Source organism: Paraburkholderia bryophila (genome assembly GCF_003269035.1).
Lineage (GTDB): Bacteria > Pseudomonadota > Gammaproteobacteria > Burkholderiales > Burkholderiaceae > Paraburkholderia > Paraburkholderia bryophila.
This window is the reverse complement of record NZ_QLTK01000006.1, coordinates 228,324-342,548: the sequence shown is the minus strand read 5'-3', so window position 1 is coordinate 342,548 and position 114,225 is coordinate 228,324. Positions and strand designations below refer to the sequence as shown.

Sequence of the window (114,225 nt, the reverse complement as noted above, 5' to 3'; positions counted from 1 at the left end):
GTCGCGAGAAGGAGCGGGCTCGCGTGGGCGCGGCAAAAAGAGAGATCGCCATTCAGGCGACCTGAAATAGACGTTCCAACCGAGCTATTACCACGATGAAAAAACAATGGATTGCCGCCCCTCTGATGTTGTCTTTCGCCGGCCTTGCGTCCGCGCAGAGTTCCGTCACGCTGTACGGCATCGTCGATGCGGGCATTTCGTATCGCAGCAGTGAACGCACCGGCACGACCGGCAATTACAGCGGCCATTCGAACGTTGCGGCGACCAGCGGCAACCTGTCGGGCAGTCGCTGGGGCATCAAAGGTCAGGACGATCTGGGCGGCGGCTGGAAAGCGCTGTTCCAGTTGGAGGACGGCTTCGACATCACGAACGGCAAGACCGGCCAGAACGGCGGATTGTTCGGCCGTCAGGCGTATGTGGGGATCGGCAGCCAGCAATACGGCACGATCACGCTGGGCCGTCAGTACACGTCGCTGAACGACTTCGTCGCGCCCGTTGCACCGGTCGCGCTGGTCGGCGGCTACGGCGCGCATCCGGGCGACATCGACGATCTCGATCAGACCGCGCGCGTCAACAACTCGATCAAGTACACGAGCGCGAATTACGCGGGCTTCACGTTCGGCGCGTTGTATGGATTCGGCGGCCAACCGGGGAGCCTGAAGCAGCAGAACACGTGGAGCGTCGGCGCCGGCTATGCGAATGGCCCACTGCACGTCGGGGTGGGCTATGAACGGTCGGACAACAGCAAGAGCGGCCCGACAGACAGCACCTACGGCAAATGGAACGGCACCGACGACGGTCTGTTCAACTCCTCGATCAACGAAGGCTACGCCAGCGCGCAATCGCAGCAGATCATCGCGACGGGCGCAACGTACGACTTCGGCCCGGCGCTCGTCGGCGTGAACTACAGCAACGTGCAATACCGTTCAGGCGCCGACTCGCTATTCAAGGGTCACGCGACCTTCAACATTGCGGGCGTGTTCGGTCAATGGACCATCCGCCCGGCCGTGCAACTGTTCGCGGGCTACAGCTACACACGCGGCGGCGAGGTCGAGGGCGTGGACGAACGCGCGCAGTATCACAACGTCACGCTCGGCGCGCAGTACAACCTGTCGAAGCGCTCGACGGTCTACCTGATGGGCGGCTATCAGCACGCGTCCGGCGGCACGCTGGACGCCCTGGGCAATCCGGTCGCCGCCACTGCGTCGGTCAGCGACAAGGGCAATAGCCACTCGTCGGCGGCGCAGTCGCAGGCGATCGTGAGCATCGGCGTGCGCCACAAGTTCTGATCGTTCAGTGCGGCGCTGGTGTGGCGGGTTGAGCGCCGCCGTGCGAGGGGTCCGGCGCGATCACGCGTGCGTCGTTCAGAATGCCGCACGGGTCGAGCAGGTTTTTCAGTTTGCGCATCAAGTCCGTTTCCGCGGACGAGCGGCTCAGATGCAGGAACTCCTGCTTGACCACACCGATACCGTGTTCGGCGGAGATGCATCCGCCGGCCTTTTGCACCTGCTCATAAACGAGCGTTTCGACCTGGTGCATGTCGGCCATGTTCGCATACGGACCGGACAGCAGATGCAGATTGCCATCGCCGAGATGGCCGAAGAACAGATGCGTTTGCTCAGGGAAGCGCGACGTCAACACCTGCCTCATCGCCGTGACGAAGCCGTCCATTTCGATCATCGGCAAGCCCACGTCGAACGCGGCGTGGGGTTTCAAACGGCTCAGCAATTCGCCGACGGTCTCGCGATACGCCCACAGTTGCCGCGCGTGATCGAGCGATTGCGCGACGATCACGTCATCCACGATTTCGTCTTCCAGCGCGTATTCCAGCACTTCTTCCAGCGCCTGGCGCTCGCTCTCTTCCGAGCCGCCCAGTGTTTCGACCAGCACATACACCGGTGAACGCGTGGCGAACGGCGCCTTGAGTCCGCCTGTTTCCATTGCCGCGGACATGAAGTCGTCCCACATCAATTCGAACGACGACAACGCCGGCAAACGACGGCGCAGTTCTTTCAGCAGACGTGTCGCGGCGTCGAACGATCCGAGCGCACAGAGTGCCGTATTCGCAACCGTCGGCTTGGGTTCGAGTTTCAGCACGAGGCGCGTAATCACGCCGAGAATCCCTTCCGAGCCGATAAACAACTGCTTCAGATCGATGCCCGTGGTGTTCTTGGTAACCTTGTTCATCATCGTCAGCACGGTGCCGTCCGCGAGCGCCACTTCCATGCCGAGAATCAGGTCGCGCATCACGCCGAACCGCACCACGCGATTGCCGCCCGCATTGGTGGCCGCGTTACCGCCAATCTGACACGAACCGCGCGCGCCGAGATCGAGCGGAAAGAACCACCCTTGCGCTTCGACATGGGTCTGCAACTGCTCCAGCGCGAGTCCGGCCTGCACGGTGATCGTGCCGCCAACGTGGTCGAACTCTTCGATCAGATTCATTTTCGCGAGCGACATCGCGACCTCGCCGGCTTGCGGCGTCGCGCCACCCGCGAGACCGGTCAAGCCGCCCTGTACGACGACCTTCTGCCGATGCGCCGACAGCACGCCGAGCGCGCGCGCCACTTCGTCGGGCGTGCGCGGCATCAGCACGAGCGACGGGCGTTGCTTCTCCGTGTCGCTCCAATCGCCCGCATGCGCGTCCAGCATGCCGGGGTCGAGCGACACGCAGTGGTCGCCCAGTTGTTCAACGAGTGCCTGCTGTAAATCCGTCATGTCGTGTAGGTGCCGTGTCATTCAACAATCAGCCTTGTTCCGCGATGTGCCCAAGCTGCCCGCCGAAACGCTTCAGTCCCAGGCCGGCGACGAGCGCGATCACCGCGACGCCGGTCAGAAATAGTCCGGGCGCCGCCGCCGAGCCGGTTTTGTGCAATAGCTGCGTTACGACCAGCGGCGTAATGCCCGTAAAAATCACTGTAGCAAGATTGAGTGATAACGCAATGCCACTGAAGCGCACGGGCGTGGGAAACAGATCCGCCAGCAGGTACGCATACGACCCATTGACCAGACCGCCGACAAAACCGATCACCACGAACGCGGCCACCGGATCGATCTGATGCGCGGCGATGAGCCGGTAGAACGGATAGCTGCCGGCCAGCATGAGAAGCGAGCCAATCCGGTGCCAATAGCGCGAAGGCAGCCGATCGCCGATCCACGCGAAGAACAGCAAGGACGCGGACATGGTCGCGATCCCGATGTTCTGCCCGGCGCTCGCGAGACTCGGCGAAACGTGCAGCACGGTCGTCATATACGACGGCAACACCACGAACAGCAGACTGTTCGACGCATTGACAATGCCCGCCACGCCGACGCCGACGACCACCTGCTTCGGATACTCGGTGAGCACGATCCGGAACGGACGCTTGACCTTATGACTGCGCAACCGCTGAAATTCCGTCGATTCTTCCAGCGACGTGCGCAGCCAGTAAGAGACCAGCCCAATCACACCGCCGAAAATAAACGCGATCCGCCAGCCGAACGCCAGCACGGACTCGGCGCTCAAGCCCGCATGCAGCGCGAGGCTGATCAAGGTGGCCGTCAGCACACCCGAGTTCAAACAGAAGATCACGAGCCCGCTGACGAGACTCGCCCGTTGCGGAATCTCTTCCACCACATACGTAATCGAACACGGCAATTCGCCTGCGAGGAAGAAGCCCTGCGCGAGCCGCAGCAGAATCAGCAGAACCGGCGCCATCACGCCGATGGACGCATAACCGGGAATCAGGCCGATGCCGATCGTGGAGGCCGACATCGCCAGCACGGAGACCAGAAAGACCAGCCTGCGACCGAAGCGATCGCCGAGACTGCTGAGCACGATGCCGCCAAGCGGCCGTGACACGTAGCCGATGGCGAACACGCCGAACGTGCTGATCAGCGATGCAATCGGATCGGCGGCGGGAAAGAACTGCCGCGCGATTTCGCGGGCAAACACGCCGTAAATGATGAAGTCGTAGATTTCCAGCGATCCGCCGAGGCTCGCGAGAATGACCGTCTTCCAACGGGTTTGGCGCGCGGGCTCGTGCGCCGCCGCTGCCAGGTCTGCTGAGGCCATCGGGTTGTCTCCCTCGAATTATTCTGTGTTATTCACGCGGCTGCCCGGCCGCGAATCATGCCACGGGTACGGGCGTCGCGGCGGGCGTGCCGGTTTGCAAAGCGGCTTCACGCCCGCCGAATGCCTGAATCAGACGATCCTGATCGGCTTTCGCCAGCCTGTCCACGCCTTCGGGGTCGAGCAGTTCACGCAAACGCTTCTCGAACGAAGCCAGCACCGGTGCGTACTCCGGCAGACCCGCGAGATCGTGCAACTCTTGCGGGTCCCGCCGCAGATCGAACAACTCCGGCCGCAAACCGACGTAATGGTGGTACTTGTAGTCGGCATTCGCCAGCATGTAGGCGGCGGTTTCCGATCCCACCGCGTGGTACTCGCTGAACGCCAGCCGCTCGGGTTGAGCCGGCGCGTTGGCGAGTTTCGCGAGCGACTCGCCCGGGCTCGCGTTCGCGGGCGCAATGCACCCGGTGCGTTCCAGAATCGTGTTCTGAATGTCGATCAACGACACCGGCGTTTCGCACACTTTACCGCGCGGAATGCCTGCGCCCGCAACGATCATCGGAACACCGGTCGACTCGCGGTACATCAGGCATTTGTTCCACATACCGCGCTTGCCGAGGTTGTCGCCGTGATCGCTGCTATAGATGACGGTAGTCGAATCGTCGAGACCGTTGTCCTCGAGCGCCGCGAGAATCTTGCCGACTTGCGCGTCGAGGAACGTGACCAGCGCGAAATAACAGGCCATCGCGAGGCGGCGGCGTTCATCGGTGCCGATCGCGGCGTCGTGATCCATATGAATCGCCTGACGCTCGACCCATGGATGCCGGACATAACCGCTCGACGGCTGCAACGGCGGCAACTCGATGCTGGCGGGATCGTAGAGATCGAGATATTCCTGCGGCACGATCAGTGGGAAATGCGGTGCAACGAGTCCCGCGAACAACACCCACGGCTTCGTGTCCTCGCGCGGCTCGCCGAGCCAGTCGACCGCCGTCTCGGCCACCCGCATATCGAAGCGGTTGTAGTTCGACAGCCCCGGGCCGATCTTGTCGTACAGCGGCGAGCGCCCCATGGTGCGCGGCAACGGATTGCGCACGGAACCCCACACCTGACCGATGCCATCGAGAATATGCACCGCCTGCCGCTGATGACGAAAACCGACCGGCGCCGCCTCGCTCTTGTAGTGCAGCTTGCCGATCGAGTCCGTGACCATCCCATCGTTCGTCAGATACTGCGCCCAGCCAGGCGCGCTGCCATCGTACGCAATCGCGTTGTCCCAGCAGCGAATGTCGTGCACGTAGCGGCCCGTCGCGAGACTCGCGCGGGCCGGCACACAGATCGGCGACGGCGTATAGGCGTTGCTGAAGCGCGTGCCGCGCGCGGCGAGCGCGTCCAGATTCGGCGTGTGAATGAACGGGTGGCCGGCGCATCCCATCAGATCGTGTTGATGCTCGTCCGACAAAATGAACAATACGTTCGTAGGTTTCATGGTGGGGGTGTCCGGGCGCGCTATGAATGCGGCTGTCTCCTGAGCTTAATCATGGTCTGCGAGCGCATGACAAGCAATTGACATTTTGTCGAAAGCACATAACCATAAGTTATTCGCGAGGAGGAGCGCTATGGACCCGATCGAGCGGTTTTTTCAGGCTGGATTGAAGCTGAACCACCTGCGGTTGCTCACGCTATTCGATAGTCTCGGGCAGATCCGGCTCGTGGCGGAAAAGCTGAATGTGACGCAACCGGCCATCTCGAAGCAACTCGCCGAACTGGAGGCCGGACTCGGTGTATCGGTTATGACGCGGGTCGGTAACCGGCTTCAGTTGACCGCCGTCGGCGAAACGCTGACCAAGCGCGCACGGGAGGTGTTTCATCAACTCGAACAGGCGCGCTATGAAGTCGATGCGCTGACCAGCGGCCTATCCGGGAAAATTTCAGTGGGCGCGGTCGCGACCGTATTACCGGTGTTCGCGCCGGAGTTGATTCTCGAGTTGAAACGGCGCGCGCCGCATGTGAATGTCGCGCTGCAAGAAGCGACCAGCGACCGGCTGTTTCCATTGCTCGCCAGCGGTTCGCTGGATTTCGTGTTGAGCCGGACCGAGCCGGTCGGATTCGGCAAAACCGAATTCGCTTCTCACATCATCATGGAAGATCCGATCGTCGTGGTATGTGGCCGCGATCATCCGCTGGCGAACCGAAGGCATGTCACGCCGGCAGATCTAGCCGGGTCACCGTGGATTCTGCCGCCTAGAGAGGCGCCTACGTGCCTCGCGTTGCAAAGCTGGCTCGGCGAATCCGGACTCGCATTTCCCGATGGCTGCGTGCAATCCATCTCGTTGCAGACGAATGAGGCGATGCTCATGAGCTACCCATTTCTCGCGTTGATGCCATTAGCAGTTGCGCGCAAGCGGGCGGGCCGCGCCGCGCTCGCCATTCTCGCGTTGCCTGGTGCGAGCTTTCTGGAGACGGTGCAGTTGTTCTATAGCAGCGAGTCGGTGAATCCGGTGCTGCCTGCCGCGCTCGAATGTGTCGCCGCGGTGCGGGAGCGGTTGCGGCGACCAGTGGCGGAGTGAGGCGGTAGTGGTTCCGTCCGCTTAGGTAGGTGCTTTTGCCTTTACGTTCGTGTCGAGCATCTGCAGGTGAAGCGTTTCGGTCTCGTCGTCCGCAGGGAACATGCACTCGATCCGTAGCTCCTGCGCGGCGATGGTTTGCGGCGTGCCGACGCTGGTGACCATCGAGAAATACTTCATCACGCGTCCGTTTTTGATGAACCCCATCGGGATCACCGGCATGGAGGCCGACGCAGAATCTGTTTTGAGCGCGTCGCCAGGTTGCGGTTTCGCTTCCACTTCAGGATACGCGCGCAACGCCGCCAGCAATTCACGCGTTTTGTCGTCGATCACCCGCCCCACCGACTCGCGATAGACCCGCTGAATCAGGCTATCCGCCACCGCTGTCCAGTCGGACACGAACGGCCGCATGCCGTCGGGATCGAAAATCAGATGCAGCATGTTGCGCTGCCCCTTGCGTGCCGCCATGTCGATAAAGCAGTTGAAGAAACGCGGCGCGGCCTCGTTCGTCATCAGGACATTCCAGTAACGGTCCATGACGATGGCCGGAAATGGTTCATGCTGCCGCAGCATGCGGTCGAGCGCTTTCGTAACGCCGTGCATTTCTTGCGCATTCCACGCGCTGTCGGCGTACATCGGCGCATAGCCTGCGGCCAGCAGCAGCGTGTTGCGTTCGCGCAAGGGGATGTCGAGCGTTTGCGCGATATCCATCAGCATCTGCCGGCTCGGTACGCTGCGCCCGCTTTCGATAAAGCTGATGTGTCGCTGCGAAACGCCTGCATTGAAGGACAAATCCAACTGGCTGATCCCGCGCATATCGCGCCAGTGACGCAACAGCACGCCGAGATCGTGCGGCGGTGCGTTCTTGCTGGGGTTCGGAGGCTTCATCGTTCTCTTATCCGCAGGTCGATACAGAAGCGGTTCGGCGATCGGTGTCTCGTGAGCCATCTTCCACGTTGACCGATCAACCGAACCTTGCCGGTCAGCATACTACGCGTCGCCGACCGGCTCTTTCCTGAGGCAACTCAGGCATGCCATGCGTGAACCTGGAATTGCGCTTCCAGCGGCGGCTGCGTAATACTGCCCACGTAGTTCGTGATGGTCGACGCCGCCGTGACCGCGAGCAACTCGAGCACTTGATCGCGACGGAAGCCCACTTCGAGAAATGCGCTCACGTCCTGGTCGTCGAGATGGCCGCGCTTTTCGATTGCGGTCTTCGCCAACGCGGAAAGCGCGGCATGCTGGCGATCCGCAGGCGCTCGGCCGGCGCGAATCGCTTCGACGTCGGCGGGCGTGAGCCCATCGTGCAGCGCGAGCGCTGTATGAAACGCGACTGCCCACGAACATGCGTTGGTCACCGCGTTCGTCAGCAACAACGTCTGGATCTGCGCTTCGGAAAACGTGCCCGAATGCACCTTCTGAAACAGATCGATAAACGCGCCGATCAGCACGGGCGATTCAGCCATCGCACCCGCAATGTTCGGGATAAAGCCAAAAGTCTGCTGAAGCTGCTGCAACACGGGCCGCGATTGTTCCGGCGCGGAGTCAAGGGTATGAACTTGAAATGTCGACATGATGTGTCCTCGATGGTGAACGCGGTTCAGGGTGAACGACGCGACCACCGAAGATTAGGCGTGAGCGGAACGCTCGCCAATTACCTCCGATGTAATAGAAGTTCGATACGCGCAGCATGAGGGCACCCCTCGCGCTCTTCTGTTACAACTCGAAAGGCCTCTCCCCGCCGGCAAACAATCAAGGTGAGGCAATGAATCAGAAACATAAAACAGTCATCGCACAGACCACACTTATTACCCGACAATAGAGCACTCGACGATTAATCCGCCCACGTCGCCCTCCAACAAAAAAACCGGGAGTCCACGCCAATGAACAAACGCCAGTTCCTGACCCGCGCTGCCGTATTGAGCGCTGCGGCAGCGCCCGCATTCGCCGCCAAACCTGCCCGTCATGAAGCCTGCAATGCGTCGCCCGTGGTGCTGACCATCACCGGCTCAATCAAGCGCCACAATCGCGGCGCGCTCGATCCCGCATTCGATCAATTGCTCGCGAAGCATCAGGTGAAGTTCTCCGAAGCGTACGGCATGGACTTTGCGTCAATCTCCAGCATGCCGGCCGTGACGATCAAACCCACCACCGAATACGATTCCCGCCAGCACACATTGAGCGGCCCGCTATTAACCGACGTACTCGACCATGTCGGCGCACCGAGTGCCGGCAGCACGCAAATTCTGATGCACGCGGTAGACGGCTATGCCGTGATGACCACGCTCGACAAAGTGCGCGCGTATCGCTTCATCGTCGCGACACAGATGGATGGCAAGCCCCTGCCCTTGGGCGGCGTCGGTCCGCTCTGGGCCACCTACGACGCCGACAACATCGCCGAACTGTCGAGCAAACCGCTCAAGGATCGCTTCGAGTTGTCGCCGTGGGGGCTGTACCACCTGCAGGTGAGCGAAGCATAGCCTTCAAAACAGGTGATGAATCCCGCTGAGGAAAACCGTTTGCCGTCCGCCTGACGCCGCGCCAATGCCGATCGTGTTCGCCACCGCGCCGCCGCCGGCGGTCTCGAACATCAGGTCCGCGTAGAGCTGGGTCGTCTTCGACAGCGAATAGACGTTGGCCACGGTGAATTGCGTCCAGCGGTGTCCGGTGAGCGTCGCGGTCCACGCCCCCGCCGACACTTCTTCGGCGGGCGTCAAACGCAGATTCGCGCCGCCATCCACGCTACGAAAATGTTCGACGCCACCGGCCGATTCGATCCTCAAGTCGGTGGCCAGCGCATGCACCGTCACGCGCTCGAACCGGTACGATCCGCCAATGCCCATATCGCGCACCTGTTTCGCGTTGAAAGTCGCGCCCGGCGCAAGCGTCTGGCCTTCGAACGAAGTCAGCCCGAGCCCGGTGGAAAGCGGCAACAAGCGGTCGCGATACTCGGAATAAACCGCCACCAGCTTGACCGGCCCGTTCGTATAGTTCGCACCGAAACTAATGGTCCGCCCGTTGGTATTGCTCGCCGCGGCGCCCGCAAATCCGTACATCGCACCGAGCAAAAGACCGTGATAATTCGCACTCTTCCATTTCACGGTATTGGATAGTTGCACCGGCAACGTGCTGCCCAGACCGTCCAGATTGCCGGGATGAAACGCCGAGAAATCGCCGAGCAATTGCCCCGTCGAAACCGAACCGAGCCACTCGAAATTCCAGTCTGTCTGACGGCCCAGCGTCACCGTGCCGAAGACCGGATCGGCAAGACCGACATACGCTTGCCGATTGAAAAATGTACTGCTGCTGGCGGAAGCGCCGGTCGTCGTGACGAAACCGCTTTCGAGCCTGAATAGCACCGTGCGGCCCGCGCCGATATCCTCGACACCCTGAAAGCCGAGCCGGTCTGCCTGTAACGTGCCCTGTTCGGCGATATAAGCCTTTGCGCCGTGCAGATTGCTCACATAGCCGAGGCCGGCGTCGAGACTGCCATACAGCGTGACGCTGCTCTGCGCCTGCGCCGTTGAAGAAACGCCGAGCGCAGCCGAGCACGCGAACGCCGTCGCGTGAAAAGCGAATTTTGTTTTCATGAAGTGTGGGGTGAAGCGTTGGAAGGAGAAAGGCGAACTACGAATCACGCATCACGAAGGCGTCGATACCCGCTATCGGGTAAGTCAGGTGGGTTGGACTTTCTCCGCCGGCACGAGACGCCATGCACCGAACACGAGATTGACCGCGATCGCCGTGAGCGTGCCCGCCGCCATGCCGTTACCGAGCACGATCTGCACCGGCCCCGGAAACGACGCATACACGTTCGGCACCAGAATCGGTATCAGCCCCACGACGAGCGCCGCCGCCAGCGTGTATTGATTGCCACGCGCATGCAGATCGACCTTGCCGAGCAGATTGATGCCCATCACACCGATCATCGCGAACACGATCAGCGCCGTGCCGCCCACCACGGGCGCGGGAATCGCGTAAGCGAGGCGCCCCAGCGGCGCGAACAACGCGACCACCATCAACATCGCGCCGGCCGTCGCGGTGACGTAGCGTGAACGCACGCCGGTGGTCTGCACGACGCCGATATTCTCCGCGCTGGTGATAATGAGCGACGTGCCGAGCAACGAACCAACTAATGACGCGAGTGCATCGCCGCGAATCGTTCGCGGCACATCGCGGCGCATGTCGATCGGCTTGCCGGTGATCTCGCCGACGGCCACCGTCTGCGCGGTCGCCTCGGCCATCGAGATCACGCTGAAAATCAGCATCGGCAAGGCGGCGAGCACGTCGAAGCGCGGCTTGCCGAACGGCAGCAGCGCCGGCAGCGTGAACAGCGGACCGTCCCACAGACCGGCAACGGGCATCAGCCCGACCGCCCAGCCGACGAGCGTGCCAACCACGAGCCCCAACAACACCGCCAAGCGTCCGACAGTGCCCTTGAACAAACGCGCCACTGCAATCGTCGCCACGATCGTGACCACCGCGAGACCGAGCGACAGCGGCCGTGCAAATCCCGGCGTACCCGGCTGCCCGACCACGATTCCCGCGTAGATCTTGACCAGGCTCACCGACACGAGCACCAGCATCGTGCCCACCACCACGCGCGGGAAAAACCGCAGGCAGCGCGCGAACACCGGCAACACGATCCAGTAAAACAGACTGGTGAGGATCGCCGCACCCGCGGCGGTGCGCAAATCCGTCTGCGTGGCGATCACCGCGAACAGCATGGCCGGCGCGCCGCCCGGCACCATGACGAACGGCAGGCGCGCGCCGATCGAGCCCGCGCCCAGCGATTGCAGCAACGTGCCCGCCCCGCACACGAAAAAAGTCGCGCCGATCAGATGCACGGTCATGTCGCCCGGCAGCGACAACATCTTCGACACCAGAAAAACCGCCGTCACCGGCGAGGCTGCCATCGACAGAACATGCTGCAGGCCGAACAGCGCCAGTTGCCAGCCAGGCAACCGCGTGTCGACGCCATGTGTGGCTGGATCAGGATTCACGTAACCCCCGGAAGGCGATTCGCAATAAGGCGCAACGGCGCGCGCGACGCGCACCGCGCGCACCACGTTCATGCGCGCAACCACGGCAATTGCTCGCGGCTATAGCGGAAGGTCTGGAACACGCTATTCAACTGGCCGGGGCCGGTCTTGCGCGCGGCTTCGTCCGGATATTCGCCGAACCAGGGAATCACGTATTCCCACACCACCTCCCCCTCCGGCGTCACTTCGAACAGTCGCCCCGTCGCCGATTCCGTGACGTGTGTATTGCCGTTGGCGAGACGCTGCGCGTTGCCCATGAACGCGCTGTAGAACGCATTGACCATGTCGTCCGCGTACGACCACACCACGTCACGAGTCGATGGATCGATCTCCAGCACGCGCGAGAACGCCACATGTGCGCCGGTGCGGAAGTTGCCGTTGTCGAACGTGAGAATGTTGCCGTTGGCGAGCGCCACCGGTGCATGCTGATGCGACACGACGCTCGGCGGAATGTGCGTCGTGACGCGGCCACTTGCACGGTCCACGGCGATGATCCCCGAGGTGGTGCGCAAGCTCATCAGCACCTCGCCCTGCGCGTTCACGCCGAGTCCGTTGACGAGCGGCCAGTGATAGCGGCCAAAGCCGGCCGCGATCGGAAAGTCCTTCGGATTCAGATGTTCCGCGGCCTTCCACTCCCATACCAGCTCCCCGGCACGATTCACCTCGCGAATCACGTCCGCGTACATCGGCTCGTCGGGCCCATGCGCGGTGCCGCCCGGCACACGCTCCGCGAAGCCCGCCGGCACCCGTTCGCACGCGGCGTACAGCAGATTGCCGTTAGGCAGCCACTGCGCGTCGTGATGATGGGCGGGATCTTCGTAGCGCCAGACCACCTCGCCTTGCGGCGTGACTTCGTAGAAATCGCCACCGTGCCACATAGACCACGGCGCGTAACGGTCTTCCGAGTTCGCATGGTTGCCGTTGTAGCCGAGATTGCCGTTCGGCAGAATCACCGCGTGGCGGCCGGGACGCACCGGCATTTGCCACTCGTGCACGACCTCGCCGCGAATGTCGACGAGATAGACGCGCCCGCCCGCCGTCTGCGGCGCGATCAGCGTATACCCGCCCGCCGAGCGTTGCGGGTCGAGCGCGATGAGACCGACGCCGCGGCGCCGCTGGGTAATCTGGTCGACAGTGGTGGTCACGATTCGCTCCGTTAAGATGATGGAGCAAAATCTAGGCTATTCGATCCGTCAGGAAAACATGATTGTTTTATACGGCCTGTACGGAAAAACTATACGGTGCAAATATGCGTCCAATATCGCAGACATTCCGCTGTTTCGACGAGGTGGTCAGGCGCGGTTCGATCCGCAAGGCGGCCGAATCGCTGCACCTGACCGCTGCCGCGGTACACCAGCAAATCCTCAATCTGGAAGAGCAGGTCGGCTCGCCGTTGTTCGACCGCTTGCCGCGCGGTATGCAGCTCACCACCGCCGGCGAGATCATCATTGCGGCAGTGCGGCGCGGGCAGCGCGATTTCGACAATGCGATGACCCAGGTCGAGGATTTACGCTCGCTGCGGCGCGGCCATATCAACCTGGCGGTGTCGCCCTCGTCGGCCGAACAGCTGGTGCCCGATGCGATCATGGCAGCCATGCAGAGCTATCCCGGTGTGACGTACAGCGTGCGCTCGGGCAACGGTGAAAGCATCCTGAAGTGGGTCGAGACCGGCGAGGCCGACATCGGCTACGGACTGCGCCGCAAGCCGCCGCCCGGCGTCGTGGAAGTGCGCGCGTTCTCGCAGCACCTCGGGCTCGTCACGCCGCCGGGACATCCGCTGACCAAACTGAACAAGCGGCCGCGACTACGTGACTGTCTCGACTATCCGCTCATTCTGATGACGCCGGACACCGAGTTGCGCGCCATGGTCGATCAGATCGATCACCGCGAGAAACGCAAGGCGCGGCCGCTGGTGGAAACCAGTTCGGTGTCGATGGTGCGCCGGCTGGTGGCGGAAGGTGTGGGGATCGGCTTTCTGATCGCGGAGAACGTTGCGGAAGACGTGGCGCAGCGCAAGCTCGCGTGGTCGGCGCTAGCGGATGCCGGCGCCAGATCGTTCAGTTGCCTGTATCAACGCGCGGACTTGAGCACCACGGTCGCGATGAGCATGTTCCTGCAGTTTCTCGGTCAGGCGATCGAGACGACCGAAAACCGTTTTCATGCGAGTACGCCGACGCGCCGCAAACGCACCGCGCCGGTCAAGTGACGGCGCGGTCACGTCGTTGCAAAGGCAACGGAATGGCCGTTCAGTTCACGCTGTCGGTGCGGCGCTCAACCGCCACATCGGCAGCGAATCGCGCGATACACGCCTGACGCACCCGGTCGATCGGCATCGACCAATCTTCGTTCGGTGCGCGGCGGAATAACCGCATGGTGTGCGGATACCACGGCGAGTCGCTGCGCTCGTGCATCCAGCGCCAGTCGATATCTTTTTCCGGCAGCATCACCCAGCACGGCTTACCGAGCGACGCGGCCAGATGCGCGGTGGACGTGTCCACGCAAATCACCAGATCGAGCTGGTCGATGATCGCCGCCGTGTCGGCGAAATCGTTGAGCTGCGAGCCGAGATGAAGCAACGGCTGCGAAGCCGGCGGGTTGCGCGCTTCGTCTTCGCCCTGCCCTTTTTGCAGACTCACGAAGCTCAGGCCGGGTACGGTCCAGAGCGGCGCGAGCATGGAAAGAGAAGGAACCGAGCGGTTCGCGTCGTTATGGTGCGCCACGTTGCCCTTCCAGACGAGGCCGATCCTGCGGCCTGGCGGCAGCGCGTCCAGCACCGGCTGCCACCGCTCCACCAGTTGCGGTTCCGCGCTCAGACGCGTAGGACGCGGAATCGTGTCGATCAGCGTACGCAGATGCAGCGGCGCGCTCATCAGACTCGTCCAGCAGTCGTAACTGGACGTGCGCGCCAACGCCGTGTCATGGTCGACCAACGAATCGACCCCGTCCACGGAGGCCATCAACCGATGCAGCGCCGGCATGCACGCGAACTCGATCCGCTTCGCGCCTTGCGCCTTCAGCAAAGCGAAATAGCGGCTGAACTGAATCATGTCGCCGAGACCGTCTTCCTGCCACACCAGCAGTGTTTTACCGGCCAGCGTCTCGCCGCCCCACTGCGGACACCCCAGCATTTCCCGCGTCTTGTGATGGACGAAACCGGGTTGAAAATAGCGAAACTCGTAAAGCTGCCAACCCTCTTCGAAACGCCCCATGCTGAGCAGCAACACGGCGAGCCCGAAGCGTGCGTCGCCGTAAGCGGGATTCAACGCGAGCGCACGACGATAAGCGCTTTCGGCTTCCGTCAGCCGCCCGAGTTGCGCCGCCGCCGCGCCGAGGTTGTAATGCGCCTCGGCGAGGTCGGGGCACAAGGCCAACGCCTGCGTGAAGGCCTCGATCGCCTCGGGCAAACGGTCGAGCAAACGCAGCACGCAGCCCAGATTGTTGTGTGCCTGCACGATATCCGGCCGCCAGCGCAGCGCCTCGCGATACGCGCGCTCGGCGTCGCCGAAACGTTCGAGTTTGGCCAGCACGATACCGAGGTTGTAGTGCGCCTCGGCGTAATCCGGACGACTGGCTATCGCAGCGCGATAGGCCGCTTCGGCTTCGGGCAGGCGCGTGAAATCGGTCAGCACCGAGCCGAGATTCAGATGCGCTTCTGCGTAATCCGGACGCATGGCGAGCGCAAGGCGGCAAGCCAGTTCGGCTTCTTCCAGCCGGTTGGTCGCCTTCAGCACGCCGGCCAGGTTGTTCAGCGCCTCCGGATATTGCGGCCGTATCGTCAGCGCCTGACGATACGCAGCGTCCGCTTCCGGCAGTCGGCCAAGTTCCATCAACACATTGCCGAGGTTGTTGTGCGATTCGGCGTGCCCGGGCAGACCGAGTAGCGCCGCCCGATACGCCGCTTCGGCTTCGGGCAGACGGCGCAATTCGTGCAGCACCATCGCGCGGTTGTAATGGGCCTCCGCGTAATCCGGACGGATTTCAATCGCCTGACGGTACGACGCCTCCGACTCTTCCTTGTAGCCGAGCCCGTAAAGCACGATGCCGAGGTTGTGGTGGGCATCGGCCCGGTCCGGCCGCAGAACGATCAGTTGCCGGTACATCGCCTTGGCCGCCGAGAGTCGCCCCAGCGACTTGTGCAGCATGCCCAGGCTGTCGTACACCTCCACGTAACCGGGTTTGATCTGCAGACAGCGGCGCCAGTAGTCGTCCGCATCGTCCAGATTGCGCAGCGCGAACGAACAGGCGCCGGCGATATTCAAGGCGTCGGCGAGTGCGTCGTCGGGTATCGTTGTGCCTTCAACGAGCGGCGCGAGCATCGGCGCAACCCGCTGCAAGGCGTCGGCGAACTGTCCGGTCGACACTAGCGCGACGGCCTGCTGGTTGAGGTCGGTGATCGAGGTGTCGGTCGTCTGCGTCGTGGTCATGAGTCGTGGTGCATGAAGGCCGGCGCTGTGCCGGCCAGGTCGATCGTTGCTTGCGTGCCGCGGCAAAGCGCCGCGCGGGACGGAATGCGCAACATGTACCACGCAGCTTAAGCCAATCCGCGCACCGGTAACGGCGGGAAATGAACGGTGTTCGGCCCTCTAATCCCCCGCTATAACCAGGATCACGCGAGAAAAGTTCGCGCCGCAGTGCTAGAATCGCCCCGCTTTTAACTTTCAATCTCATGACTCTACGCGCCCGCAACCGCATGACCGCCTGGCTTGGCCTCGTCGCCATGTGCCTGGTCGTGTTCGCGCCGCTCGTGAGTCAACTGCTGGCGTCGAGCCGCGCGGGCGAGCCTATCGCCGCGCTCTGCTCGGCGCTTCAGCCGCGCGGAGTGGGCGCGCTCAGCCAGCCTGTCGTCGCCACACCGGCGCCGGTTCAACTCAGCCATAACGACGCGTTCGGCGCCTGCGGCTACTGCCATCTGCTCGAACACCACGTCGCCATGCCGACGGTCGCCGCCGTCGAGCCGCAAGCCTCGCTCACGCTCGCCGGTACCGCCCCGCCCACGCTCTCCACCCGCTTCACGCCGCTCGGTGCGTTTCCGTCCGGCCGTCCTCGCGCCCCTCCTGCCGTTTCCTGATCACTGCCGGTCCTGATCGCGCATTCGTCGCGCCCGTGTAGGGCGCGCGCGGTCGTCTGTTCAATGCATCCAGGAAACGTTCATGTTCAACTTCGCCCCGCGAAGGCTGTCCGCTCACGCCCGCCGCGCACGCGGCCTGATCTCCGCTCGCCTGCCGCTGCCGGCTTTGCCCGTCTGTCTGCCGGCTTTCATTCCCGCCTTCGTGCCCGCGCTTGTGCCGGCGTTATTGCCGGCGTTCGTATCGACCCCGGCCCGCGCCGATACCGTGATCGCCGAAGCCACGCTGCCGGCCGTCAACGTCACCGCCAGCGCGAATACGGCGGCCGCGCCGCGCGCCGTCGATCCGAATCTGCCCGCCACGGTCGAAACCGTCACGCGCGATCAGTTCGACAACTGGAATGTGGTCAATACCGAAGACGTGCTGAAGTACATGCCGAATCTGGCGGTACGCAAGCGCTTTATCGGCGATCTGAATTCGATCATCGCCGTGCGCGGCACCAGCAATTCGCAAAGCGCGCGGGGTCTCGTGTATGCGGACGGCCTGCTGCTCAGCAATCTTCTCGGCAACAATTATTCGTTTCCGCCGCGCTGGTCGATGGTCGCGCCCGACGAGATCCAGCAGGTCGACGTGATCTACGGGCCGTTTTCCGCGCTCTATCCGGGCAATTCGCTCGGCGCAACGGTGCTGATCAGCACGCGTATGCCGAAGCAATTCGAAGCCAGCGCCGACGTCAAGGCGTTCACGCAGCATTTCAGCCTGTTCGGCGTGAATCAGAACTTCAACGGCAGCGAAGCGAGCGCGTCGATCGGCGACCGGGTCGGCAAGTTCTCGTACCGGCTGGACGTGAATCATCTGGACAACACCAGCCAGCCGCTGCAATTCGCCACGCTCGCCAAATCCGGCACGCCCGCCAAAGCCGGCGACGTGCCGGTCACCGGCGCGTATCTGTACAACAACCAGACCAATGCGCCGACGGCGGTGCTCGGCGTGAACGGCGAAGGCATCGAACATACGATTCAGGATCAGTTCAAGCTGAAGATGCAGTACGACTTCACGCCGACACTGCAAGCCGGTTTCACGCTCGGTTACTGGCATCAGACCTATAACAGCCAGACCTCCACCTTCCTGCGCGACGCGAACGGCAACCCCGTTTATAGCGGCAAGGTAGCGATTGGCGGCTACGAGTACAACGTTCCCGCCGCCGCATTGGCGCCGAGCCTCGGCTATAGCGAGAACTGGCTCTACGGCGTGTCGTTGAGAACCCGCTACGCCACCGGCTGGAATGCCGAAGCGGTCGCCTCTTACTACGACGTCAGCAACAGCGTGGCGCGCACGGCCGCTTCCGGCGCGCCGGGCAATGGTCCCGGCACGGTGATTTTCGGCGACGGCACCGGCTGGAAAACGCTCGATCTGCGCAGCACCTACACGCCCGCGTCGAAGCAGGCCGGCCTCGCGAATCACGCGCTGAGCTTCGGCTATCACTACGACAATTACTTCCTCGATAACGAGAGCTACAACACGCTGAACTGGCGCGACGGCGGAGCGACCACCTTCGCCAACGCATTCCGCGGCAAGACGCAGACCCAGGCGCTGTACGCACAGGACGCATGGCGTTTTCTGCCGCGCTGGAAGCTCGTTTATGGCGTGCGTTACGAAGACTGGCAAGCCTATGGCGGATCGCAAGCGCTGCCCGGCCAGGCCTTGCCGTACAGCGACGCCAGCCAGCAGCACTTTTCGCCGAAGGCCTCGCTGTCGTTCGACGTCACCGACGACCTGATCCTGCGCGCCTCGATCGGCCGCGCGTATCGCTTTCCGACTGTCAGCGAACTGTTCCAGGGGCAAATCAACGGCTCGGCGATCGTCAACAACAATCCGAACCTGAAGCCCGAAGACGATCTCTCCAAGGAACTGACGGCCGAATGGGCGCACTGGAATGGCGTGTTCCGCTTCTCGCTGTTTCAGGACGACGTGAAGAACACGATCTTCAGCCAGACCGATACGACCGTGATTCCCAACGTGACGAACTTCCAGAACATCGGCAAGGTGCGTTCGCGCGGCGTGGAAACGAGTTACTCGGGACAGGACGTGCTGGTGCGCGGCCTCGATCTGATCGCCAGCGTCGCGTACACGCAGTCGAAGATCATCGCCAATGCGCAGAATCCGGCCACGGTCGGCAAGTACTTCTATCGCATTCCGCTGTGGCGCGCGAATCTCGCCGCGACTTATCGCTTCGACGAACGCGCGGCGCTCACGCTCGCCGCGCGCTATTCGGGCCGCCAGTACAACACGCTCACCAATACCGACACCAATCCGGACGTGTTCGGCGGCACCAGCTCGTACACCGTGGTCGATACGAAGTTCACCTTCCGGCCGACGAAGCTGAGCGAGATCGGTGTCGGCGTCGACAACCTGTTCGACGCGCGCTACTTCGTCTACCACCCGTATCCGGGCCGCACGTTTTATGTGGAAGCGAAGCTGCGCATGTAAGCGTGCGCCATGAACGCGTTCGTCGTGCGGTGAAAGCCGCTCGACTTAAAACCTATCTCAGGAGGATTTCATGTCCACCACCACCGCCCAACGCATCGTCACGGCAGCCGGCACGGCGAACCCCGGCTATCGCACACTGTGGCGCTGGCACTTCTATGCGGGCCTCTTCGTGATGCCGTTTCTGGTCGTGCTGGCGATCACCGGCACGCTGTATTGCTTTCAGCCGCAAATCGAGCCGTTGCTGTATCCGCATCGCCTGATCGTCGAACCGCAAGCGGCGCCCAGGCTGACCGAAGACACGCTGTTGGGCAAAGCGCGCGCGGCCATGCCGAAAGATGCCGTCGCGCTCACTGCCGCGATTTCGAGTGCGCCGGATCGCAGCATGGAATTCGTGTTCCGGCTTGCCGATGGCGAAAAACAGAGCGTCTATCTGAATCCGTACAACGGCGAGGTGTTGGGCACGCTGAGCGTCGAGCATCGCCTCATGCAGGTGGACCGCATGCTGCATCGCAAGCTGCTGCTCGGCAAGCCCGGCGAGCTGCTGATGGAACTCGCCGCCTGCTGGACGCTCGTGATGATCGGCACCGGCGTCGCGCTCTGGTGGCCGCGTGAGAAAACCACCGCCCGGGCCGCGCTGGTGCCGCGCTTCGCGCTCCGGGGACGCCCGTTGTGGAAGAACCTGCACGCCGTGATGGGCATCTGGCTCGCGCTCGGCGCGCTCGCTTTCGTGCTGAGCGGGCTGCCGTGGACGGGCTCATGGGGCAAGCAGTTCAAGGCGCTCGCGACCGCCGCGAATCTCGGCGCGCCGCCGGGTTCGTGGGGCGGCTTGCCGTTGCGCTCGGTGCTGCCGGCCGGCCTGCCTATCGATGCGGCCGCAACGGCCGGTACGACCGCGAGGGCCGACAAAACCCGCGCGGCACCCGACGAACACGCCGGCCACGCCGCCGGCATGGATTCGATGCCCGGCATGGTGATGGACGATTTGCCCTTGCCGCTCACGCCGTGGGCCGTCGGCAATTCACCGGTGCCGACCTCCGCTGAACCACACGCGGTTCAACCAAAGCCGCTGCCGCTCGGCCACGTCGTCGCGCAACTCGCCTCGCTCGGTGTAAAAGACGGCTACAGCATCGTGCTCCCCACTTCGCCAACCGGCGTCTACTCGGTTTCGTACTTCCCTAACGATCCGAAAGACGAACGCACGCTGTACATCGATCAATACAGCGGCGCGGTGCTGAAGGACATTCGCTATGGCGACTACGGCGCGGTGTCGAAAGCGGTGTCGTATGGCACGTCGTTGCATATGGGCCGCTATTTCGGCCTCGCCAATCAGCTTATCTGCGCGGCGATTTCACTCGGCCTCGCCGCGATGGCGGTGACCGGTTGCGTGATGTGGTGGAAGCGCCGCCCGCAACGTTCGCTCGGCGCGCCGTCGCGTGAACGCACCGCGCCGCCCATGCGCGGCTGGAAAACCGGCCTCGTGCTGCTCGGCATGATTTTCCCGCTGATGGGCGCGACGCTGCTGGCCGTGTGGCTCGCCGACCGGACGATTTTCGGCCGCAGCGCGCGGCAACCGGCCTAGCGTCTTTTCTTTCCGTCGACTCTGTCGATTACCGTCGAACCATGGAGCACATCATGAACACGTCGCGTCAACTTCTCCTCGCCGCATTGCTGTGCGGTGCATCGTTCCAGGCCTTTGCGGCAGAACCGGCTTCCGCGCCCGCGAGCGTGTCCGATTGCTGGATTCGCGCGTTGCCCGGCGATCTGCCCAAGGGCGGCTATTTCAAGGCCCATAACGCCGGCGACCAACCGGTGAACCTCGTCGGCATCAGCTCGACAGCGTTCGGCATGGCGATGCTGCATCAAACGCAGAGCCAGGGCAGCACGTCGTCGATGGCGATGGTCGAACAGGTCCCCGTGCCCGCACACGGCACACTCGTGTTCGCGCCGGGCAATTATCATGCAATGCTGGAAGAGCCGAAACAGGCGCTCAAGGTCGGCTCGACGATTCCGCTGACTTTCTCGTTCAGCAACGGCCAGAAAGTCACCGCTGCCTGCGCCGTGAAAAGTGCGGGTACGATGGGTCAGTGACGCGCTGGACAGACGGCGCCGCGCGCTTAAAATCTCTCTGCGGATAAGCCCGGCGCTGCAACATAACCCGTGTCACGCGGCCAGCCCAAACACTCATTAGGAGAAGCACGATGAACTCGAAACTTGGTCGGCCCGCCTTGATCGCGGCCGCGCTCGCGGGCCTTGCGGCAGCGCCCATCCATGCCGCGCACGCCGAAGAAAAAGTGCAGTGCTACGGCATTGCCAAAGCCGGTCAGAACGACTGCGCGAGCAAGACCGGCGTGCATAGCTGCGCCGGCGAAGCGAAGGTCGACAACGATCAGGGCGACTTCAAGACCGTGCCGAAGGGCACCTGTAAAAAAATGGGCGGCAAGATCGACGGACAGACCTAGTAGCCCGATCGGCCCGCCGTGTCGCCTACCCCGTCACCCTCGACGAACGCCATCGCTTCGGCGCACGCGCCACCGCGCGGCGTCGGTATCGGCTTGCGTCACGCGCACTACCGCGATTTCCTCGACGCCACGCCGCCGGTGGACTGGGTCGAAGTCCACAGCGAAAACTATTTCGGCGACGGCGGCTTCGATCTGCATGTGCTGCACGCCGTGCGCCGCGATCTGCCCGTGAGCCTGCATGGCGTCGGCCTCGGTCTCGGCTCGGCACAGCCGCTCGACACGCGGCACGTCGCAAAACTCAAACGCCTCGTCGAACGAATCGAGCCCGTGCTCGTTTCCGAGCATTTATGCTGGGGCGCGACGGCCGCCGGTCACCTGAACGATCTGCTGCCCATGCCGCTCACCGACGCGGCGCTCACGCTGCTGTGCGCGCGCGTCGGCGAGTTGCAGGATGCGTTGGGCCGGCCGGTTCTGCTGGAAAACGTCTCCACCTACGTACGTTTTCGCGACGATCAGTACGGCGAGACGGCCTTTCTCGCTGAAATCGCGGCGCGTACGGGCTGCCGTGTACTACTCGACGTGAACAACCTGTATGTGAATCAGTGCAATCACGGCGAGGACGCCATCGCGGCAATGAATGCATTGCCGCTCGACGTGGTCGGCGAAATTCATCTGGCGGGTCACAGCGTGACGGACGGCACGGTGATCGACGATCATGGCTCTCGCGTCGCGGCCCCGGTGTGGACGCTGTACGAACACGCGGTACGGCGGTTCGGCGCGATACCGGCGTTGATCGAATGGGACACCGATCTGCCTGCGCTGGATGTTCTGCTGCAAGAAGCCGACCGCGCCCGTGAAATCCAGACCGCCGGGCCTGCCATTCGCGGAGACCCCAAGAACCATGCGCGCCTCGCTTGAATCGCTGCAACGCCTGTTTGCCGAGTCGCTGGAAACAGAACAGCGGCCTGTGCTTGCAGAACTGCGCACCGACACCGCACTTCAAAATACCCGTATCGACCTCTATCGAAACAACGTTCGCTCGCATCGGCGCGATGCGCTCGCGAGCGCTTATCCCGTGTTGCGGGCGCTGGTCGGCGAGACTTACTTCGGCACACTGTCTAAGGCTTACGCACGTGAACATCCTTCCCAAAGCGGCGATCTGAATTGCTTCGGCGCGGCGCTGCCGGACTTCGTCGAACGTTACGAAATCGACCCACGCTACCGCTATTTCGCCGACCTCACGCGACTCGAATGGTCGCTGCACGTGGCCCACTACGCGGCCGACGCGGCCACACTCACGCAACAGGAGTGGACCGCCATCCGTCCCGACGACCTGCTCGACGCACAACTCGCGATTCACCCCGCTTGCGCGTTGGTTGCTTCGCGCTACGCCATCGCCGATATCTGGAGCGCTCACCAGCCGGACGGCTCGATGCCAACGCAGATCGATTCGCCGACTTACGCGCTGGTCGTGCGTCCCCTTTGGCGCCCCGAGGTACTTGTTCAATCCGCAGCAGCACACGCAGCGTTCGGCGCACTGCAACGCGGAGCGACACTGAATGAAGCACTCGACGCCGCTTTCTGGATCGACGCCGGATTCGATTTCACGTCGCAATGGCGCGCATGGATCGCCGCCTCCGCGATTACCGGCCTTGTGCACGACGCGCCGCGCCCGGCCGAAACGACGTAAGCACCCACGCGGCAAGGCCTTTGTTAGCCCGCCAATGCGACGGACTTTTGATCAGTTCGACAACACCAACGCCGCCGTGTATAAGCCTGTAGAGCATGGCATCTCAAGGTAAACACCCGATGATTTCGCAAATAAAACAGATCTTCAGCGACTCGAACAGTCACGTTCGCACACGCCTGCTCGGTATCTACGGCGTGCTGATCGCCACCAACGTGATCGCGTGGCTCTGGGCACTCATCGCGTTCCGCCATCACCCCGTGCTGCTCGGCACCGCATTGCTCGCGTACGGCTTCGGTCTGCGTCACGCGGTCGACGCGGACCACATTGCCGCGATCGACAACGTCACGCGCAAGCTGATGCAGGAAAAGAAACGCCCGGTCACGGTCGGCTTCTTCTTCTCGCTCGGTCATTCCACGGTCGTGGTGCTGGCCTCGCTCGCCGTGGCGGCAACCACCTCCGCGATGCAAGGCCGCTTCGACCACTACAAGGAAATCGGCGGCGTGGTCGGCACGCTCGTGTCCTCGCTGTTCCTGTTCGCGATCGCGTTGATGAATCTGATCATCCTGAAGTCGATCTATCGGGCGTGGCGCAACGTGAAACAAGGCGGCCGTTATGTCGACGACGACTTCGACCTGCTGCTCGCCAACCGGGGTTTCTTCTCGCGTCTGTTCAAGCCGCTGTTCCGCATGATCGGCCGTAGCTGGCATATGTACCCGCTCGGCTTTCTGTTCGGCCTGGGCTTCGACACCGCCACCGAAATCGCGCTGCTCGGCATTGCCGCCGCGCAAGCGTCGCAAGGTTTGTCGCCGTGGGCGATCATGGTGTTTCCGGTCCTGTTCAGCGCCGGCATGTCGCTGATCGACACGCTCGACGGCCACCTGATGCTCGGCGCCTACGGTTGGGCGTATCTGAAACCGATCCGCAAGATCTACTACAACATGACCATCACGCTGGTGTCGGTGGTCGTGGCGATCGTGATCGGCAGTATCGAGGCGTTGGGCCTGATCTCGGACCAGTTGAAACTGCAAGGTCCGCTGTGGGACGCGATCGGCGCGCTGAACGATCACTTCGGCACGCTCGGTTACGTGATCATCGGCATTTTCGTCTTGAGCTGGCTGGTGTCCGTGCTGATCTACCGCGCGAGGAAATTCGACGACATGGAGATCAGCCGGTAAGGTAAAACGCCGCCTGCCTGACAACACAAACGCCCCTTCATGGGGCGTTTGTGTTTTACGATCGTTTACGCTACATTTTGCTCGGTTATGCTCGATTCATCCGACAACCCGAGACCGACATCATGCAGCGAACCCGCCAGGAAGCCATCGAAGGACTGCTGCCCGAGCAGCGTGAACAACTGATCCTCGCGCGGCTGCGCGTCGAAGGGCGCGTGCTGGCGTCGGCGCTCGCGGCCGAACTGCAGACCTCGGAGCACACCGTGCGCCGCCATTTGCGCGATCTGGCCGATCAGGGGCTGTGCAAACGCGTCTACGGCGGCGCCTTGCTCGCCTCGCCTGCCGACAAACCCGCCGCCGTACGCATGGGCGAAGCCGTGGACCGCAAGGCCCGCCTCGCGGCGGCGGCCGTCGGGATCGTACGGCCGAAGCAGATCGTCTTGCTGGATGCCGGCTCGACCAACGTCGCGATCGCGGCGGCGCTGCCCGATCACGCCGACCTGACCGTCGTCACCAACTCGCCCGAGGCGTGCGCGCGCCTGCTGAACCGGCCGGGCATCACCGCGATCCTGATCGGCGGCCGGATCGCCACGGGCGCGGCCGGCTCGGTCGGCGCGACTGCGCTGCTGCAAGTCCAGCAGATCCGCGCCGACCTGTGCTTTCTCGGCGCGTGCGCGCTCGACCCCGACGAGGGCGTCGCCGCATTCGACGCCGAAGACGCCGAACTCAAACGGGCCATGGTCAAAGCGAGCGGTCAGATCGCGATCGCGTTGACGTCGGAAAAGCTGATGACCGCCGCGCCGTTTTCCGTTGCGCCCGCAACCGCTGTCGACCATCTGTTCGTCGAGCACGACGTGCCGGCCGCGCGCCTCGCGAAGCTCAAGGCGGTCTGCGACAACGTCGAGGTGGCCCGCTCATGAGCGCCTCGCCGACACTCGTCAAGGAACGCGCGGCCACCCTCGGCGTGTTTCTCGCCAACGGATTCGGGATCGGCGCGTGGGCCGTCGAAGTCCCGCGCATCAAGGAAAGCCTCGCGCTCAGCGACACCGCACTCGGCATCTCGCTGTTCGCGTTCGCGCTCGGCGCGATCATCGCCATGCCGCTCGCGGGACAACTGGCGCCGCGCTTCGGCAGCGGCCGCGCGACCGCGCTGCTCGGCGCGGCGTTCGTCGTGGCGCTGCCGCTTCCCGTCTTCGCGCCCAACATGGCCGTGCTCTGCATCGTGCTGCTGGCGCTCGGTGCGGCGAACGGCGCGCTCGACGTGTCGATGAACGGGCACGCCAGCAGCATCGAAAGTCAATGGCATACGCCGATCATGTCGTCGTTTCATGCGGCCTGGAGCGCGGGCGGCCTGCTCGGCGCGGCGACCGGCGCCATGCTGCAAAAGAGCGGCGTGGGCGTGAACGGCGGACTGCTGATTCCGGGCCTCGTGATCGCCGTGCTATTCGCCGGCGCCGCGTTCGTTGCGTTGCGCGATGTCGGGTCGAGGGCGGCCGCGCCGGCCAGCGGCTTCATGTGGCCGAACGCCGCCGTGATGAAACTGGCGCTGCTCGCGTTCCTCTGCATGCTGGTGGAAGGCGCGGTGGCCGACTGGAGCGCGGTGTATTTGCGCTCCACACTGAACCAGCAAGCCAGCGTCGCCGCGATCGGCTATTCCGCGTTTGCGTTTTCGATGGCGGCGTGCCGGATTGTCGGCGACGTGTCGGTGCGCCGCTTCGGTTCGAGCAAGGTGGTCGCTTTGGGTGGCTCGATCGCCGTAGCCGGACTCGCGCTGGTGCTGAGCTGGCCGACCGTGCTCACCGCTTGCGTCGGTTTCGCGATGGTCGGCATCGGCCTCGCGAACATCGTGCCGGTCATTTTCAGCGCGGCGGGCCGCTCGACCGTGACGCCGGCGATCGGTGTGTCGATGGCCGCCACGGCCGGCTATGCGGGCTTCCTGGTCGGGCCGCCGCTGATCGGCCTGGGCGCCGGCCTGCTCGGTTTGCGCGTCGCGCTGTGCGTGCTGGTGATGGCCGCGCTGATTGTCTGCCTGCTGGGCGGCAAGGCCGTGCGCAGCACGCAGCTCGCCTAGAACAAGCCCGGAATCACGCGGAAACGCACCCGGGTTTTGTAGCTGCGATAACCGTCGTCGTGGGACAGCAGTTGTTCTTCGCGAACGATGCGTACCACCTGCAACGCGAACTGGCAGCTATAGACCAGCAGGTTCTGCAGCCCGAAGTTCACCAGCAAAAAACCCATGTCGGTCATGAAGTAACCGAGATACATCGGATGCCGCACGAAACGATACGCGCCGCGCGAGACCACGCCGCGATTGGCTGGCAAGATGCCGAACGAGCGACGCAGCGACGCCTTGGCGAACAGTTGCCAGAAAATACCCAGCAATTGCAGCACCGCGCCGACGTCTTCCGGCACGAGTTGCGAACCGGGGCTCAGACGCACGGCCAGAAAGTAGTAAGTGCCGCCCATCGAGCAGATAAACGCGAGCGGCCGCCAGTCGCGCTTCGCCGGGATTCGCGAGAACAGCGACAGGCCGATCGTCACGAAGGCCGATACGACCAGCAGCAGCAACGTGATCCGCTGCGGCGCCGCGAGCCATTGCCGGATCGCCCCATAGGCGAACAGGCTCAGCATCGACGCGGCGCCGACCCGCGCGGCGATTTCGACCAGGGCGCGCCGCGAACTGGGCGAGCTTTGATCTTCAGCAGATGCGCAAGCAGCCGGGGCATTAGCCTCGGAAGGCATATCTCGCAACGGTGTCGGCAATGTCATGGCGCGCTCACTTGGAAATTCGAAGGATTTGCGAAGCCAGCTGCGTAAAGCACGGCTTCAGATCGTTCGGGGTCGCCGCGTAACAATACACGCCGACGGGCTGGGCCGGGTTATAGCAACGGGCCAGCGAATCGGGCGTGTTGGCCATGCACTTGAGCACGTCGGAGCCCAGCTCGTTGTCCGGGCCTTCCGGCTGAACCAGTTCCGGCCCATAACCCAGCGTGAACACATAAGTGCCCTCGATCCGCGCCTGCGCCGCCATCGCTTCGAGCAGATTACGCGACGCCCGGTTGACGTTCACATACGTGATATTGCCGTTCGGCACCGCGCGCGGCGTGGTGACGGGCCAGATCGGGAAAATCTGTTCGTTGACGTTGTGCGCGTTGTACCACTTCGGCATGGCGGTCACGAGGCGCGTCGCATTGCTCTGGTAGCACGGCGAGTTGAGGGCCTGGCTCAGCGCGTTCATGTTGTAGAGCCCGGTCATCGTGCCTGCGGTGTCGGGACTCGCGAGCGTGGCGGGCGTGTTGCTGCAACTGCTCTGATTGGTCGTGAAATACGAGGCGAAGCTGTTCGGCGCGCCGTCCGAGAAGAACACGATCACTCGCAAGCTGGAAGGTTGCGTGATCACCGTATTCAACTGGTTGCGCGCGTTCCAGACCGCTTCCGCCGAATTGGTGCTGCCGCCGAAGGTGTAGGCGTTGATGTCGGTCGTCATCAGCGTGCGGTTGAAGCCGCGCGTGTTGCCGTTGAACGGCACGTCCACCACCGTGCCGTACGCGAAGTGCATCAGCGCCACGCGGTCGTTGGTCACGTCGAAATTATTCAGGAAGGCGATTGCGTTCGCGCGCACCGCGGCCGGCACGCCGGACACGTTCAGCGAACCCGTCGTATCGATTACGAACGCCATGTCCAGCGTCTTGCGGATCGCCTGCGACGAGGCGCTCACGTTCAGAATCCTGAAGCCGAGGGTCTGCATGAAGGTCACCGGCACGCTTGCCTGCGCGGTCATGCCGATCGTCACCGTCCCCGCGTTGAACACGATCGACGGCGTACCCGCCGTCACCGTCGAGCCGAGAAAGCCCACTGGATAGTTCGCCGCGAAAAATGCCGAGGCCGCCTGCTGCGCGTTGGCGGTCTGCTGGGTCTGGTTGTTGCCGCGCGTGACGGCTTCGCCGGCGGCGATCACGGCGCCGTCGGTGGCCGCGTCGAGGCGTGCCTTGATCATGTAGCCGAGCCCGGAATCCACCGCGAGCCCCAGGATGCCAATCAGCGCGATCAGCGACACCGCTACGATGACGCTGATCGATCCTCTCTGCCGCGCTGTATATGCCGCTATTTTCTTCATGACACCCCCGACCCGCGTTTTCTATTCGACTGCGTTTTTGTGTTTTCCGTGAATCAGAACACCGTCATCGCATACAGATTCGGCGACAGCGCGGGTGTCCTGATCCCGCCGCCCAGGTTGAGCGAACCGAGCAGCGGCGTTTGCTGATAGAACGCCTCGACCACGTAAGCGATCTGACCGCTGGAGAGCTGGCCTTGCAGCAGATTCACCGCCGGTGCGGTGGAACCCGCCGCCGGAATATTGCTGCAACTGCCGGTGCCGTCCATCGCCCAACTGGTGCCCGCGCTGCCGCAACTCCACGTATGGCTCGCCGGATAGTAGTTGCCGCCGTTCCAGCGGTATTGCGCGACCACGATGCCGGTGCAGTTGTTGCCGTTGCTGTCGCAGTTGTTGTTGCCCATGATCTCGGTGATGTAGATCATGCCGTGCGCGGTCATATTGAGCGGCGGCGTGGTCGCGGTGAGCGACGACATGATGGTCTGCATCGGATACGTGAGCGACGCGCGTGAGGACAGGCTCGCGCCTTCGCGGCTCACGTTGATCAGGATCATCTGCGCCTGGATGTTGCGCGCAATGTCGTACACCGGCAGCGCGAGCGCGACCAGAATCGGCAGCAATAGCGCCATTTCCACGCTGACGATGCCGCGCGCCGCGCGCCGGCCGTGGCGCCGGCCAGGTGTGCCTGCTTTTATACGTGTGGGCATGTCAGAAGCCCTCGTTGCGCATCGTCGCCGCGACGCTGAAGCTGAACTTGCCGTTAGCGAAAAACGGCTTGATCAGCGGCGTCAGCAGCGGCCAGATGCAGTTGATCTGCAGCACCACGATGTCGCCGGGATTGCCGAACATGCCGGTGCTATAACTCGCCTGCGTGCTGTAGGTTTGGCTCGTGCCGCCGTTGATGGTGATCACGTAGCTCGGCGACACGTAGTTGTACAGGCCCATCGAGCTGACCTTGATCTCCTGCAGGACCGCCTCGTAGCGCTGCTGGTTGGTCGTGTTCGGGTCGAGATTGCTTTGCCCCGTCACGGCATAGCGCGCGCCTTCCCGGACCGCGTATTGCATGGTCAGGTTGACCCACAACGCCACGCCCAGATCCATGGCAATGCACAGCAGCAGGAACAGCACCGGCGCGACCAGCGCGAATTCGAGCGTGGCGATGCCGCCCTGCTTGCGCCGATTGCGCACGCGGCCCGAGGCATTAATTCCGGCAGGGGTTGCGGCGCGGGCGCCGGCTTCATGAGCGGCCTTGCGGCGAACGGCTTTCATTTCGGCTCCTGATCGATCGCCATCGGCTTGCCGGCGAGTCGCGCGCCGCGCCCGGCCGGCAGCCGCAGCGGCCAGCTCAGCGCACCCAGCAGCGAGCGCGGTTGCGCGCCGTCGTCGAGACCGGTGGCCGGCCACTCGTGTTTCGCCGGCACCCAGCGCGTGCCGAACAGGTGATCCCACAGCGGCAGCAACTGCGTGAAGTTATGGTCGAAATGCTCGACGCGGTTCGAGTGATGCAGGCGGTGATATTGCGGATTGTTGATCCACGTGCCGTAGCGGCCGAGGTCGACGCGCAGATTCAGATGCGCGAAATAATTGCCGACCATGAATACCAGCGACGTCGCGCCGACTATTGCGGGGGAAACCTTGAACATCACGCCGACCAGCGGATAGAGCAGACAGCCCTTGATCAGCATTTCGAACCAGTGATGCCGCAACGTGACCGTTACGTTGAACTCCACCGCGCTGTGGTGCAGCGAATGCAGCTTCCACAGCAATGGCCACGCATGCTGCAAGCGATGAAACGCATATTCGAGGAAGTCGATGGTCAACAGCACGATCACGAACGACGCCAGCGCGCCCCAGCCGTGCGACACCAGCACGACCATGCCGCCGCCCAGCGCGTTCACGATCGCCACGCTGGCGGCCGCCAGCAGCGGCTTTACCGCCTCGGCCAACACCAGGTACAACCCGGCATACATCATGTTGAAACGCTGCCCGGCGCGCGATTGCAGCAGGTCGGCCGGCCAGCGCCGCTCCAGCACCGCGCCGATGGCCATGATCGCCAGCACGAGCAGGTAGCCGCGCAGCCACTGGCCGGCGTGGTGCAGCAGATCGGCAAACGCGCTCGACGCAAACATGGAATTCCCCGGTAAGTACTTGTGCATCAACGGCGCACCCGTCGCTCAGCCGCCCGCCATGCTGTTCATGATCGGGAACAGCTGGCGGACCAGTCGGATCGCCGACGGACCGACCAGCACAGCCATCAGCGTCGGGAAAATAAAAAACATCAGAGGAAACAGCAGCTTTAGTGCGATCTTGGCAGCCTGCTCTTCGGCACGCAAGCGCCGTTTGGTGCGCAGGTTGTCGGTATAAACACGGAGCGAATCGCCCACGCTGGTACCGAAGCGCTCCGCCTGGATCAGCATGGCGGCGAGCGTGTCGATATCCTCGACGCCCGTGCGCAGCGACAGGTTGCGCAGCGCCTTGTCGCGACCTGAACCGGCCCGCAATTCCAGCAGCACCATGTCGAACTCGTCCTTCAGCGCGAGGCTTTTCACGCCGATTTCCTGGGTGACCCGCATCATCGCCGCGTCGAGGCCGAGGCCTGCTTCCACGCAGACGGTCATCAGGTCGAGCGCGTCGGGCAAGTCTTCGAACAGCGTGCGCTGACGGCGCTCGATCATCCGGGTCAGCACCAGGTTCGGCAGATAGAAGCCGAGCGCCGACGCCACCAGCACTGCCATCAGCAACAGCATGCGCTGGTCGGCGTCGAAGACGTTGCCGAGAAAGATCAGCGCGATCGCCGGCAGCACCAGCGCCAACACCGTCTTGGCCGCGAAGTAGATGGCCGGCGCGGAGGGGTTGCGAATGCCCGCATTCGCGAAGCGCAGACGCAATGCCGACTTGTCCCAATCGTCTTTCGGCAGCGACAGCCGGGCGACGCGCTCCGAGACCTTCGTGACGGTTTCGACCCAGTTCTTCTGCGCGCCGGAACCCGCCGCGCCGTCGAGGTCGATGCCGCCCGTCGAGCCCGTCTGTCCAAGCCCCTCGATACGCCGTTGCACCGGATCGGGCCGCAGCAACACCATTGCCTTCAGCGCCGCGCCGAACACGATCAGGAACATCACCCCGAGCAAGACGATCTGTTCTGTTTTCATGGTCTGCGGGCCGGGCCCGCGCTCCTCGTGATGAAATCCGTGGTCTAGATGTGGATGCGCACGATCTTGCGCATCCACAGAATGCCGAACAGCATCATGGTCAGCGACACGCCCGCGATCTGCATGCCGGCCGGGTCTTTCCAGAACACGGTGATGTAGTCCGGATTGAGCACCGTCAGAAGCCCGATGATCACGAACGGCAGCGCGCCGAGTATCCAGGCCGACAGGCGCCCTTCCGCCGACAGCACGCGGACTTTGCCGAGCAGCTTCATCCGTTCGCGAATGATCCCGCTGATGCAGCCGAGAATCTCTGCGAGGTTGCCGCCCGCTTCGCGCTGGATCAACACGGCGATCACGAAGTAGCGCAGATCGTCGACTGGCACGCGGTCCACCATGTTCAGCAGCGCATCGTTCAACGACACGCCGTAATTGATCTCGTCGAACACGAGGGCGAACTCGCCGCCGAGCGGGTTCGGCAATTCGTCGCCGACCATGCCGAGCGCGGCGGGAAACGAGTGTCCGGCGCGCAGCGCGCGGGCGATCAGATCGGCGGCATCGGGCAATTGGCGTTCGAGCCGCAGCACCCGTTTGGCGCGCTTGCGGCGCAGAATCAGCGCGGGCAACAGGCTCGGCACCAGCGCCGTGGCGACGATCACGAGCGAGGGCAAGCCGGTCAGCCATGCGATGAAAGCGCCGACGAGCGCGCACAACAGCGTATAGGCGACAAAGCGCGCCACCGACCACTTCAACCCCGACTGCTGCAATTGCCGGTCGAGTGCATGAACGCGCGGAATGCGCAGCAACAGCCGCGTGACGAACGGCGACTCGCTCAAGAGACGCTGCTTGAGAATCGACAACGGCTCGTTGCTAACGTTGCCCGACGCCGAGAGCGCGCGCAACCGCTCGTCCATGCGTTTGACGGCCGGCCCATGGTGGCTGCTCCAGAACAGATAGACGCCTTCGATCAGCAGCACGACCGCGAGAAACGCGAGCACCGCGAAAGCGATAAACGATGTGTTCATGTCACGCTCCTTCAGGCCGTTTGAACGTGGCGCCGTTCATACTTCGAAGCGCCGCGACGGATCGAACATCTGATCGGGCAGCGCGATACCGAAGCTGGCCAGCCGTTCGCTGAAAATCGGCCGCACGCCGGTTGCGCCGAAATAGCCTTTGATCATGCCGTTTTCGTCGACGCCGGTCCGCTTGAACGAAAAAATTTCCTGCATGTTGATGACGTCGCCTTCCATGCCGGTGATTTCCTGAATGCTCATCAGCTTGCGGCGGCCGTCGGTCAACCGCGAGGCCTGCACCACCACCGTGATCGCCGAGGCGATCTGCTGGCGGATCGCCTTGATCGGCATCGTCAGGCCGGCCATGCCGACCATGTTCTCCAGACGCGTCAGCGCGTCGCGCGGCGTGTTCGCGTGCAGCGTCGCCATCGAGCCTTCGTGGCCGGTGTTCATGGCGTGCAGCATGTCGAGCGCTTCCGCGCCGCGCACTTCGCCGAGCACGATGCGGTCGGGCCGCATCCGCAGCGCGTTGCGTACCAGCGAACGCTGCGAGATTTCGCCCTTGCCTTCAATGTTCGGCGGCCGGGTTTCGAGCCGCAGCACGTGTTGCTGGCGCATCTGCAATTCGGCCGCGTCTTCGATCGTCACGACCCGTTCGTCTTCCGGAATGAAACCGGACAGCAGGTTGAGCAAGGTGGTTTTGCCGCTGCCCGTGCCGCCGGAAATCAGCACGTTCAGCTTGGCCTTGATCAGCGCTTCGAGCAGTTGCGCCATGGCGGGCGTGAAGCTCTGGTTGTTGACCATGTCGGCGACCGTGAGCGGATTCACCGCGAAGCGGCGAATCGACACCAGCGGGCCGTCGATCGCGGAGGGCGGAATGATCGCGTTGACGCGCGAGCCGTCGGGCAACCGCGCGTCGACCATCGGCGTGGATTCGTCGATCCGGCGGCCGACCCGCGACACAATCCGCTCGATGATCTTCATCAGATGCGCGTCGTCGTAGAAGGTCACGTCGGTGTGTTCGAGGCGGCCGCGCCGTTCCACGTACACGTGCTGCGACGTGTTGACCAGAATGTCGGAGATGGTCGGATCGTTGAGCAAGGGTTCGAGCGGACCGAGACCGACCATTTCGTCGTGGACGTCCTGCGCGAGACGGCGGCGCTCGAGTTCGTTCAGCGCGATCTTGTCTTCGTCGACGATCTTTTCAACCAGTTGCGCGAGCTCGCGCTTGATCTGCTCGGGCGACAGGCGTTGCAGCTTGTCGAGTTCCACCCGGTCGATGATCGCCTGGTGGATGTTCATCTTGAGTTCCTGATACGCGCGCCGCGCCGCCAGGCTTTCAGCCGCGACACCGGCCGCCGCCGCGCCGCCGGCCGCATCGAACGGCATGCCGCCGTTCTGCATCATCAACTGTTCGCGCAATGACATGGTGCTCTCCGCTTGGTTTTATCGGGCCGCCGGTTTGAACCGGCTCATGCCGCTCAGTGTCCGGTCTTCAGGCGCGGCGCCGCACCCGGCCGGCCCTGCAACAAACGGCCGAACACGCTCTTGCGCGGCCCCGCCGGCAACGGCGGCCACAACAGGTCGGCCAGTTGCACGATGCCTTGTGCCAGCGCCCCGCCCTTCGCGGCGGTGACCAGCGGCACGCCGTGATTGAGCGCTTCGGTGGCCTGCTTTTCGTCGCGCGGCAGGTGATGCGCGACCTTCGCGCCGAAGGTCTCTTCGAGCGTGGTCAGGTCGATGCGGGCGTTCTTCTCGTACTGGTTGACGATCAGTTTCACCTTGCTCGCCGAATAGCCCAGCTCGCGGAAAATATCCAGCATGCGGCGCCCCGCGTGCAGATACAGCACGTTCTGCCGCACGATCATGCAGATCGAGTCGCTGTGATCGAGCGAGTGGATCGCGAGCGGATTGATGTTCTGGCCGACGTCGATCAACACCGCGTCGTATTGCTCGCGCACCAGCGTCAGAATCCGCTCCAGATGCGTGGCGCGCAGTTCACCCGATTTGACCGGATCGCCCGCGCCTGCCAGCACATCGAGATTCGGATGTACGTGCATCACGCAGGCTTCGAAGAACGCGGCGTCGAGCCGGTCGATCTGCGAGCACAGGTCGGCGAGCGTGGCGGGCGGGGTTGTGTCGGCCACCAGCAGGCTGGCGTCGGCGAACTGCTGGTTCAGATCGATCAGCAGCACGCGTTTGTCGCGCTGCGCGGCCAGCGCATAGGCGAGATTCACGGCGATCAGCGTGGTGCCGCTGCCGCCCTTGCAGGAGGTGAACGACACGACCCGGCCTTCGCGGCGCATGCCGGCGTGTTTTTTGGCCGACACATGCGCGAGCGCGTCGGCGAACTCGGCTTCGTCGAGCGGCCAGGACAGCACGTGGCGCACGCCGACGCGCATCGCCGCCATCAGCAGCGTGGTGGACGGCGACGGCGTCACCAGCATGCAGTGCAGATGCGGCGTGTGGGACAGCGCCTCTTCGACGCCGCTCAGGTCGCGCGGCGTCAGGTCGGCGTCGTCGACGATCAGCAGATCGGCGCTGCGGATCGCCGCGGCGTGTACCCGCAACTGTTTCGCGGTGCCGTGCAGCGTGCGCAGACGGAACGCCATGCCGCTCGCTTCGAGACGCGCCGCGATGCGGGGCGCGCGCTCGGCGCTGGACGAAATCAGAAGGGTGTCGATCATGGTGTGTCTCCAGGCGTGAATCCGGATCGTCGCGCGCAAGCACTTCAGTAGTTGCTCGACGAGCCGATGCCGATCGTGAAGCTGTTGGTCGGCGCGGGCGGCGCCGTGAACGATTTGGCGTAGCTCTTCTGCGCCGATGCCGCCGCCGCGCCATCGATGCCCGCCACCGGATCGGTGTTGGCCGAGCCTTGCGGATTGAGCGTCTGCATTTCGCGCAGTTGCCGGACCGAGTCGCCGAAGGCGGCGTCCCAGTGCGGCGTCGAGGTCATGCAGCCGGCCAGCGCGGCGCAGAATCCCGCGCACAGCGCGGCCCGGATCAATGTGTGGATGGATGTCATGTCGATCTCCAGTGGGTCGCGCATCAATGGACGGCGGGGGCGTCGTGGCTGTCGGGCGTGGGCGGAATCAGCGCCACGTCGGCCGCCGACGACTGTGCCGGCGCGGGTACCGGCTTCGGCGGAGGAAGCTGCGCCGGCGCCGAGCCGTCCGCGCCGGGTGCCGCGCGCTTCGTGCCTTCCATGTGGCCGGTCAGGTACACGTTCGCTTCGCCGGCATCGCCGAAATGATCGGTGGGCAGCGGGTAGTGCTGCGGCAGCGGCTTCGCGAGGCGCGGCGTCACGACGAACACCAGTTCGGTCTTGTCCTGCTCGTAGCTGGTGCTGCGGAACAGCGCACCGAGCACCGGCAGTTCGCCGACGCCGGGCAAGCCCTTCAGCGTGCCGGTCACGTTGCTCTTCATCAGACCGCCGATCGCGAAGCTCTGACCGTCGAACACCTGCAGCGTGGTCGAGGCGCGCCGTGTGGTGATCAGCGGCAGGATCGTCGTCGAATTCGAGTTGCCGGCGCTCACCACCACGCCGGTGGACGACAGCTCCGACACCTCCGGCGACACTTTCAGGTTGATGCGGCCGCCTTCGAGCACGGTCGGCGTGAAGGTCAGGCCCACGCCGTATTGCTCTTCCTGCAGCACGATGGTCGTGCCGCCCGAACCGTTGCTTTGCGGCACCGGGATATACACCTTGCCGCCGGCGAGGAAGCTCGCTTCCTGACCGCTGATCGCCATCAGGTTCGGTTCGGCGAGAATCTTCACGAGCTGATCGGTTTTCTGCGCGTCGACGGTCAATCCGAGCGGCGAGTTATTCGCTTTCGACGCGGTCAGCGCGCCGAGCCCGCCGGACAGGAAATTCGCCAGCAGCCCGAAGCTCCAGCTGCCAATGCCGCCGTTCAGATTCGCTTGCACGCCGAGCTGGTCGATCAGCGTCTTCGAGACTTCGGCGACCTTCACTTCGAGCATGACCTGCTGCGGCGCGGCCACCTGCATCATGTTGATGATGCGTTCGCCGCTTCCGCCGCCGAGCGCGGGCGTCGGCGCGCCCATGGCGCGCGGCGCGGCGCCCACCGGCAGCGGACCGCTGCCCATCGGCGCGCCGCTTTGCAGCGCGGCGGTGGGACGGGCCACGAAGGCCCGCGCGAGTTCCATCACGCGTTCGGCCTTGACCGCGTCGGTGACGGTGCCGGTGAGCACCAGCGTGTCGGCGGCGGCCCGCACCTGGATGCCGGTTTCCTCGGGCATCAGCGTGGCGAGCGTGTGTTGCAGGCCGCCCGGATCGGCGCCGACACTCACGTCGATGATCGTGCAGGAGCCGCTGCGGCCTTGCACGATCATGTTGGTGGTGCCGACGTCCGAGCCGAGCAGGTAGAGCGTTTGCGGCGATACGAGCATGGCCTGCACGATCGACGGATTACCGACGGTGCGCGAGCGGACCGGCTCGCGGATGTCGACCATGGCCGACTTGCCGACCGGAATCGTCACTTCGGTATGGTCGGCGATCGGGCCGCTGCAATTCGGTCCGCGGCCGGTTTGTTGCATGCCGCGCGAGGTGGCGCCGCCGCTCATGCCGCTGGCGGCGATGGTCAGATGCACGGTGCCGTTGGGGGCCACCGCGATCGGCGTGCCCGGCAAACCCGGCACGTCCTGGGCGCTGGCCTGGGCCACCGGCAGCATCGCCAGAGACAAACCGAGCAGCACGCAGGTGCAGGCGTCGGCGATCCGGGTACGGCTGCGTGGTGCAAGCGATTTCGCTTCGCGCGGGCCGTGCGGGTGCTGCGGCGCGCAAGCGCGCTGTGTCGTTCTGGCGTTCATGTCCTACCCCCGTTGAGTGCCGTTTTTCACGCGCTGCCGGTCGAACTCAGTCGCGTATCGGTCACGGCTTGCAGGCTTAAACCTGTCAAAAACATTCTTGTCTTGCGTCGGCGCCGTCGAGTACTCGCACGCAGTTACCCGGCGCACGCAGTGCCACCTTGCGCACGATCCGCGCCGGCTTCGGTTCGGACGCGGCGACCGCGACCGCCACGACCGGCGTCTTCAGCAGCGAGGACTTGGTCGCGCCGGCGGTGTCGATCGCCTGCGGATCGATCTGGTTGCGCAACACCAGGGAAAGCGTGCCGATGCTGCGCGCCAGATCGATTTTCTCGGCCTGTTCCGGCGACACTTCGAGCGTCACCGCGTCGACCACTTTCGGTTTGGTTTCGTCGCGACCCACCTGCTGGGCGACCGCGAGGACGAGAATTTTTTCGAGCACGATCTTCGAGATGTTCTGGTCGTGCTGGCCGGCGGCGGCGCTGCCGTCTTTCTGCGTATTGACGATGATGTCGACGTAGTTGCCCGGCAGCGCGAAGCCCGCCACGCCGATCACGTCGTTCACTCGTACCGTGATGGCGCGCTGGCCTTCGCCGATCACCGCCGAGAGGCCGCCGAGCGTGCCGACGGGCGTGAGCTTCGCGTCGACCACCGGCTCGCCGTGCAACAGGCTGTCCTTCAGCACGCGGCCGTCGAGTTTCTGAATGTCGGTGTACGCGCCGGGCGGCACGCTATTGGAAGGCCAGTCGGTGACTTTGAGGAAGTCCGGTCCGATCCGCTGGCCGAGATTGATATCGGTTGCGGCCACCACGACTTTGGTGGTGGCGCTCGACGACTGCGAGACCATCCAGCGCGAGGCGAACACCACGGCGGTGAGCCCGGCCAGCGTCGCGATCAGCAACATCGTTACAGCGCGCGCGTTTTTCATTTTCAACCCCCGAATTGTTGTCCCACCCGGCACGCGTCACACGCTGGCGAACAACACGAGCGCGCTGCCTATTGCTATGGCCACTCCGTACGGCATGGTCCCCATGGCACTACTACCGGCGACGCTGCCGGCGCGTCGCGCCGCGCCGTTTCCCGGCGTCGTGCAACTGACCAGCAACGCGGCTACCCCGCTCAGTCCGGCGCGCATCTGGCGTCGCCGGATCATGATTGCCAGCGACCCGATGCCGCCCACCGCACAGGTCGCCAATCCAATTTCAAGTGCACCGTAAGCGCCGCAGAAGGCGCCGATCGCGGCCATCAGCTTCACGTCGCCGGCACCCATCAGCCGCATCGCGTAGCCGGGCAGGAAGATCGCACCGCCCGCCAGCATGCCGCCGAACCACATCACCATCGCGTCGACTCCGCCGTGCGTGAACCACTGCACGGGTATCGCCACGAGCAAACCTGTCGCCACCAGCCAGTTAGGAATCCGGCGTGTCTGGATGTCCCACACTGCTGCCAGCATCGCCAGCGTCATCACGCACGGACCCACCGGAAAAGGAACGCCGTTCATCGCCTGCTCCGTTCTTGGGATCGAGTTGCCTACCTGTTCCGCTGTCGCGGCGTTCAGTGCGAGGGCCGTCGCTACCCTGTCTCGAAGGACCGTCGGGACAGGGCGAGCGATCGGCTTTGCGCCGCCTGAAGCGGCTTGAATCACGCAGCCGGGTTGGCCACGCCTGCCAGCGCCGTTTCCACGTACGTGAACACGGCGTTCAGTTTGGTGCCGAGCAACGAGACCGTGGTAATGATCCCCACTGCGATCAACCCGGCCAGCAGGCCGTATTCGATCGCTGCCACACCGTCTTCTTCGCGCAGAAATTGCTGGATCGTGTTCTTCATGCTAACCCCCGTAAGAGTGAAAGTTGACTGCGGTTGGTGCCCCTGCGGCTGCCTGAAAACAGGCTCGCCGAAGCGGCGTTCAGGTCCGTCCATCGGACGGAAAAAAGTGGCGGGGTCAGCGCTTCACGTCATCACGATCACGAGTGGCCGATACCGCGTATCGAGCGCCCGTGTCGTTGTTCGTTGACATCCGTTTTTCGTTGGCCCCGCCGCACCTCGTAAAACGCGTTGAATTCCCCGAACGCGACTTACGAAGACTGTTGCTGCTGCCGGTTTTTTTCTGCGTGTAGCGTGTGATGCCTGCTTCTGCTTTTCCTGCTTCCCGGCTGCAGCGTGTTTCGCTTTGTGATCGACTTATTGCAACGGCTGTGCCATGAGGCCTCAAAGCCTTGCTGGGTAAGGATGTTGGATGTACAGGGCGTTGCGGAAGGGGGACTGCGGCGAGCGATGCGTCGAATTTGAGACGTGGTTTAGCGGCTGGAAAAGTGCTTTGAGGAGATGCTTAATGCATTGATCAAGCGGCCTTAAAACCGTCGGCGCGTTGACTGGCAATGGTTTGATGAATGTCTCGGTCAAATATGCTTACCCGAAATACGGCGAAGTAGCTTTTACCCAGCGCGGACCGGAATGTCGCAAGGATGAGACGAGGGAATCGCGGCGCAAGCCGCTGTGGCGGGCCCGGACGCGGCAACGGGCTGCTTCGTTATGTGCGCTGGCTCGCATTGCGCGATTGACCGGGGCTCAATAAATCGCTGCGCGTGCCGAGGGGCTGCGCTGCATCGAGGCATCAGGGAAAAAAAATTTTGCGCGATGCGAGCCAGCCGGGCAAGGCGGGTGAAGCACACCCGATCGCGCGCAGCGCATTGCAGGCTGCGCGTTTCGACAAAAGGAAGGAGTTGTTCGGGCGGCAGAACGAAACCCGCAGGCATTCAAAAAGATCGCGAGGAACCGGTGATGCAGCGTTTGAAATCCGCCCGAAACGCCTGGTGTCCGGGTTAGCTCAAAGCTGCATGCGTATCAGGTGAGAACGCGCGCACGGGGTGCCCGGCCGGCGCGTCACGCCCTGTTTCAAGCGCCGGCTTCGACCAGCATCGGTGCATGCCGCAGCTCCGCGGCCCAACCCGTCGACACCGCCCGTGCCCCGCCCTGTCCCAGCCGGAACACCGAGGTCGCCTGCTTGAGGTTGCCTGCCTGCTCTTCCAGCGACTGCGCGGCGGCCGCGGCTTGCTCGACGAGCGCGGCATTCTGCTGCGTGACCTCGTCCATCTGCGAGACGGCCTGATTGACCTGCTCGATCCCGCGGCTTTGCTCTTCCGAAGCCGCCGCGATCTCGTTGACGATGTCGGAGACGCGCTTGATCGCCTGCTTGACCTGTCCCATCGTTTCGCCGACACCCGCCGCCTGACGCGTGCCGCCGTCGATAATCGCGACCGACGACGTGATCAGTTCCTTGATCTCCTTCGCCGCCGACGCCGAACGCTGCGCGAGGCTGCGCACTTCGCTGGCGACCACGGCGAAACCACGGCCCTGTTCGCCGGCGCGTGCCGCTTCCACCGCCGCGTTCAGCGCGAGGATATTGGTCTGGAAAGCAATACCTTCGATCACGCCGGTGATCTCCGAAATCTTGCTCGAACTGCCGCTGATCTGTTCGATCGTGCCGACCATCGCGCGTACCGCGTCGTCGCCCGTGTCGGCAAGACCGGTCGCGCCGGTGGCGAGGCTGCTTGCCTGACGCGCGTTGTCGGCGTTCTGCTTCACCGTCTCGGTGAGTTGCGTCATGCTCGCGGCGGTTTCTTCGAGCGAGGCGGCCTGTTCTTCGGTACGCGCCGACAGATCCATATTGCCGGCCGCGATTTCGCGCGAAGCGACCGTCACCGATTCCGTCGAGGTCTGTATGCCGCGCACCGTCTGGGTGATCTGGCGGTCCATCGTGTCGAGCGCCTGCAGCAGTTGGCCGAACTCGCCCTTCACATCCAGCACGATGCGGTTGTCCAGATTGCCGGCGGCGATCTCATTGGCCACGCCGATCGCGCGATTGAGCGGCACGCCGATGGCGCGCAGCAGGAACACCGCGGTCCCGGCCATCACGACAAGACCGGCTGCCACCAGCCCGATCGCGATCATCAACGCGGTGTTGGCGGTCGATTCGCTGTCGGCGTTGAACTGTTTGGCCTGATCGACGTTGATCTTCAGATCGTCGCCGACCAGCGCGAGCAGCGTGTCGGACAACGCCGCCTGGTCGTTCACCGCCTTGGTGGCGCCGTCGTAATTGCCGGCCAGCAGCAGATCGCTCGCCTGGTCGGTGAGCTGCTTGAGCTGCGGCAACGCGTCCTGAACCTTGTCGGCGACGGCTTTTTCGTCAGCGGCGCTGACGCGGCCCGGATAGTAGTCGGTCCACGCGCTGTTCATGGCGTCGAAGTCGGCATGCAGGGCGTCGGTCGTCTGTTTCGTCATCGCAGGATCGTGAAACACCTGAATGCGCCGCAGCTTCAGGCGAATCCGCAACTGGGCCGCGCGGAAATTCGCCAGGTCCACGATCGGCACGGTCACGCCCGAATACGAACTCGTCACGTTCGACTTGAGTCGCGAAATCGCCGACAGGCTGAAAACGCTGATCGCCGCCATCAGGACGAAGCAGACTGCCATCGCCAACAGAATTTTGAAGCGGATCGTTTGGAAAAAACCATTCATGTGAAGTCCCCTTTGGGCGGCGCATTGAACTCCTTAACGGCCTGGCGCAATGCATCTTGAGTGGAGGACTTCCATATTTTCCACTTTGCAAGCTAATAAAAAGGGAGTGTTAGCGAATCGAAGGGTACCGGCTGCGAAGCGGCGATTGCGCCAGAAAGGTCTGTCTACCGGGCGGCAGGCCAAAAAAATGCCGGCAGGAGCCGGCATGCAAGTCCTTCGTAGTCGGGGTACCGCGAAGGCGTTGAATCGGTTGATTCGTTTTAGAGTGTATCACCAAGTTTCATATTTTCCATATTGCTCAGGTTTGCCGGGTTCTTGTCGATAGCCTGAGAATCGCCTATCGTGGCAGGCAGCCAAAATTCATACCAATATGGACGATCCCATCATCACCACCCGCGCGGCGGCCAAGTTGCTTGGCGTCTCGATCCGCACCGCGCAGGTGTGGATCGAACAGAACGCGATCGAGTCGTGGAAAACGCCCGGCGGCCATCGGCGCGTGCGCCGCAGCGCCGTGACTGAACTGATGGGACGGCTCAAGCCGCACACCGCGCAACCTTCCACGTTCGCCGTGATTCATGCGTCCGAGCACCGGCTCGGCCACTATTGCGACGCCCTCGCGGCCACGCCGGAATGCGCGGTGGTGGCCGACGGCGACGCTTATGCCGCGTTGCTGTCGATCGGCGTGCTGATGCCGTCGATCGTGATCGTCGAACTCAACCGGATGGATCGCGATCGCCTGACCATGATCCGGCGCATCGGTCAGCATCCGGCGCTCGGTCATACCCAGTTGCTGGTGATCAGCCCGCTCGGCGCGGCGCATCTCGCGGCGGAAACGGAACTCGGCGAACGGCTGCACGTGCTGGGCGCGGAGTGGACCGAAGCGGAGTTGCAGGCGCGCGTGCGGGGCCTGCTCGGTCAGGTGGACGAAGCGGCGCGGCAGCTGGTCGCGGTGGACGGTGCGTCGGAAGGTGCGCCGGGCGGTGCGCGGGAGACCCCGCTCCCGGCTAACGAAACGCGGCGGCTCCAGGCCGTCGCCGCCGCCGGTTTGCTCGACACGCCGGAAGAAGAGGCCTTCGACGAGATCACGCAACTCGCCGCGCAATGGTTCGACGCGCCGATCGCGTTGCTCACGCTGCTGACGCCGGACCGGCAATGGTTCAAGTCGCACTTTGGGCTCGAACGCACGGAGACGCCGCGCTCGTGGGCATTCTGCAATTTCACGGTTCTGGAGAACCACGTACTGGTCGTCGAAGATGCGGCCACCGACGCCCGCTTCGCGCGCAATCCTTTCGTGACCGGCGAGCCGCATATCCGCTTCTATGCGGGTACGCCGGTGCGGGACGTGCAAGGCTATCCGCTCGGTTCGCTGTGCGTGCTCGATCGTGCGCCGAGGCATTTCGATGCCACGCAGCGGGCCATGCTGACCACGCTCGGCTCGCTCGCGTCGGACCGGATCAATCTGCGAATCCGGGAGCGACAGTTGCGCTGGGCGCAGAACAAGACGCATTGATGGGCGCTGCGCGCATGCGCTTGCTCATGCGTGCGCGCCGCCGCGTCGCTAGCGCCGCACGAATGCCGAAATCACACCGACGATGGAATCGGCCAACGGTAGATCAGGGTTCGTGTAGGTCGCGATATTTTCGCTCGGGTCGTCCGTGCGAACGGTTTTCAGCACATGGTTAGCGTTCGCCACCAGCGCCAGCGCGGCGCGTGGATCGGCGCGCTGGAGCCGTTCGGCGTCCTCGCGCGCGACCTGAAGATCCCGCAGTCCTTGCAGGATCAAGACCGGCTTCGCGTAACCGCTCAGCAGCGCAGCCGGATCGAGCGACAGTTCGCTCATCAGAAACCGTTGCACCGACGGTCGGAACAGCGGCAGCAAGGCGGGATCGATCTGCCCGGCCGGCACGCTTGTTCCCGCTTCGAGCGACGCCAGCACCGACATTGCGTTATCGAGAACCGGCGCGTTGGCGGGATTCGCCTTTAGCTGCGCCTTCAAGACCTGCGCGAGCGGACGCCCCGCCGTGGAGACCAGGATCAGACCGCAAATGTCCACGGTTTCGCGCGCCGCCGCGAGCGCGACCAGGCCGCCCTCGCTATGGCCCAGCACCCACACGCACGACGCGCCGGTCCGTTGGCGGATACTCGTCACCCATGCGTGTACGTCGCTCGCGTAGTCGTCGATGCTCACGTCGTCGGCGTCGGCGATCGCCGACGCGCTGCCGAACATGCCGCGCTTGTCGATCCGCACGCTCGCGATGCCGCGGCTAGCCAGGCCCTCGGCCAGCAGTCGATACGCCGACGTGCGAACCAGCGGGCCATTGCCATTGCGGTCCGTCGGACCGGAAACCGGCACGATCAGCACGACCGGCACGGTAGCAGAGGCAGAGGCCGAAGCCGAAGCCGAAGCCGAAGCCGAAGCCGACGCATCGTGCGCGGCGGCCGACAGCAGCGTGCCGCGCAACGGACCATGCGGCCCCGGCGCGTCGATGTCACTTTGAACAAACGGCACAAACGCGGCCGACTGAATCGCGGCCGCCATCGCGACCGTAGCAAGTAAGGGCATTCGCGCGGCCTCCGTAATACGACTCGGCAAGACAGTCAGTTTGCCACGGCAACCGCCGTAAAAGCCGCGTGGCGCGCCGATTCACCGCCGCACCACGGCCGCATCTTTAGCGCTGCCGCTAACCGCGCGCAACACGTCAAGATAGCTCGTAAACAGATTGCCACACGGCAGCAATTGCGCCGCCGATAGTTGCGCATGCACCTTGCCGAGACGATAAAACGGCATACGTACGTACAGGTGATGTTCGATGTGATAGTGAATACCGTGCGGCCCGAACAGAAAGGTCTGCCACGACGGCGCGACGATCGTTCTGGCGTTGAGGCTTTGATCGTCGCCGGCCGGCAAGCCCGCGTGCTCGAGAATCGCCCTGATGCGCCCCATCAGCGGCAGCAGCGTGATCGCCGGCAGCAGCCACAAGCCCGCATACAACCACGCATGCCCGCACAGCGCGAGCACCGCGAACAGCAGGCCATTGGTCGCCAGAATCGAAACCAGTTCCCACGCGAGATACACACGCGACTTCGACGCCTTCGGCAATATCTCGCGAAAATCGCCACGCACCACTCGCCACGCGCCGACGAAGTACGACACGCCGCACCCATCCGCGAGCAGACGCGCGACCAGGCGCATTCGCGACACCGGATAATCGGCGATGCCGAACACGGCGGCCACCGGATCGTCGGCCTGCATCGGTGCGAGATGGTGTTTGATATGTCCGGCGCGATAGCTTGCGAGCGACAGAAATAACGGGCCGGCCGCCCAGGCCTGGCCGAGCGCGTCGTTCAGGCGCCGGTTGGGCAGCAGCGTGCCGTGCGCGCTTTCATGCATCATCACCGCCAGCGCGAGTTGCGTGCGCGCGATCACCACCGCCACCGCCACGTAAGTCAGCGGATGAGGCCAGCGTGCCGCGAGCGCCAGGCAGACCGCAATCAGCGCCCAGTCCGCAGCCAGGGCGACAAGCGCGCGCCACGGCGTCAGCACGAAGAGTTCGGGATGCGGCGCGAAGCCGCTCAACGCCGCGTTGGCGCCGGCGCGCGACGACTGCGTCGTCTGAGGCATGGCCGCACGTGAACACGCCGCAGCCTCGGCCATGTCAGCGCGCGCGGACTCCATCGCCCCCGCGATTGCCGTCGGCGAATCTTCGGCAACCTTATGCATTGCCGCGTACCCCGACGGTCGTCCGCCACTTCGCCACCCACCCGCCGCAGAGCAACGCCAACAGCGCACCGCCTGCCACATCGATCAGCGTGTGCTGCTTGATCGTCAACGTGGACAGACAGATCAGCGCACCGGTGGCCGCCGCGAGCCATTTGGCGCGCGTGCGCCACAGCATCCGGCAAGCGAGACAGGTCATGGCGACATGCAGACTCGGAAAGCCGTTGGTGGGCAGATCGAGTCCCCACAAACGGCTGATCCGCTGCCGCAGAAACAGATTGCCGATCAGACCCGGATCGGGCCGCGGCACGGTTTCGGTCAACAGCATGAAACACACGAGCCCGGCGACGAACGCCAGCAGCGCCGCCGACTTGAACAACCGGAAGTCCTCCGCCGATGCGTAGGCCGACGCGCTCACCACGAACGGAAAGAACAGCACATAGACGCACCACGACCACGGGATAAACGGAATCGAATCGTCCGCGAACGTGACGAAGTGATAACGCGGCACGACGAAGCGCTCGACCGCGACAAACACCACCAGGCCCAACACCATGCCGAGCGATGCGACGAGCGCTTGCCGGTAATCCAGTCGTTGCATCTCGCGAGGCATGCTGGGACGAGCGCTCTTGAGCCGATGATTTCGCATCATGCGGGGCCTGGCGATCAGGTCCGCGCGCCGCTCGCGCACAGCGCGATCAGCCGTTCGGTCCACGCATCGACGCGCGCCTGCGCGCTCTGCCGGCCGGCCGCGCCGCTCACCTGCGCGGTATCGGAATGCGCAAGCTCATGCGCCGCGTCGGCGACCTGACGACGAAAATCGCCGGCGTCGCCGCGCCACGTCACGACCCGATGCAACAGTCCCAGCCGCTTCGCGCGCGCCACGTTGCTCGCCTGCTCCGGCTGATCGGTGAGGACCAGCACGATGGGACGCCGATAGACCTGCGCGATCGCTAGCGCCGCCATACCCGGCGCCGACACGATCAGCCGCGCATGCGCGGCGCAACTCGCCCAGTTCGGATCGACACCCTGCCAGCCCGGCCGTCCCGCATAGCCTTCGCCAACGCGGTGCGAGGTGAGCCTCGCGTCGTCGAGACCGGCGCTCAATGCATCGGCAAGATTCGCATCGCGGAAATGGGGGTTCAGGTAGACCGCGGCGTCATGGTGACGCTCCGGCGAAAGCGGCGCGGCTAGCGCGACCGGGGTCGGCAGTTGAAAGCGGCGGGTGTCCGGGGCGCCGTCCGCTTCATAAGCGAAATCGTGCTCGATACACGACCACGCCGCATCGATCTGCCAGCCGACGATGCGCGCGAACATGCGGCCCAGCACGCGCGGCAACACACCGTCGAAATTGGCGAGCAGCGCGGTCTTCAGGCTCGCGCCGTACACATGCAGGATCTTGCGCCGCCAACCCGGCAACATGCCCATGAACAGCAGCGCCGGATGAAACGAATCGTTGACCAGCAGATCGGCATTGCGCGCCACCAGCCGCAAACGGTCGATGTCGTACAGCATGCGCGTCGGCCGGAACACGTAGTGCGCGACGTTGCGATTGGTCGCGCGGCGCAGCATGTTCTGGCGCTCGTCGAACTGCACCGCGTAGTGCTGCGACAGCACCGGCGCGTCGATGCCGAAGCTCGCCAGAAAGCGCCGCCCGGCCTCCGACGTGGTCAGCACTTCGACCTGCGCGCCGGCTTTGCGCAATGCGTGCACCAATAGTTGCGCGCGCATCAGATGGCCGCGCGCGTCCGCCGTCGCGAGGTAGATGATGTGAGGGGTCATGATGTGCCGTGCGTGTGGCGGTTCTGCTGCGGGCCAGGACGCGTGCTTTCAGGTCTGCGCTTGAGCGGCCGGATCGCCCAGCTCGCCAGATAGATCGCGATCGCGCCGGTCAGCGCGTAGCCGGCTTCGATCGCGCGAATCTCGCGCATCAGCGCCGCGAGCGCAGCCACTTCGGCGGGCGCCACCATACGCCGCAGCGTGGTCTCGCAAAGGCGCACATGGCGGCGCTCGTCCGCCAGCACCGACGCGAACAGCGGAAACAACGCATGCGCGCCGCCGAGCACGTCGCAGTGGCGCGTGAGCACGCGCGTCGCCATCTGTTCGGCGCACAACCCCGTGGCGTAGACGGGCACCAGCACGCCCTGCGCGAAATGCGACGCATAGCGGCGCGCGAGACGGTCCCATCGAGCGATCTTGCGGCGGCTCAGCCAGTCCGGCGCGAGGCGCTGCTCCGCGCTATCGCCGACGGCCTGCAGCGCGTCGACGAACAACGCCACGTGACGGCGCTCGTCCGCAAGATGCTGGTTCAATTGCCGGGTGAGCCAGGCGGGCGACCGCGGCAGCAATTCTTCCTGCAGCGCGCGTTCGGTAGCGTCTTCGGCGGCGAGATACATGCGCAACACCAACCGCTCGCCGCGCGGATCGGCATGCAGCCGCCGCAGCGCCTTGCGTTTGATGCGGTCGACCAGCCACGCGCGCAACGCCGCCAACCCGCGTGGTTCGGCGGGTGCGAGACAAGCGTAGGCGAGCCGACTCACGCCGGCGCTCCGCCCAGCCGTTTCGCCGCACGCGTGGCGGATGCGCCCGCCGCTGCCGTGCGCTCGCCGGCATCGTGGCGCCACGCGAGAATCAGACCGATGAAGCTGTCCTGCATGAACGCGCGCCCCGACGCGACCGCGCCCGCGAACGGTTCTTCGCGACCGTTGAAACGCAGGAAGCCCGCGCCGTTCGCCACACCGAACGACAGCTTGTCGTGTTGGTCGAAACCGCGTTCACGCACATCCTGCAACAGCGGGCTGGCTTCGAGGCCGAACAGAAACAGTTCGCGCTTGACCGCCCACGCCGGAATCTGGCTACTCAACGCTTCCACGTCGACGGTCCAGTTGCGCGTGGCGAGTACCTGATTCAGATCCGTGTCGTCCGGTTGATCGGTGCTGAAGCGCGCGCGTGCCACCGCCTTCGCCACCTGACCAATCCCGAGCGCGATCGTGATGTCGTTCGCGTTGGCCTCGCCCTGCGCAGTCGGCCGGACCTCGACCAGATGACGCGCCACGCGCGCCGCCAGCGACGGATGCGCGAGCAGGTCGTACGCCTGCTCCGGCGTGAACACGACGCGCTGTTCCGTGCCCTCGCGCACGACGATCCGGTACGGGTCCATGCGCACCTCGGCGAACTTGCCCGGCACCGGCGCATGCACGTAAATGTCGGGGCTCCATGTGCGGCCGGTGCGACGCAACAGCACCTGCAGACTCAACGGCACCCGTCGGCCATTCGACGCCACGCCGCTGCCCTGCAGCAGCACGTCGCCGATCAGCGTTCTGCTTTCGTGGGCGGTGTCGCTCGACAGCAGGATGGTGTGTCCGTCCGGGTCGACACTGGCGCGCGCGTCCTGGATATCGAGCGCCACGCGATTGCAGGCGGCGTGCGTTGCGTCCTTGCCGGCGGCCGTAGCGGCACCGGCCGTAGCGGCACCGGTGAAATCGAACGGGCAACCGCTCGCCGATGCAAAGTCGTACACGCCACGACCGGCGAACTCGACAGGCGCGGCCTGGGCCGCCGTGCTCAGCAACAGAAGCGCAATACCGGTCGCGCGATAGCCGAGCGCACGCAGAGAAGAGTCGTTCATGATCGGGAAGGTGGAAGCTGGAGTAAGCGAAGAAGCGAAGGCACAACGCCTGCGTGAGCGGATCTCACCCCGCCTCAGTGGCGGTGATAGGACAGCGCCTGGGCATCGCGGCCGGCCGCACGCCGCGCGCCGAAACCGGCGCCGCGCACGAGCGCGCCCAGCGTGTCCACCGACGAAATGCCGATCAGCAAGCCGGCCGTCGCGACGCGCCGCCAGCCGCGCAGCGGCGGCAGACCTTGATGATTGAGCGCGCGCAGACTGAAGCCGAGGCGCCCCGCCATCACGCAAAACGGCGCCAACGGCCCGCTGCGCGCGAACCAGTGCAGCGACGCGGGCAAATACGCACGGACAATGTACGGCGTGAGCGCCACGCTGTCCTCGCCGCGCATCCAGCGCAGCTTCACCGCTTCGCGCCAACTGTCCGGCAGACGGTGCTCGGTATGCGCGTCGTGCGCGTAATGCACGACCATGCCCGCGTCCTGCAGACGCAAGCCCATCACCTGGCAATGCGCGCGATACACGCCCGCGAGTTTGCCGTAACGGTATTGCTCGAACACCTCGCGGCGAAACGCGACGTTGTTCGCATAGAAGTTCCGCGTCGCGCCCGCGCGCAATGGACTCGGGAAATACATGAAGTCGATGGTGGTCAGCGCCGCGCCGCTCATGCTGGCGCTGTACGTGGTGCGCCCGGCGATCGCCGACAGCGCGGCGGCGCCGGCTTCACCGAACGGGGCAAGCAGACGCTCGAGCCAGTCCGCGGCGGGCTGGCAGTCGGCGTCGCCGAACGCGACGTAGTCGCAGCGGGTCGCGTCGACCTGCTCGAAGCCGAGGTTCTTCGCGTCGTAATAGCCGGTTTGCGCGCCGATTTCGACGAAGTCGACGGGCCGGCCCGCCAGTTCGACGAGGTCCTCGCGCGCGCGAGCGTCGAGACCGTCGTGCGTGATGATCCACTGAGCGAACGCTTGCGGCGGGAGCGTTTGCCGCGTCAGCCGCTCGATCAGCCGTTTCAGGCTCGACAACGCGTTGGCCGCCGAATCGCCACCGCGCAAATTATTGGTTTCCAGTACCAGGGCGGTTTTAGCGGCGACAGTGGCAGCGTGGCCGATTAATCGTTCACTTTGATGCACTGCAAACACTCCTATCTCGTTTCCGATTTCATCGCGATGGACGCTTTGAACATGCAAGGGAATGGCAAGCGAAAAGTGCGTTCCCATAGCAGGAGTTCTTTTTCGACTGCCGCAGATGATAAGAGTATTGCCGCCCGCTGTGTGGGCTTTCTTCGCAGCTTATGCGGAATCCATCAACGGTATTGAGCAGGTGTACTGCGGATAGGTTTGCCGATGCCGCCGTGGGCGGCACGGGAGAAAATCCCGGCTTGGGCCGCGCATAATGAAATGCTCATTATTTAACGATCAAGCCGGGCGATTTCTATTTCGCCATGAATGCGAAGACGGATTTAACCCGCCGCGACGACGTGAATCCGCAATGCCGGGCCGCCCGCCACGATCGCGAGCAGAAGGTCGACGTTCGGATGTGCGCCGGGGCGATTGCGTGCGTCGGCGGTGTGCTCCGCGAACAGCGCGAGACCCTGCTGGGCCGCGTTGGCGTCCAGCGTGCCGAACGTCTGCTGCAGGTAGTGGTACACCGCGAGCGAACCCTGCTTGCCCGGCTTGTTCTCGATGCTCGCCACCACGGCGCCGTTGCCGTCGAGCAGATCGATACGCGCAACGCCGTCGATAGCGGGCATTTGCGCGAGGTTGTCCTTGAATACGTTGCTCGGTTGAATCACTGAAACCACTCCTTCTGTTCGGAAAATTGCATCGCGGGCCGTATCTTAGCCGATAGCCTGCGCCGCCCACGCCGTCACGGCGTCCAGCGATGCACCACGATACTCGAACCGTTGTAGTTGTCTTTCGTGATCACGTATTCGCCCGAGGCGCGCAGAAACGCCCGCAGCCCGTACATCGAATCGACGTCGTTGCCCACGTCCACGGTCGCCGGACTCGCGTTGATCAACGTGGTGTCGAGTTGCCCCGTAGTCAGATTGAAGGCGTCGATATTGGGCACCGTGTGGACGTAGCCGACGAACAGATAATTGCCGGCTGCCGCGATCGACTTTGGATTCGCGCTGGTGAGGTTGATCACCGGATTGGGCCGCGTCGTGTTGCCCGCGCTCCAGCCGTGATAAATCTCGATGCGCGACAGCATTGCGGTCCAGTCCCAACTGCCGGCAATGCCCTGCGCGAGAATCATCGTGTCGCTTTCGGGCAGGTAGAGAATGCGCGTCAACGGCCGGATGCTCTGCGGTATGGAGATCGTCACGCCCGGTCCCCACAGCGGCTTGCCCGTGCCGTCGAAACCGGTCAGCGGGTAGTGATAGATCTGATTCGTGCGGTCCAGACCCGCCCACACATCTCCCTTGCTATCGATACAAAATCCGCCCGTGACCTGACGGGTCGTATTGAACGTCGTGCCCGGAATCGACGCGTCGGGAATCGCGATATAGCCGCTCGCCGCGTTGAAATGATAGAAGTAGAAGATCCCGGGGTTCTGCCCGGACGCCACCAGAATCCGGTTGCCGCCTACCGTGACGAGCTGCCCGAAATGCTCGTCGCGTTGCGTGTCGTTCATGTTCAGACGCGGGTCGGACGGATAGGTAAACGGATCGACCGTATTCGCGACGAAGGTGCCGCCCGCCGTGCCGGTGTAGATGTGCGCGCCGCTGTAGAAGTAGGCGCCGTCCGTGGACGGATCCGGCGCCGCGACCGCCTCGAAGTTCAACGCCTGCAGTTTCCATTGCAGATTGCCGTTGCTGTCGTACGCGTGCAGATCGGTCACGCCGTTGCGGCCCATGTCCCAACTGCCGCCCCACGGATTGTTGAGCACATAAAGATTGCCCGCCGCGTCCTTGCCGATGCCCGCGACGCGCGTAAAGCGCTTGTCGCCCACCTGGCCCTTGACGCCGCTGGTGGTGTCGAGATAACCGCCCTGAATGCCGAACGTGCCGACCAGCGTCGGCGCGCCCGCGATGCTGTACCGCTTGATGTTCATATCCGGGCCCTGGTCCCCCACCAGCAGTTGCCCCGACGTGGCGTCGAAATACAACGCCGAGGGCCGCGACGTGGCGGCCATCTGGATCGTGTTCAACGTCGCGCCGGCCGGGCTGAACTCGACGATCGCGCCCGTGCTCTGTTGCGCGACCCACAGATTGCCCGCGCTATCCAGCGCCAGCGCGCCGGGGCTCGTCACCGTGATGTCGCGCTGCAAGACGCCGTCGGTCGTGAAAACGCGCACGCGATTGCCGAAGAAGTCGCTCGCATACAGCAGCGAGCCGGCGGTCGCGAGGCCGGTGATGACATCGGCATGCGGCACGGCCGTCCATACGCTGACGGGAATCACCAGATCGCGTGTCTGGGTGGTCCGGTTGTAACGCCCTACCGAGCCGCTGCCGAACGAGCGGTTGTACTGCAAGGCCGCGAAGATCGAGGTGGCGTTGCCGGTGATCGCACTGCCCTGGAAATCGGCATGCGTGCCGATCGAACCGGCGCTCTGGCCGTTCTGATAGATCGCGACGCCGCCTTCGTTTTCGTCCCACAGCGAGGCGGTATAGATCACGCCCTCCGGCGCGACCCACAGCGAGCGCGCGCCGTTGCCCACGTGCGTGGCGAGCGTGCCGAAGGTGTTCGCCAGCCAGTCGGTGGTGTATTGCGCGCGGCCGGTCGGTGAGAACAACGTGAGCGCGGCGAACATCGCGCAAAAAAGTACGGGGTGAAACCGATGCCTGACCATGCGTAACGCGCTCCGAACACTATCTCCTTGCCAATGTACAACGTCAGATAGGAAAAAATATTCAATCGTCTGAGGAAAAAATAACGGATGAGTTGCGCGCCAAGGCGGCCGACATGCAGGGGAAATCACGTCACCGCGTCACCGCGCCGTCAATGCGCGCTGCGATCTGCGCGAATAGCGCGCTTCAGCGCGAAGAGCGCAAGGCCATTCGCAAAATCCGGCAATAGTCACATTACCCGCCTCCGATTGCGGTAAGAATGGGTTGCGAATCGCATAATAAGCTTTTTACTTTCATCAATAAGCGATATTCGAATTATAAAACCGAAATGAAATTGTAATTAAAATAGAATGTTGAGATCAAAATAGTTAATTAGAATTTCGCCTCCATTTTTCGTCAGGACAAGCCAGAAGAGGCTACCGGCATGCAATCGGCATCGGAAAAGCGAAATAAAACAGCCGCTTCAATCGAAACGAAAATTTAAAGACGGATAACCCGCCTGCGCATCAACTATCCATTCTGATAGGTACCGACTCCGTGTAATGAACGGTAATTTTGCGTCGCTCACGATATTTAACCGAGCGCCCCTTAATTACCACCCATAACTGCGCCGCGAGACGGTATTTCATCTTTATACAAATTCGACCTGAATTACCCACAAGGTAGATTCCGGCGTCTCCTCGCGCTGTTGTCTCAGGAGGTCACATGAAATCGTCAATCGCAAATCGAACGGCTTTCGGCCTAAAGCGTCACGCGGCCGTTGCCTTGCCTCTCGCCATGGCTTCGTGCGCCGTGTTCGCGGCGTCGGCGTCGTCGTCCACCTTGTGGACGGCGACCGACACGAAGGCGTTCGTCACCCCCAGCCAGGTGCAGACGCGCTCGCTCAGCGCTACGCCCCTGCTCGAACTCGCCGCCGGCGAGAGCACGCATATCGTGGTCAGCCTGAAGCTACGCGATGAGGCGAAGCTGAAGGCGTTCGCGCAGTCGGTCAATCAACCGGGCAACGCGCAGTTCGGCAAGTTCCTCAAGCGGCAGCAGTTCGTCGATCAGTACGCGCCGACCGAGGCGCAGGTGCAGCAGGTCGTCGCGCATCTGCGCAAGAACGGCTTCGTCAATATCCGGGTCGCGGCGAACCGCCTGCTGATCTCCGCCGACGGCAGCGCCGGCGCGGTCAAATCGGCCTTCAATACGCCGCTGGTGCGCTATCAGTTGAACGGCAAGAGCGGCTACGCGAATATCGCGGCGGCGCAAGTGCCGCAGAACCTGGGCGAGATCGTCGGCTCGGTGCTGGGCCTGCAGAACGTCGCGCGTGCGCATCCGCTGCTGAAGATCGGCAACCGCACGGCCGTGAAGACGCTGGCCTCGGGCACCGCGAAGGCGCACTACCCGACCGAATTCCCGGCGATCTACGACGCCACCAGCCTGCCCACCGCCGCGAACACCACGGTCGGCATCATCACGCAAGGCGGTGTGTCGCAAACGCTGCAGGACTTGCAGCAGTTCACCAGCGCGAACAACCTCGCCGCGGTCAACACGCAGGCCATCCAGACCGGCTCGCCTAATGGTGACTACAGCGACGACCAGGACGGCCAGGGCGAGTGGGATCTGGACAGCCAGTCGATCGTCGGCTCGGCGGGCGGCGCGGTGCAACAGTTGCTGTTCTACATGGCCGACGACAGCGCGTCGGGCAACACCGGCCTCACGCAGGCGTTCAACCAGGCCGTCTCCGACGACACCGCCAAGGTGATCAACGTGTCGCTCGGCTGGTGCGAAGCGGACGCGAATGCGGACGGCACGCTGCAAGCCGAAGACCGCATCTTCGCGGCCGGCGCCGCGCAAGGTCAGACGTTCTCGGTTTCGTCCGGCGACGAAGGCGTGTACGAGTGCAACAACCGCGGCTATCCGGACGGCAGCACGTATTCGGTGTCGTGGCCGGCCTCGTCGCCGAACGTAATCGCTGTCGGCGGCACGACGCTTTACACGACCTCGGGCGGCGCATGGTCGAACGAGACCGTGTGGAACGAAGGACTCGACGGCAACGGCAAGCTGTGGGCGACCGGTGGCGGCTTCAGCGCGTTCGAGAGCAAGCCGTCGTGGCAGTCGGTGGTGACCGGCACGCCGGGCCAGCGTCTGTTGCCGGACATTTCGTTCGACGCGGCGCAAAGCACGGGCGCGATGATCTACAACTACGGCCAGCTTCAGCAGATCGGCGGCACGAGTCTCGCTTCGCCGATTTTCGTCGGCCTGTGGGCGCGCGTGCAGAGCGCCAATTCGAACAGCCTCGGTTTCCCGGCGGCCAGTTTGTACAGCGCGATCAAGGCGACGCCGTCCATCGTGCATGACGTGAAGTCGGGCAATAACGGCTACGGCGGTTATGGCTATAAGGCCGGCACGGGCTGGGACTATCCCACGGGATGGGGCAGCGTGGATATCGCGAAGCTCGCTTCGTATATCAGCAGCCATTCGTTCAAGAAGTAAGCACTCGGGCCGACTCGTGCTCGTGCTCGTGACGAGCTGAACGTTCGAGCGGGCGCCGATGATGGGGTGAGTCGAACCTCGTCACCGGCGCTCGAACGATGCATGCTTCTTTCAGGTCGGCGCGCATCGCGCGTCGCTCAACGCAGGCGGTGCCAGACCGAAATCGGCACGTCGCCATTCGGTCTCGGTACGACGCGATAGCTGAGTTCGTCGCCCATCAGTTCATAGTGGCGGGTTTGCGTCTGCCCTTCCCAGTTCGGAAACGACGCCTTGTCGATCTGAAACGTCAGCGTATGCGCCACCGCGTCGACCGTGATCGTGCCGAAGTGCGTGCTGGACCCCAGCACGGCGGCCGTGTATTCGGCCGGTGTGCCGGTCTGTTTATCGCCCGAGGCGAACCGTGGCCGCTCGGCTCTGAAAATCTGCAGCGTGTAACGGCCTTCGCGGTCGATCTGCAACATGCCTTGCGGCGCGGCGCCGAAATCGGGCGCGCGGGCGCCGTCGGGTTTGATGACGTCCGCGGCCACGAGCGACCAGGTGCCGGCCAGCGGCGACGCCGGCGGGGTGTTGTCGGCGGCATGCGAGGACGGCGAAACCAGGGCGGCGGATAAGGACAACAGCGCGGGGAAGATGAGCTTGAGCATCGTAGTTGGGTTCATGGTCAGGGTGAATGAAGCGGGCAAAATGAAGCAGGAAAAGCGCAGCGAAAATGACATGACGTCCGCGTTAATTGGACGACGCCGGCAACGACGATGCGGGCATGGAAACCGAAGGCGCCGGTGTCAGAAGCAGGCCGATGCGACGCTGCCGGCTGGGCGAGCAGAACGACCGGAATCAGCAGCGCCAACGCGCTCGCTTGCGCCAGATAAAGCTGGCGATAAAGATGATGTCCGGCGCTCGCCGCGACGATCACGTACACCACCAGCCCCGCCAGGCCATTGATCGCATTGAAGCTGGCGCTGACGCGCCCCTGGTAGGCGGAATCCGTCGCACGTTGCGCCGTGCTGAGTGCGATCACGCTGCTCTGAAAGCTCGCCCCCAACCCGGCGTAAATCGCGAAAGCAGCCAACTGTCCCCGGCATGCCGAGAACGCCAGCAGACACGCGGCCGCGATGCCGAGACCGAGCAGCAGGACCGTGCGCCGCCCGAAACGATTCGCGAGCCGCACCACGAAGAACCCGCCGACGATTGCGCCTAAGGCGTAGCCCGCATCGATCTTGCCGAATGCGGCCGCGCTCAAATGCAGTTCCTCCCGCACGAACGGCGCGAGCATCGCATTCATGCCGAACACCACGCTCATGTTGGCGACGAACAGGCCGTAGAAAAAGCCGATCTCGGGACGCTCGACAATATGCGCGCCGCCCGCGCGAAGATCTCGCCAATAGTGTTTAGGCTTGCCTTCACCTTGAGAGAAGGTCACCGCGTGCCCCGCCGCCGCCAACCGACGCGCCGTGAGCCACCCAAAAACGCCCGCCAGCAAATAGGTCGCGCCGGCCACGCAGACCGTTGCGGCCGCACCGATCGACGCCAGCACGATGCCCGACGCCGCCGCGCCCAGCACCTGCCCGGTTTGACCCGTGACCACCGTCAACGCGTTGAGGCGCAGCATGTCGTCGGCGCTTGCATTGCGCGCGAGCGCCGCGCGCCATGACAGCACCTGGACTTCGTTGCCCAGCGCGACGAGAAAGCTGATCGCATAGGCCGACGCCGCCGTCGCGTGTCCGCCGGCATAGAGTCCGGCGTAGGCGAGCAGCATGGCCCATCGAAACAGGTCGGCGCGATACGCGAGTCTGGCGGGGTCGCCCCGGTCGATCATGAGGCCGATCGCCGGCGACAACAGCAAACCCGGCAGCACCGTCATGATCAGACTGAGCGCCGCGCTCGACGCGTGCCCGGTGATATCGATGATCAGCCACGTATTGATGAGGAAGAAAAAACCCGTGCCGATTTTCGAACTGGCGGTCGTCGCGCCATAGAGCCGAATGGTGTGGGGAGTCATGAGGGCGGTGACGCTGGGGTCCCGAAGTTTTCCGATTCGGGAACCTTAAACGTCCTAGAATATTTAGAAAATTGAATAATTCTTATCCGACACATTCACAAAACCGAACGATGAACCGGATCAATCTCGACATGGACGTGCTGCGCACGCTGGTCACCGCGCAGCAACTCGGCAGCTTCAATCGCGCGGCCGACCGCCTCGGGCGCTCGCAGTCGGCGGTCAGCCAGCAGTTGCGCAAGATCGAGGAAAGCGTGGGCGAGGCGCTGTTTCAGAAGCAGGGTCGCGGCCTCGCGCTAACGCCCGCCGGCGACGTGATGCTGGCCTACGCGCGGCGCATTCTGGAACTCAACGACGAGGCGGTGAGCGCGGTGCGCGGCTTCGCGATCGACGGCCTGGTGCGCATCGGTTTGCCCGCCGATTTCGCCGAAACGTGGCTGCCTACGGTGCTCGGCCGGTTCAAGCGCGCGCATCCGGCGGTGCGGATCGAAGCGGCGGTGGAAGGCAACCGGCGTCTGCTCGAACGGCTCGACAAGGGCGAGCTCGATCTCGTGCTGTCGCTGGGTCAGGAGAGCCGCGCCGACGCCGAACCGGTCGGTGCGGTGGATCTGGTCTGGATTGGGCCGGCGTCGGAGGAAAGGTTGTGGGCCAGAGGCGAGCCGATTCCGCTCGTGCTGTTCGAGGCGCCGTGTTTCTTCCGGCAACGCGCGCTGGAAGCATTGGATAAAGCCGGCCTGCCGTGGCGAATCGCGTTGACGAGTCCGAGCTTGCCCGGTTTGTGGGCCGCCGTGGAAGCGGGCCTCGGCGTGACGCTGCGCACGCCCGCCGGATTGCCTGCGAAGCTACGGGTAGTGGGCGATGCGCTGGCGCTGCCCACGGTGCGCGCGCCCACGCTGCAAGTGTCGCTGCATGGCGGCACGCGTACTTTGGAACCGGCGGTGGCTCGCCTCAAGGACATCATCGCGGAAACCATTGCCGGCAATCTGCCGGTGGCGCATGCGTGAACGGCCTGAGCGCGGCATCAGGCGCGGCTGAGGTTCATCATGGTCATGCCGCGCCGCCCGCCCTGCCGGAAAGCGACATAATGCCGGTTGTCTGCTGTGCAATGCAGCGACCGCATTCTCACCGAACCAGGAGATTCAAATGAGCAAGGGCTATTGGGTAACCTCATATCGCGCCATCAAGGACGCGTCGAAACTGGCCGCCTATGGGCAACTCGCAGCGCCGGCCGTGGCGGCTGCAGGCGGCAAGTTCGTCGTGCGTGGCGTGGCTGAAGAGGCTCGCGAGCAGGGCCTGAAGGAACGCACGGTCGTGATCGAGTATCCGAGTTACGAACAGGCGGTCGCCGCTTACGAAAGCGACGCCTACAAGAAGGCGCTCGAAGCGCTGGGCGACGGCGTGGAACGCGATCTGCGTATTGTTCGCGGCGCGGAATAACCCGTTCGTCCGCATGCCACGGGGCGGCTCTCGCGCGAGAGCCGCCCCGTTTTTTATGGCTGATTGCGATCAGTTCGCCTGCTTGGTCAGCGCGCGAATCTCGCTCAGCAGGCGTTCGATTTCCGCGTCCGTGGTCAGGTAGCTGATCGACGCGCGCGCGATCTGCTGCAACCCTCGCGAGGTCATGTCGAACGGCGTATAGCTGACGCCGTTGCTGCCGATCACGATGCCCTGCGCGGCCAGCCTGCGTTGCACCGAAACGGCGTCGAGACCGGCAACGTTGAACGCCACCAACCCGGAACGTTCGGCCCCGAGATCGAGCACCGTCACGCCAGCCAGTTCGGCTAGTTGCACGCGCAACCGTTGCGCCACGCTGTCGATCCGCGAGCGAATCGTGTCGATGCCGATTGCCAGCGCCTCTTCCAGTGCATTCGCCAGTCCGCAGTGCAGCGCGAGCGCAGCCTCCGCCGATTCGAAGCGCCCCGCGTCGTCGCGCAAGACGGGCTCGCCGTTAGCGTTCAGCGGCGCGGAATGCGTGTCGGTATAGGGCGGCGTCAAACGCGCGAGAAACGTCTGCCGCACGTACAGCAGACCCGTGCCGCGCGGCCCGCGCAGCGCCTTGCGGCCGGCGGCACTCAGCACGTCGCAACCCAGCTCGGCGACGTCGATCGGCAGTTGCCCTGCCGCCTGCGCGGCGTCGATGAAATACGCAATGCCGTGACGGCGCGCCACCTGCCCGATCGTCGCGGCCGGATTGATCAAGCCGCCATTCGCCGGCAGCCAGGTGAGCGCGATCAGACGTACGCGCTCGTCGAGCATGGCCTCCAGCGCTTGCGGGTCCGCCGCGCCGTCGGCGTCGCACGGAATCACGTCGATCGAGACGCCGGCACGCTGCGCCAGCGCACGCATCGTGCTCAGATTGCCACCCCATTCGTGACGACCGACAAGAATACGTTCGCCCGCTCGCCACGGACCCAGCGCGGCAAATGCCGCGCCCCAGCCCGGCGAATTGCCCGTGGTCAATGCGATCTCGGCGGGCTGCGCATTGAACAGCCGCGCGGCCAGTCCGCGTGCGCGTTCGCTCTGTTCGCGTCCGACGATGCCGGCTTCCATCGGCCCCATGGTGGCTTCGCGCCAGAGGTGCGCGTGAATCGCCTCCAGCGTCGCCGAAGACGGCAGCGAAGCGCCCGCGTGATTGAAATGCGTGGTGTGCTGCGTGCCTGGCGTGCGGGCACGAAGTGCCTCCACGGCGGCGGTCGAAAGAAGAGCGGACATGGTTATTCCAATGAGGTGAGTGCGATCACCGCTTCGACTTCGACCGCCACGCCCGCGGGCAGCGAAGCGACGCCGACGGCGCTGCGCGCATGCCGTCCAACTTCGCCGAAGACCTGGACCATCAGGTCCGACGCGCCGTTGGCAATCACGCTGTGGCGCTCGAAATCGGGTGTGCTGGCAACGAATACGCGCAGCCGTACGACGCGGGCCACACGGTCCAGGCGGTCGTCGGTCGCGGCGGCGATCTGCGACAGCACGCTCAACGCGGACGAACGCGCTGCCTCGATACCGTCGTCGTCCGATACGGTGTCGCCGAGGCGTCCAGGATAGGCCGGTTGGCCGGCCTTGCGCGAGATCTGACCGGACACGTGCAGAAGCTGGCCTTCCTGCACGTACGGCGCGTAATTGGCGGCGGCGGGTGCGGCGGGCTCGAGCGTGAGACCGAGGCTTGCAACGCGTGCGGAGATCGAAGAGGTCATGTCGAATTGTCCAGGCAAAATGGGGAAGTCCGATCCTATTAGCCCGGCCCATACCGTGACCAATCAATTTTTCCCCGCCACGGATGAGCGAAACTAATGCGTCGGCGCCGACGCGTCCTGTTTCGCCGCCCCGGCGAACGCGTCCTGTTTCGCCGCGTCGGCGAGCCAGTCGCGGAACGCGCACGCCGCCGCGCCCAGGTTGCCCTTGGGCGTGACGAACCACCAGCCGATGCGGGCGTCGTCCAGTCGGGTGTCGGGTAACGCCTCGACCAGTTCGCCGCTCGCCAGTTGCCGCGCGATCAGGCGGTGACGGCCCATTGCGATGCCTTGTCCCGCGAGCGCCGCTTCCACGACGATGTTGTAGTCGTGCAAATGGACCTGCTGCGATTGCGTCAGATCGAGGCCGAAACGGCGGCACCAGGCGTCCCATTCGAACGACTGCCGCGAATACGACGTGAGCAGCGGAAAGCGCAACAGATCCTGAGGTTCGCGCGGACGCCTCCTGCCGGCCACCAGCGACGGCGCGCACACCAGCGACAAGCGTTCGGTCATCAGCCGTTGCGCGTGCACGCCGCGCCAGCCGCCGAGGCCATAGCGGATCGCCACGTCCACTTCGCCGCCCGGCACGTCGGCGAGTGCGATCTCGGGGCGCAGTTGCAGATCGATACGCGGACACGCGGCCGAAAAATCCTGCAAGCGCGGCGCCAGCCAGCGGGTCGCGAACGAAGCCAGAATGCCGACGGTCAAGCGGGTCCGCTCGACGGACGGCGCGCGAACCTCCTGCGTGCCGAGCCGCAATAATTCGAATGCGTCATGAACGCGCGCGTAAAAAGCGACGCCCGCCGGGGTCAATTCGACGGCGCGCGTGCGCCGTTCGAACAGCGCCACGCCGAGGTCGGCTTCGAGCTTCTGGATCTGATGACTGACAGCGCTCTGCGTGACGAACAGTTCCTGCGCGGCGTGGCTGAAACTCAGCAGCCTGGCGGCGGCTTCGAAAGCGCGCAGGGAAAGTAATGGTGGTAGCGGACGAGGCAGACGCATCGATTGACAGAAAAGGTTGTGCGCTCACGCAAGTTGGGTCTGGCGCGATACGAGCGCTTTGACCGCTTCGAGGTCGGCAGGCGATACCGGCGTGAAGACGACCATGCTCAGGCCATCCGCGCCGGCCACGGGAAACGCGGCGTATTCGAGCGTGAGCAAGCCGGCCACCGAATGGCGCATGTGCTTCGTGCCGCCCCAATGATTCAGCACGTCGTTCTCGGCCCAGAGCCGCCGGAAGTCTTCGCTGCTGTCCTGGAGTTCGGCGGCTAGCGCCGACGCTTCGGCAGAACCGCCGACGCGGGCGATATCGAAGCGAAACACGGCCACCGCCACGCGTGCGCTCTCTTCCCAATGCGGCTGGCAGGCGCGCAGGGTGGGATCGCCGAACAGACGCCGCAGCACGTTGCGCTCGCGGACCGGCAGTGCGGCGTAGTCGCCCAGCACCGCGATGGCGGCCGCATTCCAGGCCACCACGTCCCACGTCGGCGTTTTCACGATCGCGGCACTGGTGGGCATGCCGTCCAGCACGCGTTGCAGAGCCGGCGTCACGCTGGCGGTCTCGACCGGGCTGAGCGGCGGCGGGCGTTGCTGCGCGAGCAGAAACAACATCTCGCGGCCGGCCGCGTCGAGTTCGAGCGCACGAGCGAGCCGCTCCAGTACTTCGTTCGACGGCGGACCGCCGCGCCCCTGTTCGAGCCACGTGTACCACGCGACGCTGACGTTGGCGCGGGTGGCTACTTCTTCTCGTCTGAGGCCGGGCGTGCGGCGGCGGATCTGCGCTTCCGGCCCGGGTTGCAGGCGCGAGCGGCGATCGCGCAGAAAGCTGCCTAGCGAGATGCTGCAGGCGGACGCGACCGGATCCGGCAAGGTATTGACTGGCATGACGTAGAGGGCTCCCGGAACGACGCGCAGCGCGCATCGCTGCCGATACTTTAGCGCGGAATGGGAGGCTGGGTGGAACGGGTGGGAGAAGCAGCGGCTGTGTTGTGTGGTTTGTTCGATGCGGTGTTCGACAGTCGGTCAATACGCGCGTACTCCGCTTTCAATACTCGACGAGAATCGTCACGCGCCGATTCGCGGCGCGAGCGGCGGCGTCGTCGCCGATGATCAACGGGAAGTTATCGGCTCGACCTATCGCCGCCATTCGGTGCGCTTCGATTCCTTTGTCGGCGAAAAAACGAACCACTGCTCCTGCTCTCGCCGATGACAGCTCCCAGTTCGACTCGAATTTCGCCGTGGCGATCGGCACGCTGTCCGTATGTCCTTCGACGAGAATGGTGTTTTTCGAACGGTCGCGCAGCACGCCGGCAATCTGGCTCAGCACGCCGAACGATTCGGGTAATAGCCGCGCGTCGCCGGAGTTAAAAAGGATTTTCGCGTTGATCGCGATTTCAACGCCGTGCGTCGCGTTCGAAATCGTAATCTGGCTGTTGCTCTTGAGTGGTTCCAGCAAGGAGAGCAGTTGCTTCTTCGCGGTGTCGGGCGTGCCGCCGGCATTCGATACCGCCAACGTCTTCTCCGCGCGATGCTCGAGCGCCTTGATCTCCAGCTCGCGGTTCTTCGCCAGCTCTAATGCGTATAACGCGAGGAATAACACCATGAGCGAGGTGATGAGATCCGCGTAGGAAATCAGCCAGCGGCCGGATTGCTCGTCGCCTTCGTCGCCCTTGTCGGCGTCCTGATAGCCGGTTTTATCCGCCCTGAAGCGTCTGTTTCCCGAGGAGAATGTCATGCCCGCAACGCCTGCTTCGAATTCACGTTTGATTGAACCGTCCTGAACGACTGCACACGCGCGATCCGCGCGGCTCGCTACCCCAGCAACTCGGCCGATCTCGCCCGCACGTCGCCGGCCAGACGCGTTTCGATCGTATGCGGCGACTCCTTGCGCGAGATCGCGAGCAACCCGTCGAGATACAAACGACGGAAGCGCAACTCGCTATCCACCTGCGCGCGAATCTTGCCGTACAGCGGCAGAAACACCAGATTCGCGAACGCGAGACCGTAGAGCGTCGCCACGAACGCAGTGGCGATACCTTGCCCCAGTTGCGCGGGTTCGAGCATATGACCCGTGACCTGAATCAGGCCGAGCACCGCGCCGAGAATGCCGAACGTCGGTGCGTAGCCGCCCGCCTGTTGCCAGATTCGCGCAGCCGCCACGTGATTGCGCTCGTACGCATCCAGCTCCCGTTGCAGCGCATCTTCGAGCACGGCCGTGGCTACACCGTTCGCCAGAAGTTCGAGCCCTCGTTGTGCAAACGGATTGATCCCGCCGGCCTCGATCGACTCGAACGCCAGCATGCCGTTCAGCTTCGCCTGATCGCCCCATTCGAGCAGAACCGACAGGCTCTTGCGGTCGACCTGCCGCGCCCTCACGAAGGCCAGGCGCAGTTGCTTGACGCCATCGAAGAATCGCGCCCACGTGTTCTGGATCATCACCGCGCCGAGCGTGCCGCCCAGCACGATAACGAATGCCTCCGGCTGAAACAGGGCCGTAAAGTGCCCACCCTCCAGCGAGAAACCGGCGACGATCGCCGTGACGCCGAACACGGCGCCCAATAGCGTCAAAAGATCCATACGTCCTCTCGAATGGCCGCCCGAGCCTTCGAACCTGCAATGAAAACAGCGTGCTTGATGACGAACCCGCACGCCAACCCGCACGCAGATCAGCACGCAAATCGCGTCACACACTCAGATTGGAGTGCGGCATCGCATTGCCCGCAGGCGCTTTAAGCGTGCGTATCGTGTCGATAAAGCGCTGCTCGATCTCGGCGATTTCGAGCGGATCGATTTTGATTTCACGCCGCATGACCCACGACACTTCTTTCTTTCTCGCCTCGGTCATGACCGACATCAACCGTTCGGCCGCCGGTTGCCCGGTCGCTGCGGAAAGCAGTTTCGCCAGATCGTAGGTATCGAATGCGCTGACAGCTTCGAACAGCGTGCGTTGGTCGACGAATTCCAGGTCATCGAGCGAATTCACGTCGCTGGCGCCGCGCACCGTGCGACGCGAAAAATACGTAATGCCTTTTTCCTCGACGTAGTTCAACACGCGGGTCTTGCGAAACGCGAACAGATCTTCCGCGATTTCCGCGTGAGACAGCTTGTTGAGAATGACCTTCTTCTCGACGCCGATCAGCGCTTCCAGATCGTCGAGTTCGATCAGCTCCAGTTCGCTGCTGATCGACAGATCGAGATCGTGATCCGCGACCTGCTGCGCGCGTTCCGTGATTCGCACCGGATCGAAGGTGACGAGCTGGCGGCCCGCCGCGCCTTCCGCCGAATAGCGCGCGGACGTGTTGCCGAGGCGTTCGGAGCGGCCCGGTTCGAGCGTGACCAGGTTGAGCTTCTCCATGCGTTTGAGCATGGCCATCACGTGGGGACGGGAATGGCCGGCAATCGCGTGGCACTTCTTGATCACTTCGGGCAGCGGCACCGAGAATTCCTCGCCTTGCGCGCGGCGCATGCGGGCATCCCGATCGGCACTTTCGACACCGGCCATCAACGCGAGAACGTGCGCATACGAAACGACACCCGGCAGAAAATCGGCGTGCGTATTGGTGGCGAGGATGTCGTCCTTCTTCTTCACGCGGCGAATCATGGTGCGAACGATATGACGCAGCAGCGGCGACACGCGTTCGAGCTCTTCTTCCACGATGTTCGCCGCGATCACGGTGAGTTGCAGGAAGCTGAGTGCTTTCGCGGTATGCGCGCGCGGTTCCGCGGGCAACAAAGCCGCTTCGCCGAAAAATTCGCCCTTCCCTAGCGTGGCGAGAATCACCTTCTTTTCATCGCACTGGGTGGAGATTTCGACTTTGCCATCTGCAATAACGTAGATGACAGCGTCGCCCGCGAAGCCTTCCGAATAGATGACCTCGCCCGGAGCCGCTGTACGCGACCATGGCGATCGTTGGTGATTCAAGATTCATTCCCCCGTAGAGCTGATTCCTCGGGCAACCCATGCGCGGCCGGCTGCGCGGGTGCCCGATGGTCCTGACTTATTTCATGGGATAACGACATGCATGCCGCATTTCTTTAATATCCGGGTTTGTCCGAGGAAATATCGCAAACGTTTGGCAGCCTTGCTGTACAAGGCTTTGCGGGAAGTCGAAGAAGCTCGGCGCAGCGCGGTATGCGCTTCATCGATAAGCCCCTGTCCGCGCACGGCAGCGTCGATCGCGATCAGCGATCGATCGAACTGAATCCCGGGAATCGACGCGATCTGTTCAGCGGACAAACGCGAGAACTTACCGAGCCACGGCGACCAGTGCGGATGCAGCGTGTTATGCAGCAGCGTCGCCTTCCTCACATCGTCAGGATGCCGTATCTTCAGACGCTTCATGTAATCCGGCGCGCCATACACGTGCGCTTCGTCCGTGCACAGTTTTCTACCGTGAGCGTCGGATCCTCGCCGTTGAAATAGCGGATCGCCAGGTCGACGCCGTCGAGCTCGAAATCCACAAACGCAGTCGACGTGGTCAGATCCAGCGCCACATCCGGATAGCGCTTCAGAAAGCTCGCCATGCGCGGGGCGAACCACTTGGCGGCGAAACTCGGCGGCACGGACAATTTCACACCTCGCCGCACACGCTCGTCGCGCCGCCCTCCCGTTCCCCTCCGTGCTCTTCCCGCCGAAACAACACCGCTTAAGTTTTCGTTGTTAATTTTCAATGTAATGTTATAACATTATTTGCCCCGGACGCCAGCCGGGACGTCACGTGATCCAGACCAATCACGCCGATCGCGTTCGTCCGCAAAAAACCAGGACGACCGTCGACGAGACGGACAACGCTTCCACCTGGTCGCCAACACCACCTCCATAACGATGAAAAACCGCACGCGTGTCTCTCATGCAGCTTTGCTGCTGTTCGCTATCGCCGCTCATGCCCATGCCGCAACCGATGAAAGCCCAGCGACCGGCGCTGTTACCGACAAGGCGGACAAACCCGTCGGCAAGCTCGCGAAGAGCGACACGCTCGACGTGCAGGTGAACGCCAGGCGGCTCGATCGCGCGCGCAACGGCTTGTTGCCGGAGACCGGCAGCAGCGTGTATCGCTTCAGCCAGGCCGACATCGACGCGCTGCCCGCAGGCCAGGACACGCCGTTGAATCAGGTGCTGCTGCAAGCGCCCGGCGTGGCCAGCGACTCGTACGGGCAGTTGCACGTACGCGGCGACCACGCCAATCTGCAATACCGGATCAACGGCATCATCATTCCCGAGCCGATCAGCGGCTTCGGGCAGGCGCTCGATACGCGCATCATCGATCAGGTGAATCTGCTGACCGGCGCGCTGCCGGCGCAGTACGGCTATCGCACCGCGGGCGTAGTGGACATTCGCACGAAGTCGGGCGACGCCGGCGACGGCGGCTCCGTCAGCGTGTTCGGCGGTAGCCATCAAACGCTCAAGACCAGCGCCGACGTGTTCGGCACGCAAGGTCCGTTCAGCTACTACTTCAGCGGCTCGCTCGGCGTCAACAATCTCGGCATCGAGAATCCGACTTCCAGCGCGAACGCCATTCACGACCACACGCGTCAGGGCGACGCGTTCGGCTACATGTCGTACATCATCAACCCGCTCACGCGCGTGAGCCTGATGTTCGGCACCACCAGCAACCAGTTCGAAATTCCCAACACGCCGGGGCTGGCCACCAACTTCACGTTGAACGGCAACAACACGTTCAATTCGAGTCAATTGAACGAAACGCAATCCGAGCTGAACAACTTCGCGGTGGTCGCGTTGCAGGGCACCAACGGCGGCGCGCTGGACTATCAGGTCGCGCTGTTCACCCGCTACACGCGCACCCAGTTCAATCCGGATCCGGTGGGCGATCTGCTGTTCAACGGCGTGGCGTCGCAGGACTTTCACAGCAACTCGGCGAATGGCGCGCAGGTGGACACCACATGGCGGCTGAACGACAAACATACGATCCGCGCCGGCGTGTTCTTCCAGCAGGAACATGCGGTGTTCAACGACAGCGTGAACGTATTCGCCACCGACAGCACCGGCACCCAGGCCTCCGACCAGCCTTTCAATATTCCGGACTCGAGCAGCAAAACCGGCTACCTGTATAGCGCTTACGTTCAGGACGAGTGGAAACTCACCAGCAAGCTCACGCTCAATTACGGCCTGCGTTACGACAAGATGGACGAGTATGTGAGCGCGAGTCAGTTGAGCCCGCGCATCGGACTGGTCTACGCACTCACACCGACCACGACGTTTCACGCCGGCTACGCGCGCTATTTCACGCCGCCCGCTTTCGAACTGGTATCCGGCTCGACCATCAGCCGCTTCAATGGGACGACCAACCAGAGTCCGTCGAGTCTGAACGATCCGGTGCAGCCCGAACGCAGCCACTATTTCGATCTCGGCGTGACGCAGCGGCTCGGTTCGAACGTGACGATCGGCCTCGACGCGTACTACAAGAAATCCACCAACCTGCTCGACGAAGGGCAATTCGGTTCCGCGCTCATCTATACGCCGTTCAACTATCGGCTCGGGCGCGTGTACGGTCTCGAGTTCACGGCGAACTACAAACAGGACAACGCGTCCGCGTATCTGAATCTCGCTTACAGCCGCGCGCAGGGCACGCAGATCGATTCCGCGCAATTCAATTTCGACCCGACCGAGTTGGCCTACATCAACAGCCACTGGGTGTACCTGGACCACGATCAGCGCATCACCGCGTCGTTCGGTGGCACCTACGATCTCGGCCGAACCACCTTCACGTTCGACGGCCTCGTCGGCACCGGCCTGCGCAGCGGCTTTGCCAACACCGATCGCCTGCCGGTCTACGCGCAGGTCAATCTCGGCGTGATCCAGCATTTCAACCAGCCGCTGGTCGGCAAATTCGATGCACGCCTGATGCTGATCAACGCCTTCAACCGCGTGTACGAGTTGCGCGACGGCTCGGGCATCGGCGTCGGTGCGCCGCAGTACGGTCCGCATTTCGCCGTCTATGCCGGCATCACCAAGCATTTCTAAAACGGTCAGGGAGCGAAGAGGTCGGTCATGCAAGATTGGACGAATATCCTGGCGGCGGTACGCGTGGGCGGATGGGTCATCTATCCGCTCACGATCCTGGCCGTGCTGGCGGTGGCGATCGTGCTCGATCGTGCCTATGTATTTTTGCGCTTTGGACGTTTGCCCACGGCAATACGCAACGCCGACGAAATCGGCATGCCGGGTTCGCGTATCGATTGGGAAGAGCGCCTGAAGGAAGCCGCCAGGCAGAACGCGTTCAGGCGCATGAACTCACCGTGGACGCCCGATCCGTCGGCGCCGCTCTGGTTGCGCGAGGCCAGGGCGGAAGCCTTGGCCTCGCAGATCGAGCGCGAGATGAGCAAGGGCTTCTGGGTGCTCGAAACCATTGTGACCGCGGCGCCTTTGCTGGGTTTGCTCGGCACGATCGTCGGCATGATGCATTCGTTCCAGTTGTTCGGCGGCTCAGGACTCGTCGATCCGGGCGGTGTGACCGGCGGCGTCGCGCAGTCGCTGGTGGCGACCGCGATCGGGCTCGTGGTTGCGCTGTTCGCGCTGTTTGCGTTCAACTATTTTTCGCGCCGGCTCGAGCGTCTGATGGACGAACTCGAATCGTTCGCGAATGCGCGGCTCAGCGAAGTGCGTCTTACCGCCACGGACGCAGGAGCGCAGCCGTGAAATTCAAGCGCTCGCGCGCGGCCAGGCGCGGTCGCATCGAAATCATTCCGATGATCGATGTGATGTTCTTTCTGCTGGCCACGTTCATGCTGGCTTCGCTGGCAATGCAGCGGCTCGACGCGGTCAAGATCACGCTGCCGGTCGGGCAAGCGCAGAAGATGAGTGCGCATGAGCCGCTGACTATTTCGGTGGACAGCCACAACGACGTGTTCGTCAATCGTCAGCGCGTGTCGGAGGATCAGGTCGAGCCGACCGTCAAACGTCTGCTGCAAGCCGATGGCGATGTCATAATCGCCGCCGACGATGCCGCGGGTCATGGCGTGGTCGTTCAGGCGATGCTGGCCGCGCGCCGGGCCGGGGCGGCGCATTTTCTGGTAGCGGTTCATCGTGAGTAGCCGGATGCGTTTGGCGGGTTTTATCGACGCTGCGCCGACCATGCGAATGGTGTTGGCGGTTGTCGTTGCGGCGCTGGTTTGGTTTACGGTTCTCGTTGCGCTGGGCCATTGGTTGGGGACGTCGGCGCCGGTGCCGCCGCACGAGCCACCCTTGGAAATGCGCGTGGTGGAACTCGAACCTCCGCCTGCTCCGCAGCCGAAAGAGCCGGTAAGTCACGTCCTGCGCGCGGCGAATCAACCGGTAGTCAAGCCGGCGAAACCGGTCGCGCCTCGCCCTGATGCATTGCCGCAACACATCGCGCCGAAGCCTGCCGATGCACGTCCAGCTCAAAACACGGTGAGCACCGTGTCGAGTCCGCCGTCGGCAACGAGCGAATCGGGGCCGACGGCCGAATCGGCTACGCATGCTCCGCCAGCGCCAGCCGACGAAAAACAGAACGCATCGACGGGCGACACGGCTGCACACCCCATTGCACAACCCTTACCCGACCTACCCGACGATCTACGCGAGCAGGCCTATCAAACGGTTGCGACCGCACGCTTCACGATTCACTCCGACGGCTCGATCGACGTCGATCTCATCAGGCCCACGCCGAACCCGCGTCTCAACCAGATCCTGCTTGAAGTGCTGCACAAATGGCGCTTCTCACCGGCCATGCAGACGGGCCATCCGGTCGAAAGCCGACAGGACATTCGCGTGCATTTCAATGTGGATTGAACGCCGCACCAGCACCAGCACCATCACCAGCACGAACGCTAACGCGAGCGCAAGCTCCTCGACCTGTAGCAGCGAAGACAAAAAGCAATTTCTTGTAATCACCTCCGGATCACGCCGCGTTCTCCGTCAATCGCAAATTCGCGCTCGCCCTATTCTGCCGACGCGGCAATCGCATTCCTGAATGCGTGGCGGCAGGTACGGCTATTTCGCGCCACGCGTCAGCCTGGTTACTTACCTGAATAGAGGCTCGGCATGTCCACTTTCAAACCTGTTTTCTCTTCCACGCTTCAACGCCTCGCGAAACCGTCCGCGTTATTCTCGATCGGTCTGTTGATCGCCGGCGCGACCCTTGCCGCGGATGCGTCGGCGGCGAGTTTCAAGTGCAACGGCAAGTCGTCGGCATCGGAAAAGATCGTCTGCAAGGACCCCGCTCTGTCGGCATTGGACGACCGTCTCGCCACGGCATGGCAACAGGCCCGAGACACCACACTCGACGCCGGCGCGCTCGAAGCCGCACGCACCCAGCAATGGTTGTGGCGGCAACATCACTGCAACGATCAGGCTTGCGTGAAAAGCTGGTACGACCGGCGGATCGCCGAACTGGACGCCGATTACGAACAGGCGAAACGCGCGCGCAGCGAAGCGTTCGATGCGTCGCTGGCCAAACAGAACCTGGCGCCTTCGGCGGCCGACGCGGTGCGGAAAATGAAGGGCGCGGCGGTTGCGAATGCAACGACCGCGAGCGCGCAGTAAACCAGACGGCGTGACCGGTTCGAAAGGCAACGCGCGCATTGCTGTCTTCTTCAAAGACGAAAACGTGCCGCGGACTCTTTTCATCGCGTCCACCGCCCGGCAAATTGCCGTTGGCGAGCTTCCGTCCTAATCCGGCATGCCGTCATGGTCCCCGAGCGGTCGGCTCGGCCAGTCCGTCCATTGATCCGTGCGCGTTTTCAGGTGCGCCTCATTGAGCGGATAGTGAATCAGGTTGTCGGCGCGCGGACGCTCGCCGATTACCATCAACCGGACTTCTTCTTTGCTATTGTTGATGAACGTATGGCAGATCCCGGTGCCCGACGGAAACCCCACCGAGTCGCCCTCGACCAGCGGATGAAGCACACCGTCGATCCACACATCGGGCGTGCCGTGCAGCACGTAGACGAATTCCTGCTCGGTACTTTCGCAGTGCGGATACGAAGAGCGCCGCCCCGGCAAAAGCCGTACATGATGAATACCAATGCGCGTAATGCCCAACGCGGCGGATAGCGGCGAGTCGATTGCCATCAACTCGTCGGAGCCGCTATAGGAGTGCGCGTTGGGTTCTTCCAGTTCGGTCCAGTGTTTGATGAATTCCGGTCGCTGCATCTTTTGTTCTCCTGGGGGACGAACGACGATGATAGCGGCTCACCGGCACACCGCCCGGCGCGCAATAAAAAAACGGCTGATCTTGCGATCAGCCGTTTTTGCTTCAGCATCGAACCGCTACGGTCCAATGCCCATCACAACAGTCCACCACAACGCCCGCTTTACGCCAGGTCGAAGCGATCCAGGTTCATCACCTTGCCCCAGGCCGCGACAAAGTCGTGCACGAACTTCTCCTGCGCATCCGAACTGCCGTACACCTCGGCCACCGCACGCAGTTGCGCGTTCGACCCGAAGATCAGATCGACGCGCGTGCCGGTCCACTTCAACTGACCGGTTGCGCGGTCGAAGCCTTCGAACACGTCCTTCTCGTCCGATACCGGCTTCCACTCCGTACGCATGTCGAGCAGATTGACGAAGAAGTCGTTCGTCAACGTTTCCGGACGCTTCGTGAACACGCCGTGCTGGCTCTCGTCGTAGTTGGCGTTCAGCACGCGCATGCCGCCCACCAGCGCGGTCAGTTCCGGCGCGGAAAGCGTCAGCTGTTGCGCTTTATCGACCAGTAACGCCTCGGCCGTGACGGTGTATTTGCCTTTCAGATAGTTGCGGAACCCGTCGGCGATCGGTTCGAGCACAGCGAACGACTCGAGATCGGTCTGCTCCTGCGAAGCATCCATCCGCCCCGGCGAGAACGGCACCGTGACCGCATGCCCGGCATTTTTCGCCGCCTGCTCGACGCCCGCGGCACCGGCCAGCACGATCAGGTCGGCCAGCGACACGCGCTTGCCGCCGGACTGCGCGCTGTTGAACTCGCTCTGGATACCCTCCAGCGTCTTCAGCACGCTCGCCAGTCGCGCCGGCTGGTTCACCTGCCAATCTTTTTGCGGTGCAAGACGAATGCGCGCGCCATTCGCGCCGCCGCGCTTGTCGGAGCCGCGGAAGGTGGACGCCGACGCCCACGCCGTCGATACCAGTTGCGACACCGGCAACCCCGACGCCAGCACCTTGCTCTTCAGCTCGGCGACATCTTGTGCGTTGATCAGTTCGTGATTGACCGCGGGGATCGGGTCTTGCCAGAGCAACTCTTCCGTTGGCACTTCCGGGCCGAGATAGCGCGCAAGCGGACCCATGTCGCGGTGCGTCAACTTGAACCACGCGCGCGCGAATGCGTCGGCCAGCTGATCGGGGTTCTCGTAGAAGCGCCGCGAAATTTTTTCGTAAGCGGGATCGAAGCGCAATGCGAGGTCGGTGGTCAGCATCGACGGTGTGCGGCGTTTCGTCGAATCATGCGGATCCGGCACGGTATCCACGCCGGCGTCGCCCTTCGGCTTCCATTGATGCGCGCCGGCCGGGCTCTTGGTCAATTCCCAGTCGTAGCGGAACAGGTTTTCGAAAAAGCCGTTGCCCCATTGGGTCGGCGTGGTGGTCCAGATTACTTCCAGCCCGCTCGAAATCGCATCGGCGCCCTTGCCCGTGCCGAAGGTGCTCTTCCAGCCGAAACCCTGATCTTCGATACTGCCCGCCTCCGGTTCGACACCGACATGCGACGCGGGACCCGCGCCGTGCGTTTTGCCGAATGTGTGACCGCCGGCGATGAGCGCCACGGTTTCCTCGTCGTTCATGGCCATGCGAGCGAACGTCTCGCGAATATCCACCGCCGCCTTGAGCGGATCAGGGTTGCCGTTCGGGCCTTCGGGGTTGACGTAGATGAGACCCATCTGCACGGCGCCGAGCGGGTTTTCGAGGTCACGCACGCCGGAATAGCGCTTATCGCCACCGAGCCACGTGGTTTCGGAACCCCAATACACATCTTCGTCCGGTTCCCACACGTCCTCACGGCCGCCGGCGAAACCGAAGGTCTTGAAACCCATCGATTCCAGCGCGACATTGCCCGTCAGCACGATCAGGTCGGCCCACGAAATCTTGTTGCCATATTTCTGCTTGACCGGCCAGATCAGCCGGCGTGCCTTGTCGAGGCTGACGTTGTCGGGCCAGCTATTGAGCGGCGCGAAACGTTGCTGACCGGAGCCCGCGCCGCCACGGCCGTCGCCGGTGCGATAGGTGCCGGCGCTGTGCCATGCCATGCGAATGAAAAACGGCCCGTAGTGACCGAAGTCCGCCGGCCACCAGGCCTGCGAGTCGGTCATCACCGCCAGCAGGTCTTTTTTCACGGCCGCGAGATCGAGGCTCTTGAACGCTTGCGCGTAGTTGAAGTCCTTGTCCATCGGGTCGGACAGGGACGAATGCTGATGCAGTATCTTCAGGTTCAGCTGATTGGGCCACCAGTCCCGATTCGACGTACCACTACCAGCGGTATGGTTAAACGGACACTTCGCTTCAGTCGACATGCGCTCGCTCCTTGGATCGTTTGTGCTCTACGACTCGGCCTGTGTGGGGTACAGGCAATGCGCCTTGCTCACATCGTAGTGTCAGGCAACGCCGGGCGGAAATAGCTTTATTTGATGGCAGCGCATCAATAAAAACTAAGGCCGGTTCCGCATGACATAGTTGGGCCACACAATGGTAATCTTCCGGCGCTTCATGCGCTCGTCCGGTGCCAGGAAGACGCCGTCGAGGTGCCATGATCGTCGGCGCATGCAGCCTTGGCCGAGCCGCGCTACACGAGCCCGCTCGTTTACCCGCCCCTACTCCTGGCCGATGCGGCATTTCCCGCGCCGGCCTCCAACCTCGAATGAAAGAGTAACCATGACGAATTCCATGTACAGCGCATCCGTTCCCGTTTTCAAGCAGATGCTGACCGCGTTGTCCGAAGTGCTGAAGAAAGCCGAAGCCCACGCGACCGAACGCAACATCGAGCCGAACGCATTGCTGCAGGCGCGCCTGTTCCCGGACATGTTCCCGCTGGTGCGCCAGGTACAGATCGCCGCCGACTTCAGCAAGGGCGTCAGCTCGCGCCTCGCCGGCGTGGAAGTGCCGTCGTGGCCCGACACGGAAGTCACGTTCGCCGACCTGCAGGCGCTGCTCGCCAAGGCGTTGACGTACATCGGCACGCTCGAGGCCGCGCAATTCGAAGGCAGCGAGAACAAGGAAATCGTGCTGCGTCCCGGCACGCCGAAAGAGAAGAAGCTGGTGGGCAGCGCCTATCTGCAGCACTACGGTCTGCCGCAGTTCTTCTTCCACGTCACCACGGCGTACGCGATTCTGCGCCACAACGGTGTCGAGATCGGCAAGCGCGACTACATGGGCGCGTACTGATAATCGCTGCCTGAGCCGGACAAGCCGGACGAGCCGCTGCGTGAAATAGCGGCCGTTCGGCCTGACCGGTCGAATTCATGCGCGCGACGCCTGGTAGTCGTCGTTGAGCATCCAGTGGCTGAAGCGGGCGTATTCCCGCGCGTATTCGCGGGCGTCTTGCGCCAGCTCCACGGCGTAGGCCAGTTCGTGTACGCGCGCGTAGTGAGGCATCCGGTTGCTTTCATACGCCGGGAGAGCCGCTGCGAGTGCATCGTGTTTGCGCAGCGCCTGAATCAGCACGCGCACATCCTCCACGCCTAGCGTGCCGCCCGCCGAGATATGCGGCGAGAGCGCATGCGCCGCATCGCCGATCAGCGCGACGCGCGCGGACGTCCAGCGCGGCAGCGCGGGCACGAACATGATCGGGTTGTGCAGGATCTGCGCTTCCGGCGTCCGCTCGATCAGTTTCACCAGCGGATCGCTCCAGCCGTTGTCGTTGAGATTCGCGGCGCGCAGCAAGGCCTCTTCCTTCTTCGTGCCGACGGGCGTCGCACTGTCGAACTGATTCACCATCCAGACGACCTGATCGCCGTATGTGCGCGTGTAGCCGCCGCGCGTGCGTCGATGCCCGACGGTAAGGACCGAGCCTTCGGCGGGTTCGTCGCCCGCGGCTAGCATGCCGCGCCATACGTGGTGACCTATGTGCTCGCGAGCGGCATAGCCGGGCACCAGTTGCGCACGCACCGCCGAGTAGGCGCCATCCGCGCCCAGCAGCAGATCGGCGTGTTCGAGCGTGCCGTCGCTCAAGCTCACCGCGACGTGATCCGCGCGTTCCTCGAACGCCGCGACACGGGTGTCGACGCGAATGTTCTCTAGCCCGACCGCCGCGGCCAGCAAGCGATTCAACTCGGGACGCGGCACCAGCAGAAATTCATGATCGGCCAACTCGAAGCCGGGTGCCCTGAAGCGCGCGCCGGCGGCATCGTAGAACCATGTTTCGATGGGCATGCCGAATTCGTGGATCGCATCGCCCACACCGACCTCCGAGAATACGTCCAGCGCGTTGCGCCACAAGCCGATGGCCGCGCCCGCCGCACGAATCTCCGGTGCCTGTTCGCATACCAGCACGTCCCAGCCGATCGCCTTGAACGCGATACCCGCCGTCAGTCCGACGATGCCGCCGCCTGCAATGATGACTCGCATCGATACGTCGCTCCTTGCGGCCGGTTCCCGTTGCCTGAGTCCGGCGACCGCGGCACCGGACCCATCGGGCGGAATCGTGTGAATTCCGGTTGAGGGTGAATGCCTCTAATTTATGAGCGATCGCTCACATTATCTACTCGCTTTCGCGGCGCTGGACGGCGGCGAGTCTGTGCCCGTTTGGCACGGTAGAGCGGGGGGAAATCGGACCGATCGGTAAGGCGTTAAAACGGAAGCTCGCTTTTGCACTGCCGCGCGACTTGCATTAGGGCGCTGCGCGGAGCGCAAACAGCACCGCTTCAAAAAAGCGAAACAGCTGTGTCCTACAGATCGATTACATCGCGATAACGATTTCAATTCTCATTCTGAGCATTGAGTGCGTAATCCACTAAGCTGGTCTAACAGGTCCGGGGTATGTGCGCGAATCGCGGTAATCCTCAGACCAGCCGCCGACACCTCGTCAGAACGATTTACCCGATAAAGCGCCGGGTCCGCCGCGGCGTTTCCCTAACGTTTCCCGAACCCCCAGGGAGGCTTCATGCAAAGCGATCCAAAGGTCCTCGAATATCTGAACTCGCAACTCAAGAACGAGCTGACCGTGATCAATCAGTATTTCCTGCACGCACGCATGTATCGGCACTGGGGACTGGAAAAACTGGGCAAGCACGAGTACGACGAATCGATCGGCGAGATGAAGCACGCCGATCTGCTGATCAACCGTATCTTCATGCTCGACGGCTTACCCAATCTGCAGGACCTGCATAAGCTGCTGATCGGCGAGGAAACGAAGGAGATTCTCGAATGCGATCTGAAGCTCGAACGGATCTCGCAGTCGACCTGCAAGGAAGGCATTGCTTATTGCGAATCGGTGCGGGATTTCATTTCGCGCGAAATTCTCGTCCACATTCTCGATGAGACCGAAGAGCACATCGACTGGCTCGAAACGAATCTCGATCTGATCGACAAGGTCGGCATTCAGAATTACCAGCAATCGGGCATGGATTCGCCGAGCTGAGCTCGTTGGTCAAGTCCGCCCTCCGCTGGCTGGAGCAGATCGATCCGGGCACGCACCGCCGGATCAAAGGCTTGCGGCTCGTCACCGCGTATGGAATCGCGGCCGCGCTCGGCACGTTGCAGGACGTTACGCATGGCCTGCCCAGCGCGGTGTCGGTGGGATCGCTCGCCGGCGGCTTTGCGCTATGGGCAAGCGTCTCGGAGGCGCGCGCCACGCGCGCCGAATCCAGCCGGGATCTGATCGTGCTCTGTGCAGCCGCGGCGTTTGGCGCGTCGCTATTCGTCGCGCTTTCCCCAGCGCTGCGGGCAGTCGCCACGGCGGGACCCGAATTGACTCTGGTGACGGGCGCGTTCCTCGTCAGCTATCTCAAGCGCTTCGGCTTGCTCGGCGCGGGGGTGGGCTCGCAAATCTATATCGGGCAACTGCTGGCCTACGGTGCCCGCCTCACGCCGCTCGATCTCACCGCGGTCGCCGTCGCCGGATTGATCGCGATGCTGGCGTCGATCGTGCCCCGCCTGCTGAGCGGTCCGGCTGAACATCCCGCGCCGGCCGCGCTGTCTTCCGTCGACGTGGCGGGCCGCTGGGGGCTCTCGCCCGAACTCGTGATGGGTCTGCAGGCGGCCAGCGGCTCGCTCGTCGTCGTTGCCCTGAACGAGGCGGTCGGGCTCAGGGAATCGGCGTGGGCGATTACCGCGTGTACCTACGTGGTGGCGGGGTCTGCGAGCGGCACGATAGCGCGGGTGCGCCGACGGATCGTCGGCACTTTGATCGGCGTGCCGCTCGGGCTCGCCTGCCTGCCGCTCGCCGTGCACGCGCCACTGCTGCTTTGGGGCGCCGCCGCCCTTGCCATGATCGTCTACGCGATGGCCTTGCCCAATCGCTACGACGTCGCCTGCGCGGCGTTCGCGTTCACGCTGATCGTCACGCTGGCCGCCGGCGGCGTGCACTCGGTCCCGCTGCTTGCCGCGCGCGCGTGGGAAACGCTGCTCGGCGGCGCGCTCGGTCTGTTCGCCGCGTTATGCATTCTGCCGCTGCGTCCGCTGAGGTCGAACTGAGGTCGAACTGACGGGGAGCCAAGACGGAACCGCGGCGGAGTCGAGGTCGAGTCGAGGCGAAGCTAAAGGCCCGCTGCGAGCACGGCGTCATTCCGGTATCGTACTGTCCGATAGACGGCGAACCGGTTCGCCGACGCGTTGCGCGCCGCGTGGCGCGACGCCACTCAAGGAGAGATTGAAATGACGACGCAAACCGAAACCGCCCTGCTGGCCGGCGGCTGCTTCTGGGGCATGCAGGAACTGCTGCGCCGCTACCCCGGCGTGCTGTCGACGCGCGTGGGCTACACCGGCGGCGATGTGCCGAACGCAACCTACCGCAACCATGGCACGCACGCGGAAGGCATCGAGGTCGTGTTCGATCCGAGCCGGATCAGCTATCGGCAGATCCTCGAATTTTTCTTCCAGATTCACGATCCGACCACGAAGAACCGTCAGGGCAACGACGTCGGCACGAGCTACCGCTCGGCGATCTTCTATCTCAGCGACGAGCAGAAGCAGGTGGCGTTGAAAACGGTGGCGGATGTCGACGCTTCCGATCTGTGGCCCGGCAAAGCCGTCACCGAAATCGTGCCGGCCGGCCCGTTCTGGGAAGCCGAACCGGAACACCAGGACTACCTGGAACGCAATCCGGGCGGTTACACGTGTCACTTCATCCGGGCGGGCTGGAAGCTGCCCACGGCGACGGCTTAGCGTGCCGGTCGGCTGACGGCGCGCGTTTTTTATGCGCGTGCTGTCAGTTGGCACCACCGGCCTGCGGCGTCGCGCGCAGCCCCGGCGCCGATCCGGCGTCGCGTTGCAGCATGACGACCGGACAGTCATCATGCTGCAACGCAAAATCGATCGATCAATCGTTTATCGCATCCCGATGATCGCGGGGTGCTTTCACCGCAGCAAAATACGCCTGCAACGCCGGCGCCGAACGATTGCTCAACGAGCAGATACGCGCCAACCAGTCCGCCTCCACGGGCCATTCGCCCTCCACCACGCGCGGATAAATCTGCCTCACGAACTGGTGCAGCGCCTTCGCGCCGATATTGCCGCTGACCCCAAGCAGAATATGCAACGCGCCATGCGTGGAAGCGAGGTCGTGGGCCGCGACGCTGACGGCCAGCCGCGCCACCGTCAAACTGATCTGATCGATCCCGTTGAGGAACGTCTGATCCAGCAGATCGAGCGCCACCAGTTCCTGCAGGTGCTTTTCGTCGAGCAACGGTCCTTCCTTGAGCGGCGCGGGCCGGGCGGCCGGCGCCTCCTGCGCGGGCGCAGGCTCCACGCGGCCCGGCGCATTCGCGACGCGGTGCTGAGCGAACTGTCGCGACAGCGACGCGTACAGGGAGCCGATCTGCACCGGCTTGATCATTACCTCGTTCATACCCGCGGCGAGACAGCGCTGCACGGCTTCCATATCGGAGTGGCTGGTCAGGGCCACGATCGGCACACTGGCATAGGGGTCGGTGCGCACGCGAATCAACGCCGTGGTTTCCACGCCGCCCATGCCCGGCATGTTCATGTCCATCACGATGGCGTCGATCGCGACGCCTTCATGCAGACGCGCCAGCACCGCGCGCCCATGATCCGCCTCGACGACGCTCGCGCCGCATCGCTTCAGATAGCCCTTGACCAGCGACCGGCTGTAGACGTCGTCGTCGGCCACCAGAATCGTCTTGCCGACAAACCCGTCGAAGCTCTGGTTCGGATGATGCTGGCTGCCGCTCTCGAACAGCTTCTGCAGCACGCCGATCAGTTCCACCATGCTGCTGGCTTTATTGACCAGCTCGTCCATCCCGGCGCGCCGCGCCAGCACGCGCGCGAGGTTGCCGGGTTCCACGGTGTACGCGGCGATCAGGACGTTGGCGTTCGGACTCTGGGGGTCGGCGCGGATCTTTTCGGTCGTCGTGTAACCGTCCAGCACCGGCATGTTGATGTCCATCAGCACGAGGTCGAAGGGCGTTGACTGAGCCAGCAGCGTCAGCGACGTTGCGCCGTCCGCCGCTTCGCTCACGTGCGCGCCGACCTTCAGCAACGCGCGGCGCACTCTGTCGCGCTGCGTGGCGTCGTCGTCGACGATGAGAACGCGCTTGCCGTTGAAAAACGGCGTGGCGCGCTCGAAAATGCGCCGCTCGTGGTCCGCGAGTTCGCGCTCCGAGACGGCTGGAAACTGCAGCGTGAACTGCGTGAATTTACCCACTTCCGAACGGCAGCCGATGGTGCCGCCGAACGCGCGCATGGCCCGCTGACAGTACGCCAGACCAAGCCCCGCGCCCACCGGATCGCCCTCGGCAGGGACTGCGTCGAAAAGATGCGGCGGAAGCTCGGCCGCAATGCCGGGACCGGTGTCGTGCACCATGACCGTTTGCCGGTCGACCGTCAGCGTGAGCGTGGCGAGCGGATCCGCGCCCATGTGATGCAGGGCGTTCTTGATCAGATTGAACAGCGTGAAGAGGTAGACCGTCTCGTCGACCTTGATGGTGAAATCGTCCAGCACCACCAGCCGGACCTTGGTGCGCTCCTTCTGATCGGTAAAGCCGTACTCGTCGAGCGCTTTGCGCGTCGCCACCGCGGCGCTCACGTAAGTGAACTGGTCCGGGCCGATGGGCCACGCGCCGACGTCGTCGGACGTCGTGTCGATAATGCGCAGGCCGCGATCGACCGACGACTGACCGTGCGCCAGATGCCGGTACAACACCGCCGCCTTGTCGGGCGATAAAGCCGGTGCCGGATCCGCGTCCGTGGCGGCAGGCAGCGTTTCTTCCACGCGGTCCAGCACATGTCTCAACTGGCTGAGCGGATTGCGCATTTCTTGGGCGATGGAGCCGGCAAGCGCCCGCCGCGCGCCATGCCTGGCGTGCGTGACGACCCCTTTCGCACTGCAATAACTGAACGTGATGCCGGCGACAATACCGAATAGATAAACCGGCAGATACGTATAGATAAACAGATGCGCGTCGACATAAACGTCTTGCGGCACGAAGATTCTGGCGCACAGAACGGCCAGCCCGAGGCCGGCAAGCAGATTGATGGCCAACGCAACGAATGACGGAAAGATGGCAATCAGGAAAAACATCATCCCCAATTCGGCCATGGACCAGATCACCGAATAATGGCTGGTCAGCAGGTAATACGTGAAAAAGAACGGCAGCGAGTAGGCAACCGTTACAAAGTAATACCACGGCAGAAAACGCACCGTCGAAGCCGGCCAGAAGCGGCGCAACAGCAGCAACGCACAGGAGACGGTGCCAAAAGCCCGCATCAGCAGGCTTTCGTTGGGCTGAGGATCCACGAAGGTCCACCACAGCCAGTAAACCGGATGTCCGATCGTGCCGATCACACCTACCGCCAACATGCTGTAGTCCGACACCCTGGCGGAGTCGGTCACCAACCGGTTGAGATAGCGGATGCCCCCTGAAATGGCTCTCATGTTGCTCTTTATCTTGATCTTTTCAGCCCCGGAATTCGAAGCTGCTAACGTTGAATGACAGGCTGGCGCTGCCATCCGAGCATACCACTCTGTCCCCGCGTTGCACCGTGGGTCAACTAACGAGTCCACCGCAAGCCGCGAAGCTCGCTTTTTCTGCACGAAAAAAAGCCCGCTTTCGCGGGCAACCTTCTCATCCCTCACCAGGAATCCAGCCAGAGGCGCGTTAGCCCGGTTGAGCCCGGGTCATCCTTTCGTCGCGCCAAATGTCAAACCCGCCACGAAATGCTTCTGCATGGCAAAAAACATCGCGACCGACGGCAGCGCCGCCAGTATCGAACCCGCCGACACCAGATTCCAGGCCGTGGTCCATTGTCCTTTCAGCGCGGCGACGCCGACGGTAATCGGCGCGGCGTCGTCGCCCTGGGTCAGGCAAAGGGCCCAGAAGTAGTCGTTCCACACGAACGTGAAAACCAGAATCGCCAACGCCGCCAGCGCCGGCCGGATCAACGGCAGCACGATTCTGAAGAACACCGTCCACTCGTTGGCGCCCTCGATCCGCGCCGCCTCGACCAGTTCGAACGGCAACTGCTTGATGAAATTGCGCAGGAACAGCGCGCAGAAGCCGGTCTGAAACGACACATGAAACAGAATCAGCGCGCCGACGGTGTTGAACAGGCCGAGCTGTAGCGACAGATCCCGCACCGGAATCATCAGCACCTGCACCGGCACGAAATTCCCCGCGACGAAGGTCGCGAACAGGGTCGAATTGCCGCGAAACCGGTAGATCGCCAGCGCGAATCCCGCCATGGCCGCCAACGCGATCGAGCCCACCACGGCGGGCACCGTAATCAGCACGCTATTCCAGAAGTAATGCAGCATCGGCGAGGTGGTCAACGCCTCGCGATAGTTGTCGAGCATCGCGAAGTGCTTCGGCCAGCCCCAGTAGTTGCCTTCGCTCAACTCTTCGGTTGAACGCACCGAGGTGACGAGCACGGCGATCATCGGCAGCAGCCAGATCAGCAGCGCGAACGGCAACGTGAGTTTGTAGACGCGGCGTGTGGCCGGCTTCCATTTGTCGATGGGGATCGGAAACATGGTCGGCTCCTTATTGCTCGGCGCGCAGCATCCGCCGCAAGTGATAAACGATGTACACCAGCATGATGGCGAACAGCACCACCGCCACCGCGGCCGAATAACCGATGCGGTAGTACTTGATCGCCTGGTCGTACATGTAATAAGCGAGCACGGTCGAGCTTTCGAACGGGCCGCCGCCCGTCATCACCGAGATCAGATCGAAACTGCGCAACGCGCCGATGATGGTGACGACGATCGCCATGAACGTGGTGGGCCGCAATTGCGGCAGGATCACGTGCCACAGCATCGACCAGCCGCGTGCGCCTTCCATTCGCGCGGCTTCGATCTGCTCGGCGTTCAGCGACGTCAGGCCGGTCAGGTAAAGAATCATGCAATAGGCGGTTTGCGGCCAGAGTGCCGCGAACACGATGCCGAGCGTCGCATAGCGGGGGTCGCCGAGCACCGGCACGCCGTGACCCAGAATCACCGCGAGCAAACCGAAGGTTGGGTCGTAAAACCACGAGAAGATCAGGCCCACCACCACGCCCGACAACACGAACGGCGCGAAGAACAGCGACTTGACGATGCGGATGCCGGCCACCGCCTGATTCAGATACAGCGCGACGGCGAGACCCATGGGCGGCGCGAGCAGGAACAGCAGCAGCCAGATCAGGTTGTTTTTCAGCGCCGTGTAAAACGTCGCCGTGTGGAACAACTCCACGTAATTCGCGAGGCCGACGAACGACGGGTCGGTCATGCCGTCCCAGTTGAAAAAGCTCAGGCGGATGGTCGACAGGATCGGCCACACCACGTAGATAGCGACCATCACGCAGGCGGGCGCGAGAAACAGAAACGCGGCACGGCTTTGCCGGCGCGCCGTCGGCGACGGACGGCGCCGGCGCCTGGCGGCCTGCGAACCGCCGCGCGTCGCGCCGCCTGCGGGCAAGCCCGGGCCGCCGGTTTCAGTAGAGCCGCCGAGAGTGTGGCGGGTGACGGATTGCGACACGATCATTCTCCTGTCGACCGGAGTGAGCACCTGGGTGCTTCCTCCGGTCCCACGCACTTATGCGTTCGATCACGACAAACAGCGGCCTTCCGGCCGCCACCGCTCACTTCTTGTAGATCCGCTTACGCGTCTGCTCGAGTTGCGCGAGAACGTCGTCGAGTTTCGAAGGATCGGAGATGAATTGCTGCATCCCCTTCATGCCTTCGTCGGCCATTTCCTTGGTCATATCGCGATCGTAGAACTGGGCAATGCCGCCCTTCGTATTCGCGAGAATCTGGAAGCCAATCTTCGAGATGGGATCTTCCGGTTCCGGCGACTTGCTGTTCGCCGACAACGAGCCGAGCCCGGTCGCCAGTTTCGCGCCGATCTCAGGCGATTCGACGAACGCCAGGAAGGTGTGTGCGTCGGCCTTGTTCTTCGCTTTCGACGGAATATGCAGCGATTCGACCGGGCCGTCTTCGGCGGTCGGCACCTTCGCGTCGATGATCGGGAACTGGAAATAGCCCATATCCTGCTTCACGTTCGGCGGGAAACCCGCAGTGATGAACGTGCCCATCAGCATCATCGCGGCCTTGCCCTGGAACAGGAACGGCTGCACCGAATCCAGATCGTACGAGAGCGAGTTGTCGATGAAATAGCCGGCGTCGATCAATTGCTTCCACGTCGTGTAGACCTTCTTCACACGCGGATCGGTGTACGCAATGTCGCCCGCCATCAGCTTCTGATGAAACGCATTGCCGTTCAGACGCAGGTCGAGATAATCGAACCAGCCCGCGAGCGTCCACGAATCGCGGCCCGCCACGGCGATCGGCGTGATGCCCGCCGCCTTCAGCTTCTTGCAGTCGTCGAGAAACTGGTCCCAGGTTTTCGGTTCCGCGGCAATGCCGACCTTCTGGAACAGGTCCTTGCGATAGAACATGCCCCACGAGTAGTACACGGTCGGCGCGGCGTACTGCTTGCCCTTATACGACGACGCCTCTTTGGTCGACGCGTACATGTCGTTCCAGCCATTCTTTGCCCAGTCGCCGCTCAGGTCTTCGAACAGGCCGCGCTGCGCGTAGTACGCCATGCGTTCGCCGTCATGCCAGTTGACGATATCGGGGGCGACGGTCGAGAGCCAGCCCGGCAACTGGACCTTGTACGCTTCCTCGTCGACGAACGACACCTTCACGTCGATGCCGGGATGCGCTTTCTTGAAGTCGTCGATCACCGACTGCCATACCGCGCGCTGGCTCGCGCCCTTGAACGCGATATTGGCCGTCAGTGTGCCCGCCTGCGCCGTGCTGACGGCCGAGGTCCCCGCAGCCGCCGCGGCCAGCGCGAGTGCCAACAGAATCTTGCGTGGTTTCAGCTTCATGTTGCCTGTCTCCTTTTATGCCTTGATTTTGCGTCGTTGTATTTACTGCGTGGAATCCTGCCGGTCAGCGGCACGCGTGCGTGTTACGTCTTGAGGTTCGAGCGGTAGACGGTCACGCCTTGCGGTTCTATTTCACGTGCGCCGACCACGATGGATGGTTCGTCGATATCGGCGAGCGTGTACGCGTCGTCGCCATAGTTGAACACGTAGGTCAGCGCGCCACGCCGGCTAATGCGCACGTTGTCGCCGAGCCATGTCGTTTCGAGGCCTGCCTGCTGGGCGATGCGCGAGAACAGCCGGGTGGTCAGCGCATCGTCGAACAGACTCGCGAGGTAGTGAAACGCGCCGCTTCGCACATAGGCGGGCTGGCCGTCGGCAAACCGCGCGAGCACGTCGAGCGAAGCGCGGGCGTCGGTGCCCGCTTCGATGAAATCGCGCCAATGCCGCGCGAAGCCATCGGCGCGGCTCGCCTCGTGGTTCGCTGTGCCGCTATCGCCGACGTGCACCGCCTCGGTCACGTTCGGCCGCATCGATTCGACGCGCCAGACTCGCAGCGGCAACACCGGCGCCAGCGCACCCGGCGGCAAATTGGCGGGAATCTGCAAGTCCGCGGTCTTCGAGCCGGTACGCGGCCCGAACACCACCTGCGCTCCCGAGCTTGCCAGCCGCGCGGCCAGATCGTCCGGCACCACCGGCAGCGGCGGCACGACGATCATCCGGTAGCCGTCGAGCGGCGCGTCGGCCGGCACGACATCGACGTCGAGCCCGAGCGCGCGCAGCGCCGAGTAATACTCGAAAGCAAAGCGCGGATAGTGAAAGTCCGCCCCCTGCGGATGAATCTCGAACAGCCACTTCGCCTCGTAGTCGTAGACCAGCGCGACAGTCGAGCGAATCGCGGCGTTGGCGTCGGCATCCGCCGCGAGCACCGTGCGAATTTCGTCGGCCACCCGCGCCGCCTCGTTACCGCCCACGTCGAGCCGGTTGTCCGGCGTGTTCAGCCCGGCATGCATCTGTTCCTGCGCGAACGGCGCCTGACGCCAGCGGAAATACGACACGCAACCGGCACCGTGCGCAAATGCCTCCCAGCTCCACAGGCGCACCATGCCCGGCAGCGGCGCCGGATTCCACAGCGCCCAGTTCACCGGACCCGGCTGCTGTTCCATCACCCAGAACGGCAGCTTCGACATGCCGCGATACACGTCGTGATTGAACGACGCGAAGTCGGGATGACCGCTGCGCAGCCAACGCGCCTTCACCTCCGGCGCGAACCATTGTTCCTCGAGCGCGCCGAGCGGATAGCTGTCCCACGACGCGACGTCGAGGTCGGCGGCGACCTTGTAGTGATCGAACTCGGTGAAGAGCTGCATGAAGTTGTGCGCGACCGGCCGCCCCGGCGAATGCGCGCGAATGATCTCGACCTGCATGCGGTTATAGCGCGCGACTTCGTCCGACGCGAAACGCCGGTAATCGAGGCGATGCGACGGATGCGCTTCGGTCACGGTCGCGACCGGCGCGTCGATCTCGTCGAAACTGCGGTACTCCATGCTCCAGAACACCGTGCCCCACGCGCGATTCAGCGCGTCGACGGTGCGATAACGCGCCTTCAGCCATTCGCGAAAGCGCTCCACCGCCGCCGGCGAATAACTCACGACCGTGTGATGGCAACCGAACTCGTTATCCGTTTGCCAGTACGCGACCGCCGGATGCTTGCCGTAACGCTGCGCCACCGCCGTGCAGATCTTCTCGGATGCAACGAAATACGACGGCGACGAGAAGTCGTAATGACGGCGCGAGCCGAACGCACGCGGTCGGCCATCCGCGCCGATCGGCAAGATATCCGGATGACGGTCGATCAGCCACTTGGGCGGCGTCGCGGTCGGCGTACACATGACGACCTGCAGACCGGCCGCGCCGAGCACGTCGATCGCGCGATCCAGCCAGCCCCAATCGTATTCGCCGGGCGTGGGCTCGATGCGGCTCCACGCGAATTCGGCGATCCGCACCTGTTCGATGCCGAGGGCTTTCATCCGGCGAGCGTCGTCTTCCCACATCGACTCCGGCCAGTGTTCCGGGTAATAACAGACTCCTAGGCGCATCCGAATGTCCTCTATGCGTAGTGTTCGACGGATTCGAGCGAAGCGGCGGCAAAGCCGTCTTCGGTAAACAAATGGCAAGCGGCGCGGGGCACCCGCAAGCGCGCCTCGTCGCCTGGCGCGAGGCGCGTATCGCCCGGCGCCTTGGCGATCAGCGCGGCACCGCCGGGTTGATCGAGGTGGACGTAGCTGTGTTCGCCAAGCTGCTCGATGAGCGAGACGGTACGGCTCAGGACAGCGTCGTCGTTAGCGGATGAGGATGCGTCGAGCAATTCCAGATGCTCGGGACGCACGCCGAGCGTGACCGGTTGCGCGGCTTGCAGGCCCTCGCCGCTCACGGGCACGTGAACGGTTTCGCCGGTGTGGTCGAGCGTCACGAGCACACCTCGCGCCGCCACCGACTGCACGCGTCCCGGCAGAAAATTCATGCGTGGCGAGCCGATGAAGCCCGCGACAAAGCGGCTCTTCGGGCGGTGATACAACTCGAGCGGCGCGCCGATCTGCGCGATGCTGCCGTAGCGCTCCGTGTCCTGACCGGCGTGCAGCAGCACGATCTTGTCGGCGAGCGTCATCGCTTCGATCTGATCGTGCGTCACGTAGACCACGCTGGCTTTGGCGAACTGCTTATGGAGCCGCGCGATCTCGATGCGGGTCTGCCCGCGCAGCGTGGCGTCAAGATTGGACAAGGGTTCGTCGAACAGAAACACGCCGGGCTGCCGCACGATCGCGCGGCCAATCGCCACCCGTTGCCGTTGACCGCCCGACAACGCTTTCGGCCGGCGGTCGAGCAACGCCTCCAGTTGCAGGATGCGCGCGGCTTCGCGTACCTTGCGGTCGATTTCATCTTGTGGGGTTTTGGCGAGCTTCAGGCCGAAGGCCATGTTCTCGAACACGGTCATGTGCGGAAACAGCGCATAGCTCTGGAACACCATCGCCACGCCGCGTTGCGCGGCGGGCACGTCGTTGACGAGGCGTCCGTCGATCGAGAGGTCGCCGTCGGTGACGTCTTCCAGGCCCGCGATCATCCGCAACAAGGTCGACTTGCCGCAGCCGGACGGGCCGAGAAACACGCAGAACTCGTTCTCGCCAATCTCGAGATCGACGTCGCGGATCACTAACGCGCCGTCGCCATACGCCTTCTGCACGCCTCTTAACGAAATGCTCGCCATCGCATCGACTCCGTGATTTAATCGGCTCGAAGTCGGAGATTAAGCGCTTAATCAGCAAACCCGAAAAAATCGATCGCGTGCGATCGTTGGGTCTTGCCTGTCTCCGATATCGTTTGTTTATGAGACAGATGGTGCCGCGCCTTTTGCCTCGATGCAAATGCCGGACACCCATCCCATATATTGAAAAACCATGCCCACACTCAGCGAAGTCGCGCGTCATGCCGGCGTCACCCCTGCCACGGTGTCCAACGTGCTGCGCAATCGCGGCCGGGTCGGTGAACCAACCCGCCAGCGGGTGCTCGCGGCCGTCGAGGCCCTCGGTTACCGTCCTCACCTTGCCGCCCGCGCACTCGCCGAGGGTCGCGCGCCGACACTCGCGCTGATGGTGTCGAGCATTGCCAATCCGTTCTATCCGGAGTTTGCGCTGGCCGTCGAACGCGCGGCGCGCACCAGCGGCCACTTCGTAATTATCTGCAATACCAACGAAGATCCGCAGACCGGCCGCGCTTATCTCGACCAGATTGCCGGCACGCTGTCCGAGGGCGTGCTCGTGACGAACGCGAACCTCGATTTCGCCGATCTGCACACCACCGAGGCACGCGGCACGCCGGTCGTGCTGTGCATGTGGGAGCGGCCCAACGAGCCGCCCGGATTGCCGTGCGTCGCGGTGGATTTTCGTCTGGCGGGCGAACTGGCCGGCGCGCATCTGCTGACGCTGGGGCATCGGCGGATCGGCGCGATCGTCGGCAGCAAGGCGTCGGGTATTCATGCCGCGCGTTACCAGGGTTTTGTCGACGCCCTGCATGCCGCAGGCGCGCCGAAAAGCCGCCTCGAACATGCGCTCGATACGATTCAAGGCGGCTACGACGCAGCCCGCGCGCTGCTCGAAGCCGATCCCAAACTCACCGCGATTTTCGCGACCAACGACTTGCCCGCGCTCGGCGCGATGCATGCCGCAGCCGATCTCGGCCTGCATGTGCCGGACGACCTGTCCGTGATCGGCATCACGGATATTCAGCTCGCGCGCGAATCGCGTCCCGCGCTGACCACGGTGGCCGTACCCACCGTCGAAGTGGCTGAGCTCGCGGTGTCGTTGTTGCGCGAGTTGATCGAGTCGTCGTATGGGCAAGCCGGACGCGGCGCGGTCAGCGTGCCGATGCGGATTTCGTCGCCGCCGGAACTGGTTGTGCGGGCCTCCACCGGCGCGCCGAGATCGCGCTGATGTGGCCGTAACGCTTGAGCGGGCGTTACGTAGCGAAGGCTGCATACGGCTGTCACAGCGTCCCGGTCCATGCGTCGCACGCCCACGCGGCACAAGGCTTTACGGCGATCTTCGCCGCTCTCCATGTAGTTGGCACGGTCTCTGCAGTAAGACACGCAGAGGCCCCCCAACACATGGACACCCACATGATCGCCGATCTTCAACTGGACGCCGACGTCGCCGAACCGACACGCACTCGGGCTTCGGACATCGATTCGAATTTCGCGCAACATCATCCGTTGCAGATCGCCGTCTGTCTGCGCAACCTGGTGGCGCATCAGGACTTCGTGACGGTGGAGTTCGACGGCCGGCAGATCGTCACGCAGCTGCTCGACGTCGACTCGCGCAATGCGCGTTTTATCTTCGACGCGGGCAACGTCGCCGAAGACAATCGCGCCCTGCCCGGCGCGCGCCAACTGACGTTCCGCAGCCTGCCTGGCGGCATCCGCACCGAGTTCACGACGCTCGACGCGACGCCGATCGTGTTCGACGGTCTACCCGCTTTCGAGGCCGCCTTTCCGGCACTGCTCCACTACGTGCAGCGGCGCGAATTCTTCCGTGTGCAGACGCCCGTGCTCGATCCGTACACGGCAAGCGGCGCTTACGCGGATGGCGGTTCGTTCCGGTTGGAGTTGCAGGATCTGTCGCTAGGCGGCATTGCATTGAATACCGCCGACGAACGTTTCGGGTCGCTCGACGCCGGCACGATTCTGCGCGACGTCACGCTGCAACTCGGCGGCTTCGGCACGCTGCGCCTCGACCTGGAAATCGTCGCGCCGCGTCGGCTGGTTACGCAGAAAGGCGACCGGCGTTATGTGATCGGCTGCAGGTTCGTGCAGTTGCCGGGGACGGCCGAACGGACGCTGCAACGCGTCGTCACGCAGCTTGAAACGAAGCGGCAAGCGCTCGCGCCGCGGCGCTAGTCGAAGTAATCGAGCCCCACGGCGCACGCCACGCGTGCGCCGATTAATCCTCGCTCAGCCTTCAACTCACTTTCAATCGAGCCAGGACTTTCCCGAAGCCCCGGCGCTCCATCCTGCACCGCACCACGCTGCTCAAACCCTTATCGCATCGGGCTCACAGCCTTCGCGCCGGTTCGGTTGCGTCATCCCTCGTTTGGATTAGTCGCTTGACGCGCTGCATCGCGCCTGCTGTACTAAATCAACCAAAGTGATTTAGGCGAGCCCAAGCGGCCCGCCGACGAGGTTGCCAGGCTCGCAGCGTTCGCGTCTGCAACCGCCAGCAGTCCATCACGTCGTTGCCAATAACCGGAGGAGCGTCCCATGAATCTGAATTCCCGCAGGCATCCTGTCGCCAGGAAAATCGTCTCGATGTGCGTCGCGGCATCCGCCGTGTGGTGTGCAAGCGCGAGCCACGCGGCCGATCAGCCGGTGGTCGGCCTGATCACCAAGACCGACACCAATCCGTTCTTCGTGAAGATGAAGCAAGGCGCCGAAGCGGCCGCCGCCAAAGACGGCGCGAAGCTGATCACCGCCGCCGGCAAGTTCGACGGCGATAACGCGAGCCAGGTCACCGCGATCGAAAACATGATCACGGCCGGCGCGAAAGCAATCCTGATCACGCCGAGCGACACCAAGGCCATTGTGCCGAGCATCAAGAAAGCACGCGCCGCCGGCGTGATGGTGGTCGCGCTCGACACGCCGACCGACCCGCAAGATGCCACCGACGCCCTGTTCGCCACCGACAACTTCAAGGCCGGCGTGCTGATCGGCAAATACGCGAAAGCCGCGATGAACGGCAAGCCGGCGAAAATCGCCACGCTCGACCTCGCGCCCGGCGTCTCGGTCGGCGTGCTGCGTCACAACGGCTTCCTGGAAGGCTTCGGCGTGAAGGAAGGCGATGCGTCGATCGTCTGCAGTCAGGACACGCGCGGCGATCAGGCGAAGGGCCAGACGGCGATGGAAAACTGCCTGCAGAAATCGCCCGATATCAACGTGGTCTACACGATCAACGAACCGGCGGCGGCCGGCGCGTATCGCGCGTTGAAAGCAGCCGGCAAGGACAAGAGCGTGATGATCGTGTCGATCGACGGCGGCTGTGAAGGCGTGCGCAACGTGAAGGCCGGCGCGATCGCGGCGACCTCGCAGCAGTATCCGCTGAAGATGGCTGCGCTCGGCGTGACCGCGGGCGTGGACTACGCGAAGACCGGCAAGAAGGTCTCCGGCTATCAGGACACCGGCGTGACGCTGATCACCGACAAACCGATGTCCGGCATCGACAGTAAAGACACCCGATTCGGCCTCGACAACTGCTGGGGCAACAAGTAACGCGTACGGACCGGCGGCTCGCCGTTGTACCGGCGAGCCGCCGCCGGATTTGCCGCGTGGCCCGTGTGCCGCGCTCATGCATCGAGGATCTCCATCATGTCGACTCCCTCCGCGCCTGCCAGTCACTCGCGACACTTCGCCGACCGTTTGCCGTCGCTCGCCGAAGTCGGTCCGCTGATCGCACTGGTGCTCGCCTGCGCGTTCTTCATTTCGCAGAGCAACCGTTTCCTGTCGTTCCAGAATCTTTCGTTGATCCTGCAACAAACCATGGTCGTCGCGGTGATCGCGATCGGCCAGACGCTGATCGTGCTGACCGGCGGCATCGACCTGTCGTGCGGCATGGTGATGGCGTTCGGCTCGATCATCATGACCAAGTTCGCGGTCACGCTCGGCGTGCCGCCCGTTCTGGCGATCGTGTGCGGCGTTGCCGCGAGCGCCCTGTTCGGCGCGCTCAACGGCGTGCTGATCACGCGCATCAAACTACCCGCGTTCATCGTCACGTTGGGTACGTTGAATATCGCGTTCGCGCTCACGCAGATCTATTCGAACGCCGAGAGCGTGTCGAATCTGCCGGACGCCATCATGTTCCTCGGCAACACCTTCAAGCTCGGCCCAGCGGATGTCACGTACGGCACGGTGCTTACGCTGCTCATGTACGTGGCCACCTGGTTCGTGTTGCGCGACACGGTGCCGGGCCGGCATCTGTACGCGCTCGGCAATAACGCGGAGGCCGCGCGACTGATGGGCCTGTCGTCGCAGAAAATCCTGCTGACCGTGTATTCGCTGGCGGGCGCGATCTACGGCATCGCCGCGCTGCTGTCGGTGTCGCGTACCGGCGTGGGCGATCCGCAGGCGGGGCAAACCGAGAACCTCGACAGCATTACCGCAGTGGTGCTCGGCGGCACGAGTCTGTTCGGCGGACGCGGCTCGATTGTCGGCACGCTGCTGGGCGCGTTGATCGTCGGCGTGTTCCGCAACGGTCTGACGTTGATCGGCGTGTCCTCGGTCTACCAGGTGCTGATCACCGGCATGCTGGTGATTCTCGCGGTGGCCGCGGACAAACTTTCTCATCGTCGCGGTTGAGCACTCAGGAGATATTCGTCATGTCGACCCCTACATCTGCTTCCGCCACGCCACCCGTCATGCCCGTCATGCCCGTTCTGCAGGCGCGCGGTCTCGTCAAACGCTACGGCAACGTGACCGCGCTCGACGGTTGCGATTTCGAAGTGCTGCCCGGTGAAATTCTCGCGGTGATCGGCGACAACGGCGCGGGTAAATCGTCGTTGATCAAGGCGCTTTCCGGCGCCACGGTGCCGGATGAAGGCGAGATCCTGCTCGACGGCAAGCCGGTCAAATTCCGCAGTCCGCTGGATGCGCGCGCGCAAGGCATCGAAACCGTGTATCAGGAACTCGCGGTGGCGCCGGCCATGAGCATCGCCGAAAACCTGTTTCTCGCGCGTGAACTGGTGAAACCGGGCTGGCGCGGCTCGATCTTCAAGATGATCGACAAGCGCCGCATGCTCGAAGAAGCGACCGCGCATATGAAGGACCTGCAGATCGGTATCCGTTCGATGCGCCAGGCGGTCGAAACGCTGTCGGGCGGCCAGCGCCAGGGCGTAGCCGTGGCGCGCAGCGCGGCGTTCGCCCGCCATGTGGTGATTCTCGACGAGCCCACCGCCGCGCTCGGCGTGAAGGAAGGCAACATGGTGCTCGAACTGATCCGCCGCGTGCGCGAGCGCGGCCTGCCGGTGATCCTGATCAGCCACAACATGCCGCACGTGTTCGAAGTGGCGGACCGCATCCATATCCAGCGCCTCGGGCGACGCGCCGCGCTCGTCAATACAAAAGACGTGCACATGTCCGAGGCCGTGGCGATCATGACGGGCGCCAAGGAAGCCGACGTCAAGGCGATCGCATGATGCCGGCATTCCGCTGAACGGCGTCCCGGCCATGGATACCACCGGCGCCCGCTCGCCTCTCAAACGCACGGTCGGCTCGAACCAGGTCGGCATGCGCCAGTTCAACGAGCGGATCGTGCTGCAGGCGATCCGCCTGCACGGACCGCTGCCGAAGGCCGATGTCGGCCGCCTGACGCGTCTGTCGATGCAGACGGTGTCGATGATCGTCGACCGTCTGATCGACGACGGCCTGCTCGAAAAGCACGCGCGCGTGCGCGGACGGATCGGCCAGCCGTCCGTGCCGATCGCGTTGCGCGCGGACGGCGCATACACCATCGGCATCAAGGTGGGACGCCGCAGTCTCGACGTGCTGGCGATGGATTTCGCCGGACACGTGGTGTGCCGCGACGTTTTCGACTACGCGTATCCCGATCCACGCACGCTGTTTCCCGCGCTCGAAGGCAAACTGGCGCGCGTCAACCAGACGCTCGGCGCAAAGGCCGACAAGGTGGTCGGCGTGGGCGTGGCGGCACCGCTGTGGCTCGGCGGCTGGCGCGATTTTCTCGGCGCGCCGCCCGACGCGCTGGATGCCTGGCACGAGATCGATCTGCGCACGCGCATCGGCGCGATGACCGGCTTGCCGGTCGAGTTCGCGAAGGACACCACCGCCGCCTGCGCGGCCGAACTCGTGATGGGCCAAGGGCGCGGCATCCACAATTTTCTGTATCTGTTCGTGGGGACCTTCATTGGCGGCGGCCTCGTGATCGACGGACGCCTGCATAGCGGGCCGCACGATAACGCAGGCGCGGTCGGGTCGATTCCACTCGGCGGCAGCAGCGGCAGCGGCGTTCGCAAGCCCGCGCGGCAGTTGTTGCATGCCGCCTCGGGCTTCGTGCTGGAGAAACTGTTGAGCGACGCGGGCGCGCCGGTCGCCGCGGCACACGATCACCGCGCGCTGTCGCCGGAACTGTGGCGGCATACCGAACAATGGCTCGATAGCGCGTGCCCCGCTATCGCCAACGCGCTCACCAACGCAGCCGCGTTGCTCGACCTCGACGCCGTGGTGATCGACGGTGAATTCGACCGGCAACTGGTGCGGGAAATCATTCGCCGCACCGAACGCGTGCTCGATCGTTTCGAGTGGGAAGGGATGGTGCGTCCGCAACTACTGGAAGGCGCGATCGGCGCCGATGCACGAGCGATGGGCGGTGCGATTCTGCCGCTCTACGCGCACTTCGCGCCGGTCCACGAGCTGTTTCTCAAACCGGCGGCGGAGACGGTTTATTAAGCGCCGCCGGTTGCTTCAAAGCGCCGGCAGAGAGACTTATTGCGCGGCCACCTTCGTGGCAGTCACGGCGGTTTTCACCGGCGTTTTCTCCAGCAGCGGCTGCAACACCGGCGCCAGCGACTTCAGCAATTGCACCGACAGCGCACTGGTGAATTCATAGTGCGCCGCATACGGTTCATGCACATAAGCGGTCAACGTACCGTAGAACCGGTCGCCCATCACGAACACGAACGTCGCGCTGCGATTCACCTTGCGCGACTCGATCAGTCGCGCGCCTTTGGCGAACACATTGAAGCGCTGATCGCCGGTTCCCGTTTTGCCGTACACCTCGAGCGTCTGGCCGTTGGGGAACGTCATGCCTTGCGCGAGACGCTTCGCCGTGCCGCCCAGCACGACGTCGCGCAACAGCACTCGCACGACGCCCGCGATTTCCGGCGACACCTGCCGTTGCGGGGCGACCGTCGCGCGCTGAAAATGCGTTTCGTACGGCGTGTCTTTCGCGAAGTCGATTTGCGTGAGACTCTCGGTCGGCAATTTATTGCCGTCGCTGGCAATCACGCCGATCAGTTGCGCGAGTGCGGCGGGCCGGTCGCCCGACGCGCCGATCGCCGCGGCATACGAAGGCGTCAGGTTCGAAAACGGATAGCCGAGCGCCTGCCACGACTTGCCGATTGCCTCATAGGCGCGCAGTTCGACCATGCGCTTGATACGGCGATCCTGGGTTGCATGGTAGCGCGTCTTGAAGAGCCATGAATACGTCGACAGGCGCACGTCGCGGCTCGCGCCCTGCATCTGGGTCAAGGTCGCGCCGGGATGCTGGCGCAGATAGTTGAGCGTCCACAATTCGAGCGGATGCACGCTCGCGATATAACCGCGGTCGTTCAGATTGAAGCGGTCCACCGCGTATTTCGCGTACAGATTCGCGAGGTCTTCATCGTCCAGCACCGAAGCGGCCGGCGTGTTTTTCAGCGCCTCGCGCATCTTCGCGTTGAACCACGCGTTCGGCTGGTCCGGCGCGACGCTGCGCAACACCGTCGCGACTTTAGGCGGCGATTTGCGCACACCGAGCAGTAGCAACGCAAGCGCCTGATCGGGCGTTTTGTCGTGGTACTTCGTGTAGAAACGTCCGAGGTACACGCGGCTTTCCTGATCGGCGAATTGCGTCAGGTACTGTTTGCGCACTACCGGATCGTCCAGCCATTGCGATGACGGCCCGGTGGTCTGCACCATTTCATAGTGGACGATATCGCGCATCAAGCGCACGAACACCAGGTTCACCGAATGCTGGAATGCGCGGTGTACGGTGAGAATGCGGCTGTTGTCGTCGGATTCGAAGTTATTGAAGGTTTGCGCGCCGCCGCCTGTGTAGAAGGTTTCGCCCGGATTGGCCGAGTATTTGCGTTCCACCGCCGCGTCGAGCATGGGCTGCAGCGAGCGGTCGGCGGTGTGCGTCAGATAGTCGAGCGCCCAGCGGGTGAGCTGGTCGTTCGGATCGGGCTTGACCGCTTTCAGTTCCGCGTTGCTGAGTGGCGCGTAACGCGTGTGCAGATCGGAGACGATCTGCAAATACGTCACCACGGTACGTAGTTTCGCAGTGGAACCGAGATTCAACCGCGCGCCGGAATTGATGTCGAATGGCTGGTTGACGCTGTCGGTTTGCACCCGCACGAGGTTCGCGCCGCCGGTGCGTTCGAACAGCGTGAAGCTGTAGGTGATTCGCGACGGATCGTCCGCCGGCCGTAGCATTTCGAAGCCGACCAGACCGGCCGCCTTGGCGCCGTCGCGCGTACCGGCGGCAGCGAGCCGCTCGCTCACGGCCTGCTGCACGGCATTGTTCAGCGTGCCCGTAGCCTGCAGGTCGAGACGATCGAGTTCGTAGAAACTCGGCACGCCGAGCGCGGCCAGGAGATGCGAGCGCATCGACGTCACGGCCTTGCGCGAGACGAATGAGTCCGCGTTCGGCGCGCCATGCGGCGTGCGATGCAACTCGACTTGCGCGGACAGCGCGGCGTCGCGCAGCGGCATGGATACGACACCGCCGCTCGCGAGTAAGCGCAGATAGCTATCGGTCAACTGTTCGAGCTGGTCATAGCCGTGGTGCAGAAAATACGACGGCGCACGTTGCGCGATCATCAGCGACAGCACCTGTCTGAACGCCACGCCTTGCTCCGGCAAATTCGCCTCGGTGGAAGGCGCTTTCAGAATGCGGTTGACCTCGTTGAAATCGCGTCCATACCAGGCGGCGAGACCGTCGCCGATCCCGTTGATTTCGCCGATTCCCGGCTGCGCGGCGAGCGGCACCGAATTCAGGTAATGCACCACGATCTGCCGGCGCGCCGGCAGCGTCTGCGGACCGCCCAGATAAGCGCGCACCGAAGCCGACGCGATTTGCCGCAATTTCTCCGGTGGCGTCGCCGTGCGGCCGCCCGTGGAGTGGCGGAATTTCTCGATCTGCGTGGCGAGCGTGCTGCCGCCGGGGGTCGACTGATGGCGGTTGAACACACGTGCGCCTTGATCGACCAGCGCGCGGCTGAAGCGCCCCCAGTCGATCGCGGGGTTGCGATTCGGCTGATCGGGATCGAGCAGATAACGGTCTTCGATAAACAGCAGCGAATTCACGACCAGCGGTGGAATCGCGTCGAAATCGTCATACACGCGGCCGGGAAACTGGGCGCCGAAAAGCGGCGCGCCGGTGCCGTCGAAGAGTTGCAAACCCGCCTGATCTTTCTCGGCGTAGGGCAGGAACAGACCGTTGTCCGATAGCCACAGCATGCGGTCGGAATCACGCGCCTGGGCGCTGATTTCAAACCCGCGTTGCAGCAGGCGTTGCTGAATGGACGGCAGCAGCGCGTAGCCGAGCCGGCTGTCGTACGGGCCTTGATTTGCCTGAGGGAAACGAATGGAATGACTTGGACCCTCGGCGACGGAAAAGCCCACGTCGCGAGTCAGTTCGGAGAGGTAGTGCGCCTGCAGCCGCGAGGTCTGAATCTCGATCTGGCAAAAGCGCACCAGCAATGCCAGCGCGAGCAGGAACGCCGCCGCCAGCACCCATTTGAACCACTTCCGGACAGGCGCCATGCCTGTTGCGCGAAACGGTAACCGAACCAGTGGCCGATTCATGGTTGCTCCCCCCGACAGGGCGCCATGCTTTTCGATCTGGCGCACCTTCGAACCAGTTTAGCGCGGAACCTGAACGCGCGATCGGTACGGATTTACCCGACAGTGTCGCGGCTACAACACCCTTCGCAAGACATGGCGGCGGGCCGTTTGTCGTGAGATATTGAAAGTCTTTCGCAGGTCGAAAAACCGCCTTCTCTCAGGCGGTTTTTTGCTTTTGCGCCGTGTCTCGCCGGCGCCGCGCGCGCACCGGCCGCTCGGGTTGTTCGTGATGCTGCGCCGGCTCCACGGTGTGCGCCTGCACCAGCTCGATAAACCGCTCCGCCGGCGGCGACAGCACGCCGCCTTTGCGCGTCACGATGCCGAAGGTTTGCGACGGCGATTTCAGCTTGACCGGTACGACGCGCAACATTTTCCGCGCGACGAACAACTCGGCGATCGCGGTCGGCAGCAACGAAATCAGTTCGGCGCTGCTGTGCAGTAACGCGACCGTCACGAAAGTGGAAGCCGTTGAAATCGGGTTGTCGGGCATCTCCAGGCCGGCCAGATCCATCTCGCGTTCGAGCAACGCATGCAACGGCATATGCGAGGGATACGTCACCCAGCGGTGACCGGCCAGATCGCGCAGCGTCACCTCCTTGCGCGGCAACGGCGGATGACCCTGCCCCACCACGACCGACAACGGCTCGTCACCCAGCGGACGATAGTGATACTTCGATGGATCGCCCGCTACCGCCGCACGGCCGATCACCAGGTCGAGCCGCCCGTCGTCGAGTTGCTGCAGCATGCGCGCGCTGGTGTCTTCCACCACCTCGATCGAGAGCCCCGGCTGGCCGGCATGCAACTGATTCAGCGCGGGCACCACGCAGGCCGGAATCGCGCCCATGATCGCGCCGACCGCGAGACGTCCGCCGCGCCCGGAACGGATCTCAGCGACGTCCTGGCACAGCGCGGTGAGGTCGGTCGCCATCAGGCGGGCATAGCGGATCACGCAATGGCCGAGCGGGTTCGGGATCATCCCGCTCTTCGAGCGCTCGAAGAGCTGCGCCTCCAGCATCGCCTCCAGTTCCTGCAAGGCCTTGCTGGCGGCCGATTGCGTCATCGACATCGTGCCGGCGGCTTTGTGCAGCGACTTCTGGTCGTCGAGCGCGATCAGCAATTGCAATTGCTTCATGCGCAGTTTCGACAGCAGGACATTCAGGGTGTCTTTCATGGCTAAGGGAAAAACCGCGGCATGATGGACCGCTCGCGGGTGAGTCGCAAAAGCGATCACAAGATGGAAACAATTCAATATACCCGGGGTGCCCGCCGCCGTATAGTCGGCGCAGGAGACATTCAAACATCCTCTTCGGACCGACCGCCATCATGAATTCGACATCCCAACCCGCCGCATTGCGCGGCGTCTTCCCGGTCGTGCCGACCATTTTCGACGACGCCGGACGCCTCGACCTCGACGGTCAGAAACGCTGCATCGACTTCATGATCGACGCCGGCTCGAACGGCCTGTGCATTCTGGCGAACTTCTCCGAACAGTTCGCCCTTGCCGACGACGAGCGCGACACGCTGATGCACCTCGCACTCGACCATGTAGCGGGCCGCGTGCCGGTGATCGTCACGACCACGCATTTCAGCTCGCAGCAATGCGCCGAACGCAGCCGACGCGCGCAGCAGGCGGGCGCCGCCATGGTGATGATCATGCCGCCGTATCACGGCGCGACGATCCGCATCGGCGAGCGGGGCATCCATGAGTTCTACCGCACGGTGTCGGACGCGATCGACCTGCCGATCATGATCCAGGATGCGCCGGTCAGCGGCACCGCATTGTCCGCGCCGTTTCTCGCCCGCATGGCGCGCGAGCTCGAACACGTGTCGTACTTCAAGATCGAAGTGCCGCAAGCGGCAAACAAACTGCGCGAACTGATCGAACTGGGCGGGGACGCGGTGGTCGGTCCGTGGGACGGCGAAGAAGCGATCACGTTGATGGCCGATCTGGATGCGGGCGCAACGGGTTCGATGACGGGCGGCGGCTATGCGGACGGCATCCGTCTGATCGTCGACGCCTATGCGAGCGGCGATACCGAGGCGGCGGCCGCGCATTATCAGCGGTGGCTGCCGCTGATCAACTACGAGAACCGCCAGGGCGGCCTCGCGTCGTGCAAGGCGTTGATGAAGGAAGGCGGTGTGATTCGATCGGACGCGGTGCGCCATCCGCTGCCGCCCATGCATCCGGCCACGCGCGAAGGACTTTTGAAAGTCGCACGGCGGCTCGACCCGCTGGTGCTGCGTTGGGGTCGCTGAAGCGCTGGCGTCGATTGAAAACCAACCCGCCCATTCCGGTCCGGACGGTCGCCGATCCAACGATCGACCACCGTCCGGACCTGTCGGGAATGAGCCCGGCTTCCCCGTACAACGCTTGACACGCCCGCGACGCGTTATCTGTCCCGCATCGCTGGGCTCCGTTGCCGGCCCTTCACCCTGGCTCGTCCAACGGCCCTACCCTCCCTGCACACGCACCCCGTGTTCCCACCAGCCGGCGCCGGCACACGCGCCGCGCCGGTCTCGCTCATCCCGCCGCCGACGCCCGCAGCCTCGGGCTCTGCAGCCATATACGCGAAGCACGCCGTAGCGGATGCACGCGCCACTAAAAAAACCCGCATATAAGACGGCGGCGAAATTGAGTAACATAGGCCCGCACGCCAACCTATCTCTTTCCATGACCGCCAATCCTCGAGAACTAACGCCGGAAACCCTTGCCGAGCTGCTCGAACGTGTTGCCAAAGAAGACGCGGCGGCATTGCGCGAGCTATATGATCTCGCCGCCCCGAAACTGTTTGGCCTCGCGCTTCGTATATTGAGCAAGCACGAGTGGGCAGAAGAAGTTTTGCAGGACAGCTTCGTCAATATCTGGCGCTTTGCCGGCGACTACAGCCGCGCATTGTCTGCCCCGATGACGTGGATGTCGGCAATCGTCCGAAACCGTGCTCTCGATCACCTGCGGCGGGTCAACAAGCAGGAAACAGAATGGAGCGATGCGTTGGACGATCTCGTGGCAACCGGCGATCCGGATCCCGAAGCGCTGACTGCGGTCAGCCTGCAGGCACGTTTGCTGGCCGGCTGCATGCAGCAGCTGGAACCAGCGCAGCGACAGGCGGTGGCCCTCGCCTACCTGCGCGATCAGAGCCATAGCGAGATTGCCGAGGTCCTGACGGTGCCGCTTGGCACCATCAAATCCTGGATCAGGCGCGGCCTGGCCAAGCTGAAAACCTGTCTGGGAGGCGAGTGATGAACCTGCATCGCTATCCTCAGCTAGTCGATCTGCTGGCCGCCGAGTACGTGCTCGGCACGCTGCGCGGTGGCGCGCGGCGCCGCTTCCAGTTGTACGCGGAACACGACACGACCGTGCGCAAAGCCGTCGACGAATGGCAGCGGCGCATCTCGCCGATGGCCGAACTCGCGGAGCCGCGCATGCCGCCGGCGGAAGTGTGGCAAGCCATCGAACGGCGGCTCGGGCTCACCGCCTCGCGTGAAGCGGCACGGCCGCGCACCGTGGTCGAAACCCCGGTGCGACCGTCGCGCAGCATCTTCGAGAACCTCGCGTTCTGGCGCGGCTGGGCGCTCGGCGTCACCGGACTCGCCGCGGTCGCGGTGGTGGTCGCGGTGCGCTCGCTGTTGCCGTCCGCCACCACCACTACCCCTGCGCCGGTCGTGGCGCAAGGACCCGAAACGGCCGTTTCGCATGTCGCCGTGCTGAATAACAAAGACTCGCATCCGGTCATGCTAGTCGCGTGGGACGAAGCGCATTCCACCATGACGCTGCATCCGCTCGGCAATGTCGATTTGCCTGCGGGCCGTGCGATGGAATTGTGGGGCATTCCGGCGAGCGGTCATCCGGTCGCGCTCGGTATGCTGCCTGACAGCGCGAGCGGCAAGGTGCCGGCCGGTCTGCAGAAGCCGGAGAGTTATGCGGCGCTGGCGGTGTCGATCGAAGCGCCGGGCGGCTCGCCGAATCCGGATGCGCCAAGCGGACCGGTGGTGTTTAGCGGCAAGCTGCTGCCGGTGTCCTGAACGGGCGACGGTCGCCGCTATCTATCCGCATGCAGAGCTTTTACGAAGCCACCGTTACCCGCCCGTCCGCTTATGCGCCGCTGGACGGGCGGCGCAGCGCCAAGGTCTGCGTCGTCGGCGGCGGCCTTGCGGGATTGTCCACGGCGTTGGGACTCGCTGAACGCGGCGTCACCGACGTCACGGTGCTCGAAGCCCGGCAGGTGGGCTTCGGCGCATCCGGGCGCAACGGCGGCTTCGTATTCGGTGGCTATAGTCTCGATTGCGCCGACCTGCTGAAGACACTTGGGCCGGTTCGTGCGCGCGAGCTCTATACGCTGACCACGGACGCCGTCGATCTGATGCGCCAGCGTATCCAGCGCTATCCAATCGACTGCGACGCGACCGACGCCGGCGTGATCCTCGCCAACTGGTTCGACGAACCGGCACGCCTCGAAGCGCAGCGCCGGCTGATGCGTGATTCGTTCGGCGTCGACTGGGAACCGGTGCCGGCCTCGCAACTCGCTTCGCAACTCAAGACCGGCCGTTATTTCGGTGGCCTGTTCGAGCGCAACGCCTTTCACTTTCATCCACTCAAATACGTGCTCGGCGTGGCCGCAGCCGCGGCACGCGCCGGCGTGCGGATTCACGAGCAGTCGCCCGTAGTGCGTTTGCAGCGCGACGGCGCCGGCTTCGTCGTGCACACGCCGCATGGCGCGCTCGACGCGCAACATGTCGTGATGGCAGGCGGCGGCTACGCGCGCAAGGTCTACGCGAAGGTCGAGCGCGCGGTGCTACCGATCGCCACCTACGTGATGGCCACCGAACCGCTCGGCACCCGCCTGAGCGACGCGATCGGCACCCGCCTGAGCGACGCGATCGACACCCGCGCCGCCGTCTACGACACCCGCTTCGCGTTCGACTACTACCGTCCGCTGCCCGACACGCGCATTCTGTGGGGCGGCCGGATCTCCGTGCGCGACCGCGCGCCGGACGTGATTGCCCGGCTGTTGCGGCGCGATCTGCTGAAGGTCTATCCGCAATTGCACGACGTGCGGATCGAGCACGCGTGGGGCGGCCTGATGAGCTACGCGCGCCACAAGATGCCGCAGATCGGCCGCAGCGTGGACGGCGTCTGGCATGCGGTCGGCTTCGGCGGTCACGGCATGGCGCCGACCACCGTCGCCGGCGAATTGCTGGCGGCCGCCATTGCCGGCGAGCGGCCGGTGCCCGACGCGTTCGCCGCTTTCGGCCTCACGCCCGCCTTCGGCGCGTTCGGTCTCGCGGCCGCGCAACTGACCTACACGGCGATGCAGACGCGCGACGCGCTGGCCGAACGTCGCCGGCCGCCACGATCCGCTTCGTGACGCCCGTCAATGCGCCATAGCTGGTGCCCGAAACCGTCTCAGAACGGCGTTTTCGCCATGCTAGAATGCGCCGTCACTGCCGCTCGAATACACAATGAAAAAGGGAAGCAAGGCCGCCGAGCCTGATACCAACGGCATCCCGTCGGACACTCCGCGCACCGACACGCGTCGCAAGTACGATCCCGAACAGACCCGACGCAACATCCTCGAGGTCGCGACCCAGGAGTTCTCCGCCATGGGCCTGACGGGCGCGCGCGTCGACGCGATCGCGGAGCGTACGAACACCACCAAGCGCATGCTGTACTACTACTTCGGCAGCAAGGAAGGGTTGTATCAGGCCGTGCTGGAGAAGGTGTACGGCGACATTCGCGCGCTCGAACAGGATCTGCACATCAGCGAACTCGATCCGCTCGCGGGCATGCGCGCGCTGGTCGAATTCACGTTCGACTATCACGACCGGCAGCGCGATTTCGTGCGCCTCGTGACGATCGAGAACATTCACGGCGCGAAGTACGTCGAGCAGGTGAAGACCTTCAAAGGCCGCAACGTCACCGTCATTCATACGATCGAAGACCTGCTCGCGCGCGGTATCGCAACCGGGCAGTTTCGCAACGACATCGACGCGATCGACCTGCATCTGATGATCAGCTCGCTGTGCTTTCACCGCGTGGGCAATCGCCATACCTTCGGCGCCGCGTTCGGCCGCGATCCGTCGCATCCGCGCTTGCGGGCGCGGCATCGCGCGATGATCGTCGACGCCGTGCTGCGTTTCGTGCGCAAGGAAGATTGAGGCCAACAGCCGTGCAATGACAAACGGGACGTGGTGCAAACCACGTCCCGTTTTTCATTGCTACGCGCTGCTACGTCTCGCTGCGCGGGCTCAATCCACCAGCACGATCCGCTTGATATCGCCGACGATAAAGATGTACGACAGCGCGCCGACCATCGCAATCGCGCCGATAAACACCAGCGCGCCGACAAACGAGCCGGTCGCCGCGACGATAAAGCCCACCACCAGCGGCGTGACGATGCCGGCCAGATTCGCGGCGAAGTTGAAGATGCCGCCGGTCACGCCGAGCAGGCCGTCGGGCGCGATATCGGACACCAGCGTCCAGCCCAGCGCGGCCATGCCCTGCGCAAAGAACGCCACCGACAGAATCACGATCACCACCGCGTTGCTCTCGACGTAGTTGGCGAGAATGATCGTGGACGCGAGCAGCAGGCCGGCGATGATCGGCAACTTGCGCGCCACGTTCGGCGACTTGCCGCGACGCAGCAGCCAGTCGGAGAAAAAGCCGCCGAACATCACGCCGATCGAAGCCGCAATGAACGGCATGATCGCGAAGAAACCGATCTTGAGCCACGCCATATGACGCTCGGTGGCGAGATAGGTGGGAAACCACGTGAGGAAGAACACCAGTGTCGAATTGCCGGCGAACTGCCCGAGGCAAATGCCGCTCAATTGCCGGTGTTTCAGCAAACGCCCAATGGTCCGCCATTCGAAGCCGCTTTTCGTGGACGCCCCCGCGAGCGTCGCGGCGCTCACGTCTTTCTTCCGGTGCGTGAGACCGCCGCCGGCTTCGATATAGTCGAGCTCCGCCTGATTCGCCGACGGATGATCGCGCGGCTCGCGATAGAACGCCCACCAGATCAGGCCGAAGACGATCCCGACGCCGCCCACCACGAAGAACAGCGAACGCCAGCCGAACGCGCCCATCAGCATGAACAGAAACGGGCTGAAAAACGCGAGGCCAATATATTCGCCGACCGTGTAAGTGCCGGTCGCCATGGCCCGTTCGTTTTGCGGAAACCAGGTGGCGACCACGCGGCTATTGGTCGGGAAGCACGGCGCTTCGGATACGCCAAGGCCCAGGCGGAACACGAACAGCGCGCCGATTCCGTGTACCAGTCCTTGCGCAAGGGTGAAGAGCGACCAGAATGTCATCGACAGAAAATACGTGAGCTTGCTGCCGAAGCGGTCGAGAAACAGGCCGCCCGGAATCTGCGACGCCACGTAGCTCCACGAGAACACCGAGAACAGCAGGCCCATCAGCGCGGCGTTAATGCCGAGCTCTTTGGTCAACTGCGGCGCGGCGATACCGAGCACCGTGCGGTCGAGATAATTGATCATCGTGCCGACCGCGAGCAGGCCGAGAATCTGGTAGCGCGCTTTCGAGCGGCGCGCAGTGCTAAGCGTGGCGTCCCCCAAGGGGATGTCCTTTGGGGCGTTCGTTGGGTTGGATGGCATCGGTTGGGGCATGGCGTGTCTCTCTCCTCGGTCTGTTTATGGTCCCGTTCGTATCGCGGTCGCGTGTTGACGGTTAGCCTTCGGTGCGGGGCAGCAAGGACTGGAAATGCGTGTAGACGCGCTCGGCGTCCGGTTCGAGTCCGGTGAAAATACGCATGGCGTCGACCGCCTGATACACCGCCATGCCGCCGCCGCTCAGCGTGCGGCAACCCAGCGCTTCGGCCGCCTGCAACAACTCGGTGCGGATCGGGAAATAGACGATGTCCGCCACCCACAAATCGCGGTGCAGCAATTCCACCGGCAACGGCAAGCCGGGCAGTTTCGCCATGCCGGTGGGCGTGGCGTGAATCAGGCCGTTGGCGGCGGCCAGCGATTCCGCCAGCGAGCTGCCGGCGCGGACCGTGCGCGCGGGGAAGCGTTGCTGCAGCTCGGCGGCAAGCGACGCGGCGCGCGCGGCGTCTACGTCGAAAAGCGTGAGCGCTTGCGCACCCATGGTGAGCGCGGCATGCGCGACCGCCGCACCGGCGCCGCCCGCGCCGAGTTGCACGACGCTCGCCAGCGACACATCCGGCAAACCGCGCTGGAAGGCACGGGCGAAACCGGACCAATCGGTGTTGTGGCCAATGCGTTTGCCGTCTTTGAACAGCACCGTGTTGACCGCCCCGAGCGCGCGCGCGTCGTCGGAAAGTTCGTCCAGCAGCGGAATCACGGCCTGTTTGCACGGATACGTGATGTTCAGGCCGTTGAAACCCATTCGCTCGGCAGCGACCAGCAGGTCCGGCAGCGCTGAACTATCGAGTTTCAAGGCTTCCAGATCGATACGACGGTACACGTAGTGCAGTCCGAGTCGGCTGCCCTCCTCTTCATGCATGGCAGGACTCAGCGAGCCTCCAATGCCCGAGCCGATCAGTCCGACCAGATAGGAATGCGCCGAGGCCTGCGAGTGAGTTTGTGTGTTCACGGAAGCATTCATTTAGCCACCCTATTCTTGAGGATAGTCGCCATCCGTTCGAGCGCCAGTACATAGCCCTGCGTGCCGCATCCGACGATGATCGCCTCCGCCACCGCCGACACATACGAGTGATGCCGGAACGCCTCGCGCCGATGCACGTTTGAAATATGCACTTCGATCACAGGCTTTTCGATCGCCGTGAGCGCGTCGGCGATCGCCACCGAGGTATGCGTATAAGCCGCCGGATTGATCACGATGCCGTCGACCTTGGCGCGCGCGGCATGCAGCCAGTCGATCAGTTGATGCTCGGCGTTCGACTGGCAGAACTCGATCGACAGATCGAGCCGCTCGCCCGCGTCGCGGCACAGCTTCGCGACATCGTCGAGCGTTTCCGCGCCATAGATGGCGGGCTCGCGTGTGCCGAGCAGATTGAGGTTCGGTCCGTTGAGGACCAGTACGGAGGCAAAACTCATGGCAACACCCCTGCAAAGTAAGACCTGAAGCCGCCACGCAATCGCGGCGGCTCTACAACGTGTACGAAGTGTGCGCGCATCCGTCGACGCCGTCATTTGGGGTTTCTACGAATTTGTACCATCTAGTTAGTTTGTATAGACTAGCGAAAACTGCGACCATGGTCTTCGTTTTCGCCTAGTGAATTGTTATGACGAGTAACGGACTAGACCATTTTTCGCATTGCACCATGCGTGCCCCGCCCGCTCGCGAGCCTGATGCGCCGGTCGCCGCCAGACGTTTTTCAACAGCCGTTTGATAGTTTTTGCAGGAGCCGTTCATGCAACGTTCGATTGCCACCGTGTCGATCAGCGGAACCCTCGTCGAGAAGCTGACCGCGATCCAGGCCGCGGGCTTCGAAGGCGTCGAGATCTTCGAGAACGACCTGCTGTATTTCGACGGTTCGCCCGCCGACGTGCGGCGCATCGCCGACGATCTCGGGCTGAAAATCATGCTGTTCCAGCCGTTCCGCGATTTCGACGGCGTGAGCCCGGAGCGCCTCGCGCGCAATCTCGAACGCGCGAAACGCAAATTCGACGTGATGCACGAACTGGGCACGGAACGGATTCTCGTGTGTAGCAACGTCTCGCCGGACACCATCGGCGACGACGCGCTGATGATCGACCAGCTCGGCGCGCTGGCCCGCGCGGCCGAGGCCGCCGGTGTGATCGCCGGATACGAAGCGCTGGCGTGGGGCAAGCACGTCAAGACCTACCGGCACGCCTGGAAGCTGGTGAATGCGGTGAATCATCCAAATCTGGGGCTGGTGCTCGACAGTTTTCATACGCTGTCGCTGAACGACACCGTCGACGGGATCGCCGGAATTCCGGGCGAACGCATCGCCTTCGTGCAGATTGCCGACGCGCCGAAGCTCGCCATGGACGTGCTCGAATGGAGCCGCCATTACCGATGCTTCCCCGGTCAGGGCGATTTCGATCTCGCCCGCTTCACCGCGCAGGTCGTCAAGACCGGCTATAAGGGCCCGCTTTCGCTGGAGATTTTCAACGACGGCTTTCGTGCGGCGCCCACCACGACTACGGCGGCGGACGGCCATCGCTCGTTGCTGTTCCTCGAGGAGCAGACGCGCGCCGTGCTGGAGGCGGAGCAGCAACCGGCCGGCGATCTGTACCGCTCGCCGGCCGCGCCCACCCACGTCGGCTATCAGTTTCTGGAATTCGCGGTCGATCCCGCCACGCGCGCGCAACTGGTCGACTGGCTCGACACGCTACGCTTCCGGCAAGCGGGCCGGCATCGCTCGAAAGACGTGACGCTGTTTCAGCACGGCGCGGCGTCGATCGTGCTGAACGCCGAGCCAGATTCGTTCGCCAACGCGTTCTTTCAGCAGCACGGCTTGTCGCTGTGCGCGTCGGCTTTTCGCGTGGACGATGCGCGGCAAGCCTTCGAGCGCGCCGCCGGCTTCGGCTATGCGCCGTTTTCCGGCCAGATCGGCCCGAACGAGCGCGTGTTGCCCGCCGTGCAGGCGCCCGACAGCAGCCTGAATTATTTCGTCGACGAAACGCCGGATCGGCCCACGCTATTCGAAGCGGATTTCGTCCTCACCGACATCAACGGGCCGGCCGAAGTGGGCCCGCTCGCGCGCATCGATCATGTTTGTCTGGCGGTGCCGGCGAATTCGCTCGATACATGGGTGCTGTTTCTGCGCACCGCACTGGGTTTTCAGGCCGAGCCGGGCGTGCTGGTGCCCGATCCGTACGGGCTGGTGCGCAGCCGCGCGTTGCGCAGCGGTGACGGCTCGGTGCGGATCGTGCTGAATGCGTCGGTGGATCGTCACACGGCGGTGGCCGAGGCGCTGCACACTTATCACGGCTCCGGGCTGAATCACGTGGCGTTCAGCACGGCGGATATTTTCAGCGCGATTGCGGGGTTCGTCGCCGATGGCTTGCCGGTGCTGCGCATTCCGCGCAATTACTACGACGATTTAGAGGCGCGCTACGCGTTGCCGGATGAAACGCTCGACGCGCTGCGCACGCACAACGTCCTCTATGACCGCGACGAGCGGGGCGGCGAGTTTTTCCACGCGTACACGGAGCAGCTGGATCAGCGGTTTTTCCTGGAGATCGTCGAGCGGCGCGGCGGCTACGACGGGTACGGCGCGGCGAATGCGGCCGTGAGGCTCGCCGCGCAGGCGCAGCGGCGCAAGTAGGTGGCAGAGACTGGCGGCCAGGTGTTTGACCTGGGATAGCCGCGATTCGGGCACGTCGGCCAATCGCAACCCATCGCTTTCCATCAGGCACGCCACATGCGGCATCGCCGCAAGCAGCCACACCGCATCGATATAATGGCGCCTTTGAACGCGCGGCCTGTGCCGCGCCATTGCGCCCCGTCTGCGGGCGGCGCCTGTTCCATCGGCCGAATCGAACGCCAGGAGAGATATGAAGAAGTTTGCCGTAGTCCTGTCAGTGCCCGTCCTTCTCAGCGCTTGCGCCTACTTCCAGAAGAACCCGGATGCCGGCGAACCCGTCACCGACACCACCACGCAGCGCTCCGTCAACGACGTGGTCGCCTGCCTGACGCAAGTCGCGACCAATCACAATGCCGCGTTCAAATCCACCTCGATCCCGCAGGGCCAGATGCTCGACTTCGGCGATTCGAACATCATCAAGGTGCGCGCCGACAATGGCGCGACCACTTACCGCTTCTATGCCGGCAAGCGCCATGTGAGCAACCTGTGGATCGAGCAGGCCGGCAAAACTTGCGCGCCGTAAGGTTGGTGCGCGCTTAACGCGCCCTTGGCGCGCAGTTTAGGCGCGTCCGGCGGCGGTAAGAATCGGCAATAGAAACAAGCGCTAACCGGAGTTTGTGCAATCTTCGTGTCACGGTGTTACAGGACAATGGTGTCTTAAGAATCGTTTAAGACTTCGTCCGCATGATCCACCGCAGACGATTACTCCGCACAAGGTGCGCACCATGAACCAGCCAGACCAGAACACGAACGACACCCCCGCGCCGGCCAAGCGTCCTACCATCCTGCGCCGCCTGCTGAGCCATCACGAGCTGGCTACGCTGCTGCTGTTGCTGCACGCGCCGATCGACGCCTCCGCGAAACCCGAGATTCCGCAATTGCACGAAGCCGGCTTGATCGAGACGGTGGCCGGCAACGAAACCGGGGCGGCGCATTTCCGTCTGACCTCGGAAGGCAATGCCGTGCTGCGCGGACTCGGCGTGAAGTAAGGCGCCCTGCCGCGCGAGTCGACCTTACGCCTGCCACACGCCGTAGCCCGCCTCGCGCAGTCCGATCGCCAATTCCACCTCCATGTCCTGTGCGCCGCGATAAGGCATGGGATTGAATATCTCGTACAACTCGGGCACGAGCCGCAACCCGTAATCGCGCACGTAACGATTCGCCTGAATATCGGCCTTGTGACGGTCGAAGCGCAGGTCCGGATCGAGCCCCGTCATACCCACGTACACGCAAGGTTTGTCGAACCGGTAATCCGGATTCGCGCGGCGAAAGCGCGCCTCGTTCCAGACTGTGTCGTCCAACGCGACGACGTAGACGTAATAGTGATGCTTGCGACGGACCATGGGCAGCGGCTCAGGCTCGCGATGTCCCGTGCAGCAGCATCCGGTATTCGGTCGGCGTGATGCCGACGGTCGCCTTGAATTGCCGCGTGAACGCGCTGTGGTCGGTATAGCCGCAGAGCGCGGCGACGTCGGTGACTTTGTCGTGCGAGACCAGCAGCGCCGTGGCCGCGTCCAGCCGGGTTTTCAGCAAGACCTGACGCGGCGTGAGATGAAACACCTTGTGAAAGTAGCGCTCCAGTTGCGCGACCGACATATCCGCCATGGCCGCCAGTTGCTTCAGATTCAGCGGCTGCACGTAATTGTCCTGAATCGACTGCACGACGGCGGCGAGCCGGCTGTAGGCCGGATGGCTGCTTTCGTCCGCTTTGAGGTCGCGCGAAATGCCCGCGAGGCCGACCACCTTGCCCGCCGGGTCGCGCAACGGCTGCTTGCAGGTCAGGCACCAGCCCGGCTGACGACCGGGATACAGGTGCAGTTCGAGTTGATCGATCATCTGATTGCCGACGTTGATGATCGCCTTGTCCTGCGCCGTGTAGATGCGCCCGAAGCGGCGCGGGAACACGTCTTCGGCGGTGCTGCCGAGCAGCGCCGATTTTTCCTTGAAGCCGCACCGCGAGGCTAGCGTGCGGTTGACGAGCGCATAGCGCGCCTCGACGTCCTTGACGAAAAAAACGACGTCCGGCATGGCGTCGAACACCGGCTCGAGCAGCCGGAAATGCGACAGCATGCCGGCCAGCGTGGTGTCGTTCGGTTCGAGCGCGTGAGCCAGCGTGTTCATCGGCGGGTCCGGTGGTCCGTACGGAGGAGGAGGCGTTCGCGCGCGTCATGTTGCGGCCCATGTCGCGGCGAACAGGTGCGGTGGATTATAGAACCGCGCGGCGGCCGACAATATCCGGGGTATGCGCGGGTGGGCGCGTCATTATGATTCGCTTGCCGGTGGCGTTGGGTTCGCGGCCGCCATTAGTGTGTCGATCCGCGCGGGACTGAAGGGCGGGCGCGGCGCGGCGGCCGGCCAGCCGAAGTAGAGGTTCGCCGCGGCGCCGCAGATTCTTCCCTGGCAAGCGCCCATGCCGCAGCGGGTATGCAGTTTCGCGTCGCGCCAGTCGGCGCAGGCGCGCACTTCGCCGACGCTGATGTCTTCGCATCGGCATAGCAGCGTGGCGTCGGCGGGCGGCGTGCGGGCGGCGGCTTGCAAGGCGAAGGCGGTGGCGACGCGGCGGCCGAAGCGGCGCCAACGCGCGCGCTGCGCGTATAGGGCCTTCATTGCGGCGGCGTTGGCAGCGGCGTTGGCGTTGGCGTTGGCGTTGGCGTTGGCGTTGGCGTTGGCAGCGGCGTTGGCAGCGGCGTTGGCAGCGGCGTTGGCACCGGCACCGGCACCGGCGGGATTGTCGGCATCATATTCGCCGCGCTTCCCGGCGCCATTCCCACAGTCGTCACTAACGCACAATCCCGCGATCTCACCCTCCACTATCGCCAGTTCCGCGCCGCCGACGCCAGTACATTCTCCCGCCGCCAGCACGCCATCGACCGAGGTTCGCTGTTCGTCATCGACGACGATCCCGCCCGCATCGTCGATCGCGCAGCCGAGCGCCTGCGCCAGCGTGACATTCGGCACGAGCCCAAAACCACACGCGACACGTTCGCAAGCGAGCGTCACCTCCTGGCGGCCACGGCGGATCGTCACCTGTTCGACGCGGCCGTCGCCGTGCGCCTCGCGGATGACGCTACCGGTCCAGTAATGCAGCCCCACGAACCCACGCGTCATCTCGACGGCCGGGCGCAGTTTCGCGGGCTCCGCCAGCAACGACATTCCGAAACGGGCGACATCGAACGCCGAGGCCTGCTCGACCACCGCAATCACGCGCGCGCCGGCAGCGCGCGCGGTGGCGAGCGCCGCGATCAGCAGCGGGCCGCTGCCGGCAATCACGATCCGTTCGCCGCGCACCGGCATGCCGCCTTTGATCAACGCCTGCAGCGCGCCCGCGCCGCTCACGCCAGGCAAGGTCCAGCCGGCGAACGGCAGAAGCCGTTCGCGCGCGCCGGTCGCCAGGATCAATCGGCGGTAGCTGATCGACACGCCGCCGTGTTCTGCGGATTCAAGCAACAGACCACATGAGCCCAGCGGTGCGACGACCCGCGTCGACGGCCAGTAGCTGACGTGGTCTTGCCCGCTCAGGCGGGTCAGCAGGTTGTCGAGCGGTGCCGGCGGCGGATGCGCTGGACCCTGGCGCCAGATCTGGCCGCCGGCGCGCGGATTGTCGTCGAGCAGCGCGACCGTGGCGCCGTCGCGCGCCGCCGCACAGGCCGCGTTCAGACCGGCGGGTCCAGCACCGACGACAACGACGTCGAAGTGAAGCGTCATGGCAAGCGCTCCCCGTCACACGTCTGCACGATCTGACCTTCGCGGCACAGCGTCTGACACGCGAGCGCGTGCACGCGTCCGTCGATCGTCACGCGGCATTCCTGGCAGACGCCCATGCCGCACAACGGCGCGCGGCGTTGTCCGCTCACCGACCGCCGCGCACCGCCCACACCCGCGATGGCCAGCGCCCCGGCCACGGTCGTACCGGCGTCGACGTCGACCGGCCGGCCGTCGATCGTCAAGCGAATACGCCCCGCGTCGAAACTATTCATGCATCACCTGACGAGCGAAACGAGCCGGCAAATACGCCTCGACGGGAATCGGCGCGGCGCTCGCCATGATCTGCGCCGCGAGCAGCTTCGCGGTGGCAAGTGACGTCGTCACGCCGAGCCCTTCATGTCCTACGGCAAGCCAGACGCCGGGCGCGAAATCGCCGGCCGGTCCGATCAGCGGCAGACCATCCGGCGAGGCCGCGCGGAAACCGGTCCACGCGCGAATGCCGTTGAGCGTCGGCAGCGTCGGCAGATAACGCGCGGCGCGCTGCAGCATCTGCGCGAGCACGGACATCTCGACGGCGGGGTCGGTGGTATCGAACTGGCGCGACGAGCCGATCAGCAATTGTCCAGTGGGCCGCGGTTGCGCATT

At 63.8% G+C, this 114,225-nt stretch carries 104 protein-coding genes (1 of these 104 cut by a window edge); 41 read left to right on the top strand and 63 right to left on the bottom strand.

The window, feature by feature from the left end:
• Window positions 1-95: 95 nt before the first annotated feature.
• Entirely contained in the window at window positions 96-1,289 is a 1,194-nt protein-coding gene (locus BX591_RS13550; protein WP_111931941.1) for a porin, read from the top strand.
• A 4-nt stretch (window positions 1,290-1,293) separates the two neighbouring features.
• Here the strand turns inward: BX591_RS13550 and BX591_RS13545 are convergent, their stop codons facing one another.
• The 3 genes from BX591_RS13545 to BX591_RS13535 are packed head-to-tail and all read right to left on the bottom strand — an operon-like array spanning window position 1,294 to window position 5,540.
• Window positions 1,294-2,739, bottom strand: coding sequence for an FAD-binding oxidoreductase (locus BX591_RS13545; protein ID WP_167444548.1), 1,446 nt, complete (start codon window positions 2,737-2,739; stop codon window positions 1,294-1,296).
• Window positions 2,740-2,746: 7 nt separating this feature from the next.
• Window positions 2,747-4,054: an MFS transporter gene (locus tag BX591_RS13540; protein ID WP_111931939.1), complete on the bottom strand. Its 1,308-nt coding sequence runs from the start codon at window positions 4,052-4,054 to the stop codon at window positions 2,747-2,749.
• A 55-nt stretch (window positions 4,055-4,109) separates the two neighbouring features.
• Window positions 4,110-5,540, bottom strand: a complete 1,431-nt coding sequence (locus BX591_RS13535; RefSeq protein ID WP_111931938.1) for a sulfatase-like hydrolase/transferase — start codon at window positions 5,538-5,540, stop codon at window positions 4,110-4,112.
• Window positions 5,541-5,670: 130 nt separating this feature from the next.
• Here BX591_RS13535 and BX591_RS13530 point away from each other — a divergent pair, with 130 nt between their 5' ends.
• The gene (locus tag BX591_RS13530) at window positions 5,671-6,621 is read left to right on the top strand and encodes a LysR family transcriptional regulator (protein ID WP_111931937.1); all 951 of its coding nucleotides are present in this window, start codon (window positions 5,671-5,673) and stop codon (window positions 6,619-6,621) included.
• Window positions 6,622-6,642: 21 nt separating this feature from the next.
• Here BX591_RS13530 and BX591_RS13525 read toward each other — a convergent pair whose 3' ends face one another.
• Together BX591_RS13525 and BX591_RS13520 are read right to left on the bottom strand one after the other, a co-directional pair.
• Window positions 6,643-7,506 (bottom strand): helix-turn-helix domain-containing protein, encoded by an 864-nt coding sequence (locus tag BX591_RS13525; RefSeq protein ID WP_111931936.1) that lies wholly within the window; start codon window positions 7,504-7,506, stop codon window positions 6,643-6,645.
• A gap of 137 nt (window positions 7,507-7,643) precedes the next feature.
• Entirely contained in the window at window positions 7,644-8,192 is a 549-nt protein-coding gene (locus BX591_RS13520; protein ID WP_111931935.1) for a carboxymuconolactone decarboxylase family protein, read from the bottom strand.
• Window positions 8,193-8,501: 309 nt separating this feature from the next.
• Here BX591_RS13520 and BX591_RS13515 point away from each other — a divergent pair, with 309 nt between their 5' ends.
• The gene (locus tag BX591_RS13515) at window positions 8,502-9,098 is read left to right on the top strand and encodes a putative pterin-binding protein (protein ID WP_111931934.1); all 597 of its coding nucleotides are present in this window, start codon (window positions 8,502-8,504) and stop codon (window positions 9,096-9,098) included.
• Between the two features lie 3 nt (window positions 9,099-9,101).
• Here the strand turns inward: BX591_RS13515 and BX591_RS13510 are convergent, their stop codons facing one another.
• From BX591_RS13510 to BX591_RS13500, 3 genes are all read right to left on the bottom strand, one after another.
• Window positions 9,102-10,208, bottom strand: a complete 1,107-nt coding sequence (locus BX591_RS13510; RefSeq protein ID WP_111931933.1) for a porin — start codon at window positions 10,206-10,208, stop codon at window positions 9,102-9,104.
• A gap of 84 nt (window positions 10,209-10,292) precedes the next feature.
• A complete protein-coding gene (locus BX591_RS13505) occupies window positions 10,293-11,621 on the bottom strand; it encodes a uracil-xanthine permease family protein (RefSeq protein WP_111931968.1) in 1,329 nt (442 codons plus the stop codon).
• 68 nt (window positions 11,622-11,689) lie between these two features.
• Window positions 11,690-12,805 carry an aryl-sulfate sulfotransferase gene (locus tag BX591_RS13500; RefSeq protein WP_111931932.1) on the bottom strand — a complete coding sequence of 372 codons (1,116 nt, stop codon included), beginning with the start codon at window positions 12,803-12,805 and terminating at the stop codon, window positions 11,690-11,692.
• 104 nt (window positions 12,806-12,909) lie between these two features.
• Between BX591_RS13500 and BX591_RS13495 the strand changes: the two genes are divergently transcribed.
• Window positions 12,910-13,866, top strand: coding sequence for a LysR family transcriptional regulator (locus BX591_RS13495; RefSeq protein WP_111931931.1), 957 nt, complete (start codon window positions 12,910-12,912; stop codon window positions 13,864-13,866).
• Between the two features lie 40 nt (window positions 13,867-13,906).
• On the opposite strand, the gene BX591_RS13490 is transcribed toward BX591_RS13495, so the two are convergent.
• A complete protein-coding gene (locus BX591_RS13490; protein WP_111931930.1) occupies window positions 13,907-16,084 on the bottom strand; it encodes a tetratricopeptide repeat protein in 2,178 nt (725 codons plus the stop codon).
• Between the two features lie 242 nt (window positions 16,085-16,326).
• Between BX591_RS13490 and BX591_RS13485 the strand changes: the two genes are divergently transcribed.
• The 10 genes from BX591_RS13485 to BX591_RS13440 all read left to right on the top strand — a co-directional run bounded on the left by BX591_RS13485 (window position 16,327) and on the right by BX591_RS13440 (window position 26,608).
• Window positions 16,327-16,728: a DUF2946 domain-containing protein gene (locus tag BX591_RS13485; protein ID WP_111931929.1), complete on the top strand. Its 402-nt coding sequence runs from the start codon at window positions 16,327-16,329 to the stop codon at window positions 16,726-16,728.
• 82 nt (window positions 16,729-16,810) lie between these two features.
• Window positions 16,811-19,216: a TonB-dependent receptor gene (locus tag BX591_RS13480; RefSeq protein ID WP_111931928.1), complete on the top strand. Its 2,406-nt coding sequence runs from the start codon at window positions 16,811-16,813 to the stop codon at window positions 19,214-19,216.
• A gap of 70 nt (window positions 19,217-19,286) precedes the next feature.
• Window positions 19,287-20,795: a PepSY-associated TM helix domain-containing protein gene (locus BX591_RS13475; protein WP_111931927.1), complete on the top strand. Its 1,509-nt coding sequence runs from the start codon at window positions 19,287-19,289 to the stop codon at window positions 20,793-20,795.
• A gap of 53 nt (window positions 20,796-20,848) precedes the next feature.
• Entirely contained in the window at window positions 20,849-21,304 is a 456-nt protein-coding gene (locus BX591_RS13470) for a copper chaperone PCu(A)C (RefSeq protein ID WP_111931926.1), read from the top strand.
• A gap of 110 nt (window positions 21,305-21,414) precedes the next feature.
• Window positions 21,415-21,675 (top strand): BufA1 family periplasmic bufferin-type metallophore, encoded by a 261-nt coding sequence (locus tag BX591_RS13465; protein ID WP_111931925.1) that lies wholly within the window; start codon window positions 21,415-21,417, stop codon window positions 21,673-21,675.
• Between the two features lie 18 nt (window positions 21,676-21,693).
• Window positions 21,694-22,593: an MNIO family bufferin maturase gene (bufB, locus tag BX591_RS13460; protein ID WP_244147001.1), complete on the top strand. Its 900-nt coding sequence runs from the start codon at window positions 21,694-21,696 to the stop codon at window positions 22,591-22,593.
• On the top strand, window positions 22,577-23,365 hold the full coding sequence (locus BX591_RS13455; RefSeq protein WP_111931924.1) for an HvfC/BufC N-terminal domain-containing protein: 789 nt from the start codon (window positions 22,577-22,579) through the stop codon (window positions 23,363-23,365). The genes bufB and BX591_RS13455 overlap by 17 nt, the downstream gene beginning before the upstream one ends.
• A 119-nt stretch (window positions 23,366-23,484) precedes the next feature.
• Complete coding sequence (locus BX591_RS13450) at window positions 23,485-24,540, top strand: HoxN/HupN/NixA family nickel/cobalt transporter (protein ID WP_111931923.1); 1,056 nt, start codon at window positions 23,485-23,487, stop codon at window positions 24,538-24,540.
• A 122-nt stretch (window positions 24,541-24,662) separates the two neighbouring features.
• Window positions 24,663-25,457, top strand: coding sequence for a DeoR/GlpR family DNA-binding transcription regulator (locus tag BX591_RS13445; protein ID WP_111931922.1), 795 nt, complete (start codon window positions 24,663-24,665; stop codon window positions 25,455-25,457).
• Window positions 25,454-26,608 carry an MFS transporter gene (locus BX591_RS13440; RefSeq protein ID WP_111931921.1) on the top strand — a complete coding sequence of 385 codons (1,155 nt, stop codon included), beginning with the start codon at window positions 25,454-25,456 and terminating at the stop codon, window positions 26,606-26,608. Before BX591_RS13445 ends, BX591_RS13440 begins: the two co-directional genes overlap by 4 nt.
• Here BX591_RS13440 and BX591_RS13435 read toward each other — a convergent pair.
• From BX591_RS13435 to BX591_RS13365, 15 genes are all read right to left on the bottom strand, one after another.
• Window positions 26,605-27,306, bottom strand: coding sequence for a methyltransferase family protein (locus BX591_RS13435; RefSeq protein ID WP_111931920.1), 702 nt, complete (start codon window positions 27,304-27,306; stop codon window positions 26,605-26,607). The two genes, BX591_RS13440 and BX591_RS13435, sit on opposite strands and share 4 nt — an antisense overlap.
• 7 nt (window positions 27,307-27,313) lie before the next feature.
• A complete protein-coding gene (locus BX591_RS13430) occupies window positions 27,314-28,654 on the bottom strand; it encodes a TadE/TadG family type IV pilus assembly protein (protein ID WP_111931919.1) in 1,341 nt (446 codons plus the stop codon).
• A 53-nt stretch (window positions 28,655-28,707) separates the two neighbouring features.
• On the bottom strand, window positions 28,708-29,358 hold the full coding sequence (locus BX591_RS13425) for a TadE family protein (RefSeq protein ID WP_111931918.1): 651 nt from the start codon (window positions 29,356-29,358) through the stop codon (window positions 28,708-28,710).
• Between the two features lies 1 nt (window position 29,359).
• Window positions 29,360-29,920: a TadE/TadG family type IV pilus assembly protein gene (locus BX591_RS13420; RefSeq protein WP_111931917.1), complete on the bottom strand. Its 561-nt coding sequence runs from the start codon at window positions 29,918-29,920 to the stop codon at window positions 29,360-29,362.
• Window positions 29,917-30,780, bottom strand: coding sequence for a sterol desaturase family protein (locus tag BX591_RS13415; protein ID WP_111931916.1), 864 nt, complete (start codon window positions 30,778-30,780; stop codon window positions 29,917-29,919). Before BX591_RS13415 ends, BX591_RS13420 begins: the two co-directional genes overlap by 4 nt.
• A gap of 45 nt (window positions 30,781-30,825) precedes the next feature.
• Window positions 30,826-31,800, bottom strand: coding sequence for a type II secretion system F family protein (locus BX591_RS13410; protein WP_111931915.1), 975 nt, complete (start codon window positions 31,798-31,800; stop codon window positions 30,826-30,828).
• 44 nt (window positions 31,801-31,844) lie between these two features.
• Entirely contained in the window at window positions 31,845-32,822 is a 978-nt protein-coding gene (locus BX591_RS13405) for a type II secretion system F family protein (RefSeq protein WP_111931914.1), read from the bottom strand.
• Window positions 32,823-32,858: 36 nt separating this feature from the next.
• Window positions 32,859-34,238 carry a TadA family conjugal transfer-associated ATPase gene (locus BX591_RS13400; protein ID WP_111931913.1) on the bottom strand — a complete coding sequence of 460 codons (1,380 nt, stop codon included), beginning with the start codon at window positions 34,236-34,238 and terminating at the stop codon, window positions 32,859-32,861.
• 53 nt (window positions 34,239-34,291) lie between these two features.
• Entirely contained in the window at window positions 34,292-35,497 is a 1,206-nt protein-coding gene (locus BX591_RS13395; RefSeq protein WP_111931912.1) for a CpaE/TadZ family protein, read from the bottom strand.
• A gap of 44 nt (window positions 35,498-35,541) precedes the next feature.
• Window positions 35,542-35,835, bottom strand: coding sequence for a hypothetical protein (locus tag BX591_RS13390; RefSeq protein ID WP_111931966.1), 294 nt, complete (start codon window positions 35,833-35,835; stop codon window positions 35,542-35,544).
• Window positions 35,836-35,858: 23 nt separating this feature from the next.
• Window positions 35,859-37,640, bottom strand: a complete 1,782-nt coding sequence (locus tag BX591_RS13385) for a type II and III secretion system protein family protein (protein ID WP_111931911.1) — start codon at window positions 37,638-37,640, stop codon at window positions 35,859-35,861.
• Between the two features lie 85 nt (window positions 37,641-37,725).
• On the bottom strand, window positions 37,726-38,565 hold the full coding sequence (cpaB, locus tag BX591_RS13380) for a Flp pilus assembly protein CpaB (RefSeq protein ID WP_111931910.1): 840 nt from the start codon (window positions 38,563-38,565) through the stop codon (window positions 37,726-37,728).
• A 36-nt stretch (window positions 38,566-38,601) separates the two neighbouring features.
• Window positions 38,602-39,138, bottom strand: a complete 537-nt coding sequence (locus BX591_RS13375; RefSeq protein ID WP_111931909.1) for an A24 family peptidase — start codon at window positions 39,136-39,138, stop codon at window positions 38,602-38,604.
• 140 nt (window positions 39,139-39,278) lie between these two features.
• Window positions 39,279-39,464 carry a Flp family type IVb pilin gene (locus BX591_RS13370; protein ID WP_111931908.1) on the bottom strand — a complete coding sequence of 62 codons (186 nt, stop codon included), beginning with the start codon at window positions 39,462-39,464 and terminating at the stop codon, window positions 39,279-39,281.
• Window positions 39,465-40,532: 1,068 nt separating this feature from the next.
• Window positions 40,533-42,155, bottom strand: a complete 1,623-nt coding sequence (locus BX591_RS13365; protein WP_111931907.1) for a methyl-accepting chemotaxis protein — start codon at window positions 42,153-42,155, stop codon at window positions 40,533-40,535.
• Window positions 42,156-42,525: 370 nt separating this feature from the next.
• Between BX591_RS13365 and BX591_RS13360 the strand changes: the two genes are divergently transcribed.
• Window positions 42,526-43,665, top strand: a complete 1,140-nt coding sequence (locus BX591_RS13360; RefSeq protein WP_111931906.1) for a GAF domain-containing protein — start codon at window positions 42,526-42,528, stop codon at window positions 43,663-43,665.
• 48 nt (window positions 43,666-43,713) lie between these two features.
• Here the strand turns inward: BX591_RS13360 and BX591_RS13355 are convergent, their stop codons facing one another.
• From BX591_RS13355 to BX591_RS13315, 9 genes are all read right to left on the bottom strand, one after another.
• Window positions 43,714-44,694, bottom strand: a complete 981-nt coding sequence (locus tag BX591_RS13355) for an alpha/beta hydrolase (protein WP_208459623.1) — start codon at window positions 44,692-44,694, stop codon at window positions 43,714-43,716.
• A gap of 105 nt (window positions 44,695-44,799) precedes the next feature.
• Window positions 44,800-45,777, bottom strand: coding sequence for a fatty acid desaturase family protein (locus BX591_RS13350; RefSeq protein WP_111931965.1), 978 nt, complete (start codon window positions 45,775-45,777; stop codon window positions 44,800-44,802).
• Window positions 45,778-45,868: 91 nt separating this feature from the next.
• On the bottom strand, window positions 45,869-46,474 hold the full coding sequence (locus tag BX591_RS13345) for a phosphatase PAP2 family protein (protein ID WP_244147000.1): 606 nt from the start codon (window positions 46,472-46,474) through the stop codon (window positions 45,869-45,871).
• A gap of 65 nt (window positions 46,475-46,539) precedes the next feature.
• Complete coding sequence (locus BX591_RS13340; RefSeq protein ID WP_111931904.1) at window positions 46,540-47,655, bottom strand: glycosyltransferase family protein; 1,116 nt, start codon at window positions 47,653-47,655, stop codon at window positions 46,540-46,542.
• Window positions 47,652-48,413, bottom strand: coding sequence for a hypothetical protein (locus tag BX591_RS13335; protein WP_111931903.1), 762 nt, complete (start codon window positions 48,411-48,413; stop codon window positions 47,652-47,654). The genes BX591_RS13340 and BX591_RS13335 overlap by 4 nt, the downstream gene beginning before the upstream one ends.
• Window positions 48,410-49,501 (bottom strand): hypothetical protein, encoded by a 1,092-nt coding sequence (locus tag BX591_RS13330; protein ID WP_111931902.1) that lies wholly within the window; start codon window positions 49,499-49,501, stop codon window positions 48,410-48,412. The genes BX591_RS13335 and BX591_RS13330 overlap by 4 nt, the downstream gene beginning before the upstream one ends.
• 74 nt (window positions 49,502-49,575) lie before the next feature.
• A complete protein-coding gene (locus BX591_RS13325) occupies window positions 49,576-50,628 on the bottom strand; it encodes a glycosyltransferase family 2 protein (protein WP_244146999.1) in 1,053 nt (350 codons plus the stop codon).
• 329 nt (window positions 50,629-50,957) lie between these two features.
• Window positions 50,958-51,290, bottom strand: coding sequence for a DUF2322 family protein (locus BX591_RS13320; RefSeq protein ID WP_111931900.1), 333 nt, complete (start codon window positions 51,288-51,290; stop codon window positions 50,958-50,960).
• Window positions 51,291-51,364: 74 nt separating this feature from the next.
• On the bottom strand, window positions 51,365-53,290 hold the full coding sequence (locus tag BX591_RS13315; protein WP_111931899.1) for an SMP-30/gluconolactonase/LRE family protein: 1,926 nt from the start codon (window positions 53,288-53,290) through the stop codon (window positions 51,365-51,367).
• A gap of 703 nt (window positions 53,291-53,993) precedes the next feature.
• Here BX591_RS13315 and BX591_RS13310 point away from each other — a divergent pair.
• Window positions 53,994-55,766 carry a S53 family peptidase gene (locus BX591_RS13310; protein WP_420849369.1) on the top strand — a complete coding sequence of 591 codons (1,773 nt, stop codon included), beginning with the start codon at window positions 53,994-53,996 and terminating at the stop codon, window positions 55,764-55,766.
• Window positions 55,767-55,903: 137 nt separating this feature from the next.
• Here the strand turns inward: BX591_RS13310 and BX591_RS13305 are convergent, their stop codons facing one another.
• Window positions 55,904-56,410: a lipocalin-like domain-containing protein gene (locus BX591_RS13305; protein ID WP_244146998.1), complete on the bottom strand. Its 507-nt coding sequence runs from the start codon at window positions 56,408-56,410 to the stop codon at window positions 55,904-55,906.
• 17 nt (window positions 56,411-56,427) lie between these two features.
• Entirely contained in the window at window positions 56,428-57,765 is a 1,338-nt protein-coding gene (locus BX591_RS13300) for an MFS transporter (protein WP_111931897.1), read from the bottom strand.
• A gap of 110 nt (window positions 57,766-57,875) precedes the next feature.
• Between BX591_RS13300 and BX591_RS13295 the strand changes: the two genes are divergently transcribed.
• Together BX591_RS13295 and BX591_RS13290 are read left to right on the top strand one after the other, a co-directional pair.
• The gene (locus BX591_RS13295) at window positions 57,876-58,766 is read left to right on the top strand and encodes a LysR substrate-binding domain-containing protein (RefSeq protein ID WP_111931896.1); all 891 of its coding nucleotides are present in this window, start codon (window positions 57,876-57,878) and stop codon (window positions 58,764-58,766) included.
• 139 nt (window positions 58,767-58,905) lie between these two features.
• Window positions 58,906-59,199: a DUF1330 domain-containing protein gene (locus tag BX591_RS13290; RefSeq protein ID WP_111931895.1), complete on the top strand. Its 294-nt coding sequence runs from the start codon at window positions 58,906-58,908 to the stop codon at window positions 59,197-59,199.
• A gap of 69 nt (window positions 59,200-59,268) precedes the next feature.
• Here the strand turns inward: BX591_RS13290 and BX591_RS13285 are convergent, their stop codons facing one another.
• The 9 genes from BX591_RS13285 to BX591_RS36925 form a co-directional block, all read right to left on the bottom strand.
• Window positions 59,269-60,474 carry an aminotransferase class V-fold PLP-dependent enzyme gene (locus tag BX591_RS13285; protein ID WP_111931894.1) on the bottom strand — a complete coding sequence of 402 codons (1,206 nt, stop codon included), beginning with the start codon at window positions 60,472-60,474 and terminating at the stop codon, window positions 59,269-59,271.
• Between the two features lie 2 nt (window positions 60,475-60,476).
• Window positions 60,477-60,953 (bottom strand): RidA family protein, encoded by a 477-nt coding sequence (locus BX591_RS13280; protein WP_111931893.1) that lies wholly within the window; start codon window positions 60,951-60,953, stop codon window positions 60,477-60,479.
• Between the two features lie 93 nt (window positions 60,954-61,046).
• Complete coding sequence (gene gcvA, locus BX591_RS13275; protein ID WP_111931892.1) at window positions 61,047-61,994, bottom strand: transcriptional regulator GcvA; 948 nt, start codon at window positions 61,992-61,994, stop codon at window positions 61,047-61,049.
• 24 nt (window positions 61,995-62,018) lie between these two features.
• Complete coding sequence (locus BX591_RS13270; RefSeq protein WP_111931891.1) at window positions 62,019-62,876, bottom strand: helix-turn-helix transcriptional regulator; 858 nt, start codon at window positions 62,874-62,876, stop codon at window positions 62,019-62,021.
• Between the two features lie 160 nt (window positions 62,877-63,036).
• The gene (locus BX591_RS13265) at window positions 63,037-63,726 is read right to left on the bottom strand and encodes an OmpA family protein (RefSeq protein WP_111931890.1); all 690 of its coding nucleotides are present in this window, start codon (window positions 63,724-63,726) and stop codon (window positions 63,037-63,039) included.
• A 77-nt stretch (window positions 63,727-63,803) separates the two neighbouring features.
• Window positions 63,804-64,568: a flagellar motor protein gene (locus tag BX591_RS13260; protein WP_111931889.1), complete on the bottom strand. Its 765-nt coding sequence runs from the start codon at window positions 64,566-64,568 to the stop codon at window positions 63,804-63,806.
• 106 nt (window positions 64,569-64,674) lie between these two features.
• Window positions 64,675-65,913: a Crp/Fnr family transcriptional regulator gene (locus BX591_RS13255; protein WP_111931888.1), complete on the bottom strand. Its 1,239-nt coding sequence runs from the start codon at window positions 65,911-65,913 to the stop codon at window positions 64,675-64,677.
• Window positions 65,914-65,994: 81 nt separating this feature from the next.
• Window positions 65,995-66,333: a type 2 periplasmic-binding domain-containing protein gene (locus BX591_RS36930; protein WP_244146997.1), complete on the bottom strand. Its 339-nt coding sequence runs from the start codon at window positions 66,331-66,333 to the stop codon at window positions 65,995-65,997.
• On the bottom strand, window positions 66,330-66,554 hold the full coding sequence (locus tag BX591_RS36925; protein ID WP_244147006.1) for a LysR substrate-binding domain-containing protein: 225 nt from the start codon (window positions 66,552-66,554) through the stop codon (window positions 66,330-66,332). Before BX591_RS36925 ends, BX591_RS36930 begins: the two co-directional genes overlap by 4 nt.
• 262 nt (window positions 66,555-66,816) lie before the next feature.
• Between BX591_RS36925 and BX591_RS13245 the strand changes: the two genes are divergently transcribed.
• The 5 genes from BX591_RS13245 (at window position 66,817) to BX591_RS13225 (ending at window position 71,514) form a co-directional block, all read left to right on the top strand.
• Window positions 66,817-68,973 carry a TonB-dependent receptor gene (locus tag BX591_RS13245; protein WP_111931887.1) on the top strand — a complete coding sequence of 719 codons (2,157 nt, stop codon included), beginning with the start codon at window positions 66,817-66,819 and terminating at the stop codon, window positions 68,971-68,973.
• Between the two features lie 27 nt (window positions 68,974-69,000).
• The gene (locus tag BX591_RS13240) at window positions 69,001-69,648 is read left to right on the top strand and encodes a MotA/TolQ/ExbB proton channel family protein (protein WP_111931886.1); all 648 of its coding nucleotides are present in this window, start codon (window positions 69,001-69,003) and stop codon (window positions 69,646-69,648) included.
• The gene (locus BX591_RS13235) at window positions 69,645-70,043 is read left to right on the top strand and encodes an ExbD/TolR family protein (protein WP_111931885.1); all 399 of its coding nucleotides are present in this window, start codon (window positions 69,645-69,647) and stop codon (window positions 70,041-70,043) included. Before BX591_RS13240 ends, BX591_RS13235 begins: the two co-directional genes overlap by 4 nt.
• A gap of 157 nt (window positions 70,044-70,200) precedes the next feature.
• Window positions 70,201-70,761: an energy transducer TonB gene (locus BX591_RS13230; protein ID WP_244147005.1), complete on the top strand. Its 561-nt coding sequence runs from the start codon at window positions 70,201-70,203 to the stop codon at window positions 70,759-70,761.
• Window positions 70,762-71,013: 252 nt separating this feature from the next.
• The gene (locus BX591_RS13225) at window positions 71,014-71,514 is read left to right on the top strand and encodes a lysozyme inhibitor LprI family protein (protein ID WP_111931883.1); all 501 of its coding nucleotides are present in this window, start codon (window positions 71,014-71,016) and stop codon (window positions 71,512-71,514) included.
• Window positions 71,515-71,640: 126 nt separating this feature from the next.
• On the opposite strand, the gene BX591_RS13220 is transcribed toward BX591_RS13225, so the two are convergent.
• Together BX591_RS13220 and katG are read right to left on the bottom strand one after the other, a co-directional pair.
• Window positions 71,641-72,123, bottom strand: coding sequence for a cupin domain-containing protein (locus BX591_RS13220; RefSeq protein WP_111931882.1), 483 nt, complete (start codon window positions 72,121-72,123; stop codon window positions 71,641-71,643).
• A gap of 161 nt (window positions 72,124-72,284) precedes the next feature.
• On the bottom strand, window positions 72,285-74,468 hold the full coding sequence (katG, locus tag BX591_RS13215; protein ID WP_111931881.1) for a catalase/peroxidase HPI: 2,184 nt from the start codon (window positions 74,466-74,468) through the stop codon (window positions 72,285-72,287).
• Between the two features lie 358 nt (window positions 74,469-74,826).
• Between katG and BX591_RS13210 the strand changes: the two genes are divergently transcribed.
• The gene (locus BX591_RS13210; RefSeq protein WP_111931880.1) at window positions 74,827-75,336 is read left to right on the top strand and encodes a DUF1993 domain-containing protein; all 510 of its coding nucleotides are present in this window, start codon (window positions 74,827-74,829) and stop codon (window positions 75,334-75,336) included.
• A 75-nt stretch (window positions 75,337-75,411) separates the two neighbouring features.
• On the opposite strand, the gene BX591_RS13205 is transcribed toward BX591_RS13210, so the two are convergent.
• A complete protein-coding gene (locus tag BX591_RS13205) occupies window positions 75,412-76,518 on the bottom strand; it encodes an FAD-dependent oxidoreductase (protein ID WP_111931879.1) in 1,107 nt (368 codons plus the stop codon).
• A gap of 535 nt (window positions 76,519-77,053) precedes the next feature.
• Here BX591_RS13205 and bfr point away from each other — a divergent pair.
• From bfr to msrA, 3 genes are all read left to right on the top strand, one after another.
• Window positions 77,054-77,530: a bacterioferritin gene (gene bfr, locus BX591_RS13200; RefSeq protein ID WP_111931878.1), complete on the top strand. Its 477-nt coding sequence runs from the start codon at window positions 77,054-77,056 to the stop codon at window positions 77,528-77,530.
• Window positions 77,531-77,535: 5 nt separating this feature from the next.
• Window positions 77,536-78,585, top strand: a complete 1,050-nt coding sequence (locus BX591_RS13195) for an FUSC family protein (protein ID WP_244146996.1) — start codon at window positions 77,536-77,538, stop codon at window positions 78,583-78,585.
• A gap of 180 nt (window positions 78,586-78,765) precedes the next feature.
• Complete coding sequence (gene msrA, locus BX591_RS13190; RefSeq protein WP_111931876.1) at window positions 78,766-79,275, top strand: peptide-methionine (S)-S-oxide reductase MsrA; 510 nt, start codon at window positions 78,766-78,768, stop codon at window positions 79,273-79,275.
• A 154-nt stretch (window positions 79,276-79,429) separates the two neighbouring features.
• On the opposite strand, the gene BX591_RS13185 is transcribed toward msrA, so the two are convergent.
• The 6 genes from BX591_RS13185 to BX591_RS13160 form a co-directional block, all read right to left on the bottom strand.
• Window positions 79,430-82,003 carry a hybrid sensor histidine kinase/response regulator gene (locus BX591_RS13185; RefSeq protein WP_111931875.1) on the bottom strand — a complete coding sequence of 858 codons (2,574 nt, stop codon included), beginning with the start codon at window positions 82,001-82,003 and terminating at the stop codon, window positions 79,430-79,432.
• A 243-nt stretch (window positions 82,004-82,246) separates the two neighbouring features.
• Window positions 82,247-83,098, bottom strand: coding sequence for a carbohydrate ABC transporter permease (locus BX591_RS13180; protein ID WP_111931874.1), 852 nt, complete (start codon window positions 83,096-83,098; stop codon window positions 82,247-82,249).
• Window positions 83,099-83,108: 10 nt separating this feature from the next.
• The gene (locus BX591_RS13175; RefSeq protein ID WP_111931873.1) at window positions 83,109-84,089 is read right to left on the bottom strand and encodes a carbohydrate ABC transporter permease; all 981 of its coding nucleotides are present in this window, start codon (window positions 84,087-84,089) and stop codon (window positions 83,109-83,111) included.
• 97 nt (window positions 84,090-84,186) lie between these two features.
• On the bottom strand, window positions 84,187-85,440 hold the full coding sequence (locus tag BX591_RS13170) for an ABC transporter substrate-binding protein (protein ID WP_111931872.1): 1,254 nt from the start codon (window positions 85,438-85,440) through the stop codon (window positions 84,187-84,189).
• Window positions 85,441-85,523: 83 nt separating this feature from the next.
• Window positions 85,524-87,536, bottom strand: coding sequence for a beta-galactosidase (locus tag BX591_RS13165; protein ID WP_111931871.1), 2,013 nt, complete (start codon window positions 87,534-87,536; stop codon window positions 85,524-85,526).
• Between the two features lie 11 nt (window positions 87,537-87,547).
• Window positions 87,548-88,702, bottom strand: a complete 1,155-nt coding sequence (locus tag BX591_RS13160) for an ABC transporter ATP-binding protein (RefSeq protein WP_111931870.1) — start codon at window positions 88,700-88,702, stop codon at window positions 87,548-87,550.
• Window positions 88,703-88,892: 190 nt separating this feature from the next.
• Between BX591_RS13160 and BX591_RS13155 the strand changes: the two genes are divergently transcribed.
• The 6 genes from BX591_RS13155 (at window position 88,893) to BX591_RS13130 (ending at window position 95,437) form a co-directional block, all read left to right on the top strand.
• On the top strand, window positions 88,893-89,924 hold the full coding sequence (locus BX591_RS13155; protein WP_111931869.1) for a LacI family DNA-binding transcriptional regulator: 1,032 nt from the start codon (window positions 88,893-88,895) through the stop codon (window positions 89,922-89,924).
• A gap of 185 nt (window positions 89,925-90,109) precedes the next feature.
• On the top strand, window positions 90,110-90,886 hold the full coding sequence (locus BX591_RS13150; RefSeq protein ID WP_111931868.1) for a flagellar brake protein: 777 nt from the start codon (window positions 90,110-90,112) through the stop codon (window positions 90,884-90,886).
• 360 nt (window positions 90,887-91,246) lie between these two features.
• Window positions 91,247-92,251: a sugar ABC transporter substrate-binding protein gene (locus tag BX591_RS13145; protein WP_111931867.1), complete on the top strand. Its 1,005-nt coding sequence runs from the start codon at window positions 91,247-91,249 to the stop codon at window positions 92,249-92,251.
• A 96-nt stretch (window positions 92,252-92,347) separates the two neighbouring features.
• On the top strand, window positions 92,348-93,334 hold the full coding sequence (locus BX591_RS13140; protein WP_111931866.1) for an ABC transporter permease: 987 nt from the start codon (window positions 92,348-92,350) through the stop codon (window positions 93,332-93,334).
• Between the two features lie 20 nt (window positions 93,335-93,354).
• Complete coding sequence (locus BX591_RS13135) at window positions 93,355-94,170, top strand: ATP-binding cassette domain-containing protein (protein WP_111931865.1); 816 nt, start codon at window positions 93,355-93,357, stop codon at window positions 94,168-94,170.
• Window positions 94,171-94,201: 31 nt separating this feature from the next.
• A complete protein-coding gene (locus BX591_RS13130) occupies window positions 94,202-95,437 on the top strand; it encodes an ROK family transcriptional regulator (protein ID WP_111931864.1) in 1,236 nt (411 codons plus the stop codon).
• A 36-nt stretch (window positions 95,438-95,473) separates the two neighbouring features.
• Here the strand turns inward: BX591_RS13130 and BX591_RS13125 are convergent, their stop codons facing one another.
• The gene (locus BX591_RS13125; RefSeq protein ID WP_111931863.1) at window positions 95,474-98,557 is read right to left on the bottom strand and encodes a transglycosylase domain-containing protein; all 3,084 of its coding nucleotides are present in this window, start codon (window positions 98,555-98,557) and stop codon (window positions 95,474-95,476) included.
• Window positions 98,558-98,753: 196 nt separating this feature from the next.
• The gene (locus BX591_RS13120; RefSeq protein WP_111931862.1) at window positions 98,754-99,767 is read right to left on the bottom strand and encodes a LysR family transcriptional regulator; all 1,014 of its coding nucleotides are present in this window, start codon (window positions 99,765-99,767) and stop codon (window positions 98,754-98,756) included.
• A 152-nt stretch (window positions 99,768-99,919) separates the two neighbouring features.
• Between BX591_RS13120 and BX591_RS13115 the strand changes: the two genes are divergently transcribed.
• From BX591_RS13115 to BX591_RS13095, 5 genes are all read left to right on the top strand, one after another.
• The gene (locus BX591_RS13115; protein WP_111931860.1) at window positions 99,920-100,852 is read left to right on the top strand and encodes a dihydrodipicolinate synthase family protein; all 933 of its coding nucleotides are present in this window, start codon (window positions 99,920-99,922) and stop codon (window positions 100,850-100,852) included.
• A gap of 415 nt (window positions 100,853-101,267) precedes the next feature.
• Window positions 101,268-101,837 carry an RNA polymerase sigma factor gene (locus BX591_RS13110; RefSeq protein WP_111931858.1) on the top strand — a complete coding sequence of 190 codons (570 nt, stop codon included), beginning with the start codon at window positions 101,268-101,270 and terminating at the stop codon, window positions 101,835-101,837.
• A complete protein-coding gene (locus BX591_RS13105) occupies window positions 101,837-102,619 on the top strand; it encodes an anti-sigma factor (RefSeq protein ID WP_111931857.1) in 783 nt (260 codons plus the stop codon). The genes BX591_RS13110 and BX591_RS13105 overlap by 1 nt, the downstream gene beginning before the upstream one ends.
• Before the next feature lie 29 nt (window positions 102,620-102,648).
• Window positions 102,649-103,962: an NAD(P)/FAD-dependent oxidoreductase gene (locus BX591_RS13100; protein ID WP_111931856.1), complete on the top strand. Its 1,314-nt coding sequence runs from the start codon at window positions 102,649-102,651 to the stop codon at window positions 103,960-103,962.
• 94 nt (window positions 103,963-104,056) lie between these two features.
• Window positions 104,057-104,752 (top strand): TetR/AcrR family transcriptional regulator, encoded by a 696-nt coding sequence (locus BX591_RS13095; protein WP_111931854.1) that lies wholly within the window; start codon window positions 104,057-104,059, stop codon window positions 104,750-104,752.
• Window positions 104,753-104,842: 90 nt separating this feature from the next.
• On the opposite strand, the gene BX591_RS13090 is transcribed toward BX591_RS13095, so the two are convergent.
• The 3 genes from BX591_RS13090 to aroQ all read right to left on the bottom strand — a co-directional run bounded on the left by BX591_RS13090 (window position 104,843) and on the right by aroQ (window position 107,635).
• Window positions 104,843-106,222, bottom strand: coding sequence for an MFS transporter (locus BX591_RS13090; RefSeq protein WP_111931853.1), 1,380 nt, complete (start codon window positions 106,220-106,222; stop codon window positions 104,843-104,845).
• 61 nt (window positions 106,223-106,283) lie between these two features.
• Window positions 106,284-107,183, bottom strand: coding sequence for a shikimate dehydrogenase (locus tag BX591_RS13085; RefSeq protein ID WP_111931851.1), 900 nt, complete (start codon window positions 107,181-107,183; stop codon window positions 106,284-106,286).
• Window positions 107,180-107,635, bottom strand: a complete 456-nt coding sequence (gene aroQ, locus BX591_RS13080; protein ID WP_111931849.1) for a type II 3-dehydroquinate dehydratase — start codon at window positions 107,633-107,635, stop codon at window positions 107,180-107,182. Before aroQ ends, BX591_RS13085 begins: the two co-directional genes overlap by 4 nt.
• Before the next feature lie 317 nt (window positions 107,636-107,952).
• On the opposite strand from aroQ, the gene BX591_RS13075 reads away from it, so the two are divergent.
• The 3 genes from BX591_RS13075 (at window position 107,953) to BX591_RS13065 (ending at window position 110,864) form a co-directional block, all read left to right on the top strand.
• Window positions 107,953-109,836, top strand: coding sequence for a bifunctional sugar phosphate isomerase/epimerase/4-hydroxyphenylpyruvate dioxygenase family protein (locus tag BX591_RS13075; protein ID WP_111931848.1), 1,884 nt, complete (start codon window positions 107,953-107,955; stop codon window positions 109,834-109,836).
• A 229-nt stretch (window positions 109,837-110,065) separates the two neighbouring features.
• The gene (locus BX591_RS13070) at window positions 110,066-110,398 is read left to right on the top strand and encodes a hypothetical protein (RefSeq protein WP_111931846.1); all 333 of its coding nucleotides are present in this window, start codon (window positions 110,066-110,068) and stop codon (window positions 110,396-110,398) included.
• Window positions 110,399-110,600: 202 nt separating this feature from the next.
• Window positions 110,601-110,864 carry a hypothetical protein gene (locus BX591_RS13065; protein WP_035558836.1) on the top strand — a complete coding sequence of 88 codons (264 nt, stop codon included), beginning with the start codon at window positions 110,601-110,603 and terminating at the stop codon, window positions 110,862-110,864.
• Window positions 110,865-110,888: 24 nt separating this feature from the next.
• On the opposite strand, the gene BX591_RS13060 is transcribed toward BX591_RS13065, so the two are convergent.
• The 5 genes from BX591_RS13060 to BX591_RS13040 all read right to left on the bottom strand — a co-directional run.
• Window positions 110,889-111,218, bottom strand: coding sequence for a hypothetical protein (locus BX591_RS13060; protein ID WP_111931844.1), 330 nt, complete (start codon window positions 111,216-111,218; stop codon window positions 110,889-110,891).
• Window positions 111,219-111,228: 10 nt separating this feature from the next.
• Window positions 111,229-111,996: an AraC family transcriptional regulator gene (locus BX591_RS13055; protein ID WP_111931843.1), complete on the bottom strand. Its 768-nt coding sequence runs from the start codon at window positions 111,994-111,996 to the stop codon at window positions 111,229-111,231.
• A gap of 141 nt (window positions 111,997-112,137) precedes the next feature.
• On the bottom strand, window positions 112,138-113,580 hold the full coding sequence (locus BX591_RS13050; RefSeq protein ID WP_111931842.1) for an FAD-dependent oxidoreductase: 1,443 nt from the start codon (window positions 113,578-113,580) through the stop codon (window positions 112,138-112,140).
• A complete protein-coding gene (locus BX591_RS13045) occupies window positions 113,577-113,852 on the bottom strand; it encodes a (2Fe-2S)-binding protein (protein WP_111931840.1) in 276 nt (91 codons plus the stop codon). Before BX591_RS13045 ends, BX591_RS13050 begins: the two co-directional genes overlap by 4 nt.
• On the bottom strand, window positions 113,845-114,225 hold the end of the coding sequence (locus BX591_RS13040) for an NAD(P)/FAD-dependent oxidoreductase (protein ID WP_111931839.1). 747 nt of this gene lie beyond the right edge of the window; 381 of the gene's 1,128 nt are visible here — the last part of the coding sequence; its start codon lies beyond the right edge, outside the window — the gene reads right to left on this strand; its stop codon occupies window positions 113,845-113,847. The genes BX591_RS13045 and BX591_RS13040 overlap by 8 nt, the downstream gene beginning before the upstream one ends.

Excerpts from the sequence above, each read along its gene's own strand:
- BX591_RS13550 (WP_111931941.1), top strand. The coding sequence starts at position 96 with ATGAAAAAACAATGGATTGCCGCCCCTCTGATGTTGTCTTTCGCCGGC.
- BX591_RS13545 (WP_167444548.1), bottom strand. The coding sequence starts at position 2,739 with ATGACACGGCACCTACACGACATGACGGATTTACAGCAGGCACTCGTT.
- BX591_RS13540 (WP_111931939.1), bottom strand. The coding sequence starts at position 4,054 with ATGGCCTCAGCAGACCTGGCAGCGGCGGCGCACGAGCCCGCGCGCCAA.
- BX591_RS13535 (WP_111931938.1), bottom strand. The coding sequence starts at position 5,540 with ATGAAACCTACGAACGTATTGTTCATTTTGTCGGACGAGCATCAACAC.
- BX591_RS13530 (WP_111931937.1), top strand. The coding sequence starts at position 5,671 with ATGGACCCGATCGAGCGGTTTTTTCAGGCTGGATTGAAGCTGAACCAC.
- BX591_RS13525 (WP_111931936.1), bottom strand. The coding sequence starts at position 7,506 with ATGAAGCCTCCGAACCCCAGCAAGAACGCACCGCCGCACGATCTCGGC.
- BX591_RS13520 (WP_111931935.1), bottom strand. The coding sequence starts at position 8,192 with ATGTCGACATTTCAAGTTCATACCCTTGACTCCGCGCCGGAACAATCG.
- BX591_RS13515 (WP_111931934.1), top strand. The coding sequence starts at position 8,502 with ATGAACAAACGCCAGTTCCTGACCCGCGCTGCCGTATTGAGCGCTGCG.
- BX591_RS13510 (WP_111931933.1), bottom strand. The coding sequence starts at position 10,208 with ATGAAAACAAAATTCGCTTTTCACGCGACGGCGTTCGCGTGCTCGGCT.
- BX591_RS13495 (WP_111931931.1), top strand. The coding sequence starts at position 12,910 with ATGCGTCCAATATCGCAGACATTCCGCTGTTTCGACGAGGTGGTCAGG.
- BX591_RS13490 (WP_111931930.1), bottom strand. The coding sequence starts at position 16,084 with ATGACCACGACGCAGACGACCGACACCTCGATCACCGACCTCAACCAG.
- BX591_RS13485 (WP_111931929.1), top strand. The coding sequence starts at position 16,327 with ATGACTCTACGCGCCCGCAACCGCATGACCGCCTGGCTTGGCCTCGTC.
- BX591_RS13480 (WP_111931928.1), top strand. The coding sequence starts at position 16,811 with ATGTTCAACTTCGCCCCGCGAAGGCTGTCCGCTCACGCCCGCCGCGCA.
- BX591_RS13475 (WP_111931927.1), top strand. The coding sequence starts at position 19,287 with ATGTCCACCACCACCGCCCAACGCATCGTCACGGCAGCCGGCACGGCG.
- BX591_RS13470 (WP_111931926.1), top strand. The coding sequence starts at position 20,849 with ATGAACACGTCGCGTCAACTTCTCCTCGCCGCATTGCTGTGCGGTGCA.
- BX591_RS13465 (WP_111931925.1), top strand. The coding sequence starts at position 21,415 with ATGAACTCGAAACTTGGTCGGCCCGCCTTGATCGCGGCCGCGCTCGCG.
- BX591_RS13455 (WP_111931924.1), top strand. The coding sequence starts at position 22,577 with ATGCGCGCCTCGCTTGAATCGCTGCAACGCCTGTTTGCCGAGTCGCTG.
- BX591_RS13450 (WP_111931923.1), top strand. The coding sequence starts at position 23,485 with ATGATTTCGCAAATAAAACAGATCTTCAGCGACTCGAACAGTCACGTT.
- BX591_RS13445 (WP_111931922.1), top strand. The coding sequence starts at position 24,663 with ATGCAGCGAACCCGCCAGGAAGCCATCGAAGGACTGCTGCCCGAGCAG.
- BX591_RS13440 (WP_111931921.1), top strand. The coding sequence starts at position 25,454 with ATGAGCGCCTCGCCGACACTCGTCAAGGAACGCGCGGCCACCCTCGGC.
- BX591_RS13435 (WP_111931920.1), bottom strand. The coding sequence starts at position 27,306 with ATGACATTGCCGACACCGTTGCGAGATATGCCTTCCGAGGCTAATGCC.
- BX591_RS13430 (WP_111931919.1), bottom strand. The coding sequence starts at position 28,654 with ATGAAGAAAATAGCGGCATATACAGCGCGGCAGAGAGGATCGATCAGC.
- BX591_RS13425 (WP_111931918.1), bottom strand. The coding sequence starts at position 29,358 with ATGCCCACACGTATAAAAGCAGGCACACCTGGCCGGCGCCACGGCCGG.
- BX591_RS13420 (WP_111931917.1), bottom strand. The coding sequence starts at position 29,920 with ATGAAAGCCGTTCGCCGCAAGGCCGCTCATGAAGCCGGCGCCCGCGCC.
- BX591_RS13415 (WP_111931916.1), bottom strand. The coding sequence starts at position 30,780 with ATGTTTGCGTCGAGCGCGTTTGCCGATCTGCTGCACCACGCCGGCCAG.
- BX591_RS13410 (WP_111931915.1), bottom strand. The coding sequence starts at position 31,800 with ATGAAAACAGAACAGATCGTCTTGCTCGGGGTGATGTTCCTGATCGTG.
- BX591_RS13405 (WP_111931914.1), bottom strand. The coding sequence starts at position 32,822 with ATGAACACATCGTTTATCGCTTTCGCGGTGCTCGCGTTTCTCGCGGTC.
- BX591_RS13400 (WP_111931913.1), bottom strand. The coding sequence starts at position 34,238 with ATGTCATTGCGCGAACAGTTGATGATGCAGAACGGCGGCATGCCGTTC.
- BX591_RS13395 (WP_111931912.1), bottom strand. The coding sequence starts at position 35,497 with ATGATCGACACCCTTCTGATTTCGTCCAGCGCCGAGCGCGCGCCCCGC.
- BX591_RS13390 (WP_111931966.1), bottom strand. The coding sequence starts at position 35,835 with ATGACATCCATCCACACATTGATCCGGGCCGCGCTGTGCGCGGGATTC.
- BX591_RS13385 (WP_111931911.1), bottom strand. The coding sequence starts at position 37,640 with ATGAACGCCAGAACGACACAGCGCGCTTGCGCGCCGCAGCACCCGCAC.
- cpaB (WP_111931910.1), bottom strand. The coding sequence starts at position 38,565 with ATGAAAAACGCGCGCGCTGTAACGATGTTGCTGATCGCGACGCTGGCC.
- BX591_RS13375 (WP_111931909.1), bottom strand. The coding sequence starts at position 39,138 with ATGAACGGCGTTCCTTTTCCGGTGGGTCCGTGCGTGATGACGCTGGCG.
- BX591_RS13370 (WP_111931908.1), bottom strand. The coding sequence starts at position 39,464 with ATGAAGAACACGATCCAGCAATTTCTGCGCGAAGAAGACGGTGTGGCA.
- BX591_RS13365 (WP_111931907.1), bottom strand. The coding sequence starts at position 42,155 with ATGAATGGTTTTTTCCAAACGATCCGCTTCAAAATTCTGTTGGCGATG.
- BX591_RS13360 (WP_111931906.1), top strand. The coding sequence starts at position 42,526 with ATGGACGATCCCATCATCACCACCCGCGCGGCGGCCAAGTTGCTTGGC.
- BX591_RS13355 (WP_208459623.1), bottom strand. The coding sequence starts at position 44,694 with ATGGCGGCCGCGATTCAGTCGGCCGCGTTTGTGCCGTTTGTTCAAAGT.
- BX591_RS13350 (WP_111931965.1), bottom strand. The coding sequence starts at position 45,777 with ATGCCTCAGACGACGCAGTCGTCGCGCGCCGGCGCCAACGCGGCGTTG.
- BX591_RS13345 (WP_244147000.1), bottom strand. The coding sequence starts at position 46,474 with ATGCAACGACTGGATTACCGGCAAGCGCTCGTCGCATCGCTCGGCATG.
- BX591_RS13340 (WP_111931904.1), bottom strand. The coding sequence starts at position 47,655 with ATGACCCCTCACATCATCTACCTCGCGACGGCGGACGCGCGCGGCCAT.
- BX591_RS13330 (WP_111931902.1), bottom strand. The coding sequence starts at position 49,501 with ATGAACGACTCTTCTCTGCGTGCGCTCGGCTATCGCGCGACCGGTATT.
- BX591_RS13315 (WP_111931899.1), bottom strand. The coding sequence starts at position 53,290 with ATGGTCAGGCATCGGTTTCACCCCGTACTTTTTTGCGCGATGTTCGCC.
- BX591_RS13310 (WP_420849369.1), top strand. The coding sequence starts at position 53,994 with ATGAAATCGTCAATCGCAAATCGAACGGCTTTCGGCCTAAAGCGTCAC.
- BX591_RS13305 (WP_244146998.1), bottom strand. The coding sequence starts at position 56,410 with ATGCTCAAGCTCATCTTCCCCGCGCTGTTGTCCTTATCCGCCGCCCTG.
- BX591_RS13300 (WP_111931897.1), bottom strand. The coding sequence starts at position 57,765 with ATGACTCCCCACACCATTCGGCTCTATGGCGCGACGACCGCCAGTTCG.
- BX591_RS13295 (WP_111931896.1), top strand. The coding sequence starts at position 57,876 with ATGAACCGGATCAATCTCGACATGGACGTGCTGCGCACGCTGGTCACC.
- BX591_RS13290 (WP_111931895.1), top strand. The coding sequence starts at position 58,906 with ATGAGCAAGGGCTATTGGGTAACCTCATATCGCGCCATCAAGGACGCG.
- BX591_RS13285 (WP_111931894.1), bottom strand. The coding sequence starts at position 60,474 with ATGTCCGCTCTTCTTTCGACCGCCGCCGTGGAGGCACTTCGTGCCCGC.
- BX591_RS13280 (WP_111931893.1), bottom strand. The coding sequence starts at position 60,953 with ATGACCTCTTCGATCTCCGCACGCGTTGCAAGCCTCGGTCTCACGCTC.
- gcvA (WP_111931892.1), bottom strand. The coding sequence starts at position 61,994 with ATGCGTCTGCCTCGTCCGCTACCACCATTACTTTCCCTGCGCGCTTTC.
- BX591_RS13270 (WP_111931891.1), bottom strand. The coding sequence starts at position 62,876 with ATGCCAGTCAATACCTTGCCGGATCCGGTCGCGTCCGCCTGCAGCATC.
- BX591_RS13265 (WP_111931890.1), bottom strand. The coding sequence starts at position 63,726 with ATGACATTCTCCTCGGGAAACAGACGCTTCAGGGCGGATAAAACCGGC.
- BX591_RS13260 (WP_111931889.1), bottom strand. The coding sequence starts at position 64,568 with ATGGATCTTTTGACGCTATTGGGCGCCGTGTTCGGCGTCACGGCGATC.
- BX591_RS36930 (WP_244146997.1), bottom strand. The coding sequence starts at position 66,333 with ATGAAGCGTCTGAAGATACGGCATCCTGACGATGTGAGGAAGGCGACG.
- BX591_RS13245 (WP_111931887.1), top strand. The coding sequence starts at position 66,817 with ATGAAAAACCGCACGCGTGTCTCTCATGCAGCTTTGCTGCTGTTCGCT.
- BX591_RS13240 (WP_111931886.1), top strand. The coding sequence starts at position 69,001 with ATGCAAGATTGGACGAATATCCTGGCGGCGGTACGCGTGGGCGGATGG.
- BX591_RS13230 (WP_244147005.1), top strand. The coding sequence starts at position 70,201 with ATGCGCGTGGTGGAACTCGAACCTCCGCCTGCTCCGCAGCCGAAAGAG.
- BX591_RS13225 (WP_111931883.1), top strand. The coding sequence starts at position 71,014 with ATGTCCACTTTCAAACCTGTTTTCTCTTCCACGCTTCAACGCCTCGCG.
- BX591_RS13220 (WP_111931882.1), bottom strand. The coding sequence starts at position 72,123 with ATGCAGCGACCGGAATTCATCAAACACTGGACCGAACTGGAAGAACCC.
- katG (WP_111931881.1), bottom strand. The coding sequence starts at position 74,468 with ATGTCGACTGAAGCGAAGTGTCCGTTTAACCATACCGCTGGTAGTGGT.
- BX591_RS13210 (WP_111931880.1), top strand. The coding sequence starts at position 74,827 with ATGACGAATTCCATGTACAGCGCATCCGTTCCCGTTTTCAAGCAGATG.
- BX591_RS13205 (WP_111931879.1), bottom strand. The coding sequence starts at position 76,518 with ATGCGAGTCATCATTGCAGGCGGCGGCATCGTCGGACTGACGGCGGGT.
- bfr (WP_111931878.1), top strand. The coding sequence starts at position 77,054 with ATGCAAAGCGATCCAAAGGTCCTCGAATATCTGAACTCGCAACTCAAG.
- msrA (WP_111931876.1), top strand. The coding sequence starts at position 78,766 with ATGACGACGCAAACCGAAACCGCCCTGCTGGCCGGCGGCTGCTTCTGG.
- BX591_RS13185 (WP_111931875.1), bottom strand. The coding sequence starts at position 82,003 with ATGAGAGCCATTTCAGGGGGCATCCGCTATCTCAACCGGTTGGTGACC.
- BX591_RS13180 (WP_111931874.1), bottom strand. The coding sequence starts at position 83,098 with ATGTTTCCGATCCCCATCGACAAATGGAAGCCGGCCACACGCCGCGTC.
- BX591_RS13175 (WP_111931873.1), bottom strand. The coding sequence starts at position 84,089 with ATGATCGTGTCGCAATCCGTCACCCGCCACACTCTCGGCGGCTCTACT.
- BX591_RS13170 (WP_111931872.1), bottom strand. The coding sequence starts at position 85,440 with ATGAAGCTGAAACCACGCAAGATTCTGTTGGCACTCGCGCTGGCCGCG.
- BX591_RS13165 (WP_111931871.1), bottom strand. The coding sequence starts at position 87,536 with ATGCGCCTAGGAGTCTGTTATTACCCGGAACACTGGCCGGAGTCGATG.
- BX591_RS13160 (WP_111931870.1), bottom strand. The coding sequence starts at position 88,702 with ATGGCGAGCATTTCGTTAAGAGGCGTGCAGAAGGCGTATGGCGACGGC.
- BX591_RS13155 (WP_111931869.1), top strand. The coding sequence starts at position 88,893 with ATGCCCACACTCAGCGAAGTCGCGCGTCATGCCGGCGTCACCCCTGCC.
- BX591_RS13150 (WP_111931868.1), top strand. The coding sequence starts at position 90,110 with ATGATCGCCGATCTTCAACTGGACGCCGACGTCGCCGAACCGACACGC.
- BX591_RS13145 (WP_111931867.1), top strand. The coding sequence starts at position 91,247 with ATGAATCTGAATTCCCGCAGGCATCCTGTCGCCAGGAAAATCGTCTCG.
- BX591_RS13140 (WP_111931866.1), top strand. The coding sequence starts at position 92,348 with ATGTCGACTCCCTCCGCGCCTGCCAGTCACTCGCGACACTTCGCCGAC.
- BX591_RS13135 (WP_111931865.1), top strand. The coding sequence starts at position 93,355 with ATGTCGACCCCTACATCTGCTTCCGCCACGCCACCCGTCATGCCCGTC.
- BX591_RS13130 (WP_111931864.1), top strand. The coding sequence starts at position 94,202 with ATGGATACCACCGGCGCCCGCTCGCCTCTCAAACGCACGGTCGGCTCG.
- BX591_RS13125 (WP_111931863.1), bottom strand. The coding sequence starts at position 98,557 with ATGAATCGGCCACTGGTTCGGTTACCGTTTCGCGCAACAGGCATGGCG.
- BX591_RS13120 (WP_111931862.1), bottom strand. The coding sequence starts at position 99,767 with ATGAAAGACACCCTGAATGTCCTGCTGTCGAAACTGCGCATGAAGCAA.
- BX591_RS13115 (WP_111931860.1), top strand. The coding sequence starts at position 99,920 with ATGAATTCGACATCCCAACCCGCCGCATTGCGCGGCGTCTTCCCGGTC.
- BX591_RS13110 (WP_111931858.1), top strand. The coding sequence starts at position 101,268 with ATGACCGCCAATCCTCGAGAACTAACGCCGGAAACCCTTGCCGAGCTG.
- BX591_RS13105 (WP_111931857.1), top strand. The coding sequence starts at position 101,837 with ATGAACCTGCATCGCTATCCTCAGCTAGTCGATCTGCTGGCCGCCGAG.
- BX591_RS13100 (WP_111931856.1), top strand. The coding sequence starts at position 102,649 with ATGCAGAGCTTTTACGAAGCCACCGTTACCCGCCCGTCCGCTTATGCG.
- BX591_RS13095 (WP_111931854.1), top strand. The coding sequence starts at position 104,057 with ATGAAAAAGGGAAGCAAGGCCGCCGAGCCTGATACCAACGGCATCCCG.
- BX591_RS13090 (WP_111931853.1), bottom strand. The coding sequence starts at position 106,222 with ATGCCCCAACCGATGCCATCCAACCCAACGAACGCCCCAAAGGACATC.
- BX591_RS13085 (WP_111931851.1), bottom strand. The coding sequence starts at position 107,183 with ATGAATGCTTCCGTGAACACACAAACTCACTCGCAGGCCTCGGCGCAT.
- aroQ (WP_111931849.1), bottom strand. The coding sequence starts at position 107,635 with ATGAGTTTTGCCTCCGTACTGGTCCTCAACGGACCGAACCTCAATCTG.
- BX591_RS13075 (WP_111931848.1), top strand. The coding sequence starts at position 107,953 with ATGCAACGTTCGATTGCCACCGTGTCGATCAGCGGAACCCTCGTCGAG.
- BX591_RS13070 (WP_111931846.1), top strand. The coding sequence starts at position 110,066 with ATGAAGAAGTTTGCCGTAGTCCTGTCAGTGCCCGTCCTTCTCAGCGCT.
- BX591_RS13065 (WP_035558836.1), top strand. The coding sequence starts at position 110,601 with ATGAACCAGCCAGACCAGAACACGAACGACACCCCCGCGCCGGCCAAG.
- BX591_RS13060 (WP_111931844.1), bottom strand. The coding sequence starts at position 111,218 with ATGGTCCGTCGCAAGCATCACTATTACGTCTACGTCGTCGCGTTGGAC.
- BX591_RS13055 (WP_111931843.1), bottom strand. The coding sequence starts at position 111,996 with ATGAACACGCTGGCTCACGCGCTCGAACCGAACGACACCACGCTGGCC.
- BX591_RS13050 (WP_111931842.1), bottom strand. The coding sequence starts at position 113,580 with ATGACGCTTCACTTCGACGTCGTTGTCGTCGGTGCTGGACCCGCCGGT.
- BX591_RS13045 (WP_111931840.1), bottom strand. The coding sequence starts at position 113,852 with ATGAATAGTTTCGACGCGGGGCGTATTCGCTTGACGATCGACGGCCGG.